Origin of the sequence: Paenibacillus sp. FSL R5-0486 (genome assembly GCF_037975155.1) — a bacterium.
GTDB classification, from domain to species: domain Bacteria; phylum Bacillota; class Bacilli; order Paenibacillales; family Paenibacillaceae; genus Paenibacillus; species Paenibacillus amylolyticus.
On record NZ_CP150237.1, the window covers coordinates 2768227 to 2883569 of the forward strand.

The 115343-nt window shown below is 46.3% G+C and carries 99 protein-coding genes and 1 pseudogene (2 of these 100 only partly in view); 81 read left to right on the plus strand and 19 right to left on the minus strand.

Translation table 11 applies throughout. The annotated features are described in order from the left end of the window. The 12 genes from MKY01_RS12645 to MKY01_RS12700 all read left to right on the plus strand — a co-directional run. On the plus strand, nucleotides 1–1570 hold the 3' portion of the coding sequence (locus MKY01_RS12645; protein ID WP_339286510.1) for an endo-1,4-beta-xylanase. 764 nt of this gene lie to the left of the window's left edge; 1570 of the gene's 2334 nt are visible here — the last part of the coding sequence; its start codon lies beyond the left edge, outside the window; it ends in the stop codon at nucleotides 1568–1570. Between the two features lie 198 nt (nucleotides 1571–1768). After that, entirely contained in the window at nucleotides 1769–3589 is a 1821-nt protein-coding gene (locus tag MKY01_RS12650) for a sensor histidine kinase (protein WP_339286511.1), read from the plus strand. A 182-nt stretch (nucleotides 3590–3771) separates the two neighbouring features. Next, on the plus strand, nucleotides 3772–4623 hold the full coding sequence (locus tag MKY01_RS12655; RefSeq protein WP_282321739.1) for a helix-turn-helix domain-containing protein: 852 nt from the start codon (nucleotides 3772–3774) through the stop codon (nucleotides 4621–4623). Nucleotides 4624–4791: 168 nt separating this feature from the next. Then, nucleotides 4792–6108, plus strand: a complete 1317-nt coding sequence (locus tag MKY01_RS12660; protein WP_101313877.1) for an ABC transporter substrate-binding protein — start codon at nucleotides 4792–4794, stop codon at nucleotides 6106–6108. A 208-nt stretch (nucleotides 6109–6316) separates the two neighbouring features. After that, nucleotides 6317–7198 (plus strand): sugar ABC transporter permease, encoded by an 882-nt coding sequence (locus MKY01_RS12665; RefSeq protein WP_036670532.1) that lies wholly within the window; start codon nucleotides 6317–6319, stop codon nucleotides 7196–7198. Between the two features lie 83 nt (nucleotides 7199–7281). Further along, on the plus strand, nucleotides 7282–8112 hold the full coding sequence (locus MKY01_RS12670; RefSeq protein WP_100528989.1) for a carbohydrate ABC transporter permease: 831 nt from the start codon (nucleotides 7282–7284) through the stop codon (nucleotides 8110–8112). A 189-nt stretch (nucleotides 8113–8301) separates the two neighbouring features. Next, entirely contained in the window at nucleotides 8302–8850 is a 549-nt protein-coding gene (locus tag MKY01_RS12675; RefSeq protein WP_047842608.1) for a glutathione peroxidase, read from the plus strand. A gap of 65 nt (nucleotides 8851–8915) precedes the next feature. Then, nucleotides 8916–9779, plus strand: a complete 864-nt coding sequence (locus MKY01_RS12680; protein ID WP_047842609.1) for an AraC family transcriptional regulator — start codon at nucleotides 8916–8918, stop codon at nucleotides 9777–9779. Between the two features lie 136 nt (nucleotides 9780–9915). Beyond that, nucleotides 9916–10170: a hypothetical protein gene (locus MKY01_RS12685; RefSeq protein ID WP_282321738.1), complete on the plus strand. Its 255-nt coding sequence runs from the start codon at nucleotides 9916–9918 to the stop codon at nucleotides 10168–10170. A gap of 148 nt (nucleotides 10171–10318) precedes the next feature. Next, nucleotides 10319–10918, plus strand: a complete 600-nt coding sequence (locus tag MKY01_RS12690) for a nitroreductase family protein (protein WP_074094703.1) — start codon at nucleotides 10319–10321, stop codon at nucleotides 10916–10918. 94 nt (nucleotides 10919–11012) lie between these two features. Further along, on the plus strand, nucleotides 11013–12644 hold the full coding sequence (locus MKY01_RS12695; protein WP_282321737.1) for an S-layer homology domain-containing protein: 1632 nt from the start codon (nucleotides 11013–11015) through the stop codon (nucleotides 12642–12644). A 181-nt stretch (nucleotides 12645–12825) separates the two neighbouring features. After that, nucleotides 12826–13743 (plus strand): NAD(P)/FAD-dependent oxidoreductase, encoded by a 918-nt coding sequence (locus tag MKY01_RS12700; protein WP_282321736.1) that lies wholly within the window; start codon nucleotides 12826–12828, stop codon nucleotides 13741–13743. A gap of 122 nt (nucleotides 13744–13865) precedes the next feature. Here the strand turns inward: MKY01_RS12700 and MKY01_RS12705 are convergent, their stop codons facing one another. Beyond that, nucleotides 13866–14075 (minus strand): hypothetical protein, encoded by a 210-nt coding sequence (locus tag MKY01_RS12705; protein ID WP_282321735.1) that lies wholly within the window; start codon nucleotides 14073–14075, stop codon nucleotides 13866–13868. A 246-nt stretch (nucleotides 14076–14321) separates the two neighbouring features. Between MKY01_RS12705 and MKY01_RS12710 the strand changes: the two genes are divergently transcribed. From MKY01_RS12710 to MKY01_RS12730, 5 genes are all read left to right on the plus strand, one after another. After that, the gene (locus MKY01_RS12710) at nucleotides 14322–14675 is read left to right on the plus strand and encodes a DUF3243 domain-containing protein (protein WP_036609024.1); all 354 of its coding nucleotides are present in this window, start codon (nucleotides 14322–14324) and stop codon (nucleotides 14673–14675) included. Nucleotides 14676–15288: 613 nt separating this feature from the next. Beyond that, nucleotides 15289–15855 (plus strand): hypothetical protein, encoded by a 567-nt coding sequence (locus MKY01_RS12715; protein ID WP_282321734.1) that lies wholly within the window; start codon nucleotides 15289–15291, stop codon nucleotides 15853–15855. Nucleotides 15856–16011: 156 nt separating this feature from the next. Then, nucleotides 16012–16869 (plus strand): heme o synthase, encoded by an 858-nt coding sequence (gene cyoE, locus MKY01_RS12720; protein WP_282321733.1) that lies wholly within the window; start codon nucleotides 16012–16014, stop codon nucleotides 16867–16869. Nucleotides 16870–17256: 387 nt separating this feature from the next. After that, entirely contained in the window at nucleotides 17257–17739 is a 483-nt protein-coding gene (locus MKY01_RS12725; RefSeq protein ID WP_127546157.1) for a tetratricopeptide repeat protein, read from the plus strand. 32 nt (nucleotides 17740–17771) lie between these two features. After that, the gene (locus tag MKY01_RS12730) at nucleotides 17772–17978 is read left to right on the plus strand and encodes a hypothetical protein (protein WP_282321732.1); all 207 of its coding nucleotides are present in this window, start codon (nucleotides 17772–17774) and stop codon (nucleotides 17976–17978) included. Between the two features lie 40 nt (nucleotides 17979–18018). On the opposite strand, the gene MKY01_RS12735 is transcribed toward MKY01_RS12730, so the two are convergent. Next, entirely contained in the window at nucleotides 18019–18894 is an 876-nt protein-coding gene (locus MKY01_RS12735; RefSeq protein WP_282321731.1) for a LysR family transcriptional regulator, read from the minus strand. Nucleotides 18895–19059: 165 nt separating this feature from the next. Between MKY01_RS12735 and MKY01_RS12740 the strand changes: the two genes are divergently transcribed. The 10 genes from MKY01_RS12740 (at nucleotide 19060) to MKY01_RS12785 (ending at nucleotide 31155) form a co-directional block, all read left to right on the plus strand. Then, nucleotides 19060–20007 (plus strand): DMT family transporter, encoded by a 948-nt coding sequence (locus tag MKY01_RS12740; RefSeq protein WP_282321730.1) that lies wholly within the window; start codon nucleotides 19060–19062, stop codon nucleotides 20005–20007. 189 nt (nucleotides 20008–20196) lie between these two features. Beyond that, nucleotides 20197–21228 (plus strand): LacI family DNA-binding transcriptional regulator, encoded by a 1032-nt coding sequence (locus MKY01_RS12745; RefSeq protein WP_282321729.1) that lies wholly within the window; start codon nucleotides 20197–20199, stop codon nucleotides 21226–21228. 247 nt (nucleotides 21229–21475) lie between these two features. After that, nucleotides 21476–24025, plus strand: coding sequence for a glycoside hydrolase family 2 protein (locus MKY01_RS12750; RefSeq protein WP_282321727.1), 2550 nt, complete (start codon nucleotides 21476–21478; stop codon nucleotides 24023–24025). A 166-nt stretch (nucleotides 24026–24191) separates the two neighbouring features. Then, a complete protein-coding gene (locus MKY01_RS12755) occupies nucleotides 24192–24725 on the plus strand; it encodes a hypothetical protein (RefSeq protein ID WP_282321726.1) in 534 nt (177 codons plus the stop codon). A 77-nt stretch (nucleotides 24726–24802) separates the two neighbouring features. Continuing rightward, entirely contained in the window at nucleotides 24803–25507 is a 705-nt protein-coding gene (locus MKY01_RS12760) for a response regulator transcription factor (RefSeq protein WP_083677370.1), read from the plus strand. Continuing rightward, the gene (locus MKY01_RS12765) at nucleotides 25504–26544 is read left to right on the plus strand and encodes an ATP-binding protein (RefSeq protein WP_047842622.1); all 1041 of its coding nucleotides are present in this window, start codon (nucleotides 25504–25506) and stop codon (nucleotides 26542–26544) included. Before MKY01_RS12760 ends, MKY01_RS12765 begins: the two co-directional genes overlap by 4 nt. Nucleotides 26545–26578: 34 nt before the next feature. Beyond that, nucleotides 26579–27304, plus strand: a complete 726-nt coding sequence (locus MKY01_RS12770) for a cytochrome c biogenesis protein CcdA (protein WP_235431621.1) — start codon at nucleotides 26579–26581, stop codon at nucleotides 27302–27304. A gap of 18 nt (nucleotides 27305–27322) precedes the next feature. Beyond that, on the plus strand, nucleotides 27323–27904 hold the full coding sequence (locus MKY01_RS12775; RefSeq protein WP_047842624.1) for a redoxin family protein: 582 nt from the start codon (nucleotides 27323–27325) through the stop codon (nucleotides 27902–27904). A gap of 16 nt (nucleotides 27905–27920) precedes the next feature. Continuing rightward, complete coding sequence (gene msrB / locus MKY01_RS12780) at nucleotides 27921–29009, plus strand: peptide-methionine (R)-S-oxide reductase MsrB (RefSeq protein WP_282321725.1); 1089 nt, start codon at nucleotides 27921–27923, stop codon at nucleotides 29007–29009. Between the two features lie 235 nt (nucleotides 29010–29244). Further along, nucleotides 29245–31155: an AraC family transcriptional regulator gene (locus MKY01_RS12785; RefSeq protein WP_282321724.1), complete on the plus strand. Its 1911-nt coding sequence runs from the start codon at nucleotides 29245–29247 to the stop codon at nucleotides 31153–31155. A gap of 136 nt (nucleotides 31156–31291) precedes the next feature. Here the strand turns inward: MKY01_RS12785 and MKY01_RS12790 are convergent, their stop codons facing one another. After that, complete coding sequence (locus MKY01_RS12790) at nucleotides 31292–31963, minus strand: hypothetical protein (protein WP_339286512.1); 672 nt, start codon at nucleotides 31961–31963, stop codon at nucleotides 31292–31294. A gap of 44 nt (nucleotides 31964–32007) precedes the next feature. After that, nucleotides 32008–32529 (minus strand): hypothetical protein, encoded by a 522-nt coding sequence (locus tag MKY01_RS12795; protein ID WP_339286513.1) that lies wholly within the window; start codon nucleotides 32527–32529, stop codon nucleotides 32008–32010. Between the two features lie 228 nt (nucleotides 32530–32757). On the opposite strand from MKY01_RS12795, the gene MKY01_RS12800 reads away from it, so the two are divergent. The 5 genes from MKY01_RS12800 (at nucleotide 32758) to MKY01_RS12820 (ending at nucleotide 36786) form a co-directional block, all read left to right on the plus strand. Continuing rightward, entirely contained in the window at nucleotides 32758–33435 is a 678-nt protein-coding gene (locus MKY01_RS12800; RefSeq protein WP_339286514.1) for an SOS response-associated peptidase, read from the plus strand. Nucleotides 33436–33622: 187 nt separating this feature from the next. Next, complete coding sequence (locus MKY01_RS12805; protein ID WP_339286515.1) at nucleotides 33623–34753, plus strand: NADH-dependent flavin oxidoreductase; 1131 nt, start codon at nucleotides 33623–33625, stop codon at nucleotides 34751–34753. 137 nt (nucleotides 34754–34890) lie between these two features. Then, on the plus strand, nucleotides 34891–35658 hold the full coding sequence (locus tag MKY01_RS12810) for a DeoR/GlpR family DNA-binding transcription regulator (protein WP_339286516.1): 768 nt from the start codon (nucleotides 34891–34893) through the stop codon (nucleotides 35656–35658). Between the two features lie 20 nt (nucleotides 35659–35678). Next, nucleotides 35679–36137, plus strand: a complete 459-nt coding sequence (locus tag MKY01_RS12815; RefSeq protein ID WP_036608858.1) for an OsmC family protein — start codon at nucleotides 35679–35681, stop codon at nucleotides 36135–36137. A 58-nt stretch (nucleotides 36138–36195) separates the two neighbouring features. Then, nucleotides 36196–36786, plus strand: a complete 591-nt coding sequence (locus MKY01_RS12820; protein ID WP_339286517.1) for a DUF2062 domain-containing protein — start codon at nucleotides 36196–36198, stop codon at nucleotides 36784–36786. Here the strand turns inward: MKY01_RS12820 and MKY01_RS12825 are convergent. Further along, nucleotides 36764–37693 (minus strand): AEC family transporter, encoded by a 930-nt coding sequence (locus MKY01_RS12825; protein ID WP_036670567.1) that lies wholly within the window; start codon nucleotides 37691–37693, stop codon nucleotides 36764–36766. The genes MKY01_RS12820 and MKY01_RS12825 overlap by 23 nt on opposite strands. 214 nt (nucleotides 37694–37907) lie before the next feature. Here MKY01_RS12825 and MKY01_RS12830 point away from each other — a divergent pair, with 214 nt between their 5' ends. From MKY01_RS12830 to MKY01_RS12890, 13 genes are all read left to right on the plus strand, one after another. Next, on the plus strand, nucleotides 37908–38990 hold the full coding sequence (locus MKY01_RS12830) for a lactonase family protein (protein WP_339286518.1): 1083 nt from the start codon (nucleotides 37908–37910) through the stop codon (nucleotides 38988–38990). 381 nt (nucleotides 38991–39371) lie between these two features. Next, nucleotides 39372–40004 (plus strand): 3-hexulose-6-phosphate synthase, encoded by a 633-nt coding sequence (gene hxlA / locus MKY01_RS12835; protein ID WP_036670570.1) that lies wholly within the window; start codon nucleotides 39372–39374, stop codon nucleotides 40002–40004. A gap of 4 nt (nucleotides 40005–40008) precedes the next feature. Further along, a complete protein-coding gene (gene hxlB / locus MKY01_RS12840) occupies nucleotides 40009–40572 on the plus strand; it encodes a 6-phospho-3-hexuloisomerase (RefSeq protein WP_339286519.1) in 564 nt (187 codons plus the stop codon). A gap of 267 nt (nucleotides 40573–40839) precedes the next feature. Further along, nucleotides 40840–41199, plus strand: a complete 360-nt coding sequence (locus tag MKY01_RS12845; protein ID WP_036608849.1) for a helix-turn-helix domain-containing protein — start codon at nucleotides 40840–40842, stop codon at nucleotides 41197–41199. A gap of 844 nt (nucleotides 41200–42043) precedes the next feature. Beyond that, nucleotides 42044–43846, plus strand: a complete 1803-nt coding sequence (gene pepF / locus MKY01_RS12850; protein WP_339286520.1) for an oligoendopeptidase F — start codon at nucleotides 42044–42046, stop codon at nucleotides 43844–43846. A 111-nt stretch (nucleotides 43847–43957) separates the two neighbouring features. Then, on the plus strand, nucleotides 43958–44473 hold the full coding sequence (locus MKY01_RS12855) for a DUF2500 domain-containing protein (RefSeq protein ID WP_245838093.1): 516 nt from the start codon (nucleotides 43958–43960) through the stop codon (nucleotides 44471–44473). Nucleotides 44474–44708: 235 nt separating this feature from the next. Continuing rightward, a complete protein-coding gene (locus MKY01_RS12860; RefSeq protein ID WP_339286521.1) occupies nucleotides 44709–46202 on the plus strand; it encodes a rhamnulokinase family protein in 1494 nt (497 codons plus the stop codon). 1 nt (nucleotide 46203) lies between these two features. Further along, nucleotides 46204–46965, plus strand: coding sequence for a DeoR/GlpR family DNA-binding transcription regulator (locus MKY01_RS12865; RefSeq protein WP_339199147.1), 762 nt, complete (start codon nucleotides 46204–46206; stop codon nucleotides 46963–46965). Nucleotides 46966–47078: 113 nt separating this feature from the next. After that, a complete protein-coding gene (locus tag MKY01_RS12870; RefSeq protein WP_017688927.1) occupies nucleotides 47079–47807 on the plus strand; it encodes a (Fe-S)-binding protein in 729 nt (242 codons plus the stop codon). After that, on the plus strand, nucleotides 47804–49321 hold the full coding sequence (locus tag MKY01_RS12875) for a LutB/LldF family L-lactate oxidation iron-sulfur protein (protein ID WP_339199152.1): 1518 nt from the start codon (nucleotides 47804–47806) through the stop codon (nucleotides 49319–49321). Before MKY01_RS12870 ends, MKY01_RS12875 begins: the two co-directional genes overlap by 4 nt. Beyond that, nucleotides 49311–50036 (plus strand): LUD domain-containing protein, encoded by a 726-nt coding sequence (locus tag MKY01_RS12880; RefSeq protein WP_339199155.1) that lies wholly within the window; start codon nucleotides 49311–49313, stop codon nucleotides 50034–50036. Before MKY01_RS12875 ends, MKY01_RS12880 begins: the two co-directional genes overlap by 11 nt. 215 nt (nucleotides 50037–50251) lie before the next feature. Next, entirely contained in the window at nucleotides 50252–50806 is a 555-nt protein-coding gene (locus MKY01_RS12885) for a glutathione peroxidase (RefSeq protein WP_339286522.1), read from the plus strand. Between the two features lie 299 nt (nucleotides 50807–51105). Beyond that, nucleotides 51106–54279, plus strand: a complete 3174-nt coding sequence (locus tag MKY01_RS12890) for a bifunctional cytochrome P450/NADPH--P450 reductase (protein WP_339286523.1) — start codon at nucleotides 51106–51108, stop codon at nucleotides 54277–54279. Nucleotides 54280–54478: 199 nt separating this feature from the next. Here MKY01_RS12890 and MKY01_RS12895 read toward each other — a convergent pair whose 3' ends face one another. After that, nucleotides 54479–54901, minus strand: coding sequence for a hypothetical protein (locus MKY01_RS12895; RefSeq protein WP_076318675.1), 423 nt, complete (start codon nucleotides 54899–54901; stop codon nucleotides 54479–54481). 123 nt (nucleotides 54902–55024) lie between these two features. Between MKY01_RS12895 and MKY01_RS12900 the strand changes: the two genes are divergently transcribed. Then, a complete protein-coding gene (locus MKY01_RS12900) occupies nucleotides 55025–55369 on the plus strand; it encodes a hypothetical protein (protein WP_062833999.1) in 345 nt (114 codons plus the stop codon). A gap of 174 nt (nucleotides 55370–55543) precedes the next feature. On the opposite strand, the gene MKY01_RS12905 is transcribed toward MKY01_RS12900, so the two are convergent. From MKY01_RS12905 to MKY01_RS12935, 7 genes are all read right to left on the minus strand, one after another. Then, nucleotides 55544–57199, minus strand: a complete 1656-nt coding sequence (locus MKY01_RS12905; protein WP_339286524.1) for a hypothetical protein — start codon at nucleotides 57197–57199, stop codon at nucleotides 55544–55546. Between the two features lie 23 nt (nucleotides 57200–57222). Further along, the gene (locus tag MKY01_RS12910) at nucleotides 57223–58548 is read right to left on the minus strand and encodes an extracellular solute-binding protein (protein WP_339286525.1); all 1326 of its coding nucleotides are present in this window, start codon (nucleotides 58546–58548) and stop codon (nucleotides 57223–57225) included. Nucleotides 58549–58586: 38 nt separating this feature from the next. Continuing rightward, nucleotides 58587–59432 carry a carbohydrate ABC transporter permease gene (locus MKY01_RS12915; RefSeq protein WP_339286526.1) on the minus strand — a complete coding sequence of 282 codons (846 nt, stop codon included), beginning with the start codon at nucleotides 59430–59432 and terminating at the stop codon, nucleotides 58587–58589. Beyond that, nucleotides 59432–60349, minus strand: coding sequence for a sugar ABC transporter permease (locus tag MKY01_RS12920; RefSeq protein ID WP_339287153.1), 918 nt, complete (start codon nucleotides 60347–60349; stop codon nucleotides 59432–59434). The genes MKY01_RS12915 and MKY01_RS12920 overlap by 1 nt, the downstream gene beginning before the upstream one ends. 116 nt (nucleotides 60350–60465) lie before the next feature. After that, nucleotides 60466–62025, minus strand: coding sequence for a response regulator (locus MKY01_RS12925; protein ID WP_339286527.1), 1560 nt, complete (start codon nucleotides 62023–62025; stop codon nucleotides 60466–60468). Then, the gene (locus MKY01_RS12930; protein WP_339286528.1) at nucleotides 61997–63814 is read right to left on the minus strand and encodes a sensor histidine kinase; all 1818 of its coding nucleotides are present in this window, start codon (nucleotides 63812–63814) and stop codon (nucleotides 61997–61999) included. Before MKY01_RS12930 ends, MKY01_RS12925 begins: the two co-directional genes overlap by 29 nt. 115 nt (nucleotides 63815–63929) lie before the next feature. Continuing rightward, a complete protein-coding gene (locus MKY01_RS12935) occupies nucleotides 63930–65219 on the minus strand; it encodes a Gfo/Idh/MocA family oxidoreductase (RefSeq protein ID WP_036670584.1) in 1290 nt (429 codons plus the stop codon). A 127-nt stretch (nucleotides 65220–65346) separates the two neighbouring features. Here MKY01_RS12935 and MKY01_RS12940 point away from each other — a divergent pair, with 127 nt between their 5' ends. The 18 genes and pseudogenes from MKY01_RS12940 to infC all read left to right on the plus strand — a co-directional run bounded on the left by MKY01_RS12940 (nucleotide 65347) and on the right by infC (nucleotide 85374). After that, nucleotides 65347–66249 (plus strand): AraC family transcriptional regulator, encoded by a 903-nt coding sequence (locus tag MKY01_RS12940; protein ID WP_076249608.1) that lies wholly within the window; start codon nucleotides 65347–65349, stop codon nucleotides 66247–66249. Further along, the gene (locus MKY01_RS12945; protein ID WP_047842646.1) at nucleotides 66246–66692 is read left to right on the plus strand and encodes a RidA family protein; all 447 of its coding nucleotides are present in this window, start codon (nucleotides 66246–66248) and stop codon (nucleotides 66690–66692) included. Before MKY01_RS12940 ends, MKY01_RS12945 begins: the two co-directional genes overlap by 4 nt. A gap of 8 nt (nucleotides 66693–66700) precedes the next feature. Then, nucleotides 66701–67291, plus strand: a complete 591-nt coding sequence (locus MKY01_RS12950) for a GNAT family N-acetyltransferase (protein WP_339286529.1) — start codon at nucleotides 66701–66703, stop codon at nucleotides 67289–67291. A gap of 13 nt (nucleotides 67292–67304) precedes the next feature. Beyond that, nucleotides 67305–68117, plus strand: a complete 813-nt coding sequence (locus tag MKY01_RS12955; protein ID WP_339286530.1) for an aminoglycoside phosphotransferase family protein — start codon at nucleotides 67305–67307, stop codon at nucleotides 68115–68117. 278 nt (nucleotides 68118–68395) lie between these two features. Next, entirely contained in the window at nucleotides 68396–70618 is a 2223-nt protein-coding gene (locus MKY01_RS12960) for a class I SAM-dependent methyltransferase (RefSeq protein WP_339286531.1), read from the plus strand. Then, nucleotides 70615–71193 (plus strand): histidine phosphatase family protein, encoded by a 579-nt coding sequence (locus MKY01_RS12965; RefSeq protein ID WP_282321702.1) that lies wholly within the window; start codon nucleotides 70615–70617, stop codon nucleotides 71191–71193. The genes MKY01_RS12960 and MKY01_RS12965 overlap by 4 nt, the downstream gene beginning before the upstream one ends. A gap of 61 nt (nucleotides 71194–71254) precedes the next feature. Beyond that, on the plus strand, nucleotides 71255–71917 hold the full coding sequence (locus tag MKY01_RS12970) for a 3'-5' exonuclease (protein WP_282321701.1): 663 nt from the start codon (nucleotides 71255–71257) through the stop codon (nucleotides 71915–71917). 22 nt (nucleotides 71918–71939) lie between these two features. Beyond that, nucleotides 71940–72314: a hypothetical protein gene (locus MKY01_RS12975; RefSeq protein WP_282321700.1), complete on the plus strand. Its 375-nt coding sequence runs from the start codon at nucleotides 71940–71942 to the stop codon at nucleotides 72312–72314. A gap of 178 nt (nucleotides 72315–72492) precedes the next feature. Continuing rightward, nucleotides 72493–73497 carry an ABC transporter substrate-binding protein gene (locus MKY01_RS12980; protein ID WP_282321699.1) on the plus strand — a complete coding sequence of 335 codons (1005 nt, stop codon included), beginning with the start codon at nucleotides 72493–72495 and terminating at the stop codon, nucleotides 73495–73497. 216 nt (nucleotides 73498–73713) lie between these two features. Beyond that, on the plus strand, nucleotides 73714–75267 hold the full coding sequence (locus MKY01_RS12985) for a helix-turn-helix domain-containing protein (protein WP_282322186.1): 1554 nt from the start codon (nucleotides 73714–73716) through the stop codon (nucleotides 75265–75267). 875 nt (nucleotides 75268–76142) lie between these two features. After that, a complete protein-coding gene (locus MKY01_RS12990; protein WP_282321698.1) occupies nucleotides 76143–76460 on the plus strand; it encodes a hypothetical protein in 318 nt (105 codons plus the stop codon). A gap of 17 nt (nucleotides 76461–76477) precedes the next feature. Further along, nucleotides 76478–76603 (plus strand): annotated as a pseudogene (locus tag MKY01_RS12995) (galactose oxidase); the annotation flags it as partial. A 263-nt stretch (nucleotides 76604–76866) separates the two neighbouring features. Then, entirely contained in the window at nucleotides 76867–79239 is a 2373-nt protein-coding gene (locus tag MKY01_RS13000) for a putative PEP-binding protein (protein WP_282321697.1), read from the plus strand. Nucleotides 79240–79354: 115 nt separating this feature from the next. After that, complete coding sequence (locus MKY01_RS13005) at nucleotides 79355–81292, plus strand: LTA synthase family protein (protein ID WP_282321696.1); 1938 nt, start codon at nucleotides 79355–79357, stop codon at nucleotides 81290–81292. A gap of 234 nt (nucleotides 81293–81526) precedes the next feature. Further along, nucleotides 81527–82534, plus strand: coding sequence for an LLM class flavin-dependent oxidoreductase (locus MKY01_RS13010; RefSeq protein ID WP_339286533.1), 1008 nt, complete (start codon nucleotides 81527–81529; stop codon nucleotides 82532–82534). A 99-nt stretch (nucleotides 82535–82633) separates the two neighbouring features. Beyond that, a complete protein-coding gene (locus MKY01_RS13015) occupies nucleotides 82634–83386 on the plus strand; it encodes a metallophosphoesterase family protein (protein ID WP_282321694.1) in 753 nt (250 codons plus the stop codon). A 443-nt stretch (nucleotides 83387–83829) separates the two neighbouring features. Next, nucleotides 83830–84762, plus strand: a complete 933-nt coding sequence (locus MKY01_RS13020; RefSeq protein ID WP_017688903.1) for a manganese-dependent inorganic pyrophosphatase — start codon at nucleotides 83830–83832, stop codon at nucleotides 84760–84762. 120 nt (nucleotides 84763–84882) lie between these two features. Beyond that, nucleotides 84883–85374, plus strand: a complete 492-nt coding sequence (gene infC / locus MKY01_RS13025; RefSeq protein WP_076327826.1) for a translation initiation factor IF-3 — start codon at nucleotides 84883–84885, stop codon at nucleotides 85372–85374. A 188-nt stretch (nucleotides 85375–85562) separates the two neighbouring features. Here infC and MKY01_RS13030 read toward each other — a convergent pair whose 3' ends face one another. Next, nucleotides 85563–86387, minus strand: coding sequence for a protein-glutamine gamma-glutamyltransferase (locus tag MKY01_RS13030; RefSeq protein WP_076327827.1), 825 nt, complete (start codon nucleotides 86385–86387; stop codon nucleotides 85563–85565). Nucleotides 86388–86597: 210 nt separating this feature from the next. Here MKY01_RS13030 and MKY01_RS13035 point away from each other — a divergent pair, with 210 nt between their 5' ends. After that, entirely contained in the window at nucleotides 86598–89345 is a 2748-nt protein-coding gene (locus MKY01_RS13035) for a PAS domain S-box protein (protein ID WP_282321693.1), read from the plus strand. A gap of 50 nt (nucleotides 89346–89395) precedes the next feature. Here the strand turns inward: MKY01_RS13035 and MKY01_RS13040 are convergent, their stop codons facing one another. Together MKY01_RS13040 and MKY01_RS13045 are read right to left on the minus strand one after the other, a co-directional pair. Further along, nucleotides 89396–89608, minus strand: a complete 213-nt coding sequence (locus tag MKY01_RS13040) for a hypothetical protein (protein ID WP_017688899.1) — start codon at nucleotides 89606–89608, stop codon at nucleotides 89396–89398. Nucleotides 89609–89725: 117 nt separating this feature from the next. Beyond that, on the minus strand, nucleotides 89726–90481 hold the full coding sequence (locus tag MKY01_RS13045; protein ID WP_282321692.1) for a hypothetical protein: 756 nt from the start codon (nucleotides 90479–90481) through the stop codon (nucleotides 89726–89728). A 606-nt stretch (nucleotides 90482–91087) separates the two neighbouring features. Here MKY01_RS13045 and MKY01_RS13050 point away from each other — a divergent pair. The 15 genes from MKY01_RS13050 to MKY01_RS13120 all read left to right on the plus strand — a co-directional run bounded on the left by MKY01_RS13050 (nucleotide 91088) and on the right by MKY01_RS13120 (nucleotide 111464). Further along, on the plus strand, nucleotides 91088–92782 hold the full coding sequence (locus MKY01_RS13050; RefSeq protein ID WP_076318693.1) for a M3 family oligoendopeptidase: 1695 nt from the start codon (nucleotides 91088–91090) through the stop codon (nucleotides 92780–92782). A 246-nt stretch (nucleotides 92783–93028) separates the two neighbouring features. Next, the gene (locus tag MKY01_RS13055; protein WP_036608771.1) at nucleotides 93029–94180 is read left to right on the plus strand and encodes an iron-containing alcohol dehydrogenase; all 1152 of its coding nucleotides are present in this window, start codon (nucleotides 93029–93031) and stop codon (nucleotides 94178–94180) included. Between the two features lie 519 nt (nucleotides 94181–94699). Continuing rightward, the gene (locus tag MKY01_RS13060) at nucleotides 94700–95869 is read left to right on the plus strand and encodes a glucose-1-phosphate adenylyltransferase (RefSeq protein WP_017688884.1); all 1170 of its coding nucleotides are present in this window, start codon (nucleotides 94700–94702) and stop codon (nucleotides 95867–95869) included. Between the two features lie 25 nt (nucleotides 95870–95894). Further along, the gene (glgD, locus tag MKY01_RS13065) at nucleotides 95895–96998 is read left to right on the plus strand and encodes a glucose-1-phosphate adenylyltransferase subunit GlgD (RefSeq protein WP_036608765.1); all 1104 of its coding nucleotides are present in this window, start codon (nucleotides 95895–95897) and stop codon (nucleotides 96996–96998) included. A gap of 336 nt (nucleotides 96999–97334) precedes the next feature. Next, nucleotides 97335–99767 (plus strand): glycogen/starch/alpha-glucan phosphorylase, encoded by a 2433-nt coding sequence (locus MKY01_RS13070; protein WP_036608763.1) that lies wholly within the window; start codon nucleotides 97335–97337, stop codon nucleotides 99765–99767. 266 nt (nucleotides 99768–100033) lie between these two features. Then, nucleotides 100034–100903, plus strand: a complete 870-nt coding sequence (locus MKY01_RS13075) for an effector binding domain-containing protein (RefSeq protein ID WP_339286535.1) — start codon at nucleotides 100034–100036, stop codon at nucleotides 100901–100903. Between the two features lie 41 nt (nucleotides 100904–100944). Beyond that, a complete protein-coding gene (locus MKY01_RS13080) occupies nucleotides 100945–101403 on the plus strand; it encodes a VanZ family protein (protein ID WP_339286537.1) in 459 nt (152 codons plus the stop codon). 143 nt (nucleotides 101404–101546) lie between these two features. Next, nucleotides 101547–103238 (plus strand): alpha-glucosidase, encoded by a 1692-nt coding sequence (locus MKY01_RS13085; protein ID WP_339287154.1) that lies wholly within the window; start codon nucleotides 101547–101549, stop codon nucleotides 103236–103238. A 98-nt stretch (nucleotides 103239–103336) separates the two neighbouring features. Next, a complete protein-coding gene (locus MKY01_RS13090; protein WP_017688878.1) occupies nucleotides 103337–104029 on the plus strand; it encodes a metal-dependent hydrolase in 693 nt (230 codons plus the stop codon). A gap of 238 nt (nucleotides 104030–104267) precedes the next feature. Further along, nucleotides 104268–105623 (plus strand): C4-dicarboxylate transporter DctA, encoded by a 1356-nt coding sequence (gene dctA, locus MKY01_RS13095; RefSeq protein ID WP_339286539.1) that lies wholly within the window; start codon nucleotides 104268–104270, stop codon nucleotides 105621–105623. A 296-nt stretch (nucleotides 105624–105919) separates the two neighbouring features. Continuing rightward, nucleotides 105920–107641, plus strand: a complete 1722-nt coding sequence (treC, locus tag MKY01_RS13100) for an alpha,alpha-phosphotrehalase (RefSeq protein ID WP_339286541.1) — start codon at nucleotides 105920–105922, stop codon at nucleotides 107639–107641. A 28-nt stretch (nucleotides 107642–107669) separates the two neighbouring features. Continuing rightward, complete coding sequence (gene treP, locus MKY01_RS13105) at nucleotides 107670–109688, plus strand: PTS system trehalose-specific EIIBC component (RefSeq protein WP_339286544.1); 2019 nt, start codon at nucleotides 107670–107672, stop codon at nucleotides 109686–109688. A 228-nt stretch (nucleotides 109689–109916) separates the two neighbouring features. Continuing rightward, complete coding sequence (locus MKY01_RS13110; RefSeq protein ID WP_221824917.1) at nucleotides 109917–110765, plus strand: chemotaxis protein; 849 nt, start codon at nucleotides 109917–109919, stop codon at nucleotides 110763–110765. A gap of 154 nt (nucleotides 110766–110919) precedes the next feature. Beyond that, the gene (locus MKY01_RS13115) at nucleotides 110920–111183 is read left to right on the plus strand and encodes a YkgJ family cysteine cluster protein (RefSeq protein WP_339286545.1); all 264 of its coding nucleotides are present in this window, start codon (nucleotides 110920–110922) and stop codon (nucleotides 111181–111183) included. 77 nt (nucleotides 111184–111260) lie between these two features. Next, entirely contained in the window at nucleotides 111261–111464 is a 204-nt protein-coding gene (locus MKY01_RS13120) for a hypothetical protein (RefSeq protein ID WP_017688872.1), read from the plus strand. 128 nt (nucleotides 111465–111592) lie between these two features. On the opposite strand, the gene MKY01_RS13125 is transcribed toward MKY01_RS13120, so the two are convergent. The 3 genes from MKY01_RS13125 to MKY01_RS13135 form a co-directional block, all read right to left on the minus strand. Continuing rightward, nucleotides 111593–112708, minus strand: a complete 1116-nt coding sequence (locus tag MKY01_RS13125; RefSeq protein ID WP_282321684.1) for an AbrB family transcriptional regulator — start codon at nucleotides 112706–112708, stop codon at nucleotides 111593–111595. A gap of 148 nt (nucleotides 112709–112856) precedes the next feature. After that, nucleotides 112857–114167 (minus strand): MFS transporter, encoded by a 1311-nt coding sequence (locus MKY01_RS13130; RefSeq protein ID WP_339286547.1) that lies wholly within the window; start codon nucleotides 114165–114167, stop codon nucleotides 112857–112859. A 77-nt stretch (nucleotides 114168–114244) separates the two neighbouring features. Continuing rightward, complete coding sequence (locus MKY01_RS13135) at nucleotides 114245–114949, minus strand: O-methyltransferase (RefSeq protein WP_091034944.1); 705 nt, start codon at nucleotides 114947–114949, stop codon at nucleotides 114245–114247. Nucleotides 114950–115088: 139 nt separating this feature from the next. On the opposite strand from MKY01_RS13135, the gene MKY01_RS13140 reads away from it, so the two are divergent. After that, nucleotides 115089–115343: the 5' end (the start) of a LysR family transcriptional regulator gene (locus tag MKY01_RS13140; protein ID WP_036608744.1), read on the plus strand. The gene runs 642 nt beyond the window's last position; 255 of the gene's 897 nt are visible here — the first part of the coding sequence; it begins with the start codon at nucleotides 115089–115091; the stop codon falls past the right edge of the window.

The following is a 115343-nucleotide window of genomic DNA, read 5'->3' on the forward strand; positions in this document are numbered from 1 at the left end:
CAGCGGGTCGGATGCCGCAGTTGCTTTTGCAGCAGCGAACGGACAAGAAATACGCGGGCATACCCTCGTTTGGCATACACAAACTCCGGATTGGGTATTTCACGATGCCAACGGCAATCTGGTGAGCAAAACGGTGCTGTATGAACGGATGCAGCAGCATATTGAGACGGTAATGGAGCGTTATCAAGGCCAGATCTACGCTTGGGACGTTGTGAATGAAGTCATTGATGCCTCCGAGCCGGATGGGCTGCGGCGCAGTCTGTGGTACCAGATTGCCGGGGAAGAATATATTGAGAAAGCATTTGAATTCGCCCATGCAGCCGACCCGGATGCCAAGTTGTTTATTAATGACTACAATACCCATGAGCCGGCCAAAAGCCAGGCCCTCTACAATCTGATCACTCGCCTTCAAGCCAAGGGTGTGCCTATTGACGGAGTCGGCCATCAAACACACATCAGCCTCTTTTATCCAACCCTTTCGGAAATTGAGAGTTCCATTGTCAAATTTAAGGCGCTGGGCCTCGAAACACATATTACTGAGCTTGATGTAAGTGTATATTCCAATGATTCGCAATCTTATGATATCTTCCCGGAAGAACTGAAGACACAGCAGGCGGCGCTGTACAAGTCCCTGTTCCAGATCTTTCTGAGGCATACGGACACAGTCAAAAATGTTACCCTGTGGGGCAAGGATGATGCCAATACCTGGCTACGAACCTTCCCGGTCGCTCGCAACAACTGGCCGCTGCTTTTCGACGAGCGACTCCAGTCCAAGCCAGCCTATTGGTCCGTATTAGAGACGGTCCAGGTCGAGGCAGTACCAGCCGCTCCCCAGAATCTGACCGCCACTGCGGTTAGCGACAAAAGCATCAATCTAAGCTGGAGTGCATCTGCAAGTGCGACCTCCTATACGGTAAACAGGTCGCTGACAGCAGCCGGACCGTATACATCTGTGGCCGCTGTATCGGGAACAAGCTATAAGGATATGGCGGTATCTGCTGGAACCACCTACTACTATGTGGTGAATGCTATTAACAGCATTGGGAAGAGTGTGAACTCCGTTCAAGCTTCCGCAAAGGTCCAGGGTGGAGGGCCGCCAGAGCCTGCTGGCAATCTGACTCTAGCCTATCGTGCAGGGGATACAAATCTGCTCGATAACCAAATGAAACCGCAGTTTGTCATTCACAACAACGGTACCTCCGCAGTTAGCCTGAATGAACTGACAATTCGTTACTGGTATACAGTGGACGGGGAGAAACCACAATCCTTTTTCTGTGATTATGCACAGCTTGGAGGCAGTCAGATCAGCGGCAGCATTGTGAAACTGCCTGCACCTGTTCCTGGAGCGGACCATTATCTGGAACTGAAGTTCGGTACCGGAGCAGGCCTGATCCCGATCGGAGGAACCTCTGGGGAGATACATACACGGTTGCACAAAGCAGACTGGTCCAATTACAGCGAAGGGGATGATTATTCCTTTAACCCGCTGCAGACCTCTTTTGCCGATTGGACCAAGGTAACTCTTTACCGGAACGGCGAGCTTGTCTGGGGAGTGGAGCCTATATCCTAATTTGCTAAGTCGTTATATCTAGCCTAGCCGGAGATCCCAGATCTCCGGTTTTTTTAATGCAATAGAACAAATCTGTGTATCTCTATCCCTTCCCTGGCAACTGGTATCACATATCCATGCGAATGAGCCCGGCCCCGGCCGAAGCGGGGGAACTGATGGTATAATGATCTCAATAATTGCAGGAGGAGCGCTGAGGGGATGACAAAGCCCGACTGGAAGACCTTTTTGCCGCATAAGCTCAGGTATCGGCTGTTTGGTGCGTTTGTGGTGTTGATTCTGCTGCCATTCAGCGTACTTAATGTCTACAACTATGGACAGATCGAATCTCTGGTTGAGCAAAAAATCAGCGAACAGAGCCACGAGCAACTGGTGCAGATGTATGGTTCTCTGGAGGACCAGATGAGTATTGCATTCAAAACCCTGATTTTTCTGGAACAGGATTCAGCCGTAAGAAACGCCCTGACTTCTCCAGACAATCGTTCTCCGCTTGAGAATAAGTCGTTGGTGGAAGAGAAGTTCAAGATGATCAACAACAGCTTTTTTCTATATAATCCTTCCGTGTACTTCACGCTGTTAGATTTTCATGATAACGTTTACACTTCGTATTTGCCCAAAAAAGCTCTGGCCTATGGCCCTTATCGGGAACAATTTCGCAAGCATCTTGGAGAAATGACCTTCATCAAGGGCAACACTGATTCAAACTCGTTTCCATCAGAAGAGTTGCTCTACCGCTGGGATGCCCGGGATACCAACCATGTCCTGCGGGAGCTATCCTCCAGCCCGTATCTCTTGTCCCTCTATGCGTATATGAAGGACAGTGGCGGCAAAAGGTACGGAATGGCACGGATCAGCATCGATTATTCGTACTGGTTTCAGTCTATGCTGAAGGATTCGCAGAGCAATCAGGAGTATTTCCTGATTACTGGCAATGGGGAAACGATTGCCCGCTCGTCCGAAAAAGCGGTACTTTCCCCAGACGTGACCCGGGAAATTGCACTTCATCCGGCAGAGGCCTATCTGACGGATAATGATTCAGATACGCTGATTAACTACGTATACATCGAGTCACTGGACTGGTACATGGTAAATCGTATTCCACTAGATGTGTTGTTTACGGAGATATCGGGGCTTAAGCAACGATATTTTTTAACGTTTTTTGGCTTCACAGCAGCATTTGTGCTCATGGCCTTTATGATCTCGGCGACGTTCACTCGGCCTTTATCACATCTGCAGAACCAGATGAAGGAGGTTGTACGCAAAAACCTCAAGGTCCGTATCCCTGAAGGCCGCAGCCGCGGAGAAGTGCTGGAACTGACCCGTACGTTCAATACGATGCTGGATGATGCCAATCAGATGATCAACAGACTCAAGGCGGAGGAACGCCAGAAGGAAGCGGTACATTTTCATATGCTCCTGGCCCAGATGAATCCGCACTTTCTCCTGAATACATTGAATACAATGAAATGGAGTGCGATCCGTAGCGGGAATGAAGAGATTTCCGAGATGTGTGTTTCCTTGGGCAAATTACTGGAGGTCAGCCTGAATTCACAGGTCGAATTGGTATACCTGAAGGACGAGATTGAGTTGGTTCAAGCCTACCTTCATATCCAGCGGATTCGTTACCGTGATAGCTTTGAGGTGACTTGTGAATTTGACGAAAAACTTGAGTATGCGCTCGTGCCCAAGCTGAGCTTGCAACCACTGGTGGAGAATGCCATTCACCACGGTGTCGGGCCACTGGAGCAGCTTGGTCAGATCCGCATCGGAATTTACAGGCAAGACACAGGAAAGCTGATGCTGGAGGTGGCAGACAACGGAATTGGAATGGAGGAATCCCGGCGTCAGCAGATGACCCGCACACGTCCGGGAATTGGTCTGTCTAACCTTAAGGAACGATTGCGATTATTGTTCAAAGGCCAAAGTGAACTTGAAGTGATTGATACCAAGCCGGGGACATTAGTGAGGTTCAGCATTCCTTTTTTATTGTCGACGCCTTACTTACAGAAGCGATCAGACTAGGGCGTGTCTGAAAACTCCGAAGGAAGCAGATTTTGCTGAATTTTCGTTCCGAGCAAGGAAGTTTTCCGCAGGCGTGCCGAGGCACGTCAAGGGAAAGTGACGAAGCATGGGGCGAAAAGGCGGTAAAAGATGCACTTCGCGAGTTTTGAGAAACGCCCTACGACTGGAGAGGGGAATCTGGCATGTGGAAAGTATTACTTGTAGAGGATGAGGTATTCGTACGAGAGTCGGTGAGAGAGATTATTTCCTGGGAAGAGCTGGGCTTCACGGTCATTGGGGAATCCGGTAATGGGACCGAAGCGCTGGCGATGATTATACAGGATACACCGGATCTGGTACTGACCGATATTGTCATGCCAGGTATGGATGGTCTGGAATTACTCAAACAGACCCGTCAGGCCGGGTTAAAAACCAAATTTGTCATGCTCACCTGTATGGGGGAGTTCGAATATGTACGCCGTGCAATGGAATACGGGGCTTCCAATTATATCTTGAAACTGTCCATGAGTGTGAATTCACTGCGTGATACACTCCGTAAAGTAAGTGCAGAACTGGGAGCTTCGACTGAAGCCCGGACAGAGACAGATCATCATCAAGTGCCACCTTCCACACCGGTTCTCACATCAACGCCTGTTTCGCCTGATTCTCTTACGGTCTCTTCTGCGCCCCAGTCTGATACGGATCTTCCATTTACACCTGTTCGTGAGCCGATTGTGAAACATCCGGAGATTAGCAAAATAATTCAGTATATCGGGCAGCATTACGACCAGGACATTACCGTCAAATCCATGTCACGATATGTGATGATGGGCGAGAATTATGTGAGTGCTCTGTTTAAAAAGAAAACCGGCCATACCCTGATTCATTACTTGCATGGGGTACGGATGGAGAAAGCGGCTGAATACTTGCGCGAGACGGACCTTCCTGTACAGGAGATTGGTCACCGGGTAGGGTTCGGAAGTGATAATTATTTCATTAAAATATTCAAGCGTTGGACCGGTTGCACGCCCAGCCAGTATCGCCATCGTTCGTGACTCACAGGATGAGTAGAAGGAATATGTGTACCGAGTGCTCAGGCAAGCACAAGTAAATCCGTATTTTTGTTCAATCCGAATCATGGATATGTATCTTATGAACCCAGCAAGGTCCCTGCTACGATGTAACGGAAGGTACACTTCAATTCAGGGAGGTCATGTGACCAGATGAGAATCAAAAAAGGATTAACGGGATTAATCGTAGGTGCGCTGATGCTGGGCTTGCTTGCCGGCTGTGTAGGTAAAAATGAGACGAACGGTGGAGATAACGGAGGTGGAGCGGCAGGGGGAAAAGTGAAGCTCACCATGTGGGGCGCGGTGCCGCCCGAGAATGGTCCACAGGAAGTGGTGGATACCTGGAATGCGGAGCATCCTGATATTCAGGTGGAATATGTGCGGTTTGTGAATGATGATGATGGCAACCTGAAGCTGGATACGGCGCTGTCCACCGGGCAGAACGTGGACCTGTATGTCAACTATACCCTCACAAATCTGGATAAACGCATCAATGGCGGTACGGCACTGGATCTGGGCGAGTTCACCGACTACAACATTGATGAGAAAATGGGTGAAGATGCGGCTTCCTGGAAAGTGGACGGCAAATATTACGGGATGCCAACCAAGAAAAACGCTGCCTTCTTCGCTTTAAATATGAAAGCGCTTGATCAGGCCGGACTGAGTGTACCAAAAGCCTGGACATGGGATGAAGCTCGTGAATATGCACTCAAACTGAAGGCTGCTGGCTTCAAGTACGGATTGGTGCAGCATACCGCTTCCTATGTAGATCCGCTCGATTCCGTTCTGGTGAAGAACGGTTATGTTAAGGCAGACGGTACTTCCAACCTCGATGATCCACTCGTTACCAAATGGCTGGAGACGTTGAACGGAATGATGAAGGAGGATGCAACCACCCCTCCGCTCGGAGAGCAGCTGACTTCCAAAATGCCGGTGGAAAACATGTTCCTTGGCGGTGAGTCTGCCATGATTAATATCGGCGAATGGCTGATCCGCACATCAAACAATATGACCGAGTTCCCTCGGGATTGGAAAATTGCCTTTGCCCCTGTACCGAGACTGGCTGCACAAGAAGCAGATATGGTGAAGAGTGGAGGACTTGGTGACTTTATTGCGATTAATTCCAAGTCGAAAAATAAAGAAGCCGCATGGGAGTTCCTGAAATGGTACGCCGATGGGGGAATGATGCCGATGGCTGCGGGTGGACGTTTGCCTTCCTCCAATGCGGTTGATCAACAGACTGCGATCGATCATCTGCTGGGCGATTATGCCGATTCTTATGATAAAGAGTCTCTGGAATTTGTGTTGTACGGTGACGAGACACCTACGTTTGTCCGTAGCATTGCGCAGGAAGTGGTCGATCTTCGTGCACAGGAGTATGAAAAGTTCTTCCTCGGTAACCAGACTGCCGAAGTAACGGTACAGAACATGGTCAAACGCCATAATGACTGGCTGAAGCAGAATCAATAGGTTGCAAAAGCAATGAGTCCAAAGGCCGTCCCAATGGGGCGGTTTTTTCTATATAAGCAATAGAACAATTCCATGTTGTTTCCCTCCCGAAAGTCACTGCCGAAATACATATATCTGTGATATCAGGTACAGGGTTATGTTCCTTAAATGTTAGAGGACATCTTGTTATGCTTAATTCCAGAACAGATGTTAAGGAGTGGGGGAGCATATGCATAAATCCTGGATGAAACGGCAGAGCAGACTCGGGTATCTGTTTATTGGGCCCAATATGATTGGCGTGCTGTTGTTTTTTATTATACCGGCTGTCTATTCGTTCTATCTCATGTTCACTGATTACAAATTCATGAGCCCGGAGACGAATTTCGTCGGGCTGGACAATATCCGCCGGATGTTGAATGATGATCTGTTTGGCGTGGCGCTGCGAAATACATTTGTATTTCTGTTAGCGGTTCCGGTATCGATGGGGTTGGCATTTATCGTGGCGGTGGCGCTGAACAAGTCGGTGTATTGGCAAAAAACGCTTCGTGCCCTCTATTTCATGCCCTATATCACCAGCGGCGTTGCCATCGCTTTTGTCTGGATGCTGCTGTTCCAGCCAACATCGGGGCCCATTAATGGCTTCTTGCGGGGGATCGGTATTACGAATCCACCCGGATGGTTATCAACAACCGAATGGTCCATGTATGCGATTGATATCATCTGGATCTGGTTCATGTTGGGTTACAACATGATTATTTATCTGGCCGCTTTGCAGGAAATTCCGGAGGAATTGGTTGAGGCTGCACGGATAGATGGAGCCCGTCCTTGGCAGACGATACGCCAAGTGATCTGGCCGCTTGTGAGTCCAACGACCTTTTTGCTACTGATTACGGGGCTGATTATGACGATCAAAAACTTTGGTATCATTCAAGCGATTACCCAGGGTGGGCCGGGGAACAGCACAACCGTCCTGTCACTTTTTATCTACCAGAATGCCTTCCGATATTACGAGATGGGATACGCTGCCGCCATAAGCTGGGCACTCTTTGCCATCATCATGATATTCACTGTTTTGCAGTGGCTCGGTCAGAAACGTTGGGTTCACTATTAAGGAGGGGAGGGATCGTTATGGAGAAACAAATTGCCGCGAATGCGAAGCCCACAGCTCCACATTCACCTAAAGTTAAAGTCCGCATGGAGTCCTTGAGCCAGATTCGAAAAATCATATTGACACTTCTGATGTCCGGGTTTGCTTTGCTGATGATTATGCCGTTTATCTGGATGATCAGCACGTCGTTCAAATCTCCTGCGGACGTATTCACCTATCCCATCCAGTGGATACCCTCCAGCCTGAACTGGGAGCATCACATTAAGGTTTGGAGTGGAGCGGATACCTTTGCGACGTATTATCTGAACTCGTTGAAAATATCGCTAATTAGCACGGTCGGAGCTGTATTTCTCTCGGCTTTTGCAGCCTATGGCTTCGCACGGATTCAATTCAAAGGCCGGGAGACACTGTTTCTGATCTATCTCTCGATGATGATGGTGCCACCGCAGGTACTCTTTGTACCGAAGTTCCTGATGTTTGAATGGGTAGGCATATATAATACGCATTGGGCATTGATCCTGCCCGGAATGTTCACGATCTTTGGGGTGTTTATGCTGCGGCAATTCTTCCTGTCCGTGCCTTCAGAGATCTCGGAAGCGGCGTTCATCGACGGTGCCGGTCACCTGCGCATATTCTTCAGGCTGATTCTGCCCTTGGCGAAGCCAGCGCTGGCTACACTGGCCATTATTGATTTCTCCTGGCACTGGAATGACTATGAGAATGCGCTTGTGTTCCTGATCGACAAAGACTTGTACACCGTTCCGCTCGGACTGCAGAACTTTATTCTGGAGAATAATGTGGATTACAACGGCATGATGGCCGCTGCCACGGCAGGCATTATTCCGATGATCATCGTTTTCCTCGTGGGTCAGCATTATATCATTCAGGGCGTGGCCGGAAGTGCCGTGAAGGGCTGAAGCTGCTGTCACTGTGATCCCATATAATAACCCTTTTGCTGAACGAAGAGATTTTCGCGGCAGAAGGGTTTTCTGTTGAAAGGGAGAGTAACTTATCTTGCACGATACAATAGTTCAAACTTCGTATATAATTAACAATGACATATGATGCTGTATGACTACATAACTATCGCGAGGTGCACTAGACTTATGCCAACCATCTACGACTTTACCGTAACCAGAACCAGTGGAGAGCGTTTCCCACTCTATCAATATGAAGGAAAACCTGTGCTCATCGTAAACACGGCAAGTAAATGTAAATATACGCACCAGTTTGATGACATGCAGAAGCTGTATGACCAGTACAAGGATCAAGGACTTCAGATTATTGGTTTCCCGTGTAACCAGTTTGCAGAGCAAGAGCCTGGAAGCAGTTCGGAAGCGGAGTCCTTTTGCCAGATTAACTATGGTGTGAAATTTCCGATGTTCTCCAAACTGGATGTGAATGGAGAAGCGGCGCACCCGCTCTACGACTTTTTGAAAAGATCAGGGCCTTTTGCTGGCTTTGATGAAACAGATATACAGGCCAAATTATTGAAATTAATGGTGGCTGAGAAGGCACCGGAATGGTTACACGGCGATGCAATCAAATGGAATTTCACGAAATTCCTGATTGATGCAGAGGGTCGTGTGGTCAAACGCTTCGAACCTATCGACTCCATCGACGAGATTCAAGAAAGTATTAAACAGATTCTATAATTTCACTTTCATATATCCTACAGGGGCATGACACAAATCGTTTCCCTCTTCCGAACAGGAGGTGCATGAATGTGCCGAGCATGATGCAATTTAGTGCTTCACTGGAGTATAGTTACCGATCCACCAGCATATTTAACCCAGGCAAGTCAGATGGATTCCACTCACATCCACATTATGAGATTTATTATTTTCATGATGGAGAATGTACCTACATCATAGGAGACCGGGTATATAACCTGGAGCCGGGTGATCTGGTGTTAATGCATGGCTTGACTCTTCATCGACCACATCCGAAGCCAGGCAGTGCTTATGAGCGAAGCACACTGCATTTTGATCCGTCTGCCATTCGCAGCAGCCTGCATCCGGACCGTATGGCTGAGGTCCTGAGACCATTTGAAGAACTCAGAAATTGCCGGGTCAATCTGAAGGGAGATAACCGCTCTGAATTCGAAGCTCTATTGCATGATCTTCATCGTCTGTCTCAAAGTCAGAGCAATTTCAGGCAAGAGCGAATGAATGTCAGACTGTGTGATCTGTTGTATTTTGTAGCAGAGATCTGCCAGGGTGATGTCCAGGAACAACTTCCCTCATCGGAGAGGGAGCGGCATGTCCAACACATTATTCGTTATGTGGATACCCATTATATGAAGGACATTGGTCTGGATGATCTGGCACTGGAATTACATCTGTCCAAGCCATATCTGGCAGGCATGTTTAAGGAAATGACAGGTTTGACGATATTTAAATACCTGTATGACCGTCGCATCAATCAGGCGAAGCTTTTGTTTCAGTTTCAGCCTGAGATCACCGTGACAGAAGCAAGTCGATTGTCCGGTTTCAAACGCCTTTCGCATTTTAGTCGGATGTTCAAACAAAGTGTGGGATGTTCGCCTGATCTGTACCGTACCCAATTGCATCGCCAATCATAGAAGTCGTCTTTGAGCTGACCAGCTTGTCTGGTTGGCTTTTTTTGTTGATTATCGTTTGAGGAATGCATACCACTGTGTTTAGAGGACACGCAGAACAGGTAAAGAAAGGTAATGAACCCAGAGGAGGCGAATATGAATGAAACAGCGCACACCGGATCAGAATAACAGCGATACCCATCAGGAACAATCCCGTGACAATCCTGAACAATATAAGACAGAGCACGAAAGTCTGCTGGACCGACATGAAGAAGAACAGACTGTAGATCCAATTCCGATGGAAGATCTGAATATGGAAGCTCAGGAAGAGAAGAATAAAGATCAGACAAAAAGTAACTCGTCTACGGAAGAGAAATACCGGGCGGATTATCGTAAAAAGACGGGCGAAGGATAATTTCAATTGCTGTATTGGGCAAACTTGTTGAAATGTTTTCAGTGAATGTATATTTAGTGAAAATAAATTAGTTTGTTGACTAATGTATGTTACTATATTATAGTTACTGTGTTGGCAATTGAAAAAAAATTTTGGGAGGCGAATAAGAATGACAACTTTTTTTGATGCGTTGAAAAACAGAAGATCTTATTATGGAATCAGCAAGGAATCTACAATTTCGGATGCTAAAATCCAGGAAATCGTAGAAGAAGCGGTGAAATATACACCAACTTCCTTTAACTCACAAACATCCCGTGCCGTTGTATTGCTCGGTGAACAACATGATAAATTGTGGAATCACACAGAAGAAATTTTGCGTGAAGTGGTAGGTAATGAAGAAGCCTTCAAATCCACAGCAGAAAAAATGACTGGATTCCGCAGCGGATATGGTACGGTTCTCTTCTTCGAAGATAACAATGCGATCGCACAGCTTCAACAAAATTTTGCAGCTTATGCAGATAACTTCCCAATCTGGGCTAACCAATCCAACGGTATGTTACAACTGGTAATCTGGACTGCTCTGGAACAAGAAGGTCTGGGTGCATCTTTGCAGCACTACAACCCGTTGATTGACGAGAAAGTGAAGCAAGAATGGAGCATTCCTGAGAACTGGAGATTGATCGCTCAAATGCCATTTGGTAAACCAACGGCAGCACCGGGTGAGAAAGAATTCCAACCAATTGAAGAGCGCGTAAAAGTACACAAGTAAGCTTCGCATTTCCCAACATTTAACCACATACGGCCTCGCTTCAATTTGATACGATGATAGTTGATCGTAATCCAATGAAGCGAGGCTTTTTAATGTGAATAATAGATTAAAAGACATAACGAACCAACGGATATGGAAAACGGTTTTATGCGGGTTATTAACACTTGGATCGGTGGCTGGATACAGCTCTACCGTTCAGGCCGCAACCGTGCAGCAACAGTTTCAGGATACGCACACCAGTTACGCCAAGGATGCCATTACACATCTGGTGGCAAAAGGCATTGCTGCCGGTACGTCAGAGACTACGTTTGAACCGAAGAAAGCCGTTACTCGTGCAGAATTTGCGACGTTTGCGGTGAGATTACTAGGTTTGAAGCCCGTTAAAAATAATATTAATCCCTATCAGGATATAAGCATGAATGCTTGGTATTACGGCAATGTTGCCGCCATGACGAATCTTTTTATTTTGGAGGGTAAGGGTCAGGGAACGTTCCAGCCTAATGCTTCTATTACGCGCGAAGAAGCGGCTGCCCTTCTTGTTCGAATGTTAAAACAACAACCCGTAGAGACATCACTCTTATCTTCAACGTATTTTGACGCAGCGGATATCTCGGACTGGGCACGTCCTTATGTTCAGACGGTATATCAACTTGGACTAATGCGGGGAAGCGGAGGCGTGTTTCGACCACATGACCAGGTAACGCGAGAAGAAGCAGCCGTAATGCTCGATGCCATTTTACAAAAGAAAACATGGTCTGAGCAGTTACAACGTGGGGATGAACTTGGCGTTCAGCTGGGCTGGCAATATAACTCCACTACAACTGAATTCAAGAAACAAGTGGAACAGTCTGAGGTCAACACACTTGTCCCACGCTGGTTTTTCCTGAACAGCAGTATGAAAGTAACAGATCACGCGGACCCTGCATTGATCTCCTGGGCATCCGCCACCGACAGGCAGCTATGGCCATTACTTGGGAATCGTTCCGATTCGGCACTTACCCATCAGATGTTATCCAGCTCAGCCAACCGAGCGGCAGTGATCTCACAGGTAGCCGCTTATGTCAAAACCTATAAATTGGACGGCATTAATGTGGACTTCGAGAATGTTGATCCTGCGGATCGTGAAGGGCTGACGGCATTTGTGACCTCTTTGACGGCTACGTTGCACGCACTCGGTGCTGTGGTGTCCGTGGACGTTTCGCCCGACCTGGGTACTGATTGGACGGATGCATTTGATTATGCCAAACTGGGCGCTGTATCAGATTATATGGTGCTGATGGGATACGAGGAACACTGGAACGGTGATCCGAAAGCAGGATCAGTGGCGTCTCTTCCATGGGTAGAAAAGGCTTTGGATACCATGCTCTCCGAGGTGGTACATGCCAAAACAATTTTGGCCCTTCCGTTATATACACGAGACTGGTCTTCCGAGAATCCGGCAACCAGTTCTTGGGACATTACACTGGCAGACCAGGGAATGCGTGCGCATGCTACGGGATCTGTAAGACGATGGGATGCAAGTCTGGTTCAATATATTATCGGGTACAACAGTAATGGTAAGCCAAGATATATATGGGCAGAGGACAGTCGTTCGTTATCAGCCAAAGTGTTAATGAGTGAGCAACGGCAAATTGCTGGACTGGCTTACTGGTATATGGGCGGCGAAACAGCGGATGTATGGAACGCCATCTCGAATGCATCGCGATTTGAATCTTATAACTTCTAAGTAATCATAAATCTTATAGGCCCAAACTCACCGTGATTCCTACGGATGGTTTGGGCCTGTTTATTTTGGTATAAGATAAGGAATATGAGGAATCGTTTAAGCTTGGCTGAACGGTTTAATGTATATAAGGACAAACTGTTTAATTAAATTAGATAAATGGAAGTTCAGGAGGAGAAGGAGCATGCGAGAGGTTGATTGCATAATTGTAGGTGGAGGGCTCGCAGGGCTTCAGGCAGCCATTCAGCTTGGACGTTATTCAGCTCATCAGGTGTTGGTAATCGACGCGGGAGAAGGCAGATCGACGTTATGCCGGACTTATCATAATATCCTCGGTTTCCCCGATGGGGTATCCGGTGAAGAGCTTAGAGAACGAGGCAGGATGCAGGCAGAGCGGACCGGTGTATCTTTTGAGAAAGACCGTATTGTTAAAGCAGGACGTCATGGAGAGATGATCCAATTGTTCGGTACTTCAGGAACTGAATATAGGAGCAAAACCGTGTTATTGGCAACGGGGCTCACGGATAGAGTTCCGGACATTCCGGGACTAACCCCTACGCTGGGCCGAACGGTGTATGTCTGCCCTGATTGCGATGGTTATGAGATTCAGGATCAACGTACGGTACTATTGGGATCTGGCGAACCAGGTGCCAATATGGCGATGATTTTAATTCAGCGTACGAATGATCTGTTATATATCAATCATGAGCAGGCTCCCATATCTGCAGAGCTGCATCGGAGCATGAAAGAGGCGGGAGTTCGTTATCTGGAAGCGGCTGTTCAGGAAGTACAACAGATTGAGGATGGCCATATCACCGGTGTTCTGACCGAAGATGGGCAGATTTTTGAGTCGGAGCGTGGATTTATCGCATTTGGAGGCAACCGGGTACACTATGAACTGGCGGAGCAGCTGGGAGCTGTAATCGCAGATAATAAACATGTGGAAGCCGATCCGCGCAGCTTGCAGGCAGCGACTAATGTGTGGATTGCCGGGGATCTGGGCCTGCACGCAGAACAAGCAACCGTTGCGATGGGTGAAGGTTCCATTGCCGCGATCTGGATTCATAAGGCGTTACAGCAGATGACCAAGGATTCACGATGAATTTCACCTCCAACTATGAGGTTGATTATTCCATTGCTCATTACCAAAAAAGTCCTCCCAAGCCATGCATGTGGCAGGAGGACTTTTTGAGCTATCTTTTGCTAGGGAGAAAAGGATTACGCTTATTTGTCTGATGAATCCTTTGACTTGGAAGAAGACGTCTTGTCCTTCGAGTCATGGGAGAAGTCTTTGCGAATGTTGTCCACGATATCACCAACCACGCCTTCGATCATATCGGTTGGTCCGGGATTATTTTTGTCTGGATGGATAACGGTATTCACTCCTGGTTCAAGTTCATCATTTGTCTTCTCATGTTTGGTTTTATCACGCATGGGGAATCCCTCCTGATTCGATATTGTATAAGGTGTTCATTAACATATCCAAACACCGTTACGTATATGTAAACGATTAACCACTGTAGTTCTTTTGAAACGTGTACTTGCTCATATATAGAAGATATATACAGAATTGAACGTACTGATTAAACTTCTGCAATACGTTTATATTATAGATAACCAATGAGTATTAAGTTTAAAGCTTGAAACCAATAAATAACTATTATGCAGGAGGTTATTCAAATGAATGAAGAAAATCATGTAATCCATAAAGATGGCCAAGTATCAACTGACAAGGTGGACAATGCAATTGAGAAGATTGCGCCGGAAGAAAGAGAACAGATTTTACAGAACTTTGATGCATTCAAAGAATACCTGGGTAAGCGAATTGCCATGGGAGAATCGATTGGACTAAGTGAGGAGCAGATGGCCAAAATTGCCGAGAAAGTAGCGGATTATCTGGCAGCTCGGGAGGAACCCCGTAATCGTGAAGAAAAACTGCTTCAGGAGTTGTGGAATGTTGGCAAGGAAGACGAACGCCACATGTTGGCTCATATGCTCGTTCGTTTGGCGCAAAGCTCCACACCCAATCATTAAGATTAGCGTCTATGCGTAAGCATAAGAAATACTTTGACCAGGTCTTCAAACCTGCCAAAAACCTGCCAAAAACCGGAGCGTAACTCTTGAACGTATCTGGAGGAGGCCATAGAGCGGGGAGCGCTAACGAACCTGTGACGTCTTATTCAAGGGTTTGAAAGTCCCGTAGCAATCTAAGGAATCTGACACACGTTATATTGGTATAAACAGCCGTTAATAGCGTGTTTTCAGGGAATTTTGGCAAATAACGTGTCTCATGTTCCTTACAAAATAAAAGGACCGCCAGAAGACCAAATAAGATGTCCTCGATTCCTTAGTTATCTGGACACAGACATCCTTCAACGTATCACTTGCCTGAGTTTAAAAAACACACCCTAGTAAATAACCTCTGAATGGCGATGCCTTCAGGGGTTATTGCCGTTTACGGAGAATACAGACAGGAGTGATGACGCACATTGTAACTATTTTTAATCTGGCTGATACTTTTATAATCCCTGTTCGAAGTATGATAGGAAAAGAAAGAACGTTGGAATCGATAGTTCACATGAGCGTTTGAGAAGCAAGACTTCCGGTTAAGGAATAGTAACGTTCATATTAAGGAGAGATGTTACCTATGAAGAACGCGACAAAACAATGGAAACTAGGAATGATCGGTGCAGTTGTTGCTTTACTTGGTATGATTGTGCTGACTACATATTTACTTACCCCTGCGAATGCTCAAGGTAGTACGGACGCTCAACAAACTTCTGCGAAAGAAGCTCAAGTTGCAAACTCCGAGATGTTTACAGCCTATGTTGAAGGTATGCATATAGAAGACGGCAAATTGTTTATGACAGTGGACAAGATTGGCTGGTATCAGGGTGAAGAGGCCGATGCGATTTTTGCACAGCGCAATCCGGAAGCAGGTATAGACGGTGCTCCAGATGGTTACTATATTGTCAACGATAGCAAAGAGCAGGAACAAGTTGAGGTTAGTGCCAATGCTGAAGTATTGATGCAGTTGTATGATCGGGATGGTACGATGCAGGGCGCAGACATTCAGTGGAATGAACCTGTGGCATTATCCAAGTTCGAATCGTTGTATGAGAATACCCGTATTCTTGATCTATCCGTATTCCCGTATCATCTGACGGTGCAGAACGGAAAAGTTACTAAAATTGTGCAACAATACATCCCATAAAATAAGATGAAATTCATCATCAAGCATTCCTCCTGTTCATTGGAACGGTGAGGGATGCTTTTTGGTTATGACAAATTCATGAAAGCGATTGTAATTAATGGTAGGTACATGTATCATTATTGGAATGGCGTTTTTACATAGTTCAGGAGGAGCCTCATGCTTAAAGACATGATTGCATTAACTAAGCCCGGACTTCTAAGGTTAAATGTGTTTGCGGTGGCGGTAGGATTCTGGGTAGCTTCAAAATGGGATATCAACTGGTTATCTCTGCTCATGGTCGTGATTGGATCAACTTTGGTTATTGCTTCAGCTTGTGTAATCAACAATTATTGGGATCGTGAATTGGACCAAAAGATGGAGCGCACCAAAAAAAGGATGGATTACATTAACCATCTGAAGCCAGGGTTTGTGCTTGGCTATGGCATTATCCTAGGTGTTGTGGGAGTAGCAGTACTGTATCTCCTGGTGAATCCGTTATCAGGGTGGATGGCACTGCTTGGATGGTTCGCTTACATCGTGATTTACACGATGTGGTTGAAACGCAGTTCAACGTGGAGCACGTCGCTCGGTGGAATTGCCGGAGCGATGCCGCCTGTCATCGGTTATACGGCTGTAACCAATGAGATTGATGCAGGTGCCTGGTTGCTGTTTGCACTATTATTCTTGTGGCAACCACCACACTTCTGGTCATTGGGTATTCGCCGGGTAGAGGAGTATCGCGCTGCGGGCTTCCCGTTGTTGCCAGTGGTTAAAGGGGTGAAACGCACCAAGTTTCAGATGATTCCTTATGTTTTTCTGCTGCTTCCTGCTGTATTTCTGTTGTATTATTACGACTACGTAGGTCTGGTATTTCTGATTGTATCTTTGGTCGGTGGACTGATCTGGTTTGTGCATACACTTAGCGGACTGAAGACACAGGATGATGAGAAATGGGCAAAAGTGAACTTTCTGATCTCGGTTAATTATCTCATGCTCGTATTTATTGTTATGGTAGCGAATACGGTATGGTCTTAATTAGACGATGAACAGATCATTTTCAGAGAGATTTTAGCTTAAGCTATATAAATTGAACTAAACATTTACACAAAACGGAGAGGACAGAAAGAAGCTGAAGAAGCGAAAGCGTTCGCCTTTATCCCCGGGTTTTCACCTTTGTTAAAATGATTCGAAAAATCCGGGGATAACAGCGATCGGAAGGTTGTTCTGTCATCGAAGTGTCCAGTGGAAATATGCTTTAGTCCATTTTTTATAACAAGCTGCAAAGAATGAAAAAGCACACGATGGAATAGCGTTTGGACAACCTTGAGTTGTTACAACATATTCTCTGGGGTGCTTTTTTGGTATAATAAAACAATTGAATCATATAAGTGGAATTTATAATGCAAGATGGGAAGTGACAGCATGAGCAATTTGGAACAGGCCGTGCAATGGAGACAAGAAGGCAAGGTGCAGGAAGCGATTGAACTACTGCAAGAGATTACAGTCCAGGAACCCGAAAATGCAAATGTCTGGTATCAGCTGGCTTGGGCACATGATTCGCTTGGATTGGAGCGGGAAGCTGTCCCGCATTATGAGAAGGCACTAAGTCTTGGTCTTTCTGGTGAGGACAGAGCAGGGGCAATACTCGGGCTGGGCAGCACATATCGAACGCTTGGACAGTATGAGCAGGCAAAGGTTTGGTTTGAAAAAGGGATGAAAGAATTCCCGGCGTACCGGGAATTTGAAGTTTTCTATGCCATGGTGCTCTATAATCTGGGTGAACATGCAGAAGCGATGCAAAGACTGCTCGTGCAACTTGCGGACACATCAAGTGACAAGAGAATCAATGACTATAACAGAGCAATCCGTTACTACGCAGATCAGCTCGATCGGGTGTGGGAATAGATCGAATACACAGAAAAGGGAGAGATGGATGAATGAACTCCAATCAAGATCTGAAACAGGTAAATGAAAGGTTGGATCAAATTGAGCAGAAGCTGGATAGATTGGGAGAGAGCCAACAGGGCAAACGCTCACCTGGCGTGCGCTTCCTGATTGGTTTTGGCATCACGATTGCGATTATATCTGTACTGTTGCTGACTCTTGGTGTTATCCAATTTGTGAGTAATGTGAGTAATGGATAGAAAAAGTCGATCATGACGACAGGTAGTGAGTTCTCCAAATTTACATTACCTGGCCGAGCCACTGTTGTACCTCTTCAATGAAACGCCGCGTAGCTGGCGATAGATTGCCCAAAGATGGGCAGGCCATGCCAATTGTACGATAAGGATCTCCAGAGAGTGGCACGAGCGCGAGTGAATCGGTATGATTTTGAAGAACCATTTCCGGAAGCAGGCTGATACCGAGGCCATTACGGACCATCGCCATAATGGCTTGATCCTCGGCTACTTCATAGACGACATTGAGCTTGGCCGCATGCTGCCGGATCAGTCGTTCAATCTCGTTATCTCCGCCCCACTTGGGCAGAATAAAGGGTTGTTCCAGTAAAACATCAAACGAAACAGACTCCTCTGAGGCGAGAGGATGATCCAGAGGCAGGATGCACATCATCCTGTCTTTTTGTAATGGGATCGTCTCAAAAGGTGATGAATCGCCGAGGGATAGAAATCCGAGATCGATGGCACCTCCAGCTAGCCAGCCCTCAATCTCAGCATAATCGCCTTCCCACAGCTTAATCTCAATTCCGGGATGACGCAGGCGAAATTGTTTCAGGATGCCCGGCAACCATTGTGTGGAGACACTTGCGAAGGTACCAATACGCACCGTACCAATCTCAGCGCCGCGAATGAGGGAGATTTCCTGGTTCATGAGTTCCGTCCAGCGCAGAATCTCACGTGTGTATCCCAGAATGCGTTCCCCTTCAGCGGTAACCCGTACACCTGAGCGGCTGCGATGGAGCAGGGAAAAACCACATTCTGTCTCCAGACTGGCGATGGCATGGCTGACTGCGGATTGGGTGATGTTTAACGCTTCTGCCGCTTTGGTGAGACTGCCATATTCCACAACGGTATTCAAAATTTCGTATTTGATCAGTGACATGAATGGTTCCGTTCCTTCCCATTTTTAATGCATGAGTTTATTTCATATAATCCATTATAAATATTCATTTTAATAATGCAAAGAGATGGTTTATACTTGCCAAGGCGAGTTAGTTTGACGCACGATCACACAGATCAGAATACATAGAATGAAGGTTGAAGCAAGATGAATGGTGTACAGGTTAGTCAAGGTCAGACAACAAGAAGAGCGGACATACAGATGCTGCTCGCAACGGTTATATGGGGATCTTCCTATCTGTTTATGAAATCGGGTCTGGAGTCCATGCAAGAATTGAATCTGGTCGCATTTCGTTTTGGAATTGCCTTTATTGCGGCAGGGATTCTTTTTCATCGGCGGTTGTTTAACATGGATCGCAGAACACTTGTGGCAGGCGCTATTATGGGGACAGCTTTATTCGCTGCATTTGTATTCATCACCTATGGTGTGCAACGAACCACGACATCCCAAGCGGGATTCCTAATAAGTTTGGCCGTTATTTTTGTACCGATCCTGACGACGATCCAGCATCGTCGTATGCCGGATAAACGATTGACACTCAGTATCCTGGTTGCCGTTACCGGGCTTGGCTTGCTGACGCTTCAGCATCAGCTTAGTCTGCACACGGGAGATATTCTCTGCATACTAGCAGCACTTGTGTATGCCATCTATATAATGATTGCTGGCAAGTTCACACCGAAGCACGATCCGTTAACATTGGGGACAGTTCAATTGGGTGTTGCAGCGATGTGGGGAATTGCAGCTACATTTATGCTGGAAACGCCACGTATGCCCGATACGGCTGAATCCTGGGCAGCCATTCTTGGCTTAGGTGTTTTGTGTAGCGGCTTGGGGTACATTCTGCAGACACTCGCGCAGCGCCATGCCTCTCCCACAAGAACAAGTCTGATTTTTTCACTCGAACCACTGTTTGCAGCAGCCTTTGCATTTACCTTTCAAGGGGAATCGCTAACGTTGCAAGGGTATGCGGGAGCAGCTTTGATGTTGGTTGGTGTTCTGATCACAGAGATCAAACTTCCACAGCCTATCTTCTGGCGCAGAAAACGCCCGGTTTTACAGTCGGAACTCGGCGATCAGGGAGCACCAGGCGTATAATTGGCGGACAAAGGGTCCTTTCGTCATCTTCTATGGAAGGTGGGGAGAGGGCCTTTTTTGGTTATGTCGCACACCTTGTGAAACAGATAAACTACTACCTAACAAAAACAGAATAACATAACCTTGTTTTGTTGATTTTTGTTTTTTATGCTACACTGAATGGAAAATTAGGAAAAACGGGTGAGTAGGATGGCCAAAAGAGTAACGATGCAGCAAATTGCGGATGCTGCGGGGGTATCCAAATTCGCAGTCTCCCGTGCGCTGACGGGCAAGCCTGGTGTGAGTGAGCATACACGCGAGATGATTGTCAGAACAGCGGGGCAGCTCGGGTATTTCAGAACTGAGCCTAAGCGTTATCCGGGGGAGACACAGATATCAACGGAGATGAAGCCAGAAGCGGAGCGACAAGGCACCATATTGATTTTGTTCCCCAACATTCGTTCTCAGAATCGAGCTTCCTTATACTGGGGGCCTGTGTTTGATGGCATTTCTGAGAGGTTGAATGAGAAGGGGATGGATATTTTAACGCTGACAGAACCCTCTTCAGATCGGATGTTCTCGGTCCTTAATCCCGAAGCAATCAGCGGAGTCATTACCGTGGGCACCATCTCGACATCGGTATTGCTGGAGATTTACAGACTGCGTATTCCGCTTGTCATGGTGGATCATGAAGACCCTGCCATATACGCAGACTCGGTTTTTACGGACAATATGAAATGTATGAAAGAACTGGTTCTCATGCTCGTTGGTAAAGGGTATAGAAGGTTCCAGTTTGCCGGGCAACTGCCCGATGCAGCAAGTTTTAGAGAACGCTGGCTTGGATATCGTATGGTGCTGGAAGAGAAACAGTTGGAGGGGGAACAGCAAGACGGCTTGCTGGGACCAGAGTATGATCAGATCCGGAGATCCATTGCTGAAATGGAGCTGGAGGATATCCCTGAAGTTATCGTGTGTGCAAATGACCATACAGCTGTTATTGTCATTCAGGCACTCCAAAGTCGAGGCATTCAGGTGCCCGAACGTTGTGCCGTAACCGGATTTGACAATACGCAGACGGATGAACCCATTCTTGCTTCGGTACATATTAACAAAGAGAATCTGGGAACGAGATCAGTAGACCAGCTATTGTGGCGGATCAAACACCTGGATGAACCTTATGAACGCAAGCTGATCTATTCGGAATTAATTATTCGTGATGAATATAACGCCAGTATACTGTAATGGGATATGAATTTACGGGCTCATTTTAACAATGATCATACGGGTAAATGAAATCAGGTGAAAGACATGGAGAGGTTAGAGCTTCATGTCTTTTTGTTATGCAGAGATTGTTTAACAAATTAAATCACAAAACAGATTGACTATAAGAAGCATATCGTGTTAATTTTGTTTTGTAAGTTATTTGTTTTTATAATAACAAAACCTAACAAAATAATATTTACCAACTCTAACAACAATGGAGGCTGTCATGAGCACAATACAATCACATGTTTTTCAGAATTGGACGTTCAAGGCTTGCGAAGATCAAGAGTGGATGCCGGCTCAGGTGCCCGGCTGTGTGCATACAGATTTGCTGAAGCTGGGCAAGATTCCAGATCCTTTTTATGGAACAAACGAGAAGGAAGTACAATGGATTGATAAGATAGATTGGGAATATCAGACGGAATTTGACGTTGCCGAAGGGTTGTTCTCCCAGGAAAATCTGGAACTTGTGTTTGATGGTCTGGATACATATGCGGATGTGTATGTGAATAATGTGCATGTGTTATCAGCAGATAATATGTTCCGGGTATGGAAGGCAGATGTAAAGTCTGTATTGAAGGGGAACGGCAACATTCTTCGAATACGTTTTCGGTCACCAATTCAGGAAGATCTGCCTAAGCTGGAGAAGCTCGGATATGCATTACCTGCATCGAATGATCAGTCCGATGTTGGTGGACTTGGCGACAAGAGAGTAAGTATTTTTGCACGTAAAGCCCCGTATCACTATGGTTGGGACTGGGGTCCGCGTTTTGTAACCAGTGGGATCTGGCGTGAAGCACGTCTTGAAGGTTGGACACAGGTACGAATCAATGATGTGTATATCCAGCAAAATGAAGTAAGCGCTACCTCAGCTTCATTAACTGCTGTTGTGGAAGTCGAGACATCACAAGCGGTAGATACGACTATTCGTATCGGCGCAGATGGACAGAGATGGGAAAGATCCGTATCGCTACAACCCGGAACTCAGACGGTGGAGATTCCAATCTCTATTGATGAACCGAAACTGTGGTGGAGCCGTGGGCTTGGTGATCCGCATATGTACACCTTCCTTACCGAAGTGCTTCAAGGTGAGCGAGCTGTGGCTGAATCTACAGTGAAGACTGGGCTTCGTTCCATTCGGCTGGTACGTGACAAAGATGAAGCAGGAGCATCCTTTTACTTTGAACTAAATGGTGTTGCGGTCTTTGCCAAAGGGGCCAATCACATTCCAAATGATAGCTTTATCACTGAAATTACTCATGAACGTTATCGTCATGAGATCGTATCCGCAGCTGAGTCTAATATGAATATGCTACGCGTGTGGGGTGGCGGAATCTATGAGGAGGATGTGTTCTACGAACTGTGTGATGAATACGGAATCCTGGTATGGCAAGACTTCATGTTTGCATGCAGCATGTATCCAGGAGATGAAGCGTTCCTGAACAGTGTAAGACATGAAGCCATTGATAATGTGAAACGTCTGCGCAACCATCCAAGTATTGCACTCTGGTGTGGGAACAACGAGATTGATTCGGCTTGGGCTCACTATGTTGAGAATGGTGGCTGGGGTTGGAAAAAGGAATTTACTGCCGAGCAGCGTGAAAGCATCTGGGCCGATTACGAAGCCATCTTCCATGATCTGCTGCCAGAAGTCGTTGAAGCGTATGCGCCAGGTGTGGATTACTGGCCTTCCTCACCACTGGTATCACTGACAGGGGATGAGACGCAACATGCGCACCCATCCACAGCTGAAGGGGATATCCACTACTGGGGCGTGTGGCACAATGTAGAACCGTTCGAGAACTACAACGTGCATGTGGGTCGTTTCATGAGTGAATATGGATTCCAGTCTTTCCCGGAGTACAAGTCAGTACGCACTTACGCAGAAGAAGAGGATCTGGCTCTGGAGTCGGAAGTCATGCTGGCTCATCAAAAGAATGGGGCAGGTAATCGTCTGATCAAACAGTACATGGATATGTACATGCATGAATCGAAGGACTTCCCATCGTTCCTGTATATGAGCCAGGTGCTTCAGGCGGAAGCAATGAAGACAGCCATTGAAGCGCACCGTCGCCGCAAACCATTCTGTATGGGCACACTTTACTGGCAAATGAATGACTGCTGGCCGGTGGCTTCATGGGCAGGTATGGACTACCTTGGTCGTTGGAAAGCATTGCAATATTATGCGAAACGCAGCTTCAGCGATGTGTTGGTATCGGTAGATGGAACAAAAGAAGATACAACAGATATATATATCATCTCGGATCAATTACAACCTGTTAAAGGGCAGTTACAGATTCGTTTGCTCGGGTTCGATGGAACGGTGCATCGTGATGAAACACATGACGTGACCTTGGCACCTAATACAGGTGATCGAGTGCTGTCATTACCTAACGTGGAATGGCTTGAAGGTCATGATACAGCTAACACGTTGCTGCGCCTGGATCTGAAACAGGAAGGTGCTGCGAATATCGTACAGGAACACTATTTTGTACCGTCCAAAGACCTTGCTCTGCAGCCTGCAAACATCAATGTAAGCGGAGGAGCGGATGAAAACGGCGTTCATCTGGTGCTGGAAAGTGACGTGCTTGCTAAACAGGTATGGCTGTCTTCGGATGTGGAGGGTGTCTTCTCAGATAACTTCTTCGACTTGATTCCTGGCATTCCGGTGAAGGTGCAGTTCACTTCCAGAGAGGGATTGCAGTCTAATGATGTGATATCAAATCCGGGACCGATCGAGGTTCGATCCATGATTGATTTTATTCGTTTGACCTAGAAGACACGGTTGGAGTCTCTCGTAAGAGAGATTTCAACCGTTTTTTTATTGAAACCTGACCTCATTTATATATCGTAATGGTTTCGTAATACTTCGCTTAGAGAATCGTAAGCTGTCTTGCTTATTGTAATCCATGTAAGTAATAAACGAATGGAGAGTGATAAGAATGATGAAAACAAATAAGAGCAAAAAAGTGATGGTAGCAGCGGTATTGATGATGTCTATGGCCTTTTCTGGATTGGCAAGTGCTGCAGATATGAAAACGATTAAAAAGGATGGCATGGAGCTTGTTCAATTGAGACAGGCGGCGAAAATGTATGATTACAGCATTATGTGGGACAGCAAGGACAGATCTGTAACTTTGATGTATATGGGCAAAATGGACGACATGAAGATGAAAGACGACAACATGATGGAAGATGACATGATGATGAAAGACGACAAGATGATGAAAGACGACATGAAGATGAAAGATGACAAGATGATGGAAGACGATAAGATGATGAAAGACGACATGATGATGGAAGAAACGATGATGCCTGCGGGGAAAACGATTAAATTGTGGATTGGATCGAAAAAAATCATGGTAGACGGTATGCAAGTTAACTTGAAATCGATGCCTGTCATCCATGAAGGGAATTCGTATGCGGCTGAGTCTGTAATTAAACAATACATGATGCCAGCCATGGGAATGAAGTAATTTAAGGGCTAAGCATCGCCATCACCATATGATATGATTGGCTCAAATGTATTTTCTGGAATATGGGGTGGGTTCGTTTGAATGAATGTGTACTGGTTGCTGATGATGATACAAATATTACGGACGTTTGTCGCAGGTATCTGGAACGCGAAGGTTATCTTGTCGTGACGGCTAAGGACGGTTTGGAAGCTATTGAGCTGTGGCACAGCCAAACGCCAAGCTTGATTGTGCTCGACCTGATGATGCCACATAAGAATGGTTGGGAAGTTTGCAACGAGATTCGGCAAACTGAGGATGTGCCCATTGTAATGCTGACGGCCCGGGGTGAGGAACAGGACCGTCTGATGGGACTGACGATGGGGGCGGATGATTATCTGACCAAACCATTCAGTCCGAGAGAACTTGTTTTGCGTGTGAAGGCAATCCTGCGGAGAATGCGAATTGCGCAGGCATCACCTGTTACAACATCTGAATATACGATCAATTATGAAGGGCTTACCATTGATTTTACCAAGCGTGAAGTGCATATCAGCGGGCAGGTAATTGAATTGACCGTTACAGAGTTTGAGATGTTGTATTTGCTGGCAAGTCACCCGGGTCAGGTGTTCTCCCGTAACCAGATGTTAAGCAAGATTTGGGATTTTAGCTATGAGGGAGATACAACAACGGTGACTGTACATGTTCGGAGATTACGAGAGAAGATCGAACAGAATCCTTCTGATCCAAAATATATTAAAACAGTTTGGGGCATAGGATACAAGTTTGCGGGTGGTAGTTCATGAAACTTCGCACATACTTGGTGTTGTCCAGTCTCACGGGCATTGGCGTATTATTAATTTGTTTGTTCATCAGTTATTCCAAAATGCTGCTTACGATCGAACAATTCTATTGGTTATCGGCTATAACGGCAGGGGTAGGCTTACTTTCGTTTATTCTTCAATATTTGCTGACTAAGCCATTAGAGAAATCAATTGCGCGAATTACACAGCAGACAATACGAATTGCCGAAGGGGATTTCCATACGGAAGTCCCTCTCATCGGTACGCAGGAATTTAAGCTCCTGGCACAGCAATTTAATGAAATGAGTTCCAAGCTGAAGGAAAGCTTTGATCATCTGCATCACTCAGAAACCGCGAGACGAGAGTTGATCGCCAATGTATCCCATGATTTACGGACTCCCTTGGCATCCATTCAGTCATTCGTAGAAGCGTTGGAGGATGATGTCATTAAGGATAAAGAAACCTTTCAACGTTACCTGAACACGATACGACTTGAGACGAAGCGTTTGGGAGGGCTTATTCAAGACTTGTTTGAATTATCCAGCCTAGAAGCGCAAGGGGAGGTATTTGACCCTCAGCCTTGTCACGTCGATGAGTTGCTGCTCAGTACATTGGAGAGTTTTTCGTTTCACCTCGCCGAGAAAACGCTGAACGTTGAAATCGATTTGCCCGATAAATTACCAGCCGCGGTCATGATGCCTGCACAAATGAAGCGGGTCCTTTCCAATTTGCTGCAAAATGCCATTCAATACTCTCCTGTTGAAGGAAAAATCATTCTGGCTGCCGAAGAAAAGGGGCCGTTTATACGAATTTCAGTTACGGATGAAGGGGAAGGCATTGAAGCGGAGGAGACTTCGCGTATATTTGAACGTTTTTATCGAATTGACAAATCACGCAGCAAGAGTAATGGGGGGGCCGGGCTTGGCCTTGCCATCGCTCAATCAATTGTGGAACTCCATGGTGGCGAGATCGGGGTTCAGAGTACAAAAGGAGAAGGAAGCTGCTTCTGGTTCACGCTTCCGATCTACGTCAGTCGTTAACCTTGGTTAATCAAACGTAGTATTTATTCAGGTGGTGAATGACTTGACCAGTGATTTGGTTTTTCTTTTCGGGGTTTTTGGTGCAGGATTGTTATCGTTTTTTGCGCCATGTATTCTGCCGCTGATCCCGGTATACGTGTCTTATCTATCCGGAAGCATGGTCAACGGTACGAATCAGCAGCAGCCTGACACCCATTCGGTTCGGTTGCGGTCCACACTTGTTTTGCGGACATTTTTATTTGTTCTTGGGCTGTCCCTGGTATTTGTTTTACTCGGTTTTGGTTCCGGCATGGTTGGTAATTTGATCTCAAGTCCTGTGTTTATTGCGATCTGCGGAGCCATCGTGGTGCTTTTTGGGATTTATCAAACCGGGTTGATCCGACTATCCTGGCTGGAACGGGAGAGAAAGCTGTCAAACGATCAAGCCAAACGGGGAGGGTATGTCGGAGCGTTCCTGTTGGGTCTAACGTTTAGTTTTGGCTGGACGCCTTGTATCGGGCCTGTGCTGGCGGCCATTCTTGGTATCGCTGCAGGAGAAGGCTCTCCACTGTATGGCGGGTTTCTCATGTTCCTGTATACCCTTGGATTGGCGATTCCTTTCCTGATTCTGTCCGTTTTTTCGGAATATGTTATGAAGCGGATACGTCGTTTATACAAGTACATGGGCGTCATCAAAATAACTTCCGGCTGTATTCTTATTGTCATGGGACTATTGTTAATGACAGACCGACTAAACAGCTTGGTGACCTGGTTTCAATAATCATTGGAGGAATTTGGTATGAAGACGGCACGGAAATGGATGGTATCTGTAATCGTATTCGCTGGAACCCTGTTGATCTTGAGCGCATGTGGATCACAGCAAACTGAATCAAAACAAACGGGGTCATCATCAGCCCCAGCATCAACATCCGATATGAGTTCGTCAACCATGATGAACAAGGGAGAGACGGCTCCTGAATTTTCATTGCGTGATCTGAAAGGAAACACGGTTGGACTTTCTGATGTTCAAGGCAAGAAAGTGTATGTGAAATACTGGGCTTCTTGGTGTTCCATCTGCCTTGCGGGTTTGGAAGACCTGAACAATCTGGCTGGTCAAAACAATGATTTTCAAGTCATTACGATTGTGACGCCGGACTACAAAGGAGAGAAATCCTCCCAAGCGTTTACCGAATGGTTTGACCAACAGCCATATGATAACATAACTGTTCTTTTGGATGAGAAAGGTGTATGGGCCAAGAAATTTGGCGTAAGAGCATATCCTAGTTCCTTTTATATTGGCTCTGATGGTATTTTAACGAAATCGCAGCCAGGGCATGCATCCAATGAACAGATCATGGAGTCATTACAAGAGATTTTGTGAGAAAGGAGGAAGTGTCATGAAAAGGACGCTGCTGTGCCTGTGCCTCCTTGTTATAGCGATAGTTGTGTCTGCTTGTGGAAACAGGGCTGAGAGCCATTCAGCTTCATCTTCGATATCCACTAAACCTGTCAAGGCTTCGAGTGTCTCTGAGGAAAACCTGAGTAACCTGTACTTGGCAGGAGGCTGCTTCTGGGGTGTGGAGGCATATATGGCTCGTATTCCAGGGGTTCAGGATGTGACTTCCGGTTATGCCAACGGTGAAGGAAAGAATCCAACCTATGAGGATGTTATTCGCGGGGACCAGGGGTTTGCGGAGACTGTTCATGTAAAATATGATCCGCAACAAGTATCTTTGCAGAAATTGCTTGAATCTTATTTTCGAGTTATTGATCCTACCAGCTTGAATAAGCAGGGCAATGATCGTGGAGTTCAGTATCGGACTGGCATATATTATACGTTGCCTGTAGATGCCAAAATCATCGAGCAGGCTGTAGAGGCAGAGCAAGAAAAATATGACCAACCCATTGTAACGGAAGTAATGCCTCTGCAGAATTATTATTTGGCGGAGGAGTACCATCAGGATTATTTGGAAAAAAATCCGAACGGATATTGTCACATTGATATGACTGTTTTGGATGACCTGGAGATTGGAATTGATCCCGCTCAATATCCACGTCCAACAGATGAACAATTAAAGGAACGTTTAACAGACGAACAGTATGCGGTCACGGTAAACAATGATACGGAGCATGCGTTCAGTAACGAATACTGGGATAATGAGGAGCCCGGTCTGTATGTGGATATTGCAACGGGAGAGCCGTTATTCACCAGTCGAGATAAGTATGATTCCGGTTGCGGGTGGCCGAGTTTTACAAAACCGATTGTACCTGAGGTTGTTACCTATACAACGGATACGAGCTTTGGTATGGACCGCACGGAGGTACGAAGCCGGGCAGGTGACATCCACCTCGGGCATGTGTTCGATGATGGTCCCGAAGATCGTGGTGGCAAACGTTACTGCATTAACAGTGCATCGATCCGCTTTATTCCGCTAGACAAGATGGAGGAAGAACGATACGGATATTTACTGTCTTTTGTCGAGTAGAGAAGGGCAACTGACTTTATCAAAACATAATAAGGCCATAATTTTAGAATGGTTGAGATCTCTCTATGAGGGATTTCGACCGTTTTTTATTTTGCGGCATCTAACAAAAACGAAGGTAGGCTTCAAAGATGGTTGCATCATTGTTATAATTGATAATCATTATCAATTATAGGTGGATTTTTAGTCACAATGCTAAGGTATTGTGTGTGTTTGTCGCTTAGGAGAGGGAGTTTATATGGGAATTCAGAATGACATCAAGCTGTGGGATCAGGTCCAGGTTCGCGTGCTTGATGTGCGTCTTATATCACTCGCAACACACGAGTTCATACGCAATTATGTGTTACCGACGAGTGCATTTGTGTATGTTCAAGGCAGGGGGCAGGTCTGGCTTGATGAAGAGGTATGGACTACAAACCAGTTCTTGTTGCTGCATGGGGGAAAAGGAAGACGTCTAACACTTGAAGCGACAGGGGTAATGGAGGTACATCTGATTTTGTACAAATCAACCTTGCCCTCCAACGTGCTTGTGGAGTACCGAATGATGTTGAACCAGCGTAATCCGTTTGAAGAGTCCTGGGCGACAGTGCCGGATCATACACTTGAGCTGCGTGAGCTTGTGCGGAATATACATGAATGCTGGTCAGGGCAGGTGCGAGTGAGCAAAATTCAGGTCAAAGTGTATTTTTTTCAACTGGTACAGCTTGTCTTGTTACAGCGGAGTCGCATGTCTAACGAATTTCAACAGCCTTCGCTTACCGATCAGGTTTTGCGATATATCAAAGCTCATTACCGGGAATCCATCTCACTTGATTTGCTTGCCCAGTCCTTGAGTTACAGTCCGCAATATTTATCACGCAAATTCAAGGAACAGACGGGATGTACACCGACAGAATATGTAATTCGGTTACGAATGGGTGAGGCAAGGAGTCTGCTTGCGTCCACAGAAGCTTCATTACAGGAGATTGCTGCGTATGTGGGTTATATGGACCCGTTTTATTTCAATCGTATATTCAAAAAAGAGATCGGTATCACACCGGGGCAATATCGGTTGAAGCAGCAGGAAAACTCGAAATCAGTTTCAAAAAGTACATTAAATGCAACAAATGAATCCATTGTAACAGGAGGGGATGAACGTTATCCTTTAATTGATGATGATAATCATTATCAATATAAGGGAGATGAGGAAATCAACATGTTTAACCATTTTAAATCAGCGATTATGTCGCTTGCGCTTGTACTCACATTGAGTGCTTGTGGAACAACTCAGCAGGGGGCAGAAACATCCGAAGTTGCGGCTGAACCCGAACAACCGGCAGTCGTGGAGACCCAAATGGTAAATACGACCTTTGGTGAGGTAGAGATTCCTGCACATCCGGAGCGAGTTGCTGCCATAGATTATCTGGGAACGGTACTTGCTCTTGGTGTCAAACCGATTGGTGGAGGCCAATTTCTAATGAACAGTCCTTATCTGGAAGGTCACATGGATGGTCTTGAAACGATAGGGGATTCCGTTGAACAATTGATGGAGCTGGAACCTGATCTCATTATTACATTGAATCCGGACAAGGCGGCTTATGAGAAATATAGCAAGATTGCTCCGACCGTTTCGATCGCATCCATCACTTTTCCGACACTGAAGGACGAAGTGAACTATTTCGGTAAAGTCCTTGGCAAAGAAGCGGAAGCAGAGAAGTGGCTGGCTGATTTTGATGAGGAGATTGCCAAAATCAAGCAGGAGGTGCAGAGTGTTGTTCCAGCTGATGCTACATTCTCCGTTATGCAGGAATATGATCGCCAAGTCTTCATTTTTGGCAATCAGTCGGGCCGGGGAGGGCGTAACATCTACGAATTGCTTGGTTTGCAAGCACCAAAGAACATTCCATCCGAGTTGATGCAGGGCGCCTATCATGAATTCTCCATAGAACTGCTCTCCAAATACGCTGGAGATTACATTGTGCTGACCAGCAAGTCTCAGTTGAAAGACCTTCAGGCAGATCCGATCTGGGGTTCATTGCCTGCTATCAAAAATGGAAAAGTGTACATATGGACGGAAGAACAATCCTGGTTCCGTGACCCTATTGCCTTGTTGAAACAGACACAGGATCTGGCTGAATGGATTATTGGACTTAATACACCGTCTAAATAAGGAACTTCAAAAAACCGTGCCGCCCAGTTTGCTGAGCAGCACGGTTTTCATTTCTTATGTAGGACTGAACAGTAGAGGGGATTAGCTGCTTGTACGGAGATGAAATAACAGTGTGGTGTGATTACCGTATAAGAGTTTATTCGCTCTTTTGTTCGTTCTGAATTTTTTGCAGATCCTCCAGTTGCAGTGTGAGGTCATTCTCGGGGTTTGCGCTCACAATGACTTCTGACTGTGATTGTTGCTGACCTGGCTGATTCGACTTGGCGGCAGGTTTGATCACGTAGAGACTTTGAACGGAGTTGAGCAGGCTGGCAGGGGTGTCTTCATACGTTTCCAGGAAGAGTACATAGTCTTTGGTAGGAATCAGCTTGAGGTTGTCATCATTAATAATCTCGGTGTTGCCAAGTTGTCCGCCAAGTTGCTTCACTTCAAGTTTTTCCCCGGCAGTGTAACCGCCTTTATAGGATTCAGCGACCTGAATCGTGTGGATCGTATAGATTTTGTCAAAAGAAGCTGGCTCTCCGCCCGGATCGGACGCAGGGTTTAACTCGTTTTCATTGGCAGCATCAGTAACTTGTACGATATCGTTTAAAGCTTCCACACGAGTCTCAACAACACTACCTTTTACAATGGTATTTGCTCTCTCGGACAGGTCGCCAATGCTGCCATAACTCGGGTAATCTTCAGAAGCAATAATGGTCATGGGTACATCGGATGGGGACGCGGTAGGTGTAACAGAAGAACATCCAACAGCAGATAAAATGAAAATGGAAGAGAGAAGCAGCGTTAATACTCGATTTTTGTTCATGGACAGGAATCCTCCTTGGATTTTTGGGATAAGTTCGTAGCGGATTAGTACTTGGATTTTACGTTATTGATATCAAAAGTTTGGGGTTGGGTCATGGAATTGCGGTTACGGGAGTAAGACATAATGGAAGGACTACTTGTTGTCGGGTTGTCACCGAGCCAGATGGAGTGTCCGAGTTCGTGGACAAATACGCTTTGAATGAAGTTGGATAAGTTGGTCGCGTCAGGGGTGATTGTGGATGCATTGAGTTCGATGCGGAAGCTTACGACTTGACTGCCGGATACGGAGGCGTAGTTGACACCATATGCTGTATTATTGAAGTTTCCTGCGGTGATGGTGTTTGGGGAGTTACTTGTTTTGGTGAATTTAACTTTGGCACCTGCATTGTTCCAGTTGGTAAGGGAAGTGTCCATGGGAGTCTGCCATGCGGCGGCGTAATTATACGTACGAATGGGGATGGTGGTGCTGGGATAACCGTAGGTCAGAAAGGTTGCCGCATAGATGGTACTGCCAAACATCGCAATCGCTGAGAACAACATGATGCTCATCAAGATTTTCCTTTTCATACTTAAAACCTCCAATAAATGTATTTTATTCTCTATTATAGTAACAAGTAATATTGGAGTTGAAATGAGTCCGAGGTCGTTGTTTTTGTCGTGAAAAACATGAAATATATCTTGATCCGACCATAATGGTGTCAAAATAAGTCATTTCCTGTTCAATGTTCATGAATAATTTCCCTAAAATTACAAACAATACGTTCAACTTCTCTTAGGGAAAGGTAGTGCTTGAACATGTGCAACCGTTTTTCATTGGCAGCCGATTTGGACGATATCAGAGATCATTTCAAGATTCAGCGAGTGATGTATTATTACAAAAACCGATACAATATCAGCCCAACCCAGCATACGCCAATTATTTTGCATCAGGATGGTGAGCGTGTATTGGATGAGTTCCGGTGGGGGTTCATTCCATTCTGGGGTCGTGATGCTGTTAACGCAAATCTCATGACAGTGCATGAGAATCCTTCCTATTACAAACTGGTAGAGACCAAGCGCTGCGTTATTCCCTGCAATGGATTATATTACTGGCGGCAAGAGGGCAAAAAAAGTTATGCGGTTCGTGTTGTTATGCCGGATCGTGGCCTGTTTGGGATTGCTGGGTTATATGAGGTGTGGAGAGATACACGGAAAGAGCCGCTTCGTACCTGCACGATGCTTATGACAGGTGCAAATATGGTTACACGCGAGTTTGGCAGTAAAATGCCAGCGATCCTTTCCGAAGAAGAGATCAACACCTGGCTTGATCCTGCCAATACACGAGTGACTCAGTTGTTACCACTATTGAAATCGTATAACAGTACAGAGATGAATCTGTATCCGGTAACCCCAATGGTCGCCAACGATGAACACGACTGTTACGAATGCGTAGAAGAGATGGATCAGAAGCTGGCTTACGTTCGGAGTTTCTGAGTAACCTTTGGAAGATGTGAAGAAAATGAAGAGGGCTGAGAGTCTGGAGACACTCTGCTCTTTTTTTCCTTTCTGAAAATGAAAAGTTGCAATTGGAGTGAAACGTAACTATAATCATTACAGTAAGTGAACGCATATATTCATATATCTATTAAAAGAGATATTTATAATCAGGAGGGAACCACGAATGAATCCAAAGTTTAACCAGATGTTTGAACAAGTTTCACTACCGACTGGCATTACACTGAAAAACCGTATCGTGCTCGCTCCCATGACTCATATGTCCTCGAATGCAGATGGTACGATATCCGACGCTGAACTTGCTTATTATGCACGTCGCACCGGTGGTGCGGGCATGTCAATTACGGCTGTAGGGCATGTAACAGAGACAGGCATTGGTTTCCCGGCTCAATTTGGCGTATATGACGACCGCTTCATTCCTGGTCTGAAAAAACTGGCTGATACCATGAAACAACAGGGCTCCGTAGCTGTATTGCAAATTTTCCATGCGGGCCGTCTGACTCCTGAACAAGCTGTACCTGCGGGTCAAGTGGTTGCTCCTAGTGCGGTTGCAAGTGAGCGTCCAGGATCTCCTGAACCAAGAGAATTGACGGATGCCGAGATTACTTCGATTATCAAAGACTTTGGTGAAGCGACACGTCGTGCAATTGAAGCCGGCTTTGATGGTGTTGAGATTCACGGTGCTAATGGTTATCTGATCCAGCAATTCTTCTCCCCTCATTCCAACCGACGTGAAGATCGTTGGGGCGGTAGTGTCGAGAAACGTCTTTCTTTCCCACTTGCTGTAGTGGATGAGATTCAGAAAGTGGTTGCCGAACATACCAAACTGCCGTTCATCATTGGTTACCGTTTCTCTCCGGAAGAACCGGAAACACCGGGACTCACAATGGAAGATACGTACCTACTAGTGGATGCGCTTAAAGATAAAAACCTGGATTACCTGCATGTTTCCCTGAACGAATTCTGGTCCAAGCCAAGACGTGGCGAAGCAGATACGCGTTCAAGAATGGAATTCATCCTGGATCGTGTGAACGGCAAATTGCCTGTGATCGGCGTAGGTTCAATTCATACGGCAGATCAGGCCGCTGAGGCGCTTCAAACAGGAGTACCTCTGCTTGCCATTGGACGTGAGCTGATTATTGAACCGGATTGGGTCGAGAAAATCGAGAGCGGACGGGAAGAAGATATTGAAACGATTCTGACCAAATCCGATCAGGAACGTCTGGTTATCCCTGACGGGTTGTGGAATGCAATCATCCACACACCGGGCTGGTTCCCTATGGCAGAAGATAAATAAGATACACTTCAGAACTGGAATGGAGGGGGCGAAAGCTCCCTCTTTTTGCACATGGTCCAAATTCTCCTTGTCATCGCTCTGTGGTATGATGGATGAACAGGATTAACTGGATAATCAACGGTTTGGAGTGAAGGAATATGCTCGTAGCTGAACGGTATGAGAAAATAGTGGAATGGGTGGATACGCAAGGCAGCATGCGTGTGACCGAACTTAGTGAGCGCTGCGGGGTGACGGAAGAGACGATTCGTCGTGATCTGGACAAGCTCGAACAGGCGGGCAGGCTCAGACGGTCCCATGGCGGGGCGGTCAGCGTAAAATACAAGGATGAGTTACAGTCGGAGATTCCATATCCGGAACGGGCTGTAGCCCATGTAGAAGAGAAGCGTAGAATTGCAAGCGAAGCGGTGAAAATGGTGGAATCCGGCGACCGGATCGCCCTGGATGCAAGTACAACGGCGTGGTATATGGCGGCAGGATTGCCGAACATTCCACTGACGGTATTAACCAACTCGATTAAGGTCGCCGCAGAGCTGAGTAACAAGGAGCAGATTCGTGTGATTGCCACAGGTGGGCAATTGGCTTCGAAGTCACTGTCTTTTGTAGGACCGCTGGCGGAACGTTCGCTTGATGCCTATCATGTGGATAAAGTATTCCTGTCTTGCAAAGGAGTGCATCTGACCAAAGGCATCAGTGAATCCAATGAATTACAGGCCTTGGTGAAGCAGAAAATGATCCATATTGCGGATGAGGTCATTCTACTTGCAGATTCCAGCAAATTTAACATACAGGCGTTTACCAGAGTTGCTGAGATGAACAGTGTGGGCAAAGTGATTACAGATCAGGGTGTAGATGAAGAGCACGTTAGCGCATTGATTGAGCAGAATATTACGTGTATACGTGTGTAAACAAGAAAGGAATGAATGTCATGAAACATCCTTTTCATCTGAAAGCGGTATGGAATGGTGGGCGTAACAGTGAGGGAACAATCGATGCAGGTGGATTAAAAACGGTCATATCGATTCCGCAGGAGATGGGCGGACCCGGTACGGGAACTAACCCGGACGAGATGCTGCTGGGTGCAGCCTCCACCTGTTACCTGATCACGCTGGCAGCGATGCTGGAGCGTTCGGATATTACGCCGGATGAATTAACGCTTGAATCGGAAGCAACGGTAGATGTTACGAATAACGTATTTACGTACGAACGGATCGTACATAGACCTCGGATTGTGCTCAGCGCAGATGCCTCTGAGGCGGATCTGACAAAGGCTGAGCGCTTGGCGCATAAGGCTGAATCCTCCTGTATGATCTCCCGAGCGGTGGCAGGTAATGTCCAGATGGAGACACAGCCAGTCATTGTTATCACTGGAGCTAACGCGGTGTGATATACTGAAGAATAGACGATTCAAGTTGTCATTTGTGTAAAATAAGGAGTAATTCGGTATGAACACACAGAAGCGCAAGACTAACCTCTGGGTACGTTTAACACGTGTTATGAAGCTGAATTTCCTCAAATTGTTACGTGCTCCCGGAGGTGCTCATAAAGTATCTACCGGATTTGCCATAGGGTTCGGACTGGAACTGATCGTGATCTCGACGGCTTCTCTGATATATCTCGTATTTTATCCGATTGTGCGACTGTCTGGGGGTTCGGTGCCAGCAGCCATTGTTGGTAATGTGATCGGGAAACTTACGTTTTTACCTATTATCCTGATGCCGCTCGCGAAACAAATTGGCTCATGGATATTGCCTGCGCACAGCATGGGACAGGGACCGGTACATGAGAGTGCATTCATGGAGCTGTTTCGCGGGAACTGGTCGGCCGTGAGTGAATTGTTGCTTGGTGGACTGGATATTCTGGCAGGCATGTCCGTGTTTGGTGTCATTCTGGGTGTGATTTCGTACTTTGTCGTAAAATTCTTCTACGTCAGAGCGCTCAACCGGCGTTATGAACGCCGGCTGGAGAAACGCCGCCAAGCGGATATCGCTTCGGTATCACCTCCGGTATTAATCAGGAAGCCATCACAATCATAATGGGTAGCATCAACATGGATGCAGCGGTGGTCCACAGAATGCAGCGGGATACAAACTGCGGAGAAGCATTGAACTGTTCAGCCAAAATAACGGCGTTCACTGCGGTCGGCATCGATGCGAGGATCAGTAGCACACTGAACAACGTACCTTCGACCTGAAGAGCGGTCAGTATCAGCCAGGACAGAATTGGCGCAGCTGCGAGACGGACCACAAGCCCGGTCCAGAAAGCTCGGCGTACATTGGGCAACCAAGGCACCGTTGCACCTTTTGGTCTGAGCATCTGTGCTCCCAGAATAGCGAGAACGACAGGAGAGTAACCCGCAGCCAGCATGGAGATCCCTCCATCCAGCGCTTCAGGCAGGCTCAGATTGGATGCACGCAGCGCAATGGCGATGCCAGCAGCATAGATAGATGGCATGCGGAAAACGGAAAGGATCGCATCTTTCACCGTGAATTCGGATCTCGCGGCAAAAAAGATACCTACCGTATTAACAATGATCATCTGTCCAATGACGTAGACCGAAGCCTTGTCCAGTCCAAGCTGACCAAAGGCAAGCAGTACAAGCGGGAGCCCGTAATTCACGCAGTTCGTAAACGTGGAGACGAGGGTGAGACCCGCTTTTTCGCTTGCACCCAGACGGAACACCCGGCTCAACAGCTCGGCGAGGGCCCACAGAGCAATCAGATTAATAATAGAGAACCAGAACGTGCTGGTGACGTCCGTCCAGGTAATCTCTGCATGCAGCAATGTATTGAAGATGAGCGCAGGGCTCAAAATATAAAGGGAAAAGGTCGAGAGCGACCGGGTATCCCAATTTTTAAAGCGTTTTAACAGAATACCTCCGATCACGGGAAGTGATATCGGCAAGAACACATGGTATAAGGTGAGTAAAAATGAGTGAAGCAATGCAATTCAGTCCCTTCTGGATGAAAAACCTATCTTATCATAGCAGAAGATGCATCTCATATGAATGGATTTCAGTATGATGATGTGTAGTAATCGCCTTGCTTAACTAAGGATTTCCCTGATGTGCAGCGACAGCGGATTGCTATTTTGATATGGCAGATTTATTATAGAAGAGGTGCAACAAGATTACATACACATAGAGGAGGAAACTGTAATGAGTGAATCAAAACGCTTGCTCGTACTTGCTGGCTCTTACGCCGAAGCGGAAAATGAGGGCATTTATGCATATGAATTGAATGAGGATACAGGCAGCTTGTCCAAGCTTGACGGCATCGCTGGTGTGAAAAACCCAACGTTTGTCAACGTGGATGTTGAAAGTAACAAACTGTATGCGATTGGTGAAACAGCGTCAGCTGAAGGCAACAAAATGTCTGAAGCTGTAGCTCTGAGCATTGATCCTTCTACAGGAAAATTAACGTTGCTGAACCGGAATGACTCCATTTCAGCTCCACCATGTCATATCCAGCGCGATCCTTCCGGCAAATACTTGATCCTCTCCAGCTACCACGGTGGTCTGGTAGGTCTGCAAGCCTTGACGGATAACGGTGAAGTTGGAGCGCTTCTGGACGAGAAGAAACATGAAGGACAAGGTGCGCATCCTGAACGTCAGGACAAGCCACATGTTCACTCCGCATTTTTCAGCCCAGATGGTAAATACATGATGGTACAGGATCTGGGCGCAGATAACATCGCGATCTATTCTATTGATGCAGACAAGAATGAACTTGTGCTGCACAGTGAAACCAAAACACATCCGGGAGCAGGCCCACGTCACTTGGCGTTCCACCCGAATGGTCAGTTCGCATATGTCATCAATGAAGTGGATTCTTCCATTACTTCGTTCAAATATGATGCAGCAGCGGGCACGTTGACTGAATTGTCTACTGTATCCACACTGCCTGATGGATATGATGGCAAAGAGAATACAACAGCCGAAATCACGGTTTCCAATGATGGACGTTATGTATATGGTTCTAACCGTGGACATGACAGCATCGTTGTATTTGCAGTAGATGCAGATAAAGGTCACCTGACACTGGTTGAGCATGTATCTGCAGAAGGGGAGCACCCGCGTCACTTTGCGCTGACACCTAACGGCAAATTGCTGATCGCAGCTAACCGCGATACCAACAACCTCGTGACATTCACGGTAGATCAGGAGAGCGGACGTCTGAAATACACTGGTCACAGCACAGGTGTATCCAAGCCGGTATGCGTGAAACCTGTATATCTGTAAAATGATAAATTTCTAAACCAGCTTTGGCTGGATTGAAAATGAAACGATAAAGATAAAGACCCTGCCATGTGGCGGGGTCTTTTATATTGAATATATAATTGGATGATTAGGCTGCTGTTCTGCTGTAAGCATGTGGATTGGAATAGAGGATTAATTCTATATTTGATTCACCTAACAACGAATAACTATCAATAGTATCCCCCAAGTAACTACCCCACTTCAAAGTGCGTACTTCCTGAATGGATAGTCAGGGTCTACAATGAGTGAGTAGCCAAAACAAACACTGCATGCATCTGAACAGACAAATTGGTGCAGGCTAAATATCTGATTATTATTTTTACAGGAACGAATCATACTTGAACAACAAAGGAGAAATAAATGATGAAATTGCAATTGGCGCTTGACTTGGTAAATATCCCTGAAGGTATCGCACTGGTTAAAGAGGTTGAACAATATATTGATATCGTTGAGATTGGTACTCCAATCGTTATTAATGAAGGTTTGCACGCGGTTAAAGCGATGAAAGAAGCATTCCCTAATCTGCAAGTTCTTGCAGACCTTAAAATCATGGACGCTGGTGGTTATGAAATCATGAAAGCAGCTGAAGCTGGTGCGGATCTGATCACTGTGCTTGGGGCAACCAATGACAGTACGATCAAAGGTGCAGTAGCAGAAGCGAAGAAACAAAACAAACAAGTTCTTGTAGACATGATCAACGTGCCTAACCTGGAACAACGTGCTCGTGAAATTGATGCGCTTGGCGTAGATTACATCTGTGTACACACAGGTTATGACCTACAAGCTGAAGGACAAAGCCCGTTCGAAGATCTGCAAACGATCAAAGCTGCTGTGAAAAATGCTAAAACGGCTGTTGCTGGTGGAATCAAGCTGGAAACATTGCCAGAAGTAATCAAAGCACAACCAGATCTGGTTATTGTAGGCGGCGGTATCACAGGACAAGCAGACAAAGCGGCAGTTGCAGCTGAAATGCAACGTCTCGTTAAACAAGGGTAAGCAGATGAGCAAAACACAGTACGCAGCTGACATCTTGAAGGAGCTGGAACGTACGTTAAGCCAGATCGAAGATGCAGAGATGCAAGCGATGGCTGAGCACATTCTGGCTGCGGAACAGATTTTTGTAGCAGGAGCAGGCCGGTCAGGACTTATGGGGAAGGCTTTTGCCATGAGACTGATGCAGATGGGGCTTCGTGTATATGTGGTGGGCGAGACCGTAACACCTGGGATCAGCTCGAAGGATTTCCTCTTGCTGTGCTCTGGCTCAGGAGAAACAGGCAGTCTGGTGGCCATGGCTCAAAAGGCTAGTCAAGCTGGTGCGCCTGTAGGTCTCATTACGATTAAGCCAGAGTCCACGATTGGGAAATTGGCAACTACGGTAGTACGTCTCCCGGCTTCAGCCAAAGAGGACACAGCAACTTCCGGAGCGGCAGTAACCATTCAGCCGATGGGCTCGTTGTTCGAACAAGGACTGTTAATCGGCATGGATGCTCTCATTCTTACGATGATGGAAATGAAGGGTATGACCGGAGCGGATATGTTTGGCCGCCACGCGAACCTGGAATAGTGAATAGATGAAAGACCGGAATCCTTTGATTATGAAGGGTTCTGGTCTTTTCTGCGATACATAATCATTCATCTGTATAGGTTTTATCCGTGATTTACAGTTAAACTTTGCATCCCGACCAGGCTGTAGTAGAATTAATAGATAGCTGTATCGAATGAATGTACTTATTACATCATGCATGGAGCGGAAAACTTACCTCGTGTGAAGTGTCCCCGTGATATGCGTAATATACGCGATATAAGATTGAAGATGAGGGGGCTCGGAGCCATGGCGTCCGAAGTGAAGGAACGGATTAATCTGAAAGAAATCAACTGTGAGAAGGAATTGACCCTTGCGGTGATCGGTGGCAAGTGGAAACTGATTATTTTGTGGCACTTGGGCCTGGAAGGCACCAAACGTTTCAGTGAGCTGAAACGCCTAATCCCTCATATTACCCAGAAGATGCTGACCAACCAGTTACGTGAGCTGGAGGAAGACAAACTGATTGAGCGCAAGGTGTATGCAGAGGTACCACCTCGGGTGGAATATACGTTGACAGATCACGGTCAAAGTCTGATGCCCGTCCTGCACGCAATGTATAACTGGGGTAAAAATTACGGCGAAAATGTAATCTGGAAAGAAAGCTAAATAAGTTATAGTTAGAATGACCGCTAGGTAAATGGATTCTACCATAAACCAGCGGTTTTTTAGTTACTTTTAAATTTTTGTCACATGAGCAAAATTTTATACGAAACGTAGAGGACAGCTTTTCTAATATGAAGAAATATGATGTTTGAGAAAAAACTCCTTGTATGATTTTTTATGGATCCGGAACGCTAGCGAGTTAACGGATTAATAAACAAACCAAGGAGAGGTTACAAGGTGCATTCTATTCAATCAAATCCAGAGGTAAATATTCCAAATAATCATTACTATTGATAGAATTACAAGCGTTACGACATTCCATTTGGTTCTTTGATTATTCGTTGTGAAAAGCATTATTCCGAACAATACAACACTAAAAACTAATACAGCTACGTTGTTTCGAAAAAGAAAAATGAATAGCAACATAGCAGTCATAATTAAATTCATTATTACATTTAAGTTCAAATCACTCGAACCTCCAATAGCATACTTCTTTAATCAATGTAAACATTTTATTCTCTAACTATTAACGCAAGTCTTTGTTTTTATTAAAAGATTGAAAAATGTATGATAATACGCAATTCAAAATTATATAATAATGTATCTCATTACTATTTTTGCGTTTTTCAAATATATGCCAGTAGCAACGGTGTTAAGCCATTTTGCTCTTTAAAAGGAATTATATCTATTTTCCAATCCAATTCACCTTCTGTATTTGATGAATATTGAGAGATCAACTGTTATCTACGACAATGCTGAGTCTCATTTTAAGAGATGTCATGTATAGATGCGCGGAATATGATACGATGAGAGATATTGGAAAATGCAAGGAGGATGACAACTAAAGATGGAAAAAATACGTACACGTGCTGAGGTAAACCCAGAAACGACTTGGGATCTGAAAGACTTGTTTGTAACCGATGTAGAGTGGGAGCAGGAGCTTCGATCACTTCCTCTGGCTGCTGCCCAGATCGAAACGTTCAAAGGACGTCTGGGCGAAGGGGCTGAACAATTACTGGCTTGTCTGGATGCGCGTGAAGCTTTGCAGGAGCGAATCAGCAAGACGGCGTCTTATGCTCGACTGAAGCAGTCAGAGGACAGCACCAATCCGGTTAATATTGAGAATTCAGCCAAGGCAGGAGATATCCTATCAAATCTGTCGTCGTCCTTGTCTTTTGTCAATTCGGAGATCGTTGATCTGCCGGAGGGAACAGTTGAGCGTTATCTTGAAGAGCTTCCGGAATTGGAGCCGTATGCGCGCAGTTTGGAGCGTTTGATTCGAGAAAAAGCACATCGGCTTACGCCTGAGACCGAGAAGGTACTCGCTTCATTAGGAGAGGTACTGGATTCGCCATACCGTATCTATCTGCGCGGTAAACTGGCAGACATGACGTTTGACGATGCTCTTGATGGAGAGGACAATAATCGTCCACTGTCCTGGTCATTCTATGAAAATAATTATGAGATGTCGTCTGATACAAAGCTGCGCCGTTCTGCTTATGTTGCATTCAGCTCGACATTAAATGATTACAAAAATACGTTCGCAGAAGGTTATGCAACCGAAGTGAAGAAACAGGTTGTTTTATCCAGGCTGCGTGGTTACGACGATGTTACAGATATGCTTCTCAGCCCACAGCAAGTGAGCAAAGAGATGTACAATAATATTCTGGATATTATCCAGCAGGAACTCGCACCTCATATGCGCAGACTGGCGGCTCTCAAGAAACGTGAGCTGGGTCTGGACAAACTGATGTTTTGTGATCTGAAGGCGCCGCTTGATCCTGAATTTAGCCCTGCCATTACATATGATGAGGCGTGCATACTCATTCGAGAAGCACTTGATGTGCTTGGGCCGGAGTACGGCGAGATCGTAGAGCGCGCATTCAGTGATCGCTGGGTGGATTACGCAGATAACGCAGGCAAATCCACAGGGGCATTTTGCTCCTCTATATATGGTTCACACTCTTATATCTTAATTTCATGGGCGAACAATATGCGCGGAGCATTTACACTTGCCCATGAAGTGGGGCACGCAGGCCACTTCATGCTTGCGGGACGTTACCAACGGCTCACGAATACACGGCCATCTCTTTATTTCATTGAGGCGCCGTCGACCATGAATGAAATGCTTCTGGCCGATCATCTATTGAAGCGTTCCGATAATCCGAGAATGCGTCGCTGGGTCATTTTGCAATTGTTGAACACGTATTACCATAACTTCGTTACACATCTGCTGGAAGGTGAATTACAGCGCAGGGTGTACGCACGCGCAACCAATGATGAGCCCATTACGGCGAAGACGTTAAGTCAACTCAAGGGAGACATCCTTTCCGAATTCTGGGGACCTGATCTGGTAATTGATGAAGGGGCCAAGCTCACGTGGATGAGACAGCCTCATTATTATATGGGACTATATCCGTATACCTATGCGGCAGGCTTGACGGCTTCCACAGCGGCTGCACAGCAGATTCGTGAAGAAGGACAGCCTGCGGTAGATCGCTGGCTTGATGCACTCAAAGCTGGTGGAAGTCTCACACCACAGGAGTTAATGAAGCTTGCGGGTGTGGATATGTCCGGACCTGAGCCGATTCGCTCTGCGGTTGCTTATGTCGGCAGTCTGGTCGACGAACTTGAACGTCTGTATTCCTGATCTGGTTCATATAGTATATGGACAAGGCAGAACGGGTTGTCTGCATGCACCGCCTTCCTTGCGTGGGGGGCGGTGCATCTTATTTTTGCAAGGGGAAAGGAACGATGATGAATGGCGTTAACGAGCGTGTCCTCATCGATGGGCCGATTAAGCGTAGACGGCTTTGGTGTGTTTGACGACATGAATGGAGTACCAGGTTTTGAAGGCAATCAGGGTGGTTTTTTTTCGGGATTTAATGAGTTTGCTACAATGAATGCATTTGCTTCGATTTTCATTGGCGCCATATTTCTCATCATTGCGGGAGTTATTGTTTTTGTTATTATTTCAGGCATACGCTCAGGGATGTCAAATAACGCAGCAGCCTTGTTAACCCTGCACTCAACAGTGGTGGCTAAACGAACGGAAGTCTCAGGTGGAAGCGGCGATAGCAGTGCGACTACCCGGTATTATGTTACATTTGAATTCGACAATGGGGAGCGCACTGAACTGATTGTTGGCGGAAACCATTATGGTATGATGGTGGAAAATGATCGAGGGATGCTGACGTATCAGGGGACACGTTTCAAGCATTTTGAGAGAGATGTACAACCCCAGTCGGGGGTAAGCAAAGGTCAATTTTATACGTAAAAAAAGAAATGCGGCTCCTCCCAGGTGGGAGAGAGTCGTTTTTGGTATACCCAAAAGAAAGAAAAACTGAAGGCTATTCAAACGCTTACATTGGTGATATACTCGTAAAATAAAGTAAAACAGTATTAAACAAAAACAAACAAACAATAAATACAGAATAAAGTACAGAGTTACGGTCTGAATCAAGGGATACCGTTTGGAAAATAGGATGGGTTCGAAAGGTTGGTGAAGCGCGGTGAGTGTGCTGGCTTATGATTTGGGCGCTGGGAGCGGGAGAGCGCTACTGGGACATCTGAATGATCGAGGGATCGAAACAAGCGAAATTCATCGGTTCAAGAATGAACCAGTGAAGATTGGCGAGCGGATGCACTGGGATATTCTGCGATTGCATCATGAATTGTTGCAGGGGCTTACCCTTGTGAAACAGCAGGGAGAACAGCCGGAGAGCCTGGGGATCGATTCCTGGGGCGTTGATTTTGGTTTGCTTGGCAGTAATGGTGAGTTGCTTGGTAACCCGTATCATTACCGTGATACACAGTTTAACGGCATGATGGATCAGGTACGCCAAGAGCTGAGCTCTCAGCGAATCTTCGAACGTACAGGGATACAGTTTCTTAGCTTTAATACCCTGTATCAATTGGCAACGCTTCAACGCAGCGGTTCCCCGTTGCTTCATGAAGCAGAGCGTTTTCTCATGATTCCGGATTTGCTACGTTATTTCCTGACAGGGGAAGCGGTGAATGAGTTCACCAATGCAACCACAACACAATTATACAATCCATCAGCGGGGCAGTGGGATAGTGAGTTGCTGGCGCATATTCGTATTTCGGAGAAACTGTTTGGTAAAGCCGTGTTGCCAGGTACCCGTGTTGGACAATTGCGAAGCAGTATCTGTAACGATCTGGGATTGTCCCCGATTCCCGTGATCGCTGTTGCGGAGCATGATACGGGTTCAGCCGTTGTGGCTGTTCCTGCAGCGGAACGTTCATTTGCTTATCTGAGCTGTGGAACCTGGTCCCTGATGGGTACGGAGATAGATCATCCTGCAATTAGTACCGAGAGTCTGGCCTTGAACTTCACGAATGAAGGCGGGGCGGGCGGAACATTCCGTCTGCTGAAGAACATTATGGGTTTATGGATTTTGCAGGAAAGCATGCGGGAGTGGGAGCGCCAGGGGCAGGGAATTAGCTATGATGCGTTATTGGCAAAGGCGGAACAGGCACCCCCATTTGCCAGTTTGTTTGATCCGGATGATGAACTGTTCATGCCCGCAGGAGATATGACGACACGTATACGTCAGTATTGTTGTGATACAGGGCAAGTGGTACCAGAGGATCAGGGGGCTATTGCCCGGGCAATTCTGGAGAGTCTTGCATTGAAGTATAGAAGAGTTCTGGAATGGACGGAGCAATTGTCGGGTCAGGCGTTCAACGGATTGCATATGGTCGGTGGAGGCATCCAGAACCGCCTGTTATGTCAGTGGACTGCAAATTCCATTGGTAAGCCGGTATGGGCGGGTCCAGCAGAGGGAAGTGCCATCGGGAATATGGCTGTGCAATGGATGGCGAGCGGAGCTTTTAAAGATATCTGGGAAGCGCGTAAGGCCATTCGTGATTCATTCCCGGTAACTGTGTATGAGCCGCAGGACGGATCAATCTGGGAAGATGCTTATGGCAGATTTCTGCGTGTGACGGCTTCATCTAATTCACAAGCGGGGAGTGAGGTGTAACATGCTGGCAGCCGAGCGGTATGACCGGATTGTGGAGATGGTGAATGTAAAGGGCAGTATGCGTGTATCCGAGCTTAGTGAGCGCTGCCGGGTGACGGAGGAAACGATCCGGCGGGATCTGGATCGTCTGGAACAGGCAGGACGACTGCGCCGGTCTCACGGTGGTGCAGTAAGTGTGAAGGAAGATCAACCGGAGATCCCTTACCGGATCAGGGAGACAACCCATGCGGAAGAGAAGAAGCGGATTGCACAAGCGGCTCTGGCGATGATTAATCCGGGTGATCGCATTCTGTTGGATGCGAGCACAACGGCAGGTTATATGGCAGCGAACATGCCGGATTTTCCGCTGACGGTCTTAACCAACTCGATCCAAATCGCCACTGAACTCAGCAACCGTGACAAGGTTGAGGTCATCTCAACAGGGGGCCAGCTGGCATCGCGCTCGTTGTCTTTTGTTGGGCCGCTGGCGGAGCGTTCTTTGGAAACGTATCACGTGGATAAAATGTTCATGTCGTGCAAAGGTGTACATCTCGAAGGTGGCGGAATCAGTGAATCCAATGAACTCCAGGCAAGGCTGAAGCAGAAGATGGTTGGCATATCAGATCAAGTCATCTTACTTGCAGATGCCAGTAAATTTGGTGTACGTGCTTTTGCCCGAGTATCCGGGTTAAATGCAGTCCATATGATCGTTACCGATCAGCCATTGGAGGCTGAACAGACAGAACATTTGAGCGGATACGATATTGGTATCATCACGGTTTAATCTTTCAGATTTTATCTATATAAAATGAACTAAACATTTACACGAAACGGAGTGTCCAGTGTAAATATTCTTAGTCAATTCATCTACTAATCAGTTAATAGGAGCGTGTAATTATGAAGGTCTCCTTATTCATTACCTGCCTCAGCGATGCCATCTATCCCCGAGTGGGGGAAGCCATGGTCAGATTGCTCGCCGCTCATGGCGTTCGGCTGGATTTCCCGCCGGTGCAGACCTGCTGCGGTCAGCCTTCCTACAATAGCGGGTACTGGGATGAGACTCGGGTAGCGGCCAAAACGATTCTTGAAGCGTTTGACGACAGTGATTTTGTGGTATGTCCTTCGGGATCGTGTACGTATATGATTCATCATTATCCCGAGCTGTTTGCGGATGAACCAGTATGGTTGGAGAAGGCAAAACGATTGGAAGCCAAAGCTTATGAGTTTACTCAATTCCTCGTTCAGGTACTCGGGATAACCGATCTGGGCGCACATTTTCCGCACAAAGTAACCTATCATCCATCCTGTCATGGCAGCCGTCTGCTTGGTGTGAAGGATGAGCCGATGGCGCTACTCTCTCAAGTAAAAGGTCTGGAATTGGTTCCGCTCCCATTTGCTGAGGATTGCTGCGGGTTCGGGGGCACGTTTGCCATCAAAATGTCCGATATTTCAGGAGCGATGGTGACGGAGAAGGTCGATCATGTCAAAGAGACACAAGCCGAAGTATTGGTGGGGCTGGACATGGCCTGTCTGATGAATATCGCAGGTAATCTGCGTTATCGGAATGAACCGGTGCGTGTGATGCATCTGGCGGAACTACTGTATGAGGGGGTGCGAACAGGATGAGCCAACCGGGAGTTATGGATACTACGGTCAAAGAACGTGCCGGACTGGCCTTGAATGATGATTTTCTGCGAAAAGCAGTCAAATTCACGACAGAACGTTTGCGTAACGGGAAGAAATCTGCCTCAGAAGAACATGGAAATTGGGATGAATGGCGGGAGCGTGGCCGTCAGATTCGTCTGCATACGATTGCGTATCTGGATTATTACCTGAATGAATTTGTGAATAACGCCCGTGCGAACGGGGTTCATATTCATTTTGCAGATACATCGGTGGAAGCAGCGGCGATTGCGCTGGATATTGCGGCGCACAAGCAGGCTTCTACGGTGGTGAAGTCCAAATCGATGGTGTCGGAGGAAGTGCACCTGAATCATGTGTTGGAGTCGGCGGGCATTGAAGCTATCGAGACCGACCTGGGTGAATACATCATTCAGCTGGCAGGCGAGGCGCCATCTCATATTGTCATTCCAGCCATCCATAAGAACCGCTACCAGATTGCAGAGTTGTTATCGAAGGAAGCGGGCGAAATTCTGGAGCCGGACACAACGGTACTTGCCGGATTTGTTCGCAAAAAGCTGCGCGAGAAGTTTCTCGAAGCAGATATCGGCATGACCGGTTGCAATTTTGCGATTGCAGAGACAGGTTCCATGGTTTTGTTCGAAAATGAAGGCAATGCCCGTATGGTATCCACTGTTCCAAAAACGCAGATTACACTGATGGGCATGGAGCGGATCATCCCGTCGTGGACGGATCTGGAAGTCATGGCAACCTTGTTGCCACGCTCTGCAACAGGTCAGAAATTAACAATGTACATGTCAGGCATCACAGGTCCTCGCCGTACGGCGGATGCGGATGGGCCAGATGAAATGCACATTATTATCGTGGACAACGGTCGATCACTTCAACTCGGTGATCCTGAATTCCAGGAGTTGCTGAATTGTATTCGCTGCGGTGCTTGTCTGAATGCTTGCCCGGTATATCGCCATATTGGAGGTCATGCCTACGGTGGAACATATAGTGGTCCGATTGGCGCAGTACTGACTCCTGCACTCAATGGCAACATTGATGAATGGAATGATATTGCGGGTGCTTCAAGTCTGTGCGGAGCCTGTTATGAAGCATGTCCAGTTAAAATTCCATTGCATGATATGCTCGTTTATCTACGTAGGCGTAAAGTGGAAGACGGCCATGGAAACAAAATGGAAAGCATGGGCATGAAGGGATTTGCCGCTGTTGTATCCAATTCCAAACGTTTCAGTGCGGCCATACGCCTGGGACAGATCGGGCAGAAGGCAGTTGTACGCAACAACGGTATTTCTCTCAAGTTGGGTCCTCTCAAAGGCTGGAACAATTATCGGGTTGCCCCAAGTCTCGCCAAGAAATCCTTCCGGCAACAATGGAACAAGCTGGATCAGGAACTGAACCAAGAGCAACCGGTCATGGATTCTTCCGTTCGCAGTCGTATGGAGCAGATTATTCGTGAACGAGAAGAAGGGGAGGATAAGCATGGTCACTGAACATCAGCAATGGCTCGCGCAATTGGAGAAGAAGTCCATGGAGAAACAGGAGCAGTTCATGAATGACATTGCTTCGAAATTGAGAAGACCAAGGCAACGACATGCGCCGACCCAACCCTTTCGGGGAGCACCCGACTTTTGGACTGGGCTGGAATGGGATGAAGAGAAGCGTATTCAAGCATTTACAGATAACTTTGTGAGTGTAGGCGCACACATTGCCCGGGTTCAGAATATGGAAGAAGTATCTCAATTTATAGCCAACAAATCTCATGAACTGAGTGCCAGGTATATCATTCGTCAGAATGAACAGGCGTTACAGGATCTCGGATTGGAAGAGCAGCTTCCGGATGTACAGATCTCAGTCTGGAATAGTCAGGCGGATGAGAACTGGAAGGCTCGGGCAGCTGAGGCTGATATCGGTGTGGTTATGGCGGATTATGCAACAGCATACACAGGCTCGGTTACTGTACTTTCTTCACCGGAAAAAGGTCGTTCAGTCAGTCTCTTGCCTACGGTACTCATCATCATTATTCCAGTAGATCGACTGTACACCAGACTGGGTGAGACGCTGGATCGATTTGACGAAGTGGGAAGAGAAAACCTTCCGGCAGGCATCCACTTTATTTCAGGGCCAAGCCGATCTTCCGATATTGAAAATGATTTAACCATTGGCGTTCACGGACCAGGCATTGTATATGGTTTAATTATGGGTTAACGGTGTGTTGAGTGTGATGGCACATCATGATTTTGATAACTGTCCGAGATGCAGTGTGTGACTGCTAAGGGCAGTTTTTTATTTTGTTAACTATAGTTAAAAGCTATTAAAATTATATTAATTATATATTTCACCTATTAAGAATGGGGGTGTATAATCCATCTCAAGAGAGAGTTCATATGAGATATAAAAGAGAAAGAGGAGGATGAATACAGATGAGTATATTTTCTTACCAAGTTCCGTTTATGGATAGATACAAGAGTGATTTTTCTGCTTTTAAAGGGAAGGTGCTACTTATTGTGAATACAGCAAGTCGGTGCAGCTACTCCCGGCAATTCAGTGAACTTCAGCAGATGTATGAGAAATATGGTGATCAGGGGCTGGAGATTCTGGCGTTCCCGTGCAACCAGTTTAACGACAAAGAACCTGGTAGTAGCGCTGAGGTAGCTGAGTATTGCAGAAGTCAGTTTCAGATATCCTTTCCGATATTGGAGAAGGTTGAGGTCGTTGGGCAATCGATGCATCCTGTGTTTCGTTATCTGACTACAGAAGCGCCATTTCAAGGTTATGATCTGGACACGAAGGAAGGACAGTGGATGGACACCTTTGTGAAGGAGAAGCATCCAGAATTGTATCAAGGTGACGGCATCAAATGGAATTTCACCAAATTCCTGATTGATCGCAGTGGGAACGTCCATGGCCGTTATGAAACGACAGTAGCTCCATTAGAGATGGAGTCAGTTATTCAGAATTTGTTGAAGGAATCATAAGTATACCTTAATCCCTGTCCTGAGGTCCTATGACTTTGGGACTGTTGAAGATTAGAACTGGAAATGTTAGGGTAAAAGAAGATAACGAAGGGCTCCATTTTTTTTAATCGAAAATGACCAATATACCATTTTGGTCAGTTAGTTCTATTGTGGTTTTATCGTTATCTGGATGAAATGTGAAAATGTGCAAAAAATAACTTGAATCTGTTGATCTGAAGAGTAAGTGTAATCGAGTCTGTAAATCAAGTCATTATTTTTTAGTTGTAGAACTCTTAACTTGGAAAGAAGGAGTGAGTGTCATGCCACCAATTTCAGTGCCTCAACCAAAAACATTTGGCCCACTGGGCAATTTGCCGCAATTGAACTTTGAAGAGCCGGTGCAATCCTTGGTGAAACTGGCTGAAGAATACGGACCGATCTTTCGTATGGAGTACCCCGGACGAAGTGAATTGTATATTTCCGGTCACGAACTGGTCGCCGAGGTAACAGATGAATCCAAATTCGACAAACGGGTGTGGGCACCCCTTGCGAAGGTTCGTGCTTTTGCAGGAGATGGGCTATTTACGAGTTGGACCGAGGAGCCGAATTGGAAAAAAGCCCATAACGTACTGCTGCCAAGTTTCAGTCAACGTGCGATGCAGGGATATCACAACAAAATGATTGATCTGGCTGTGCAGCTGGTTCAGAAATGGTCACGATTGAACCCGGATGAGACGGTTAACGTTCCGGATGATATGACACGTCTTACGCTCGACACGATTGGCCTGTGTGGGTTCAACTATCGGTTTAACAGCTTCTATCGGGAAGAACCACATCCATTCATTACGAGTATGGTTCGTGCGTTGGATGAATCCATGAGTTCATTGCAACGACTGCGTCTGCAAGACAAGCTGATGATCACCAAAAAGAAACAGTTTGAACAGGATATCCGTTCCATGTTCTCTTTGGTGGATCACATTATTGCCGAGCGCAAAGAGAAACCGCAGGAAGGCGCAGATGATCTGTTGTCCCACATGCTCAGCGGCAAGGACCCGGAAACAGGAGAAACGCTGGATGATGAGAACATCCGTTATCAGATTATTACATTCCTGATTGCTGGACATGAGACCACAAGTGGACTGTTATCCTTCGCCGTTTATTATCTGATGAAGAATCCGGATACGCTGGCTAAAGCACAAGCTGAGGTGGATCAGATTCTGAAAGATCCGGTTCCCACGTACAACCAGGTTCGCAATCTGAAGTATGTTCGCATGGTTTTGAATGAAGCACTGCGGTTATGGCCTACGGCCCCGGCATTTTCCCTGTATGCAAAAGAGGACACGGTACTTGCGGGTCAATATCCTTTGCAAAAAGGAGACAGTGTCAGTGTACTTATTCCCAAGCTGCATCGTGACCGCGAAGCCTGGGGAGACGACGTAGAGGAATTCCGCCCGGAACGGTTCGAAGATCCGAGCAAAGTGCCGCATGATGCCTATAAACCTTTTGGTAACGGTCAACGGGCCTGCATTGGTCAGCAGTTTGCACTTCAGGAAGCAACGCTGGTACTGGGCATGGTGTTGAAGCATTTTGACTTCATAGATCATTCTGATTATCAGTTAAAAGTGAAAGAAACGCTGACACTCAAACCGGATAACTTCACAATTCGTGTACGTGCGCGTGGCGGGCAGCCAGTCATGGCCGTTCCGGGTGTAGCGGTTGAAGAACCAAAGCCAGTTGCCAAAAGAACGGAGCCGGATGCAGCCAATGCCCACCACACACCGATGCTTGTTCTGTACGGTTCCAATCTGGGTACCGCTGAAGGCATTGCACGTGAAATTGCAGATACCGCCAGATATCAGGGTTTCCGGAGTGAGGTTGCTACGCTGGATGATCGTGTTGGCAAACTGCCAAAGGAGGGTGCCGTCATTATTGTCAGTGCATCCTATAATGGTCAGCCGCCAAGTAATGCCAAGATGTTTGTCGAGTGGATCGAACATGCAGATGCGAATGAATTCAAAGGTGTGCGTTTCGCCGTTCTTGGATGCGGTGACCACAACTGGGCCAGCACCTATCAGCGTATTCCGCGTTTAATAGATGAACAGTTATCTTCCAAAGGAGCAGAGCGGTTATCACCGCTGGGTGAGTCCGATGCCAGTGGAGATTTCGAGAAACAGGTGGGGGATTGGACAGAGCAATTATGGCCAGATCTCGCACGAACGATGGGACTGAAACTGAACACAAGCTCCAATAGCGAACGCAGTTCCCTATCTGTACAGTTTGTCAGTGGGCTCGCCGTAACACCGCTTGCGGATACGTATGATGCCCATGTGGCAGAAGTACTTGAGAACAGGGAGCTTCACGACGCGGGCAGTGAACGAAGCACACGTCACCTGGAGATCAAATTGCCAGAAGGCATAACCTACAAGGAAGGGGATCATCTGGGCATTCTGCCACAGAATCCACCGGAACTTGTGGAACGTGTATTGCGTCGTTATGGATTCACCGGAACGGAGCATCTTGTTCTGGATGCATCCGGTCGCAGTGCCGCGCATCTGCCGCTGCAACAACCGGTGAACCTCTATGATCTGCTCAGTCATAGCGTTGAGCTTCAGGAGGCGGCAACTCGTGCGCAGTTGAGAGAAATGGCAGCATACACCGTATGTCCACCGCATAAGAAAGAACTTGAAGCGCTGCTTGATGAATCTGTGTATATGGATGAAGTGCGGAATAAACGGATCTCCATGCTGGATTATCTGGTGAAATATGAGGCATGTGAACTGCCGTTTGAGCGTTTCCTTGAATTATTGCCTTCACTAAAAGCCAGATATTATTCGATCTCCAGTTCACCGCGTGTTCAGCCCGATCAAGCGAGTATTACGGTCAGTGTTGTGCGCGCCCCAGCATGGAGTGGACAGGGAGAATACAAAGGCATTGCGTCCAACTATCTGGCAAACCTGAAACCGGGTGACGAGATCGTCATGTTCACGCGGACACCGGAATCCGGCTTCCAACTGCCGGAGGATGCACAGGTTCCCGTTATCATGGTAGGTCCGGGTACAGGTGTTGCTCCATTCCGAGGTTTCTTGCAGGCAAGGCACGTATTGAAGGAACAAGGTCGTGAGGTTGGCGAAGCCCACCTGTACTTTGGATGCCGGAATCCCGAGCATGATTATCTGTACAAAAATGAATTGGAAGCAGCCCAGCAAGAAGGGCTTGTGAAGCTTCATACGGCCTTCTCCCGTGTAGACTGGGAGGAGAAATGTTATGTACAGCATCTGATGAGAGACGATGCCCGTCATCTGATTCCTTTGTTTGAAGAGGGAGCGCATCTGTATATCTGCGGTGATGGCAGCAAGATGGCACCTGATGTGGAAGCCACACTCCAGCAGGCATACGCTGATATTCATGGCAAATCCGCGAAGGAAGCAGAAGATTGGCTTAATCAGCTTCAGCAGGAAGGTCGTTATGCCAAGGACGTATGGACAGGCATCTGATGTACACATGTGAAGGGTCAGCTTGATCTGTAACTGGCTGAGCGGTGAGATACAGAAGCAGTTCTGTTCTCACCGCTTTTTGACATAAAATGATTCTTCAGCAGATAAGTGGTTGCATGGGTTATAATTATATATTGGAAGGGAGCACCCGTATGCAGACATTTGGGAACCATTGTATGGCTTGCGAAAAGAACCAGCTTTACTTCCGGGTACACGGCCGTTTCAGTTTTTTTCTTCCGGCGGTTGGCCGATAGATCGACTCGACGCTGGAAAGAGGAAATAATATACGGGAAGGGACTCTGCCTTTTCCCTGGAGTTCAAGATAATCCAGTCCCACGCCCACAAGTCTGATATTGTTAAATGCATTCCTGGAAGGGAAAGTCGTACGGATTCCCACTCTGACGCCTCGCCGTGTTCGAGGAATATCGAATACCCGAATGGAATTCAGACTAAGTGGAATGAATAACTGCCGGTTTACTTTGATAAACTGCCTTGGATAGACACGACGAATACGTCCCGGTTCCAACCCGGAGAGTGGAGTATTCAGTTCTGCAAGGTGCCCCTGGAGTTCTGCCAGACGCTGCTGAAGTGTTTTTCCAGTATGGAGATGCTGCCAGCTCATAAGTATTCCTCCGTTCGCCATTTGTACCTAGTATATGAAGGAACGGGGGAGGAAGGTGTACGTTTGATAGCCCATGTTCGTTAGGGCTAATGGGGTTTCTTTTATAATAGAGGAGTGATTCACATGATCGTAGAGATGTATAAAGACCTCATTAAGGATGAGCGTGGCAATTATTATCTAGCAGTGCAGATCGAGGGCAATGAGCTTACGCTCGTTAATGCTTTCGTCGAAGCGGCATTCACACCTGAACTGATCTACAATGAAGAGTTTCGTACCAAGCATAAAGAGATGGAAGGCGGGTTTGTAGGCAAAATTGCGATGGACCTGCTAAGGCACGATGTGGTCATGGGGATGAAGCAAATCGACCGAAAACTGTTGAACTTGTCGGATGTGGAACAGCAGTTCACGGTAAATTATATTGATACGATTGAATTTTATCGTCATCCGGCGTGGCAACGGAAGGTGTAAGGTGAAACTCATCTCCTCTGTAACCAGAGAGAGAATGATTTCCGCAGTGGTAGTCAATTTCTAAATCTTGTGTCCTTATGAATAAGAAATAAAGAAATATAAACGCGCAAAGGGGAAAAGCGCAAGTGCAGGGGAAGTATACCTCGGCAACTTGCGCTTTTTGCATACAAACAATTAACGATACGTAGGATGGATGATGCCAATATCGCGTTCGGTGCTCAAACTTCCATCAGCGTAACGCTGCATTTCATTTCCTTTGACCCGAATCGGAATGCGCTCTCCTTGATAGAAGAGCTCTCCCTCGACTGTGCGAACGCTCATTCCAATAACGCCTTCCAGATGTCCACTATGATCCGTCACCAGTCGAATCCCTGACGGGCCATCCAGATGAACCTTGCCTTCCAGATATACCGTCATGCGATCAGGCGTGTTGACCAATTCATATCCTACTTTGTTGACTTTTCGGCTATAAGCCGTGTTGCCAGATACGATCTCACCATGATCTATGTCGATGGGGAGCAGTCCGGTAAACCAGAGCTGATTCGATCCAACAGGCATAATTCCGCATAGTCGCTCCACATAATCGAGGAGACAGAGGATGGAGGGTGAGTACGTCTCGGTAAAACCTTGTTCTCCGGTCCATGGGCTTAGTACCTGACCAAATCGCTTATCTTTGGATAGGGCGGACAAGATAGGCTGCATTACCCAGGTTAGCTCCACATATCGATGATGATACTCGAATGCGTGTGGCGCCCGAATCAGACTCAGGAAATTGGATGCCCCTCCCCAGCTGTTATAGGAGGAAAAGGGATCAAATCTGGGATCATCCATTGAAATCGATGTAAACGGGTATTTAGCGAAAAACTTGCTTGTATTCAACAGGTACCGACGCAGTAGGTTATCGAACAATTCACGGTCGCCCACCTCGCAGGCCATTACGCGGAGCAACACATCGGATTGTACTCTGACCAACTCGTCATTGCGATCCCGATCATAGAAGAACATATCCTGTTCGTCGTAACAATAACGGAAAAGACTTTCCAGGCTAGACTCGGCTTTTGCTTTCCAATCCGTTCCCGATTCTCCCAGTTCTTCAGCCATGCGGGACAGATACAAGCGCTGACAATAGATATTGGCAGTCAGATCTGGTGCCAGAAAAGGCAGAATCGGAGAATCCGGGTGATAGGCAGAAGCATCATTCATGTAAGGTGTGTCCGGAACATGCCAGAATCGCGGGGATAAGTCATGTCCGGTGTCAAACGTACTGAAGGCCTCTACACAGCCAGTTCCTCGGGTATTACGGTTGTGGGCAATCCACTCATCGTAACGAACCATAGCCTTATACATCGTGTTCAGGAAAGGCCACTGCTTCCCATGATTGCTATGAAGCTGATAGTGGTTCCATACACTGCGTGCCAGCGGAGTGACCAACTGGATTTGCCGGAAAGAGGGTCCGTTTGCCGTGAGTTTATACGGGAGCAATCCATCTTCTCTTTGCTGCTTGGCAAATGCGAGGTACGTTGTTTCGGATACGGAAGGCAGCAGGCGAGACAGCAGCTCTGCATTGATGGTACCTGTACTCTCTAACCAACATCCCAGATAGATGCCACCTTCTTGTAAAATAGGATCGTTGTCTCCCATGGGCAGGATACAAGCAAGCAAATTCTCCACCGCTGCATAATACGTAGCTTCCAGTTGTCCGCCCGATGCCGCAAACCGGATACCCGACGCATGCCATTCTTGTAATAACTGCTGATCTTCCGGTTTAACTGGCTGAACTTGATCCATAATCGAAATGTTGCGCAGCCGATTCAGTATCTCTTCTGTCATATGTTCCTCCTCACAGTATCTGCTTATTGATTCGATTCAAAAATACGAACGGTCCCGTTATAGAAGTCGGAGACAGCTTGCTCCACACTTTTTCGTCCAAATCCGATCTCTTGATTTGTCGTCTGAGCTAACTTGGAGAACTCTGCAAATCCAGGTGGGTTGTAACTCACGTCAAAAGGTTCAGTCTTCGTTGCTTCAGAGACAAGGTTTGTATAGTTATAGACAATCTCCTCCACAGGACCAGCGCCTTCCTGAAGAAGATTTCGATTGGCTTCCGTAACGGGCACGCCGCGGTCATTACCAAGGATTTTGGCTGCTTCCGGATCATGAATCCAGAAATCCATTAACGTTGCCACTTCCTTCGGATGTTTGGTATTCGCATAACCCGATAATCCCTGACTGGATTCAAATACAACACCCGTTCCCTTAGGGCCTCGTGGTACAGGGAGAAGTACTAGCGGATCTTCCGTCAAGCTCTGGAATGCAGCAAGTTGGTTGGATGGTAGTAGAGTCATGGCTGCTTTGCCTGTGATCAACAGGGACTTACTGGTGTCATCATGCGGGTTGGATACCTGTAATTCCGGTGTGACTACACCGCCAGATGCCGAAGTCTTTTCCCAATACTGGAACCATTCCAGAATGTCTTCTTTGGCGAATCCAAGTGTGCCATTTTTCATGTCATACAGTTGTTTACCCCTCTGTTTTAGATAAATATCCATCCCGTCGACGGTAAAGTTGTACGTTCCATAGAAGCCGTCTCCGAGCTTGTCGGACAACTCTTTGCTGATGGCGGCATAGTCCGCCCAGTCCCAATCCGAAGCTGGCAAAGGCACGCCGGCTTTCTCAAAGAGTGACTTGTTAACAATAATTCCCCGTGCGTTCGCACCGGCAGAGATATGTTGCAGCTTCCCGTCGAGACGTCCGTATTCGATCATAGTTTCATCCATACCGTCCAAATTCAGTTCGTTGCCAACATATGGGTCCAGATTGAGCAGGACATCTTTTTTGGCATAGTCCACGACATTTCCGCCAAGGAAAAAGATATCAGGTGCTGTGCCTGATGCCAATTGGGTATTCAGCTTGTCGAAATATCCAGAGGAGGGTGCAAATTCACCTACAATTTTAATAGCCGGATGTTTTGTCTGAAAGATCTTGAGGGCTTCATTCGTAATATCTGCCCGTTTCTGGTCACCCCACCACATGATGCGCAGTTCGACCTGTCCGCCCTCGGTAGTTCCATTATCATTACCATTGCTTGCATCATTAGTACCGGTATGGTCTGTTCCGGAGCAAGCTGTTACAAATAACAAAAGTGAAGTGATCATACCAATCATGAAACGTTTGAACATGATAAATCCCCCTGTCTAATGATATGAGAAACGTGTTGTTACTTCAGACCAGTTGTCGCAATGCCCTCAAGGAAATATCGCTGAAACAGTAAAAAGATGATAGTCACGGGAAGCAGTGACAGGGTGGACATGGCAAGTAATGCGCCCCAATCGGATTGTCCTGATGGATCGAAGAGAGAGCGAATGCCCAGCTGCACGGTGAACAGATCAATTTTGCTCAGATAGATCATCTGACTGAAAAAATCATCCCAGCTCCACAGGAAGGTGAAGATCGCGGTTGTAATCAGTGCTGGAACGAGCAGTGGCACTACGATTCGGAAATAGATCTGTGATTGCCCGCAACCGTCAATGGTTGCACTCTCGTCCAGCTCCCGCGGTATACCGCGTATGAATTGAACCATAAGCAGGATGAAGAAGGAATCCTGCGCAAGCCACTTAGGCAGGATCAGCGGGAAATACGTATTAATCCATTGAAGCTCATTATAGAGAATGTACTGAGGCACCAGAGTAACATGGTAAGGCAACATAATCGTGACCAACATCATGCTGAACCACAAGCCTTTGAATGTGAACTTTAATCTGGAGAAAGCAAATGCTGCAAGGGAACAGGAGATCACATTGCCCAGCACACTCATGACCGAGATCAGCACGGAGTTGCCGAAGAAACGGCCGAAAGAGATGCCCTGCAGACCTTTCCAGCCATTAATATAGTGCTCCAGCGTGAAACTGGTTGGGAAAAGACTGCCACTGGTGAAAATGAGATGGTTCGGTTTAAACGAACTGAGAATCAACCATAGTACTGGATATAACATCAGCAGACCGAAGAGTATAATGGCGGCATGCCTCCCGGCCTGAACCAGTTGTCGTTTGATTGGCACATGCATTACCTCCCCTCCTGATTATTATCCCCGTAGAACACCCAAAATCGGGATGTAACAAAGACGATTGCGGTGAATACCCCGATAATGACCAACATGATCCAAGCCAGAGCCGAAGCATAACCCATATCAAAGAACGAAAAACCTTTCAGATACAGATACAAGGTATAAAACATTGTTGCGTCGAGTGGACCCCCGCGGCCATCCCCGATCACGTAAGCTGGTGTAAACGCCTGGAATGAATTGATCATGCTCATGATCAGGTTAAAAAAGATAACGGGGGAGAGCATGGGCAGGGTAATTCCGAAAAATTGACGTATCTTGCCCGCTCCATCGACATCGGAAGCTTCATATAAGTCTGCCGGGACCTGTTTCAGGCCAGCAAGAAAGATGACCATGGCAGACCCGAATTGCCACACGGATAGTGTGATGATGGTATAGACCACATAATCTGGATGCGCAATCCAGGATGGACCCGAGATACCAAACCAGCTTAAAAACTGGTTAACCAGTCCGTTCCCCTCAAAAAGTTGCCGCCAGACGATTGCAATCGCGACGCTGCCGCCCAAGAGGGAAGGGATGTAATATACAGTCCGGTAGATGCCAAGGGCTCGAATTCCCTTGTTCAGCGCCATTGCCACCAATAGGGCGAAGGCGAGCCTTAGTGGAACGGATAGAAAGACATAATAAAACGTCAGCCCGAGGGACCTGCGAAAGGTATCGTCCTCGGTAAAGATGTGAACATAGTTGCTAAGTCCAGTCCAAGTCGGTGATGACAGCAGATTGAATTTGGTCATGGATAAGTATAGGGACGCAACCATTGGTCCCAGTGTCAGACAGAAGAGCCCGATCAGCCAGGGTAGAAGAAACAAGTAGGCTGTGGTATTGTGCTGACCGTATAAGGGCTTAGTCTGTTTTTTCATCATGTGCCTCCCTTCTGAATGGGTAAGAATAATAGTCACCAATTATGAATCCGCTTACAACATACGGCGTTCTCTTGGTAACCACATCATACCGGGGAAGGGGAGAAGCTTGAATCTCATTTCTTCGGATCATGACTATCGATTTTTTCGGAATGCAGCAAGCGATAGTCTGACGGACTCATGTTGAACATTCTTTTGAATTTCGAGCTGAAATAACTTGGTGAACTGAAGCCGGTCAGTTCTGTAATATCCCACACGGTTAATTGGGTTTCCTTCAGCAGTTGCAAGGCGTGTTTCATCCGAACGCCCGTCACATACTGAATAAAAGAGGTCCCTGCACCTTCCTTAAACAGTTCGGAGAAATAGGTAGGATAATAGTTAAACCGTTCAGCGAGTAACGTCAAGGTTAGCTCCTGCATGTAGTTCTCCTCGATATATCGCTTGGCTAAGTCTATAACCGTCTCATCCCCATCTTCTGAAGGAAGTTGTCGACTCAGGAAGTCTTGAGCCCATTGCATTAATAAGCGTTCTGCTTGATCTGGCGTCTTAAGCCAAAGTATCCATTCCGGGGCCATAGGAAAATCCATCAACAATGAAATTTGAAAAATGCTTCGTGTCATTCTGGAGGGAGTAAGCTGGAATGCCTCGTGAAGTTCCTTGCGGATGATGCTGCGGAAGGAGTCCAGTTCCCCTCGAATGAGGTAACGATGCAGCTTGCGTGTTGTTTCTTCAGGCAGTAATGGACTATAGTCTGTTCCTGCCTGAAGGTTTGGCCCGCTGCCAGCCCGTTCAGCTGAATTCCATGCCAGAAGGGAATGGATATAACCTTCTTTCCAGTGCTCAAGTCCGGAACCAGAAAGTCCCACCCCAATCTTGAGTTCGATGGAAAAAAGGGATGCCGTATGTCCCGAGAGCAGTTGGATGAATTCATGCTGCATACCGTCTTGCACCATGAAATGCATGATGCCTGCGTGTGCCGAATCATGAAAAACCTGGACATTGTCTGAATCAGACTGGGCGATTTCGTAACATACCATTTCGAAAGGAAGATGCATCTGCTCGTGTAATCGATCTTTTCGAATATCCGGCTTGTCCGAGTGACTTATACTCGCGGTGATGAAACAGACCTTCTGATCCTGCCATGATTCCAGATGGAATAATCTGAGCCGTTCTGGCATGGAGGAAGGCGGTAGGCGATTGCCTTTAACGAGATCAAGAAGGAAACGTTCCTTCATTTCCCGGTAATACTGAGAGAGTCGCCATTGCAACAATTCGGAATCGCCTCGTATTTTACGTTTGTCATCCAGATCCGCTTTGATTTTGCCTAATGTGGCTTTCAATTCATCCCGGGTTACAGGTTTCAGTAAATAATCCATGACCTGGCTGCGGACCCCCGCTCTGGCATATTGAAAATCCTCATAACCCGTGATAATGATAATCTGAATGGAAGGGTTATAACTGCGGCAGACATCCAATAGTCTGATGCCATCCATGACAGGCATATTCATATCGGTAATCAGCAAGTCAAAATGTTCAGATTTCAAAAGTTCATCCGCTTGGATCCCATTAGAGGCTTCTCCTGTTATGACAAAACCCATGCCATGCCAATCGACTTTCAATTTTAATCCTTCGCGAACTTCGATCTCGTCATCTGCGATTAATACGTTGTACATCATATTCCTCCTGTACGGGTAGAGTCAGTTCAATGTAAGCTCCTCCGCGCTCATCGTTCTCCACATGGACCGTGAACAAGCCACCATAATGCAGACGACAACGAGCAATGACATTGCTCAGTCCAATATGCCAGCCTTCATTATGCAATATGGATTCCAATGAGGAGGGAGCAACCGGATGTTGCAACTTATTGATTATTTCTGCTGGGATACCCGGTCCGTTGTCTAAAACGCTGATGTGCAGACGATCATACATCCGGTTGATCCGTATCTGTACCTGAGCTGTCGTCTGATGTTGGAAGCTGTATTTCACTGCATTTTCAATAAGTGGTTGAAGAATAAACTTGATGATGACCACGTAGTTCAGTGTACCTTCCAACGTTACTGAAATGTCGAGTTTATGACCGAAACGAGTCTGCAAAATGGAGATATAACGCTGCACATAATCCAGCTCTTCGGTTAGCGGAACACGGTCGTCATTGGTATTGATAGAAAAGCGCATCATTTTACCCAGATCCTCAATGACCTGAACCGTATCATCCGTTCGGCGCTGAATGGCAAGGCTGCTAACCAGCTCCAGAGTATTAAACATAAAATGTGGATTAATCTGTATGAGAAGTGCCTTGTACTCTGCTTGCTGGCGCAGTAGTTTCAGTTCAAATTCATTCTGGATATGCTGCCGCAGCTGACTGATCATATAACGGAAGGTGAAGATCACATAACTGATCTCGCTCTTTACATTTTTATCCGGAGGCAGAAGTGAATCCGCTTGGTCAAAAGCACCTCGTTGAACCTGTCTCATCGCCAGCACCAGTCTGGTCAAAGGTTTGGTTACGCCGTGGGATAACCATGCAGCAGCCAAGAGGGAGACCAGAATCAGGGCAATCGTCACCACCACAATTGTGCTTTGGAGCTTATGGAGAGAGAGGTACAATTCCTTTTCAGGTGCGATACCCGCCAACATCCAGCCGGTACGTCCCAGTTTCTTGAATACAAGAATGTCTCGCTGTCCTTCCTGGTTTGTGAGGTATGCCACACCGGATTTGAGCGGGCTGTTTCGAAAACGATCGATCTCTGCGGTAGCTACAGCACCCAACGCGTCTATCTGTTGTGACAGAATAGGATTTCCTTGCTCGCCCAGTAGAAAAATAGTGCTACTCTCCGCAAGATGTATGCGCCGGAGCGGCTCCAGAAAATAAGATTCACTGACATTTACCTTCATGACATTCTGCGCTGTAGCATGATGAAAGGTGCCAATGGGCATCAGCAGACTGACCACCGGATTACCATGATCTCTGACACGTTCATGTTGATCGGTGTGTGCAGGTAACCAGCGTTCTCCCAACGTGTAAAAATTCGTATACCAGGATTCTTGTACAAAGGCAGGGTCATATGTTACCTGATTCTCGCTGCCAATTCGCAGTCCATTCCGACGATAGATGGATACATCCGAGATACTTGTGTAACTGTTGGTTGCCTGAGTAAGAAAACGGCTCATCGCAAGATTGGCCAGCATCTTTTCTCCTTCGGGCAGGTTCGGATCACCGATCGCGTTATCCCAGTTTTTGCCCATATCACTATTGAAAACAAGAGAGGCGACATCGTAGATCTGCATCTGCACCATGTCTACGTATGAACCGTATTCCTCCATTTTCTCAAGAGCAGAGGATTCGATGTAAGAGCGAATGACCGTGCGTGATTCCTTGAAGAGCAGGTAGGAGAGTGTGCCAAAAGCGAGGACAAACAGGACAACGATAAAGGCAATCAGACGGTTTTTTAAAGAGAAGAACATAGATTTCCTCCTTCTACCGAGTCGACTTGCAGATTAGGCACAATAATATAAAAAAGACTGCGTGATATGCGCAGCCTTTAAATGAAATTAATAATGTAGTGCAGACCTGGGAGACTTAGAAACGAACCAGATTATTGACATTGACAGGCAAACCCGTCGCGATGGCGCGATTGGCAGCAATACCCGTCAGAATGGATCTGGCACCGTCCACGTGGTTAGCAGCGCGATGGAACGGATCTTCTACAGGCTCTCCAAACAGATCATTCAGCAGAACCGGGTCACCTCCGCCATGTCCACCTGCTTTCTCTTCCACTTCAACCTCATATGGCGCATCAAACATTGGAAGAACCCGCAACGTTTTACCGATTAAAGCACCTTCTTTACTTTTGTCACCCAATGAATTGACATAGGATTGCTCCACAATGTTCATTTCAATCCGGCCTTTGGTGCCATTAATGGCAATGCGATAACCCTCCCATGGCTGGTAGGCAACGAGGGAGTAGGTCAGAATGGCTTTGTTCCGATACTTCACAAGAACACCCATCGTATCCTCAATGTTGATGCCATCCCCAAATACACTCTGATCGCGCTGGTAACCATCTTCCGATTCGGCATCCAGATACATGGACTTCATATGTGCGTCTGAATCCAAATGCAGTGCAAAAGGGTCATCCTTTGCGATCGGGTTGCCGGTTGCCCGGTTGTAGAATTGCGTTACACCGCGTTCTTCTGCGTTTTCTCTGCCGTAATACATCAGATCACCAAATGCAAACACGGTATCCGGTTGCGAGCCAATCCAGAAATTCACCAAATCGAAGTGATGGGTGGATTTGTGCACGAGTAATCCGCCGCTATTACGCTTGTCCCGATGCCAACGGCGGAAATAATCTGCCCCGTGGCGGGTATTCAGCAGCCATTCAAAGTGAACGGAAGTGACTTTCCCGATGGTATCATTCAGAATAAGTTCCCGAATCTTAGTATGGTGCGGTGCATAACGGTAATTAAAGGTGACTCTTACGTTCTGGCCAGTCCGCTTGACAGCATCCAGAATCTCCTGACATTTCTCCTCATCGATGGTCATCGGTTTTTCGGTGACAACGTCACAACCCAGTTCCATCGCACGAATGATGTACTTGTGATGGGTGCGGTCAACACTCGTTACGATGACATAGTCAGGCTTCTCGTTCTCAATCATCTGATCAAACTGATCTGCAGGATAAGTGGGTACCTCAGGATACTCGTACTTTTCCTTCAATAGTTGATTCGCGTAGTTCATGCGGACTTGATTTATATCACAAAAGCCGACAAGCTCGGATGTATCCCTGTAATCCCGGGTCAAAGCACCATAAAAAAATTCGGCGCGGCCGCCGGTTCCAACTAATACATAACGTTTTTTGTTACTCATGTCTATCGCCTCCTTGAATATAGCTCTAGACTATAACAAGGGAGTACTTCTTTCGCCGCATTTTATGCGTAACCGCTTTCAAATGCCGCATATTTTGCTATAATTTATGGAAAGGAGAGAGGGCGATATGACAGAACCTTTCAGTGCAGATTTTCATGATCCCTCGGATTTACTGCACATCGAATATGATCGTCGCATTGGATATTTCTCGATGACGGATGACCATCTGCATGATCATTATGAGTTATATTACCTGTTGTCTGGTGAGCGTATCTATTTCATTAAGGACCGGACCTACCGGGTAAAGGCTGGTGATCTGGTGTTTGTTGACCGCAATACGGTTCATAAAACATTGGAGAGCGGTATGCCTGACCATGAGCGGATGGTGCTGTATTTGAAGCCTGAGCTTTTTGCAGCCATAGCTATTTCCGCGGAGTTAGTTGAAGGCTTGAAGGAACCCTTCTGTTGGGAGATTCCTATTGTAAGGTTTCCATCTCAAGTCACTGAGGTTCTAGAACGGATGGTTAGCGAAATGGTGGATGAAATGCTTCGTCCTCAACCTGGAAGCAACCTGTTGCTCCGTCACCGGGCTGTTGAATTGTTGCTCCATGCCTATCGTAATCAACACTTGGGCAGGTTAAGCTCCGATGATCGTGAGCCGGTTCTTCATCCCAAGACACAGGCAGTTGTACGTTACCTGAATGAGAACTATCAGAAACCACTGACATTACCGGAGGTGGCGGGCATGTTTCGCATTAGTCCGCATTATCTGAGTCGATTGTTCAAACAAACGACGGGATTTACCTTCAGTGATTATCTGAATCTGTTACGGGTGAAGGAAGCACAGCGTTTACTGCGAGAAAGTGAAGAATCCATTACGGACATCGCATGGCTTGCGGGATTCAGTAACTTCTCTCATTTTGGCAAGATGTTCAAACGTACCGTTCAGGTATCACCAAGAGTTTATAGACAGGAATACAAGGAATCGGGTTCCGTGAGGACCCTAAAAGAGGGAGAGAATATACGATGATTGAAGCGAGATTAAATGAACTGGGGATCATTTTGCCACAGGCCAGTGCCCCCGCAGCGAAATACGCCAATGCCGTTATTGTGAATGGAATTATGTATGTATCCGGGAAAGGACCGGATACCTCCGAACGCGGCAAACTGGGATCAGACTTCACAACAGAGCAGGGGTATGATTTTGCCCGGAATGCTGGACTGGAGGTGCTTGCTGTCGTTCGAGATGTGTTGGGTTCACTGGATCGGGTTAAGAGAGTGGTTAAAGTGCAGGGATTCATCAATGCGTCCGCTTCGTATCAGGAGCATCATAAAGTGCTAAATGGATTCTCGGATCTGATGATGGAGGTATTTGGGGATCAGGGGGTACACGCTCGTTCAGTATTCGGTGCAGTGTCCGTAAGGGATAATTTGCCGCTGATCATTGATTCTATTTTTCAAGTGGAGGAGTAGGTATAACGATGATAGAATCGTCTTCATTTAATCCGATCATGTTAACGATACCCGAGAGCTTCCATACGGAACGCCTCTCGATTCGAGCACCACAGTGGGGGGATGGCGCAGCCGTTAATGAAGCGGTCCGTGAGAGTGCGGAGCAGCTGCGGTTGTGGTTACCTTTTGCCGAGAAAATCCCTTCATTGGAAGAGTCTGAAGTGACTGTTCGCAAAGCAAGGCTGCAATATCTGGAACGTACCGACATGATGTTACATTTGCGTGATAGACATACGGATGAATTCGTAGGCAGCAGCGGGTTACATCGTATTGACTGGAATGCACGCTGTTTTGAGATTGGTTACTGGATTCGAACATCGCGAGCTGGTGAGGGTTTGATGACAGAAGCGGTGAAAGGCATTGAGCAATTTGCCATTACTCATCTGGAGGCGAACCGGCTGGAGATCCGCTGTGATGCCCGCAATGTGCGAAGTGCCAAAGTAGCCGAACGAGCGGGTTATACACTGGAAGGTGTACTGCGCAAGATGAGACGTGACAGCACAGGTACGCTGGTTAATTGTATGGTTTTCTCCAAAATCAGAGGCATTGAGTTCGAGTAAAGGGAGGGTAGATATGGAGCGAATCGGTCAAGGAAGAACTGCGGAAATCTATGCGTATTCGAACGAGCACATTATGAAGTTATATCGAATGGATTTTCCTCACGAAGCCGTCCAGAATGAATTTAGAATAAGTGAGTTGGCATTCAAAAAAGGACTCCCCGTCCCACAGGCAGTATCCTTGATAGAACATACTACGTCGCGTGCTGGCATTGTTTTTGAGCGAATCCAGGGGATTACCCTGTTATCACTTATCATTCAGCAACCGGAGTTACTAGAGCAGCTGGCGTTTAAAATGGCTGACTGTCATTACAGACTTCATTGCGAGCGAGATGATGAAGGAACACTCCCCTTACAGAAGCAGATTTTATCGGGAGCGATTCGCAATGTTCGATTATTGTCGGAGGACGATCAAGCGCGAGTCCTTTCTTACTTAACAACATTGCCTGATCAACAACAGATCTGTCATGGCGATTTTCACCCTGATAATGTTATGCTCAGTGAGGCTGGCGATCAATACTGGGTCATTGATTGGATGACTGGTATGTCGGGTGATCCTGCGGGTGATGTGGCTCGAAGCTGGGTAATATTAATGAGTGCCACATTGCCGGAAGATACAGATCCTGCTATACGAATGGGGTTTGAAACGGCTCGTGAATCGCTGGTCGAATTTTACATCCATCATTATATGCAACTTTCCGGGATTACACGTGAAGCAATAGAGTCCTGGATGCTGCCAGTTGCTGCCGCGCGTCTTGACGAGGATTTGCCCGCTCAAGAGGTGGAACAGCTGCTCAAGTTTGTTCAGGAACGAATTCGTCTGTTATAAAAGTTGAATTACATATTATTTACACTGACACTACGATGACAGAATAACCTTTCAATCGCTGTTATCCCCAGATTTTTTGATTCCCTTTTCCGAAGGGGAAAATCCGGGGATAAAGGCGAAGCATATGCTTCCGAAGCAGCTTTCTTGCAGAAAGCTTTTAGCTTCGCTTTTTCAGGTTTTTTCTGTCCTCTTCGTTATAATGTTAATAATTAGTTCAACTTCTATAGACGAATCTAATGATTTTTTTATATAAGGGTAGAGAAAGAGGGGACTTATTCATGCTGCATTCATTAAAGGCCATACAATCATACAAGTCAGGTAATACGCCGGAAGCCCAGCAGCTATGGCTGCAACTGCTGGCAGCAGCGGAGAAACCCCATATTAACCTCGAACGCATTCATTCCATTGCCGAACTTGAGGGAACAAATCCGGTGCTGGACTACACCGAGCGTACACTTCACGTACTGGAGGAGCTTCAGGTTTCTTTTTGGGTGCGAGAAATTCTGGAAGACGTATTAACCTGGTCAGAGACGGCGAAGGCCGGATCACGGGAGCAACGGCGGGTATGGCAAAAGCAGGGCGTTAACTTGTTTGTACACAATGTGGGGTCCGCTCAGTTATATGACTTATACGCAGTGGCAGAGCACCTGGATAATGACATCGATAAGACCAAGGAGACGAGTATATATCAACTTGGTTCTCCGAGTGGTGCTCTAAGTAACAATGCGGATATAAGCGAGCATGATGCGCTGAATACACACACTCCAAGGCATGAGATTATACGTACTCTAATTGCTACACATGGACTTATTGGTCAATACATACGGGGTGAGATTCCATTTGCCGAAAATGCTCCGCTTCACGGCTTGATCGTCAAAGGATGGCTTACTACAGATGAATTGCACACCATACTGATGGCATTAAATGAGTGCATTATTGCAGGCGTTGATCGAGCGTTATGGAATCAGGTTCAGGCTGAGGTACAGCGAATTGTAGGCTGGATTATCACCGGACCGAATCATGAGGACTGGAGCGTGAAGGAACGGTTATCCCGCTTAAGAAGTTCATCCATTCGGCAAGGAGAAGCTATGGATACGGCTTATGCCAGGCTCCAAACGGAACTGGATGTAGAACAGGCGTTGGCTCCGCTGGCTCATCGCACATTATGGTATGTGGAGTCGGCCATGCAGGATTTTTCGTTGCAGGAGATGGTGAAAGTGTTCCTGTTGACACTTCGCAGCGAGAGCATGCATCCAACATCCATGGAGAGTCGATCTGAAATCGTTCGCCATATCAGCTTCGAACCATTGATGAATACGATGTATTACGATTACAAGTGCGTCAAGAAGCTCAATATTTACAAGAAACGAATGATTGAAAAATATTTGGAACAGTATTCGTGGGAACAGATTGTGGCAGGGGAGCAGATCGTCTATCCCCATCTAACCCATCGCATTGAACGTCATACGGATCTGCCGGATACATTATTCGTGACCTTCGAATTTTCTCCGGCTGCCGAGAAGCTGATTGCATTCTGTATTGAAGCGGAAAAGTCGCCGTTATACGAGAAGGCTGTACTGCTGTTATTTGACCTGTTCGGATTACGCAGGGATGCGTATGATCGTTTCCACAACGAAGAGACGTATTTGTCCGATATGAACAGCTCCGGTGATTACAAAAAAGTACTGCTCGACTATATCGTTGGTAAACGAGTACTGGATATTGGTCCAGGTGGAGGAATTCTGCTGGATCTGATTGAGCAGGAAAAACCGGAAGTGGAGCCGATTGGTATCGATATCTCAGCCAATGTCATTGAAGCGCTGGAACGCAAAAAACAACGTGAGGGACATCGCTGGCAAGTGATGAAGGGCGATGCCCTACAACTGGAGCAATATGTGCAGCCGGGCACAGTGGATACGGTTATTTTTTCATCCATTCTGCATGAATTATATTCATATATTGAACTGGACGGTCGAAGATTTAATTCCGATACGGTTGTAGCAGCGCTGAGAAGTTCATTCCGTGTGCTGTCACCTGGAGGAAGAATTCTGATTCGGGATGGGATCATGAGTGAACCTGAGGCACAGAAGCGCCGGATTCGTTTCCTGGAACCGGATGGGATGCGCTGGCTGGAGCGGTATGCAGAGGATTTTCAGGGACGCGCAATTCAATATGAGCGGGTCTCAGAAAATGAGGTCGTATTGCCGATCAACGATGCAATGGAGTTTCTCTACACCTATACGTGGGGCGAAGAGGCATACGTGCATGAAATTCAGGAACAGTTCGGTATATTCACGCCGACAGCCTATGAGAACTGTATTCGAGAAGCGCTGGGTGAACAAGCCGAGATTATTACGTTCCGACATTTTCTCCAGGAGGGGTACACGGAAGCACTTGGAGAACGAATGATCTTCATGAAGGAAAATGGTGAGCCTGCGCCTTTGCCAGACAGTACCTGCCTGATTGTCATTGAGAAGAAAAAAGGGTTGGCGGATGAATGATGAGTGAGGCCAGTACGTTTTTGTATTTTGTCAGACATGCGGAGTCTCGATATGTTGAAGGACAGGAACGCGAGCGTGGACTGACAGAGCAAGGTCATCAAGATGCGGGAACGGTTGCCAGTCTGCTCCATGGGGAGCAGATTCAACTGTTTTATTCTAGCCCCTACAGGCGAGCGGTAGATACGATTCAGATTCTGGCAGATTGGTCAGATGGAATTGTGGTGACAGAGGAAGATTTGCGTGAACGCCAGTTGTCGAGTTCAGATGTGAAGCATGCTAATTTTCGTGAAGCCAAGCAGCAGTTGTACCGTGATCCTACGTATGCGTATTCAGGTGGGGAGTCTGGTGCACAGGCTCGCTCAAGGGCAGTAGCGGTAATCGAGAAAATTTTGGATAAACATGTGGGTCACAAGGTAGTCATCGGAACCCATGGAGATGTAATGACACTTATTTTACAACACTATGATTCTTCCTACGGGTATGACTTTTGGGAGAGTACTACGATGCCGGATATTTTTAAATTGCAGTTTGATGGAACGCGCAAGTTGGTCCAGGTCACCCGATTGTGGGAGTGACAGAGATCTATATAAGAAATGCATTAGTCAGAATGAGAGTGGAGAGGAGTGAGTCGGACAGATGAAAATTACGCTGTTGCCTGATACATATTTTATTGAAAATCTAAGCGTATCTCCATTACAGGATAGAATGTACTGCATATTTGATCTCGAAGGTACAGGCATTAATCCTGTGGTGGAGAGTGTGACTCAATTTGGTGCGATGCATTACCAAAGAGGTCAACAATGCAAGACAACATTTTCTTCACTTACACGCGCGAACAAACCAATACCAGAACCTGTGGCGAAATTAACAGGAATTTCGAATGAGGAAATGTTGGAGGCTCCGTCGTTCGTAGAAGCATTTCAGGAATTTCAGAAATTTATTGGTGATAACGTTCTTGTGACACAAGCTGGATATGAGTATGACCTACCCATCTTGAAGCGGCATTGTGATGAGTATGGGCTTCCGATGTTGACCAACCCGGTGCTCGATACAAAAGCGATGTTCACCTACATTCATCCTGAGATTAACGAGGTCGTTTCTACAGATTTTCTGATTCGGTATTACGATCTGAATACAGATGGAATTCACAGGCACAATGCTTTGGCAGATTGTGGTGTGATCGCTGGTATCTTTGAAAGTATCCTTAGCGAATATGAGGAACTTCAATTGGATCATTTTACAGCCGATCCAAAGCAGATGATGAAACGTTTCGTTATACCAGAGATGTATCTGACTTGACGAGGAACTGGAGGAGAGATCAATGAGCAAAACGGATGTGGAGAAGCTACTGTTGGATCTTAACGAGGGACGGATTCTGAACCAGCAGACATTCGAAGGATTGGATGTGGAAGTTTACCTGGATGAAAGGGATGCCTCTGCATTTGCTGACGAGTGGATGCAAGCTTTTGAACGATGGGCTCAAGATACCGCTGTGGCTGAAGAAGAGATGCTGCGCGCATGCAGGGAACAGGCGTTCAAACAGACCTTGGCTCTCATCGGCGAACCTGAGTTAGCGGGGTATGTGAGTGATGATATGGGTTTAATTGGTGCTGCACTGTTACAGGGTACGGCGAATGATTTCTTTGTGGATCAGCTGTTGGAAAGTTATCGTCAAGGCAGGTTGCCCCTGCGATAAGCGGGGGAGGACCAACAGGGTTGTTTTCGTTTGTATAAAAAAACAGCATCAAATGTACATTGTGGGTCGGCTGAGGCATAAGGTACAATTCACCTAAGCAATCGATGAGAATGATAATCATTATATGTGAGATATTCTCACGGTTACATCAACAGATCACATAGGGGTGAAGGGTAACATGGTAGGTTTAGTTAAAGGTTTCAAAGGGTGGACGATTACATTACTGCTCATGGGTCTGGTTATTTCAGGATGTAGTACAAATACCGCTACGAATGCGGAACAGACTCCTGCAACTGCAACTGAAAGTGCGGCTTCTGGAGAAAATACTTCTGGAAACGAGACAGAGCCTGCGACACGAGTTGTACAGGATGAATTTGGAGATGTGACGATTCCGGTTCAACCACAGCGGATTGCTGGAATATATGTGGAAGATTATCTGAAGGCGCTCGATATTACACCAGTCGTGCAGTGGTATAACCCGATGTGGGGTGTACAGGATTATTTAGGACTGGATGTTCCTCAATTTGATACTACGGGGAGTATTGAAGCTTTGTTGGAATATGATCCGGATCTCATCATTGTAGATGGTGGGGTAGATATGGAGAAATATGAGATGTACTCCAAGGTGGCACCGACGTATCGTCTGCCTGAGAGCGTACTGCAGGATTCGAACCAAATTTTGAAAACCATTGCCGATGTTGTAGGGAAACCGGACAAAGGTGAAGAAGTTGCTGCGGCATTTGAGGCCAAGATTGCAGATGCTAAGGCGAAGCTGCAGGAAGCGGTTGGAGACGAGACTGTCGCAGTTGTCCGGCTGAATGTTAACGATGACACACTGGCGTTGTTCGGTGTGAAGAATCGATTTACTGGATTTATTTATTCCGAGCTTGGTCTAACACCTCATCCTCTGGTTAACAAGATGGAAGAATATCAGGAAATTCTATCTGAGGAGGCCGTGCCGCAACTTGATGCGGATCATCTTATTATTTTCCCTTCCAATGGAGAATGGTCTTCTCCTGAGAACAAGGAAGCCTTGAAGGTACTTGACAGCAAATTGTGGAAATCTCTTCCGGCCGTTAAGAACAATCAGGTATATATTATGGAAAGATCACATTGGCAATCAGGTGCGATTACAGCAAATTCCATGAAAAGTGATGATCTCTTGGAAAAAATGACTCCATAAGAATAATCTCATAAGAAAGAAAGTTCTTCAGTCAGGGTTGAAGAGCTTTCTTTTTTCGTATACACTATTTTAAATGATAATAATTCTCAGTTAAGGACGATGAACATGTGCTACACCATAATACAACTGATCCCCAAGCCCTGGCTATGCTCACTTCAGCATATGGAATACGTAGATCACCATCAATCTCATATCGATAAACGTTTGTTATACAGAATGTCGACTTCACACTCCATATTTGTTGTAACGTCTGGGAAAGGTTCAATAGTTTGCTCAGATCGGGAATCTCATCTGGAAAAAGGAATGATTATGTTTGTTCCGGCTGGAACATCCGTTAAAATAGAAGGTTCGCCTTGGACAGAAAGTGAATTGCAGTATTATAAGCTTGATCTTATGGTGGCTGAGTTGAAAGAAGAGACTTCGAACGCTTTGTCTAGAAGAAACACGGAGAAGCAGCAGGAACTTTCCCAAAGTCCAGATTCTCCGACATTATTACCGCTTATGCAACTCAGTTACAGTCCGTGGAGTTCCTGTCTGGAAGCCTTGGAACAAATACTGCGTCAACAGGTCACTGGCGATTGGCTGGAGCAATGGGAGGTACAGCTTCGTTTCCAGGAGTGGTTTCGTGCCTTGCTTCGCCATAGTGCCCTCGAAACAGAAGTACCCGATGACCGTGCCCGTCTTCAAAGTTCAATTCGTTATATTGGCGACCACTATGATCAGACGATAACCGTGGATGAGCTCGCGGCAGATATTGGTCTTACCAGAGCCAGCTACACTCGGCAATTCAAAAAAATTACGGGCAAGCTCCCGCTTGAATATGTAAATGCGGTTCGGCTGGAGCGCTCGAAGCAACTATTGCAGCTCACGGATGATCGCATCCATGAAATTGCACAGAATGTGGGATTTAGCAGCGAGTATTATTTTGGCCGCCGATTTAAGCAATATGCTGGTATTTCACCTGGGTTATACCGCCGTCATCACCGTCAAGAGGTTCGTGTCTTTGCTCCTTATCTGGAGGACTTTGTGTTGGCTCTTGGCGTAAAACCTGTACTGCAATGTTCGCATCATTCTTGGGGCAGGCAGCAATATTTGGGGTTGGATGACGTACCTGAATTTGATGTGAGCCAGATGGATGCGCAGTTTAATCTGGGTAATGTACCGGACTTTATCATGCTGGATAAGGGATATGATCGATGGAATCTGGACCGCTTCAAGCAGGTAGCACCTACATTTTACGTAGATCATTTGGGAGAGGACTGGCGCTCCATTTTAAGATCGACAGCCGATGTGTTAGGGAAGGTGAATCGGGTTCAAGATGTAATTGGTGCTTATGAGGACAAGGCATCAGAGGCTAAGAGTCGGTTATCGCGTTATATGCGTGGAGAAACAGTAGCTTTTTTGCGTATATCCGCGTCGGATATTACTCTCTATGGGGATCAGCAGGGCTATGTCGGACCTGTAATTTATCAGGATCTTGGACTGACTCCGCACTCCCATGTGCAGCAATGGACAAGACAAGAGCGGAGGATTTTCATTGGATTGGAGCAGTTAAGTCAGCTTCATGCGGATCACTTGTTGATTACATTTGACACTGGAAATTCTGCTAAACCTGGAGATGAGCGCGAACTGCTCAACAGGGACGAATGGAGGCACCTGCCTGCGGTGAAGAGTGGCAATGTGTATGAGGTGGATTTTATGTCGTGGATGAACTACGGTGTGATCTCTCATGGGAAGAAGATTGAGGATGTACTGAGGTTTATGGCTTGATAATGAATGGTCTGTGAGATGTTTTCCGAAAAAATCAAGAAAACCATATAACTTTCAAAGCTATAAAAATTCTGTGATGTAATTCACAGGCACTCTATGAATCTACTGGTATTATCCTTTTTAATCAATAATCTGTTTGTTTAATAGACTAAATAAAGGAATTTTAATTAGATTGAGGAATATCTTATAACAGATAGGATATAAACTAAAGGAGCAGATCAATGATAAAGGATAAAATTCCAATTTGGTTCTGGTGTACCTCGGTAGTAGTTGTCATTATGCTAGTATATAACTTGTTTCAAGTAGATTCTCGTATTAACATGCTTGCACTAGGCATACTAAATATTGCTAATGCCATTCGGATGTGGAAAAAATATCGGAACTCAGCAATTATATTTTTGATAATAGGTGTTCTTTGTGTAGTTTTATTTTTCAAATATCTATATCAATAATCATCTTGAAACCTGACCGTCATTTATATGGCGGTCTTTTTCGTTTCAGAGATTAGAACAATGAAGGAATCATAATGAGCGAGAAATGACAAAAAATATCTTGTGTGTGGAACAGTCGGAACAGATCGAGTGCCAGTTGATGGAGTGAAATTTCTGTTCGCCATCTGCGAAAAAATATAGACTGGCCATGTGCGCTGAACGAAATCGATTACTAACGGGTATTGTTCAAGGTTGTCCGAACCTTTCAAGAAATTAGGGACGCGCATATTATTCCCAAAATTGAGGATATACAGCGGTTTATGGCTTGATGAATGGGTTTTGAATAACAAACAGGCTGGATTCAACATCGGAGAAAAGGAAAATATTATAACATTCCATTTTAATGTATAATATAGGAAAAACGAACTGGAGAATAGACATCCTATGAATAAAAAAATCTGGGCCTCGCTTTTAGTAATAGCTGTTATTGGAATGATTCCTGTTACAGCAATATCGACGACTACGGTTGCCGAATCGCATGAAATTTCGGGTGAAGATCTTCCTGAAAGCTTACGATATGATTCTAATCATCCAGATATAATTTATGTGAAGGATTGTGGGGTCTTCGAGAAAGTTGATTCGAGTTTAGTAGATTACGGCGAAGAAGAAGTTGTGTTCGATGATATACAAAAGGTAACAGATAAAACGAATGTAATTGTTGCTTATGATGCAACTTACATCAAAAAAGGTGAATGGGAATAGCTAATTCATTAGATTTACAATCTGGAAGCGGAAAGGCATCATATGCCATTGATAGACATGACAACAACAAAGGACCTTTTAAGAATCGGAAGGATTATATCCTGTTTGATCAGGTGCTGACGTTTGAGGTAAGTGAATACTAAATAGAATGTGAAGTTCCTTCAGCTTAGTTGAAGGGGCTTCTTTTTGCTTCACTGTGATGAATGAGCCAATGCAACTGCTCGAAAGGCTTGTTTCATCTTATTTTAGTGTAACGTTTACAAAAAAACAGGATAACGAGCACAAAATGCAAAAGCGGATGTCCTTGACTGAACGATTGTGACATACCATTAGAGTGAAGGCTGATCTGTAACGCAGGGATTGAAGTCTTCAAGCATAGCCATGAATGGCGGATGGGAGAGCTGTAATGACAAAACGGGTAATTCTGTTGGAAGAAGGTACGGCAGAGATGAAAGGGCTAATGGGCAGTAAAGGGGCTGATCTTGCAGAACTTATCCATGCAGGGTGGTCTGTCCCGGCCGGATTTGTGGTCACAACGGAATGCTGTCGCGAGTTCTGTACCCGTCTTGGACATCTTTCCGGTGAAGGAGAGGAAGAGATTATTAACGCGATCCGGCATCTGGAACAGCAAACCGGGAAGTTCTTCGGACATTCGGAGAATCCGCTACTACTCGCGGTACGTAGGGATCAGGATCGAGCCTCAGCAACTGCGACACGATCACTGATCAATGTTGGTCTGAATGATATTACTGTGGAAGGACTCGCGCGTCAAACCGGTGATCGGTTGTATGCACTCCAATGTTATCTAGATTACTTAGAGGAATATGGACAGCTGGTATATGCAATTCCGTCTGAATTTTTCACAGAAATATCGAGTCACGTCAAGGGTCGGGATGAAACGGAACTTGAATTAACCATTACCGAATTTAAATATTTAATTGAAGAGGAGGGGCGTAACCCTTTTCCTCAAGATGTTCAACTTCAATTCAAAGAAGCAGTACGTGCGGTATATCATTCACAGCGTATTAAAGCATCCAGATCTCAGGACGAGATCATGCGTAAATCATATTACATCTCTTCGGAGCAAAGCGCTCCTGTTCTTATACAGACGATGATGCATGGAAAATGTGGAGAATCAAGCGGGACCGGAACAATATATACGTGTAACCCACTTACAGGAGAAAAGGGAATTACAGGACAATACGTCCCAACCGGGAACGCGAGCCAAACAGATCACGGCCTGGAGCGTTTACGGAATGACGAACCTGAGCTGTACACAAGTTTGCTGGAGATAGGTAGCCAGCTGGAGACTCGTAATGGAGAAGTGCAGGAAATCACCTTCGTGATTGAATCCGGCGACTTGTATGTTGTGCAGACCCAGCCCGCACGATTATCCTCAACAGCCACACTGAGGAGTACTGTGGATTTTGTCCATGAAGGACTCCTCACCAAGGAGGATGCACTTCTTCGCATCGAACCTGCGCATATCACGGAAGTGTTGAAGCAACACTACACAGATTCTAACAGCGAAGCGAGCAATGGACATCTGCCCATACAGATCCAGCCAGTAACTAATGATGAATGTCCAGCTTATAACAACTCAGATTCACTTTTATCAGCAGATCTGCAACTACTGTTCAAGTGGGCTGATGAAGTGAAAGAGCTGAAGGTACTGGCCAATGTAGATCATCCACAGGATGCCATGACAGCACGGCTACAAGGGGCCGAGGGAATAGGTCTATGCCGGACGGAGAACATGCTGTTATCACCTGCGCGGTTACCATTTGTACAAAAAATGATTCTGGCTGACAGCGAATCCGAGCGCAGGCGTGGTTTGGAGCGTCTGTTGCCGATGCAACAGTCTGATTTTGAACAAATATTCGAAGCGATGGATGGATACCCGGTAACGATACGTTTGCTCGATTCGCCGTTGCATGAACTGTTACCGGATCTGGGAGTGTTGGAGAAACGACGTGAGTGGTTACAAGCAGAGGAGTGGCAGGAGCAAAAAGACCATCAGGTTGAACTGGAGGAACTGGAGCGTGTCATTCGCAGAGTCTCTGAATTGCATGAACATAATCCGACATTGGGGCAACAGGCTTGTCGGCTGAGTACGGTATTCCCGGAAATCGTTGATATGCAGCTGGAAGCGATATTCCGCGCAGCGGTGAAAGGCATCCGGGAAGGCTGGTGGGTACGTCCCGAGATTATGATCCCGCAGATCGGTCATGTGCATGAACTTCAGGTGATGAGAGACCTGGTGGATCATGTGGCTGACCAAGTGCTGGGTGAAGAAAAGCGGCATTGTCTCTATAGAGTAGGGGCGATGATCGAAGCTCCGAGAGCGGCGCTGACGGCGACTCATATTGCACGCCAGGCTGACTTTTTCTCGTTTGGCACGGATGAGCTGACAGAGATGACATTTGGATATAGCCGTCATGAAGCTGAGAAGCGGCTCCTTCTCCTTCAACGTGATACGGACTCTCGTACGGTAACGAATAATCCATTTCATGTGTTGGACATTGAGGGAGTCGGACAACTGATTGAGATGGCGGTAGTCCAAGGTCGAATTCGAAAACCTCATCTGAAGACAGGGATCTGTGGGGAAAATGTTGTGGACCTGGAGTCGATTACGTTCTGCCACCGCATTGGACTGGATTACGTAAGCTGTTTGCCTGAACAGATCCCTTATGCACGAATTGCTGCTGCACAAGCAGCCATTAAGGCACAGAGAGAGGGAGCAGACACGCAGAACACGGATATTTCTACAATTGCGTAACGCTCACCCTGTCCTACACGGAACTTCCATGGAATAGCAACCAGAAAACTGTTATACTGAAATATGCGTTTTGTAAAATGAACGTAAAATTTCAGGGTAAGGGTTGAAAGCGACCATGTATAATTCCAAAAATGAACGAACTTCATCACGGACCTTATTCGCCGTGTTATTCATTCTTATGCTGCTGAAGCTGTCACTGCTGCGGTATTTCTTTTTCCAGGGTCTGTCCGGCATCGGTCTGTTAACTGACGCATTAGGCGCACTAACCGTGGTATGCCTGCTGGATCTGATCGTGCCCAAAGGCTGGAAGCGAGCAGTATACGGAGGATTCAATATTCTGTTTTCTCTGGTGTTGTTCGCGGCTACGCTGTATAACGTTCATTTCAGTTCGGTACCCACATATACCGCGCTAAGTGAGTTGGGGCAAGTTGCCCAAGTACGGGGAAGTATCGGACCACTGGTACGACCGGAGCACTTTCTGTTTTTTGCAGACATCGTACTGGCATTGCCAATATGGTTGATTATGCGCAAACGTGCTGGCGGGCGTAACCGCAGCAGTTACCGCGATAGCGGTTTGACTTTTGGCAGAATTCGTAGACGTTACTGGGGCAAGCTCGGCGTTGCGCTTACGGCTGCATTCTGCATCGTGCTGTCTGGCAGTTTTATTGTCAAAGGTGAAACGATTGATAACGAGTTGGTGCGAGCCGAGAATCTCGGTTTCCTGAACTACCAGGTATCGTCTGCCATTCTGACGAGCAAAGAAAATGAGGCCATTGCCAATGGCAACATTAACGAAACCATTGCCAAGATCAATGAGCTGGTTAGCCAGTATCCGTATCAGGATAAACCAAGTGACGGTACAGCCGTGAAAGCCAAATATTTTGGTCAGGCCAAAGGTAGTAACCTGATTGTACTGCAACTGGAGTCCTTTCAGAATTTCCCGATTAATGCTTCATTGGATGGTCAGGAGTTAACACCGGTACTGAATGATCTGGCCAAAGAAAGCTATTATTTCTCTCATTTTTTCCAACAGATCGGACAGGGAAACACATCAGACGCGGAGTTCATGTCGAACACGTCTATCTATCCAACCGGAGTTGTTCCCATGTCAGCAGGGTATAGTGACCGTGAACTGCCGAGTCTTCCCAAGTTATTAGGTAAAGAAGGATATGAGTCCGAGACGTATCACGTTAATGACGTCACCTTCTGGAACCGGAACAAAATGTATCCGGCACTCGGATTCACTCGTTACTTCGACAAGCCCAGCTTCGAGAACGACAGATTCAATGACTTTGGACCATCGGATGAAGAGCTGTACCGTGTAGGTGTGGAAAAAATGACTGCGCATCAGGCTGCGAATCAGCCGTTCTATGCTCAGTTCATAACGGCATCGAGCCACTCGCCGTTTACGGTTCCCGCTGATCGTGCACGGATCACGATTCCTGCGACCATCACGAACAAGCTGCTTCACGATTATCTGCAAGCGATCAACTATACGGATTATGCCATCGGTCAACTCATTAATGAGTTGAAGGCGAACGGATTATGGGATAATACTACTTTAGTTCTCTACGGAGACCACTTTGGTCTGCCTGCTGACGAAGAGATTACACAGCAGATTCAGGCCAATCTGGGCGTCCCTTATGACGGTAAAGTAAGTCGATTCAACATCCCGTTCATGATCCACACGCCGAAACAGACCAAAGGACAATTGATCGAGCAGCCTGGCGGTCAGCTGGATATGCTGCCAACGATCATGAATCTGATGGGAGTTTCGCTCCAGGATGAGAAATTCACTGCCTTCGGACATGATCTGCTCAACATGGACCACAATGCCTTTGGTATCCGGTATTACTTGCCGACGGGTTCATTTGTCAACAATGACATCATGTTTATTCCGGGTGCAGGCTTTGACGATGGAACAGCCTATTCGCTGAAGACATACGAGACGGTAACGGATTTGGAACCCTATCGTGCAGATTATGAACATGTGCTCAGCCTGATGAAACTGTCTGACGAGTATGTGAAGTTGTTACCGAAACGTGCACCATAAATTAATTTTCTACAATAGGTCAGATCAAAAACGTCACCAGTTCAGAAGCTGGTGGCGTTTTTTTGCATGTTTCTTGCACAAGTGTGGTAATAAAGAGGATAACTAAAGTTTGAAACTGTAATAATTAATGTTACAATGGAATGAGCAAGAATGAAGTGAGCAAAAGCGCGTAATATTCGCAGATCTCATATTCACAGAACTTATGAACCTAACAGACGAGAGGATTGAATATATATGAAACTGAGTGTACTCGAACATGGACATATCAATGAAGGACGAAGTGTACAGGATACGTTGCAGGAAACGGTGAAACTCGCACAACATGCGGATCAATTGGGGTACTCCCGGTTCTGGATGTCGGAGCATCACGGTAGTGGTGCGCTGTCATTCTCCAGTCCTGAAGTTATGATTGCACATGTGGCTGCACATACGGATCGAATTCGCGTAGGTTCCGGTGGCGTTATGCTACCTCATTATAGTGCCTATAAGGTTGCAGAGAATTTCCGACTGCTGGAAGCTTTGCATCCCGGCCGGATTGACCTGGGGATTGGAAGAGCACCAGGTGGCATGCCAATTGCCAGCAGAGCTCTGAATGAGGGGAAATCATCGAATGTACAATTCTTTCCGCAACAGATCGCGGATCTGGGCGGATACTTCCACGAGCAGTTGCCTGAGGATCATCGGTTCGCATCTCTGGTAGCCGGACCATCGGTTCCAACGGTTCCTGAAGTATGGCTGCTGGGTTCCAGCTCCGAAGGTGCGAGAATTGCTGCAGCGCAAGGGACATCGTATGCGTTTGCCCAATTCTTCGGAACACCAGGCGGCGAAGACGCGATGAAACATTACCGCAGACATTTCAAGCCGTCCATCCTGAATGACAAACCACATTCAATGATTGCTGTCTCGGCATTCTGCGCGGAGACAGAGGAAGAAGCAGCTGAACTTGCACGCAGCAATGAACTTTTCTTCTTACGCCTTGGACGAGGTCTTGAACAAAGTTCATTCCCATCTCTGGAGACGGTGAACAACTATCCATACACAGCGATGGAGATGGAACAGATTCGTCAACGTCGTTCTTTTTCCATCGTGGGAACACCGGATCAGGTGAAAGATAAAATTACTGCAATGGCTGAACGCCATGAAGCAGATGAAGTCATTATTGCATCAGCGGTCCATTCGTTTGAAGCACGTCTGCGCTCATTCGGCTTGATTGCAGAAGCCTTTGGACTCAAGCAGGACTAATGGTAAGTAAGCGGGAATAACTACTCTAAACAGACTGGAATCTTGCTCATACAAGGTTCCAGTTATACTCTTGCGTGATCAGGGAGAGGAGAGATTCACATGCGCAGATGTGTCATTAGTGATATTCATGGCTGTTACGATGAATTTAATGCACTGCTTAAGCTTGCAGATTATAATCCGCAGCAGGATGAATTGATTTTACTCGGTGATTATGTGGATCGCGGTCCAAGCAGCAAACAGGTCATCGAACAGATTATGCAGCTTCAGCAACAGCACGATATTATGGTGATTAAAGGCAATCACGATGCCATGATGGTCAAGGCGTTAACCCAGGATGTTGAGCAATATGACCAACACTGGATCCGTAATGGTGGATTACAGACGATGGCAAGTTATCTGGATCTGGAACTTACTTATGATGAGCAACAGATAGATTGGGAAGCTTATGCTGAAGCCAAAAAGTGGATACGTACACACTATGAACACCATCTTCGTTTTCTGGAACAGCTTCCGCTGGTGTATGAAATTCCGGGTTATATTTTTGTACATGCAGGGATCAACCCGGATATCGAGGATTGGAGAAGCCAGTCCGAGCGGGACTTCATCTGGATTCGTGAATCATTCTATTCCAGACCAACAACGATTAGAGAGACGGTCGTTTTTGGACACACCCCCGTGAAGCATTTGCATGATGAGACAGGCATTTGGTTTGACCCGAGCGGAGATAAAATTGGCATTGATGGTGGTTGTGCCTACGGAGCACAATTGAACCTGCTGGAGATTAGCGAAGACGGCAGTCTACAGACCTTTTTTGTACGGCAAGGGCAGAGCGCGGAAGAGCCTGAGAATTAATGTTTTCGTTGCGTATCAGAGTTTCGTATGCTAATTTATAAGGTTGTACGATGGAGTAAATAGGATACATACCATATCGACTTGAGGGAATGAACCAAGTTTGGCTATTTTCCAAAATGACTTGCCTGAGAATGATTTGCAATTAATTCGCTGTAAAGGGATTGGAATTTAGCCTTATTAGCGCTATAATCAGTAGGGTATGATTGAAATATGACATTTATTTTCTATATAAGTTCAACTAAACTTTTTACACGAGAACGGAGAGGACAGAAAAAAGCTGGAGAAGCGGAGCGTTCGCCTTTATCACCGGATTTTCCCTTTAAAAGGGAATCAAAAAATCTGGGGATAACAGCGATTGGAAGGTTATTCTGTCATCGGAGTGGCAAGTGTAAACATTCTTTGGTTGAACTTATATAAATCAGAATTGACGGAGGGCTATGAATATGGAAAAAGCGTTAATCTTCGGTCACAAAAATCCCGACACGGATACGATCTGTTCGGCAATCGCCTATGCGGATCTCAAAACAAAATTGGGTCAGGACGTTGAAGCTGTTCGTCTCGGCGAAGTCAATGGTGAAACCCAGTTTGCACTGGATCAATTCAAAATTGCAGCACCGCGTCTGATTAAAACCGCTGCAAATGAAGTAAACAAAGTTATTCTGGTTGACCACAACGAGCGTCAGCAAAGTGTAAGCGATATTGAGGAAGTGACTGTTGTTGAAGTTATCGACCATCACCGTATTGCTAACTTTGAGACAAGCGGACCACTGTATTTCCGTGCAGAGCCTGTAGGTTGTACAGCAACCATTTTGAATAAAATGTACAAAGAAAATGGCATCGAAGTGAGTGCACCGATTGCTGGCCTGATGTTGTCTGCCATTATCTCCGATTCCCTGTTGTTCAAATCCCCGACTTGCACAGAGCAGGACGTAGCCGCTGCGCGTGAACTGGCTGCCATTGCTGGTGTAGATGCAGACAGCTATGGTCTGGACATGTTGAAAGCCGGTGCGGATCTGAGCCAAAAAACAATTGCTGAACTGATTTCCCTGGATGCCAAAGAATTCGTAATGGGTCAATCCAAAGTGGAAATTGCACAGGTTAATGCTGTTGACGTGAATGATGTTCTCGTGAAGCAACCTGAGCTTGAAGCAGCTATTGATGCGATCATTTCCAGCAAAGGTCTCGACCTGTTTGTATTTGTCGTAACAGACATTCTGAACAACGATTCCGTAGCTTTGGCATATGGTACATCCACTAAAGCAGTGGAGAAAGCCTACAATGTGACGCTGTCTGATAGCAGAGCTATCTTGAAAGGCGTAGTATCACGCAAATCACAAATTGTACCGGTTCTGACTGAAGCATTCAACACGCTGTAAATCAAACCGATTGGCATATTCATACGCTGATATGTATTACAAATAAGTAGCAACACCATCCTAGCCTGCTCTGATCCGTAAATGGTCAGGACAGGCTTTTGATGTAGAGGAGGTAGAATCATGATCAAAAATGAAAAGATCAAAGCAACCGAAGTGCAACTGACCGGCCTGAATGGTGAAGATCTGGGTGTGATGTCCACGCAGGAAGCACTTCTACTTGCAAAGCAGCATAAAGTAGATCTGGTGTGCTTGTCCTTGATGACAAGTCCACCGCCATGCAAGCTGATTGGAGCTGGAGCGGCCAAAGCAGAAGCGCAGCAGGCGAAGAAAAAAGCGAGTAAATCTCCCGATAAACGTAAAGTCAAGGAAATTCGCTTGAACCTTGCGATGGAAGATCATGACCGGGAGACGAAGCAGTCTCAGGCGGAGCGCATTCTGAAGAAGGGTGATTCGGTAAAACTCGTCATCCAGGTGCATGGAGCCAAAGAAGGAGTTGCAGGCAAGGAGTGGGCTGAGCAACTGAGCAAATCGCTGGCTGAATTCGGTAGCAAAACGACAGGTGTTCAGGTAAGTGGTAAACAGGTTGTTGTGCAACTGGACCCGAATGCGTAAACTGCCAGAGCGATCCTCGATGTAGCACAAAGGTAAAGCGAATGTCGATATAGTAATGATTTTTTTTTGGATGTAAAAAAGCCCAATGAGGTGGCAGGTTAACTGCTACTGTATTGGGCTTGTTTGTCATCACTTGGATTGAGGTATTGTTCGCAATTTAATGCAAAATCCGTTTCCGTTTCAGTAGTTCAGCTGCGTAAATAACGGCTGCCACCAAGTCGTACATATAACTGTCCGGGTAATACGGGCGTAGAACCAGCGGCAATATTATTCTGGCTGTTTTTGGCGAATCGGGATAAATAAAAGAAGTCCGGATAGATCACCATATCCATTAAGTAGGCGGAGACTCGGCTACCTGGAACGCGGAACTGATTCAGGGTACGTATAATCTCTTCGCCACTTGCAATACCAATGCCATGACCATAATACAAGTTCTCGCGCAGCATGAAAGTATTCTCTCCCTGCCACTCGGGGGTTTCCGGAGAAACATCCGGATTTTTGAAATACAGCACATCTCCCGGCAGGGCGGTCTCACTACCGTTTTTTTCGGTCAATCGCAGGTCACTGTCATAATGCCAGTCAAAGAGTAACAGATTGCGAAACAGGGAATTAAAGGCGTCTTCGCGAATGCTTCCCAGCACGCCACCGTACAGCACAATAACGGTAGCTGTTGCACATTCAAAAGCATATAAGTGTCCATTCCTCCAGATATCCCGGATGCCATCGGCGGGGGTCACGTTTGATCTTAGCTCAAACCCACCTTCCGCATTACGATTCCAGTAGGCAGGATTACATCTGGATTTTTCAAAGGATGCAAAACTCACACCGCTTCGATCCAGTCCTTCCGCGGCCTCCACGAGAGAGCCCCTCAAGTCCCATTCAAATCGAAGATGATCCATGGATTGGTACACATACCTCGTTGGACGATTCTGGAGTTGCTGTAACCAATACCATTCAAAATCAGACCATTCCGAGCGGTTCAGCTGGACGGGTTGATTAGCAACAATGATCATGATCCATAACCTCCGTTCCTATTCGAATATTCAACATTGTATAATCGGGAGAGCACGGGTATTGTGTAGTATATGTCGATTCATGCAGGGATTTTGCCCGATCTCGTTTATCAATCATGGCATTTGGGGTAGTACTCTATAGATGAAGTTATGTTCAGGTCTATCTATTCATACGGAATACATTCAGATTCTCATAAAGGAGGACATGTAATGTCGAAATCCATTACAGAGAGCCGATCTCTGTTCGAACAATTGTATACGCACGCACCAATCGGCATTGCTGTCGCATCGCATGTAAATGGACGGTGGTTGCAGCTTAATCCTGCATTTTGCGAGATGCTTGCATACAGTGAAGATGAACTGATCGATACTTCGGTCATACATATGATCTACGAAGAAGATCTGCATATGGAGGAATTCCGCAGCAAGTTCTGGGAAATGACTCATGAAACAAGTCCGATGTACGAGACGGAGGTTCGTCTGAAACGAAAGGACGGTTCGTTATTATGGGCAACCATTAGAGCTTGCATTGTTAGGGATGAAACAAATGGTGAGCCATTGTATCTGTTGGTACAGGCTGCTGACATTACGAAACAAAAAGATGCAGAGGAAATCCTCATTGTGCAACGTAAGCAATTGGAAGAGAGCAGTCGCATCTCTCGCCTGCTGGCGGAGTCTTCACTAGACCTGATTGCAATACATGATGCCGATTCAAGTCGTACATTTAAATATGTATCGAATGCATGTAAAACCATGTTGGGCTATGAGTTGGAAGAAGTTATAGGTAAGCCGGGAACATTTGTTATCTATCCGGAGGATGTGCCTTTGGTTGAAGCGTACGTAGAAGAGCAGAGAAAGGGTCTGGCTCCCAAACGGCTCAATTATCGTCTGTTACATAAGGATGGATCTACGGTATGGGCAGATACGATTACGCACTATGTATATGACGATTCAGGTGAATTAATGGAGATGGTCGCCGTAACCCGCGATATCACAGCCAGCCAGCAACAACAGTTAAGCATGCAGGAGTACAGATCGTTATTTGACTGTAATCCCCTAGGTGTGGCTTCTCTTGATCTGGAAGGCAATCTGCTGAAAGCCAATATGGGTCAGGAACAGTTGACAGGACACACCAAGGAGGAGCTGCTGAGTCGGCCTTTTGATCACCTCATTGATCCTGTGGATCTGGAGAAGACTCGATATCATTTTGAGGAAACGGTGAAAGGCAATGCACAGAGCTACGAGATAGGTTTAATTCACAAAAATGGGCAGCGGATTGAAACAAATGTGATTAATGTTCCTATTATACTTGAGGACAAAGTTGTTGGGATCTACGGGATTACGAGTGACATTACTGAGTCCAAACGTTACGTCGAGGAAATCGAGAATCTTAGTTATGAACGGGCATTGATTTTGAATGGCATGTCTGAAGGTGTTATTGGACTGGACCTGGAAGGGAATCTGAACTTTGCCAATCCGGCCGCTGCGGAGATCATGAACTTCTGTCCAAGTGAATTGAATGGCAGACCATTAGAGCAGATGATGATCCAAATGCAGAGCGAAGGCATCCCCTACCCATCCAAGGATACACCAATTCTACAGGCTGTTCGTGAGGGACGAGGTCTGCCACGTACCGAATCCGTATTCTGGAGACAGGATGGGTCCAGTTTCCTGGCGGAGTTCCAATTGAAGCCGATTATGGATCAGGGTAGAACCCGCGGAGCAGTGTTGGTTTTCCGTGATATGACATCTGTTAAGGACATCATACGTGCCAAGGAAGCAGCAGAGCATGCAGACCGGGCCAAGTCCGAGTTTCTCGCCATCATGAGTCATGAGCTTCGTACGCCATTAAACGGCATCATGGGCATGGCCCATCTGTTAATGGAAACCGAACTGGATGATGAACAGAAAGGTTTTGCGGAAATCATGATTGATAGCGGTGAATCCCTTTTGTACATTTTGAACGAAATTTTGGATTTCAGCAAAATCGAAGCAGGCAAAATGGATCTTGAGCGCGCACCTGTTGATATTAAGGCGATGCTGGGTGGGGTGATTGAGCTGTTTGCACTGAAGGCCTCGGAGAAAAATATTGAACTCTATTGTGAAGTGTCGGACCATATTCCTGAACGCATTCGAGGGGATGAGACACGAATCCGGCAGATTTTGATTAATCTGGTGGGTAATGCCGTTAAATTCACAGAGCAGGGCCGTATTATGGTGAGCGTAGGTGCTGATTTCTCAGATGAGCATGGTCAGGATAACCTGATGTTGACCTTTAAGGTAAGAGATACGGGCATTGGCATTCCAATAGAAAAGCAGCATCAGTTGTTCCAATCCTTCTCACAGCTTGATCCGGCCATCAATCGTAAGTTTGGCGGGACAGGTCTGGGGCTTGCGATCAGCAAAAAACTGGTGGAGTTAATGGGCGGAGCGATTGGCGTACAGAGTGAGATCGGTGAGGGGGCAGAATTCCAGTTCACCCTCGTAGTGGAGCGGTGGTTGGAGGAAAGTAATGACCCGATTGAAGTCACCACGAATGATGAACTGCAATTGGATCGAGCGAGTCTTGCCCATGACATCAAAATTTTGATTGCTGAGGATCAAGCGGTCAACAGTCATCTGTTGGAGGAGATGTTGCGCAAGTTTGGCGGAGTATGTGATATCGTTGAGAATGGTGAACAGGCCGTCGACTTATTGAACAAGGTTCAATATGACCTGGTGTTTATGGATATTCAAATGCCAGTTATGGATGGGATTGAAGCGACCTGCCACATCAGACAGAGCCACCCAGACATACCGGTTATTGCAGCGATTACAGCTTTTGCAGGCGCCGGTGACCGTGAGGAGTGTCTGAAATGCGGGATGCAGGACTTTATCAGCAAACCGTTTCATTCCACGGAGATTAGCCGCGTATTGAATACATGGGTTCCATATATTCGCTCTCAAAGGGTGACGTAACGGAAAAATAACCTGCACCTTGAAATTCAAGGTACAGGTTATTCTGTCATTTACGACCAGCCTCCGATTAAACCGGAGAGAGTCACGCATTCGTCATCTTCCAAATCTGCAATCAGAGTGAGTTCTTCGTTGTCTTGTGGATCAACGGAGAATAATTCACGGCGTCCGTCCTCATGCACAATAATGACTAACTGATGGCCGCCCTTTGTATCAAACTGGTACTTAACTCCGATACCAGGTAGTGGGCATTCGCGGATATTCATGAAACCTGTCACCTCTTTAGCTTTGCTTAATAAAAAATTAACCGTTCACACAGTACGGATGTATTCTACTATCCATAACACCGTTTGGCAAGTCACAAATAAAATTGGTGTGAAGAATTAATTTTTTCCGCGATGTGATCTTGCATTATGGCGCTGTCTGGCCCGTCTGCGACGAACAAAAAACCAAATGAGCAGAGCAGCGATAAATAATAGGCCAATGACTGCGATTATGATGATATTGCGGATATTGGGAACCTGTACAGTCAGATCCAGTTTATTCATCTGGAGGGGTGAAACGTGCCAAATGAGCGTTTTTCCGCCATCCTCTACTTGATCGGCATTGGAATCGGCTGCCTTGATGGGCAAAGACAACTTGAAGTCAAAGTTAACATCTTTTAACAAGAGGTTTTTAAGAAAGCTAGGCACCTTGTTAATTTGATTTTTGATCTCACCATCGGGCATGGACTCCATGAGATCGGCTTCTGCTGTAATGTGCATCTTGGAAGTGAAGAAGCCGGGGGAAGTTGTTTGTTCAACCTTGATCCCTTGTGGTAACTTGGACGTATCAAAGCTGGTTTTATTGCTTTTTTCATAATGGGTGGTCGCTGTGAGCTGCTTCTGATCTCCCTGTTCCGAAACCTCTGCCTGGAAGTTATTTCGATTCAATGCATCTGCGATCAGAGGCATGAGATTGTCTTGTCCAATTTTTCCAAGAGCGGAGTTCTTTACGTTGAGATTGAGATCCAGATCCGTTGATCCATCCATATTTACCGTTAGATGGGCTTCTCCATCAGCACAGGCGGTCAAAACAGATAACATAAGGGCTAATAAAACAGTAAGAAATAGCTGACGTAAGGGAATGCGAGTTGACATGTCTTTCAACCTTTCTGCGTAAAAATCCAAATTCCATTTCATAGAAGTATAGTATACACCGTAAGTATGGCGGATGAAACTTTGCACCGTGCAGCGAGGTACGTATGATTTAATGTGATCGGGGAAATAATCCATTTATTAAAATTAAAGATTTCGTATTTTTGTCAATGTTCGGTCAATTCAAACGGCGCTTCACCGTGTACACTAGTAGTAGTGTGATGAATATACGGAAGCAGGGAGGTTACATTCATGACATATATCATTATTATGGCCGTTATTATGGTCGTGGGCATGGTCGGAATGGGCTGGTTCTATCAGATTATGGATAAAGACCAAAGCTAGTATTGTTTAAATGTGAAAAGAAGAGAGACAACCTATAAGCTGGCTTCGCTAACGCGAGGCGGGCTTATTTGTGTGGGGAAAAATTTTGAGGCACTGACCTTACATAAGTAAGTAATATTTGTAACCATTCATGTTGCACAATTTGACCGATGGACAAATATTTTTCGTAATTATGGGATTTTTTAGCTGCTCTTTTGTATAATAGGGGGTAGTTTAACTCGGGATACTCCCGAAATTCAGCCAAACAGGAAAGGGTGTACATAAATGAAATTTAGTGAGTATACGTATACACGTCCGAATCTGGAACACATCAAGACATCTTTCCGCGAGCTGTTGAGCGGTTTTGAAGCTGCGGCAACGGTTGAAGAACAGAGTGGGTTCATGGATCAGATTAACGCGCTGCGCAGTGATTTTGAGACACAAGCCCAATTGGTCTACATCCGTCATTCCATTGATACCAATGATGAGTTTTACAAGGCGGAGAACGAATTTCTGGATGAGAATGCACCAATTGTGCAGGAATACATTACGGATTTTTACCGTGCATTGGTTAACTCCAAATTCCGCAACGAGTTGGAACAAAAATGGGGTTCACAGCTGTTCCAACTGGCGGATCTTTCACTGAAAACATTCAGCCCGGAAATTATTGAAGAACTTCAGAAGGAGAACAAACTTTCCACAGAATACAATCAATTGATCGCATCGGCCAAAATTCCGTTCGAAGGTGAAGAGCGCACGTTGCCACAGCTTCATCCATTTGAACTGTCCACGGATCGCTCCATGCGGGAGCGTGCTTCGGAAGCCAGATACACGTTCATGGCTGAACATGAAGCTGAATTCGATCGCATTTACGATGAACTGGTTAAAGTACGTACACAGATCGCGAAGAAACTGGGTTATCCAAGCTATGTCGAACTCGGCTATGATCGCATGAACCGCACGGATTACAACGCCGAGATGGTTGCCAACTTCCGGGCGCAAGTTCGTGATTACATTGTACCTGTGGCGACCAAGCTCAGAGAGCGTCAGCGTAATCGGATCGATGTGGATACGTTGTATTATTACGATCAGGGCTTCAGCTTCAAAACGGGTAACCCGACACCTAAGGGTGACGCGGACTGGATTATCGATAATGGTAAAAAAATGTACGCTGAATTATCACCAGAGACGGATGCATTTTTCCAGATGATGACCGAAAACGAGCTTATGGATCTGGTAAGCAAAAAAGGTAAACAGGGCGGCGGATATTGTACGTTCCTGAACGATTACAAAGTGCCGTTTATCTTCTCCAACTTCAACGGTACCTCCGGTGATATTGATGTATTGACACATGAAGCAGGTCATGCTTTCCAGGTGTATGAGAGCCGTGATTTTGCAGTGCCTGAATACAACTGGCCGACATATGAATCGGCTGAGATTCATTCCATGAGTATGGAGTTCTTCACATGGCCGTGGATGCAGTTGTTCTTCAAGGAAGATACGGACAAGTACAAGTTTGATCACCTGTCTTCCGGTCTGTTGTTCATTCCGTATGGTGTAGCTGTGGATGAATTCCAGCATTTTGTGTATGCGAACCCGGATGCAACTCCAACGGAGCGCAAGCAGGCTTGGCGCAACATTGAGAAGACCTATCTGCCACACATCAATTACAAAGATAATGCGTATTTGGAGCAAGGTGGTTTCTGGCATAAACAGGGTCACATTTTCTCATCGCCATTCTATTACATTGACTATACGTTAGCACAAATCTGTGCATTCCAGTTCTGGAAACGCAGCAATGAGGACATGAAGTCCGCATGGGCCGACTATCTGACATTGTGCAAAGCGGGAGGAAGCCTGTCCTTCACTGGATTGGTTGAACTGGCTGGATTGAACTCTCCATTCGAGGATGGCTGTGTATCCTCCGTAATTGGTGAGATTGAGGCATGGCTTGACGGCGTGAACGATAAGGCGCTGTAAGCCTTCGTCAGGATGCTTTTAGTGTAAGTACCTTCGGTAAGGTATAGGTAGTGGAAAAAGCTTTAAGATAGATAAGTAAGACGGCTTGGAGACCTTCGGGTGTCTGGGTCGTCTTTTTCATTACGTGGAAAAATCAACCTCAAGTGTAACATTTATCGGATTCATTGTGATTTATTTCACTATATCTGAAAACGGATTCAGTTACAATGAAGATAGTAAATCAGGGGTTACAGGAGGCTGGTTCAAATGGCAACACATGCATATTATGTTCCGCCCGTGAACTTGATGGGTAGAGGATGTTTACAGGAAGCAGGTCAGATGATTGAACAGATGGGTATCCGCAAAGCGCTGGTTGTAAGTGATCGTCAATTGATTACTTCAGGTGTTGCTGAACAGGTACTGTCTATACTAAGAAAATCAGGGTTAGACTATGTAGTATATGATGAGGTTCAGCCTAATCCAACATGTCAGAATGTACATGATGGACTTCAAGTATTCCAGGATCATGGCTGTGACGCCATTATATCAATAGGCGGAGGTTCACCGCAGGATGCTGCCAAAGGCATTGGTATTGTAGCTACGAACGGTGGGCATATCCGCGAATATGAAGGATTTCATCAATCAAAACATAAGTCCGTGCCACTTGTGGCGGTTAACACAACGGCTGGCACATCGAGTGAGGTGACAATTAACTACGTGATTACAGATGAGGAACGTAAAGTGAAGATGGTGATGGTGGACCGCAACAGTCTGGTCTCCCTGTCGGTTAATGATCCTGAGCTGATGCTCAGCAAACCTGCAAGTCTCACAGCGGCCACAGGAATGGATGCGTTGACACATGCCGTAGAAGCGATGGTTACACCCGGTGGATTTACAGTGACAAGTGCGACAGCTGCAGCAGCTGTTGAACTGATCTTTGAATACTTGCCAAGAGCTGTGAGAGACGGCAGTGATCTGGAAGCGCGGGAACATATGACGTATGCGTGTTTCCTTGGCGGGATTGCTTTTAATAATGCGGGCTTGGGTTATGTCCATGCGATGGCGCATCAACTGGGTGGCGTATATGATCTGCCGCATGGTGTCTGTAACGCAATGTTACTCCCCTATGTGGAAGAGTTGAACGCCAAGCATGTACCCGGCAAATTCCGTCATATTGCTAAGGCAATTGGTATGGATGTGAAGGGTAGAAGTGATGAGGAGTGTTCCGATTACGTCATTGAGGCCATACGTCAGCTATCGAAGGAAGTCGGCATTCCTGAGAAACTGTCTGAATTGGGTGTAAAAGATCCCGATGTGGAACTGCTTGCCGATAACGCGATGAAAGATGCCTGTGCACCAGGCAATCCCTATCAACCGTCCAAGGATGAGGTGATGGAGCTGTTTCGCAAAATTATATAGACTGTTTCAGGAACGGATACACCAAAATAACAGACAAAATGAGCCGGGATCGAAAGTCGGCTTTTTTGTCATGTGAACTCATTCTTTTTACTTATTTTTCCACTTAATGTTTGCACAAAAACTAAAGGATTTTGCTTCTCTATTATCGAATACAATATGAATAACAGCGGCAAGAGAAAGGGTAATCTTACCCGCAACTTGATGTCGATGTTTTCCAGTAAGATTCCCCAGTCCGTTTCGTGTTTAATGTTAAATAGGAGTAGACTATTTCATTGTTCACGAGCTACACCTTAAGTTCTGCATCTAACATTCACCTCTGTAAGACAGTCAAGCAATTCTACACCAGCATCATCTCTATTTCAGGATTTACAATCCAAGAAGTTCAACTGCAACAAAGATTCACCGGTTACACATCTGTACAGCAAGCTCCTAATCAAGACAACAGTGTCCACACAACAGAATATCGATTATGGGCTCTGAAATGAATCAGAACGAATGCACGTGGAGGAGGCTGTAATGATGGCGAAAAAAGAAGTTGTAGCGATGCTACTTGCCGGAGGGCAAGGTAAGAGGTTAAAAGGATTGACCAAATCACTGGCTAAGCCAGCTGTATATTTTGGGGGCACGTACCGAATCATTGATTTCCCGCTGAGTAACTGCTCTAATTCTGGTATTGATACAGTGGGTGTATTGACCCAATATGAACCACTTGTCTTACATTCCTATATTGGCATTGGCAGTGACTGGGATCTGGATCGGAAAAACGGCGGGGTATATGTACTTCCTCCACATGAACGTGAAGACGGTAGCAACTGGTACCGGGGTACAGCGGATGCGATCTTCCGGAACCTGAACTTTATTGAACAATTCGATCCTGAGCATGTGCTCATTCTGTCAGGGGATCATATCTATAAGATGGACTACGAAAAAATGCTCCAGTATCACAAAGAAAAAGATGCGGATTGCACCATATCGGTCATTGATGTCTCATTGGAAGAAGCCAGCCGGTTCGGAGTGCTGAACACCAACGATGACTATAGCATCTATGAATTTGAAGAAAAACCTCCTGAGCCCAAGAGCACACTGGCTTCCATGGGTATCTATCTCTTCAAGTGGGATGTACTGAAACGTTTCCTGATCCAGGATGAACAACAGGCATCCACCTCCTATGATTTTGGTAAGGATATTATTCCTTTATTGCTTGAAAATGAAAAATCCTTATATGCGTATCCATTTGAAGGTTATTGGAAAGACGTTGGTACCATTCGCAGTCTGTGGGAATCCAATATGGACCTTTTGGACGAAGACACACCGTTTAATCTGAATGATCCGGACTGGCGTATTTTCACACGTAATCCAAACCAACCTGCACAATATATCTCACCTTCGGGAAAGGTGCGGAATTGTATTATTAGTGAAGGTACTGTAGTGCATGGTGAGGTCAATCATTCTGTTCTGTTCTATGGAATTGAAGTTGGCGAGAACAGTGCTGTTATCGATTCGGTCATCATGCCAAGAGTGAAAATCGGGCAAAATGTGCGCATTTACCGAGCTATTATCGCAGAAGGATTGGTTATTCCTGATGGAACACAGATTTCGCCTGCACCGGGAGATGAGAGTGATATATTGCTCGTGGATCAGGAAGAACTGGAACGTCAGCTTCGCCAAGGAATAACCAGCAAGGCCTAATTGAAGTCAAAGGACGGTGCATGCGATGAAACAATTGATCGGAGTTATTAACCTTGACCATGAACTTGAAGAATTGAAGGAATTGACGTATTTCCGCTGCGGAGCCGCGGTGCCTTATGCCGGGCGTTACCGTCTAATCGATTTTGTTCTATCCAATATGATGAATGCCGGAATTGAGAGTATTGGTGTATTTGTACGGCGAAAATATCGCTCGTTGATGGACCATCTTGGTGACGGTAAACCTTGGGATTTGGATCGCAAGCATGGTGGCATGTTTATTTTGCCACCAGACTGGAACGATCCAACAGATACATCACAAGGGGATTTGCAGCATTTCCATAACAATTTGGACTTTTTCCACAGAGGGGCAGGACAATATGTTGTGCATGCGGGCAGTCGCCATGTGACCAAAGCAGACCTCCAGGATGTCTACAGGTATCACATCAGTAAAGGAGCGGACGTTACACTGGTCTGCAAAAAAGTAGATCAGCTGCTGCCTGAGCATGACGCCTGTGTCAAAGTTGAACATGACGGGGACGGTAACGTGGTGGACATTCACCAAAGCGCTAATCACCCGAATATATATACAGAAATTTTCATCATGGAAAAAGAATTGTTCTTGCGTCAGGTGCAACGTTGCATCGATCATGGCGAGAGCCATTTCTTCCGGGATGTGATTCAAAAAAATCCGGATGGATTGAATATCGCTGCGTATGCATATGATGGCTATCACGCAGTCATCAATTCCATTGACAGTTATTATCGCAACAGTATGGATCTGCTGAACACAGGGCAATATGAACAACTTTTCAAGGAAGATCCGATCCAGACCAAAATTAAATACGAAGCGCCTGCCAAATACCTGGATACCGCCGATGTTAAACATTCACTTCTCGCGAATGGCTGCATTGTTGGTGGAGAGGTGGAGGACAGCATTTTGTTCCGTGGGGTACAGGTGGCCAAGGGTGCCAAAATAAAAGGTTCCATCATCATGCAGAAATGTTACATTGGTGAGGGGACGGTACTTGAGAACGTCATTCTCGATAAAGACGTGAAGCTGACCGGAGGACAGACGCTGATCGGCGACCCGTCGAATCCATACATTTTAGCGAAAAGTACTATTATCTAATGCCCCCACGTAACCGATATCTTCTATAAATATATATAAAATAAAAATCCTGTAGGATGGATTTAAGGTTCATACACATTCGACGCATGAATTGCATCTGCGAAAGGTCTCACCAACATGCAAACGTAGTGAAGGGAACGAAATCGATTCTGAAGAAGCGAAGCGCTCGCCTTTATCACTGTATTTTCACATCTAAATAATAAATTCAAGAAAATACAGGGGTAACAGCGATCATAAGAACGATTCGTAACCGTAACGGCCACTTTGCACAATGTTGAGCAACTGAGTGTATGAACCGCCACCATCCTGCAGGATTTCCCCGGGAGGAACCTACTTTTGTTTGACAACAAGGAAACGTTCAAGAGTATATTTACACGGAATCTGGTCAGCAAATTGGGCAAACCGATTGAAGAAGCAACACAGGAAGACGTGTACCATGTACTGGGAAGCATGATTCGTGAATATGCAGGCCAGGATTGGGCAGCGTCGAATCAGGGGTTCAAGCAGCGCCAGGATAAACAGGTCTATTACTTCTCGCTGGAATTCCTGATTGGACGTCTGCTCGGCAACAATCTGTTGAATGTGAATGAATTGGAATTGGTGCGTGACAGTTTAGCTGAGCTGGGCTTCTCCTTGGAAGAGATAGAAGAACAAGAGGCGGATGCAGGACTCGGTAACGGAGGTCTGGGACGACTGGCTGCCTGTTTCCTGGATTCACTCGCATCACTACGATATGCAGGACATGGTTGCGGGATTCGATATAAATACGGGTTGTTTGAGCAAAAAATCATCAATGGTAATCAGGTAGAGTTACCCGATAACTGGCTGGATAAGGGCAATGAATGGGAAGTCCGCCGTCCAGACAAAAAGGTGGAAGTACAGTTCTGGGGCCGAGTAGAAGCTCATGAGCAGGATGGAGAATATCAGTTTGTTACAAAAGATGCCGAATCGGTTGTCGCCATACCCTATGACGTGCCTGTCATCGGTTATGGTCAAACCCATGTGAATACATTGCGTCTATGGAGTGCCGAGCCAAAGCGCGAGACTTCACTCGACACCCCTTCGAACTATTACGGTTATCTGGATTATAGCCGATCGGTTGAATCAATCTCGGAATTCCTGTATCCCGATGATTCCCAGTACGAAGGAAAGTTGCTGCGATTGAAGCAGCAATACTTCATGTGCTCAGCAGGTGTACAGAGCGCCTTGCGTACGTTCAACAAGCTGGAGCTACCGTATGATCGTTTGCCTGATAAAGTGGCCTTCCACATTAATGACACGCATCCAACCTTGGTTATTCCAGAACTGATGCGCATCCTGATTGATGTGAAGGGTTACGGCTGGGATGAAGCATGGGATATCACAACCCGTACTGTATCGTATACCAATCATACAACGCTTAGTGAGGCGCTTGAGAAGTGGCCTGTATCCATGATCAGCAGGCTGCTGCCACGAATCTACATGATCATTGAAGAGATCAACAAACGCTTCTGTGGCATGCTGCTGGACCGGTATCCGGGAGATCAGGATCGCATAGGGCATCTGGCTATTGTTGCAAACGATCAGGTACGGATGGCGCATTTGGCGATTGTAGGCAGTCATAGCGTGAATGGTGTTGCTGCTCTGCACACCGAGATTTTGAAAGAGCGCGAGATGGCTCCGTTCTACGAACTGTATCCAGAGCGTTTCAATAACAAAACCAATGGTATCACCCATCGCCGCTGGTTGATGCATGCCAATCCGAAACTGTCGGATCTCATCACGGATACAATCGGTAACGAATGGATAACAGAGCCGGGCAAGCTGGACCAGTTGGCTGGTTTTGCGGATAATACATCATTCCAGGAGCAGTTCCGTTCAATTAAGCGGGATAACAAAGAGCGGCTTGCTGCGTATATTCTGGATCATACCGGGACAGCAGTGAATCCGGATTCCATCTTTGATGTACAGGTGAAGAGACTACACGGGTACAAACGTCAACTGTTGAACATTCTGCATGTTATGCATCTGTATAACCGGCTTAAGAATGATGCTTCGTTTGATATGGTACCACGTACATTCATCTTTGGTGCCAAGGCAGCGCCGAGTTATTATTTTGCCAAGAAAATTATCAAGTTGATCAACAACGTGGCTGACACGGTGAATCGGGATGCGGCCGTGAATGACCGCTTGAAGGTATTTTTCCTCGAAAATTATTCCGTCTCTCTTGCAGAGAAGATCATTCCCGCTGCGGATGTTAGTGAACAGATCTCAACCGCAGGTAAGGAAGCTTCCGGTACGGGCAACATGAAATTTATGATGAACGGGGCTTTAACGATTGGCACGATGGATGGAGCCAACGTGGAGATGGCGGAGCAGGTTGGGGAAGAAAATATGTTCATCTATGGTCTGCGTGCAGACGAAGTACTTGAGTATTATCGTTCCGGCAGCTATCGTCCGAATGAGATCGTGCAGCACGATGAACGCATTCGCGAGGTCGTGGAGCAACTGGTGCATCCAGGTGCATTCTGTTATCGTGACGGGGAGTTCTGGGATATTTATGACTCCTTACTGGCCCATGGTGACGAATACTTTGTATTGCGTGATTTTGCTGCTTATGCCGACGCGCATGCTGCGATTGACCAGGCGTATCGGGATATTCCGGGCTGGACTCGGAAAGCGATATTAAACACGGCACATTCCGGCATATTCTCCAGTGATCGTACCATTAGTGAGTATGCGACAGATATCTGGGGTATTCATCCCGTGTCCGGGAACTGGAAAGGTTAAGCATAGATTGTTAAACAAACAAGTCCCCTTGTTCACAAGAGTTATCTCTGTTGGTAAATCAACCAGCGTAGAGAGTATCTCCTTGTAGAACAAGGGGATTTTGGCATACAGTGTGTATCATAGTGTCATTCAACTTGAAGATAAGCGAAACTCACGCTTTTTTCATCATACAAGTTCGCACACAAAATCAAAAAAAAGATCTGGATCTCAGTCATACTACATAAGAAATCGTTTGATATTTTGAATTAGATAGGGGAGCCGTCACTATGGATCATTACACACGAATTCAGCTTGCTATTGAGTATTTGGAGCAGCATTTGCAAGATGATTTTAATATCAGAGAGACGTCCGCTGCTGCGAGCTTTTCGGCGTTTCATTTTCAGCGTTTATTTCAGGCGATCACGGGATTCACGGTACTGGAGTACGTGCGCAGACGCAGATTAACGGAAGCTGTAGGGATGCTGCGGGGCACATCGGAAGGCATACTGGACATTGCGATGAGCTTTGGCTATCAATCTCAAGAGGCATTTACCCGTGCATTTTCAGCCTGCTTTGGAATGACACCGGCGAAGCTGCGTAAGCTGGAAGTGGATCAGTTGTCTCTTCTGAAGATGCAACAGAGCATTGATTTTAACGATTATCGAACTCGGCTTGATGGAACTTTCCACATGAACACACCCCGTCTGGTCACACGGGAACCGAACTGGATTGTCGGCTATGAATATAAGACCAACCTGAATGACAATCAGCATTATGCTGAAATACCCGGATTTTATCACGATTTTGGCATGGAACAGAAATTCATGGCGATCCCCGAGAGGACACGCCCTGATATGGCTTATGGTGTGGCCTGTCATTTTGAAGAGGATGGAGCATTTTCTTTTATTGTGGGTGAAGAAAGCAGTGGAGCATCACAGGTACTTGAACCCGGTTTTGCTTCGATTGAAATTCCGGGCGGCTTGTATGCAGAATTCACCGTGGAAGGCTCAGGGCAGGATATTCGGAAAATGATCTATGGCAGCTGGCTGCCGCAGTCGAACTATGAGCGGAGGGAAGGGCCTGACTTTGAAGTGACGGATGTCTGGAAATCGACCCCTGAACAACTGGACATGAAGATCTATATCCCGTTAAAATAGACCTTACCGCTTCGCGGAATTCAAGGTCGGAGGACGGATGGATGAGCGAAAAGTCGTGGCTCCACTCCAAGTGGATGCTGACCATTGTTGCTTGCATGGCAGCGCTCTATATACTGATTATGGGCATTTTACTGTTTGTCAGTGGACGAACACCAAGCATGTATTATCAATATAATTTCGTACCCTTCGAGACGATTCGTCCACTTCTTATGGAGAGGGAGAGGTACAATACAGATACCTGGGTCAAAAACCTGTTTGGCAATATCGTATTGTTCATTCCGCTGGGTATCTGGATCCCATGGTTGTTTCGGAGGTGCCGCACATTTCTGACCTTTACATCGACAGTTGTTTTACTTCTACTGGGTGTTGAGGTCACACAATTGATTACACGTGTAGGTTCGTTTGATGTGGATGATATCATTCTGAACACGATCGGTGCCTGGATAGGTTACACCGGATTTAAGTTAGTCTTATGTTCACAAAAAAGGACTCGGAATTGAACCGCAGATCGCGGTCCATGACCGGGTCTTTTTGCATAAGATACCTTTCAAATGTTTACAAGGGAATCATTTCGGATAAAACATATTAACGGCTTATTTATATCGTGAGCAGAGATTATATATTGAACAATGATGAGAGCGAGGTGGGCGATATCGTTTGGTGGAAAGAGAGCGTGGTATACCAGATTTACCCGAGCAGCTTTAAAGATTCGGACGGAGATGGATATGGCGACTTGCAGGGGATCTATGAGAAGCTCGATTATTTGGAGAATTTGGGCGTAGATGTGATCTGGCTCTGTCCCATTTACGATTCACCAGGACATGATAACGGATATGATATCCGGGATTATTACGGCATTTTACGCAAGTATGGCACGATGGAGGATTTTGATCGATTATTGGCAGAGGCCCACAAGCGTGGTCTCAAGATCATGATGGACCTGGTGCTGAATCATACGTCAGATGAACATGCGTGGTTTGCCGAATCGCGTTCATCAAAGATGAATCCGAAGCGGGATTATTATATTTGGCGTTCAGGCAAAAATGGGCAGGTGCCGAATAATTGGGAGTCCTATTTTGGGGGTTCGGTGTGGAAGCATGATCCCGAGACAAATGAATATTATCTGCATCTGTATTCCGAACAGCAACCGGATCTCAACTGGAACAATGCACAGATGGCAGAAGAGATGTATGAGATGGTGCATTGGTGGCTGGAAAAAGGGGTCGACGGATTCCGTTTCGATGCAGTAGCGCATATCGCCAAGGCAGAGGGTCTGCCAAGTGCCCACAATCCGGATAATCTGCCGGTGGTTCCAGCGTATCAGCTCTTTTCCAACCTGGAACAGGTACACTCCATCCTGAAGAAACTGAATAACATGATCCTGAAACCCTACGGACCCATGACAGTTGGCGAGACTTCAGGACTTGGACCTGAGCAGGCCTTGGCTTATGTGGGGACGGATCGTGATGAGCTTAATATGGTATTCCAGTTTGAGCATATGTTTATCGATGCCAAATCCTCCGGAATTGGTAAATGGAACTATAAGGAATGGAAATTGACCGATCTCAAAGAAATCATGAGCCGTTGGCAAACGGTTTTGCATGGTAGAGGCTGGAACGCCAATTATATGGGCAACCATGATCAGCCACGTCCGGTTTCCCGTTTTGGTGATGACGGTAAATATCGGGTGCGTTCTGCTCAGATGCTGGCGACATGGATGCTTACACTCGAAGGGACCCCCTACATCTATCAAGGAGAAGAGATCGGCATGACCAATGTGGCTTTCCCGAATATCGAACAATACCGGGACATCGAGACCAAAAATTATTACAATCATTACATTGGTCAAGGTAAGTCGAAGCATGAAGTCATGCAGGCGATCTGGCTGAAGAGTCGCGATAATGCCCGCACGCCGATGCAATGGGATGAGACGGAACATGCAGGTTTTACCCAGGGTCAGCCGTGGATTCAGGTGAATGATAATTATCCTGAGATTAATGTGGCTGATGCCGAAAGTGATCCGCAATCCATTTTGCATTATTACCGTAAGTTAATTGCCCTTCGCAAACAACATAAAGTGCTTATCTATGGCGCGTATGAACTGCTGTTGCCGGATGATCCGGATATCTATACCTATACCCGAACACTGGATGATGAGCAGATGCTGGTCATTCTGAATTTCCGTGGGCATGAGCCTGAGATGCACTGGCCGGAAGGTTGGACTTCCGAGCATGCCAAGCTGATCATCAGCAATGTGAGCAGACGTTATTCTACCGATGAAGGTGCCATTCAGCTTCAGCCGTATGAAGCAAGGGTGTACCGTAAGCAACGTTGACACGGAGGCTAGCGTAATTTTGCGTTGGTGAAGAGCTATGATTTATAATAAATAGTGGTTTTCAAAATAATCAAAACATATGTCGGGAGGAATCCAAGTTGTTGAATATTACGTTCCACGGTCACTCCAGTGTACAGCTGGGCACAGAAGAAAAGTCTCTGATCATTGATCCCTTCCTGCGTGGCAACGAGCTTGCCGTCACAAAGCCTGAAGATATTAAGACCGATGTTGTGTTGCTGACACATGCACATATGGATCATATCCTCGATGCTGAGCCTATTGCCAAAGCAAATAACGCCAAAGTTGTGGCTATTGTGGAATTGGCTACATATATGTCTTGGAAGGGTCTGGATACACTCGGCATGAACATGGGCGGAACGGTAGATCTTGATTTTGCTCAAGCTAAAATGATTCAGGCGTTCCACACTTCCGGAATTGTGCTCGAAGAAGAACAACGGATCATGTATGCAGGTTTGCCTGCTGGATATATCATTAATATTGGTGGTAAAACGATTTTGCATGCCGGAGACACAAGTCTCTTCGGGGATATGAAAATGATCGGTGATCGTCATGATATTGATGTAGCTTTCTTGCCGATTGGTGGACACTTCACCATGGGACCTGAGGATGCGCTGCAAGCGGCCGAATGGTTTAATGCCAAACTGACGATTCCGGTCCATTATGATACGTTCCCGGTAATTCGTCAGGATGCGGAACACTTTGTGCAGCAGCTGGCTGCAAAAGGGTTGGAAGGACGTGTGCTGGCCCCGGGAGAATCGATTACCCTGTGATGCACATTTAACCCCTGTTCAATAATAAATGGATTTATGGATAAAGACGAATATCACGTCAAGATAACTGACGCGATATTCGTCTTTTTTCGGTTCCAGGTTCAATTTTCACCGATAGAGTTGGTACAAATGACAAAAACATTGAAATTCCATTGTTGAACTCCCTTTTAGAATGATATAAAAAGTTACACGGAAACCAAACGGAAATCCGAATTGACCGCAAACAGGGGGAGCGTTCATGTCATTTATGAAATCATTATTTTTTCAAATTATTGTAGCGGTAATCATCGGGATTGGCGTAGGCATCCTGTGGCCGGATCTGGGTAGCCTGCTGCAACCGCTCGGAACAGGTTTCATCAAATTGATCAAGATGATCATCGCACCACTGATTTTCATGGTGATTGTGACAGGTATTGCCAAGATCGGTGATCTGAAGTCGGTAGGTCGCATCGGACTGAAAGCCATCGTGTGGTTCGAGATTGCAACTACAGTGGCGCTGGTACTTGGATTGGGAACAGCCAATCTGCTTCGCCCCGGTGCCGGAATGAACGTGGACCCTTCAACCATAGATGCAAGCGGCATTGAAGCAAAAACCAATGGTTCCGAGTTACCGCATACGGTAGACTTTATCATGAATGTTATTCCGACAAGTGTTGTAGATGCCTTTGCACAAAATGCGCTTCTGCAAGTACTGCTCGTGGCCTGCCTGTTCGGGGTTGCCCTGGCAGCAACGGAGAGTAAGGCAAAAGAGAATGTACTGACGCTGATTGAGAACTTGCTCGGCATTGTGTTTCGTATCATCGGTTATATCATGAAACTCGCACCAATTGGTGCATTTGGAGCCATGGCTTACACGGTAGGTGCCTATGGGGCATCCACATTGTCGTCCTTTGGTCTGCTGATTCTGGCCTGTTACGGCGCAGCACTGCTGTTTTTGGTCATGTTGGCATTGGCTGCCTGGTGGATTACCGGGCTAAATTTCCTGCAATTTGTGAAATATACCCGTTCTGAAGTGATGCTGGCGATTGGAACCGGATCATCAGAAGTGGTGATGCCACGCATGATGGACAAACTAACCAAGGCGGGTTGTGATCGTGCTGTTGTGGGTCTTGTGGTGCCAACGGGGTACTCGTTTAATCTGGATGGCGCTTCGATCTACTTATCCTTGGCCACGGTTTTTGTTGCTCAGGCCGTAGGGATTGAACTGACATTGATGCAGCAAATTACGATTTTGCTGGTGTTGATGTTAAGTTCCAAAGGCATGGCAGGAGTACCTGGCTCCGCATTCTTGGCCCTGTCCGCAACGGCAGTGGCTGTCAATGCTTTTCCGGTAGCAGCGGTTGCTCTGCTGCTTGGTGCAGATCGATTCATGGATACAATGCGTGTATTCACCAACCTGATGGGCAACTGTGTCGCAGCATTTGTGGTGGCAAAATGGGAAGGTCTGCTGGATCAAAAGCGAATGCGTGCCGTACTCTCTGGTGAGATCAGTGCTGCTGAACTGGAAAGGGAAGAGCAAGATGCACTATCTCTATTGAAGTTGAATATGCAGGAAAAACAAGGGATAACCGTAGTTTCACCGGAGATGTCGTAAGAGGCGTTTTTGAAAAATTCAACCAAGTTCAACCAAATTAGACCGTCTGTTGCCCGCACCAATGGTGGGGAGAACAGACGGTTTCTTGTTGTCCCAATACAGATATCATTGGGTTCACGAACGCAGGTTCCAAAATAAATGTTACAGAGGAAAGATTTATGGGGAATGTGTAGAAGAGGCGGAGAATATACATATTATAGTTTCAACTTGTATATACATGTTTACTTATGTAATATAGATATGAAGTTAGCCGAGAACATCACATAAGAGCATTACAATTTATTGGAGGCGTTAACATGAGTTCTAATAACACAACTCCGTCATCTTGGTGGAAGACATCAACGGTGTATCAGGTATATCCGAAGAGTTTTAATGATACAACCGGATCGGGTACTGGAGATATTCGTGGATTAACCGAGAAGCTTGATTATTTGCAACATCTGGGTATCGATATTGTGTGGTTGCAGCCGGTATATATATCTCCGCAGCATGATAATGGGTATGACGTAGCGGACTATTATCGGATTAATCCGGATTATGGGACGATGGAGGATTTTGACGAACTGCTGGAAGGTCTGAAGGCTCGTGATATGAAACTGATGATTGATATCGTGGTGAATCACTCCTCGACCGATCATGAGTGGTTCCAGCAATCCCGTTCTTCCAAGGATAATCCGTATCGGGATTATTATATTTGGAAAGATCCTGCTCCGGATGGCGGTGTGCCAAACAACTGGCAATCCAAGTTCGGTGGGCCTGCTTGGCAGTTCGATGAACAGACGGGACAATATTTCCTGACTTTATTTGATAAAACGCAGGCAGATCTCAATTGGGAGAATGAAGAAGTACGCAAAGCTGTACGGGATATGATCAAGTTCTGGGCCGAAAAAGGTGTGGATGGTTTCCGTATGGACGTGATCAACCTGATCTCCAAAGACCAGCGTTTCCCTGATGATGATGGCAACGTGTCACCGGGTGATGGACGCAAATATTACACGGATGGACCACGTGTGCATGAGTACATCACCGAGATGTATGATGAAGTATTCGGGCCTCACAACATGGTGACTGTAGGGGAGATGTCCTCCACAACACTGGAACATTGTATCCAATATTCGAACCCGGCTTCCCGGGAGTTTTCGATGACGTTTAACTTCCATCACCTGAAAGTAGATTATCCGAATGGTCAGAAGTGGGAACTGATGCCGTATGATTTCGAAGCGATGAAGCAGCTCTTCAGTGAGTGGCAAACTGGCATGCAGGCCGGTGGAGGTTGGAACGCGCTGTTCCTTAATAACCATGATCAGCCTCGGGCACTGTCCAGATTCGCCGATGATGGTGAATATCGTGCCGAGAGTGCGAAGATGCTTGCAACAACGATACACGGCATGCAAGGTACGCCTTACGTCTACCAGGGAGAAGAGATCGGCATGCCGAATCCGGTCTGGAATGACGTTAGCGAGTTCCGCGATATCGAATCAACGAATATGTACCGTTTGCTTCAGGAAGAACGAGGCAAATCCGCTGAAGAAGCATTCAACATTGTAAAAGAGCGTTCCCGGGACAACTCTCGGACACCGATGCAGTGGAATGGAAGTAAGAACGCCGGATTTACTACCGGAACACCTTGGCTGAAGGTGGATGAGCGGTATCCTTCCATTCACGTGGAACAGCAGCTGGCTGATCCAGATTCGATCTACTACCACTACCGCAAATTGATTGCCCTACGTAAACAGGTTAACGTGCTGATCGACGGTCTGTATGAACGATTGGACGATGCACATCCGGATGTATTCGCGTACGCACGGACCAATGGAAATGAAACCCTGATTGTTGTATCCAACTTCAGTAAACGAGACGTCACGTTCTCGCTTCCGGAAGCGGTCTGGAATGATCACATTGCAGGCAAATCAGCAGAGTTACTCATAGGAAATACGGAGGCAGCCCCTGTGCTGACGCAGGAAATCTCTCTCAGTCCGTATGCATCCTATATGTGGCTTGTGCCACAACAGGACTAATCACATTTTATAAATAGGAAGTGACACTATGGCAATCGATAAAAAACAGGTTGAGGAGATCGTCCGGGCTGTCGGTGGCAAAGAGAATATTGAAGCTGCTACACACTGTGTTACACGACTCCGTTTTGCCTTGTACGATGAGAGTAAAGTGGATACTGAAAGTCTGGATCAGAATGATCTGGTCAAAGGACAGTTCTCTTCCCAAGGACAATTCCAGGTCGTTATTGGGCCTGGTCTGGTGGATAAAGTCTATGATGAGATGATTCAGATTACCGGGGGAGATCGTTCTTCCAAGGATGATGTGAAGGCGGTTGCTGGTAAAAAGCAAAATCCAATCCAGCGAGCAATCAAAACACTCTCGGATATTTTCATTCCAATCTTGCCTGCAATCATTACGGCAGGTCTTTTGCTCGGGATTAACAATATTCTGACAGGTCCAGGCATTTTCTTTGATGGAAAATCATTAGTGGATGTTTATCCAGCCTGGAAGGATCTTGCGTCCATTATTAATACGATCGCAAGTACAGCCTTTACGTTCCTGCCGGCTCTAATTGGTTGGGCAGCTGTAAAAAGGTTCGGCGGCAGTCCGCTGCTCGGGATCGTGCTTGGTCTCATTCTGGTACATCCCGATCTGCTGAGTGCATATGGTTACGCTGATGCCGTGAATAATGGCACGGTGCCAACATGGAATCTGTTCGGTTGGGAGATTGAGAAGATCGGTTATCAAGGGCAGGTCCTGCCGGTACTGGTATCGGCCTATCTGCTTGCAAAGATGGAGATTTTCCTGAACAAAAGGGTACATGATTCAATTAAACTGCTGGTCGTTGCACCAGTTACCTTGCTGATTACCGGATTCCTGGCCTTCACGATCATTGGACCAGTTACATTTGCCATTGCAAATGCAATTACTTCCGGCTTGATCTATGTATACGATTCATACGCGGCGCTGGGTGGTCTGATCTACGGTGGTCTGTACGCTTTGCTTGTTATCACCGGTATGCATCACACGTTCCTCGCGGTGGATGTTCAGCTCATTGGTAGTCAAGGCGGTACGTTCCTGTGGCCAATGCTGGCATTGTCCAATATCGCACAAGGCTCGGCGGCACTTGCGATGATGCTTGTCCTGCGTGAAAAGAAAATGAGAGGACTTGCGGCAACGTCTTCGGTATCGGCCTTCCTCGGGGTAACTGAGCCGGCGATCTTCGGAGTGAATATCCGTTACCGTTATCCGTTTATCTTTGGTATGATCGGTTCCGCGATTGGTGGTGTGCTGCTGACGATGAATAATGTTCAGGCAACCTCCATTGGTGTAGGTGGTGTACCTGGATTCCTGTCGATTTTCCCTGACAAATGGGGCGTTTTCTTCATCGGCATGGCGATTGTCTTGGTTGTACCGTTTGTACTGACCGTCCTTTTTGGCAGAGCCAAACTGAGAAAAGAAGATCGTAGTGCAAGCAATGAAACCGTTGCTGAGCCTAAAGCGGCTACATCGCAGTCTGCTTCGGGTGTTACCTCTTCAACTGCAAAAACAGATCCAAACCAGCGCACACGCAGTGCAGCTCAAGTAGGAGACGAAGCCGTGAATACACTGGAAATCATGGCGCCTTTAACAGGCCAGGCCGTGTCACTGGAGCAAGTACCAGATCCGGCTTTTGCTGAGAAACAGATGGGTGAGGGTGTAGCAATTGAACCTTCCGGCAACGTTGTTGTTGCCCCGTTTGATGCTCAGGTAGCTCATGTGATCAAAAGTAAACATGCGGTGATTCTTGAACACGCGAGTGGATTACAAGTTCTGATCCATGTCGGGATTAATACAGTATCCCTCAAGGGTGAAGGCTTCAACATGCATGTCGAAGCTGGCGAACATGTAAAAGCTGGACAAAAGCTGTTGGAGTTTGATCGTAAGGTGATTGAAGATGCGGGATACCCACTGATTACACCGATTATCATTCCAGATGGTCAGGATATGGTTGAACGGGTGGAAGTCACGACAGGTGATGTTACATCTAATCATAATGGTGTGTTGAAGGTTCATCTGAAAGGTTAATTGAATACAACAACAAGAAGGGGCTGCGTGATGTGCAGCTCCTTTTTGCTGTATGATCGTTATTTTCATGACGATCATGGTAAACTGTATATAAAATGGAAGAATCACATTTTTAAAATAATGGTGGTTGGAAAGGTTCTTCTGACAAAGCAAGCTTCAGGCATGTTCGAGTCGTGGCGTTCATATGGTGGAGAAAGAGTTCCTAGTCAATCGATGAGGAGGAGAGCCATGACACGTATTGCGGTGATGGTCATTCACGGGCTGGGTATGCGGAAGGATGGGTACGCGGACAAGCTGATTGCTTGTTTGCATAAGGAATTGGACAAGGTGATGGTCTTGCCTGGAGCCTCTAAACAGATGCTCGATATCGAACCTGTATATTGGGCGGATGTATTTGAGGAGCGGGAAGAGGCGCTCTTTCAACAGCTCGTCAGCTCTCCGGGATTGAACTTTCAGGCGTTGCGCCGATTTGTCATCCATTACCTGGCTGATGCGGTTGCTTATCAACCGGTGGAAAATCAAGGCCATAACTACGATGCCGTACATCGAACGTTGAATCAGGCGATGCATACCCTTGCACAGCGCAATGGACCGGAAGCTCCGCTCTGTGTGGTTGCCCATAGTTTGGGTGCCGTAATCGCCAGTAACTTCTTCTACGATCTGCAATATCCGTCCAGTCGTGTTCCTGAGGTTGTGGATGTGAACTCGGCTCTGGAGCGGGGAGACACGCTGACCCATTTTTACTCGTTTGGTACAACCCTGCCCTTATGGAGTTTGCGTTACCATGACTTCAGTTGCCCAATTCAGGTGCCCTCTTCCCATGTGAATCAGTATTATGCCGGGCTGGAAGGGGAATGGGTGAACTTCTACGATCGGGATGATATTCTGGGTTATCCGTTACGCCCCATTGATCCCGCTTATGAGAAAGCGGTGAAAGAAGATATTGAAGTGAACTCTGGCGGCGTGGCTATGAGTTGGAATCCGCTAAGTCATGGGGGGTATTTTTCCAATCGAAGCATGAATCGGAGAATTGCTCAGGGGCTTGCTCGAACCTGGACCTGGATAAATCGCTCATAATATCAGAGGTAGTTCAAAAAGTCCGCTTTTGATTACGAAGGATGCCTAATGGCATCATCAGCATCGAATATGGAATTCATCCCACCTTCTTGGTACTGAAAACCGGTCTTTTGAACATGTATTGTAAGTGTATTGAAATTAGGAGGGAATATGTATGGAATGCAGGACAGGCTGTGCCGCATGTTGTATCGCGATCTCCATATCGTCACCCATACCGGGCATGGCTCATGGCAAGCCGGCAGGTGTACGTTGTGTGCAGCTTACCGATGATAATCGCTGCGGAATTTTTGGCCAAAAAGATCGTCCTGCGGTATGCAGTGGATTGCAAGCTGAGGAAGAGATGTGTGGTAACACCGATCAGGAAGCCTTTGATATTCTAACCTGGTTGGAGCATGAAACCGCACCGAAGGTAATGTAAGTAGGTTGTTTTAATGAATTGGGATAATTATACTTAATAGGGAAGAAGGTTGATCAGAGAGAGGAGACGCGAATACAATGGGGCTTGTTAAACGTTTTGTATTGGTTGTAGTGAATATGATCGGAGAGTTATGGATGGGGTTTTACCGACGTAACTCGGATTATTATGACCATCAGACTTCGGAGTCCAAAAGTAAGATTGGCTATTATGCATTTATTATTGGGGCAACAGTGGTTACGGTGGGCATTGTAGGCTGGATGTACAACCGAATTTATTCATAAGTAGTCATTATGCTTAAAATTGAATGAGGCCAAATGCTGAAGATGAGTCTGTACAAATAAAAGAGAGTATCCGCAGGATGTGACATCAATGGATACTCTCTTTGTCATGGGATCAGCTAGGAATATGATCATTGAAGTGAGGGCTTAACTTTCTTTTCTTTCAACATATGTACAAGAATCATCTTCAGTACGGAAGAGACGATGAAGAAAATAAACAGGATGCGAAATAATTGGTACCCGGATACAACCGAAAGATCGGCATTCACTTCATGTGCCATGATACTCATCTGATCCATTCCGCCAGGGGCCATACTGAGTAGTGAGGTAGCCGCCGAGAGGGAGAATACATTCATTAACAGATAACTCAATCCAAGCGCACCAGCAATGAGAAGTACACTGCTAATCACGGCTAGGGTCACCGTCTGTGTCTTACGTTGCAACTGTTCTGGCTTGAGCATCAGTCCAACATGACTGCCAATCATCAATTGCGATACGTTTAAGAGGGAGGTTGGCAGACTGGGCGTGTGCATCGTTGTGCTTAATTGAACGACACACATGACAATCATGGGACCCAGCATAAAGGCCGTCGGAAATCGGAGTTTGCGTGCAACCCATGCACCCGCTACACAGAGCGGAGCATAGACAAGAATCTCCGGGAAAAGGGAACCCCACGTTGCTACGTCAATGAACGGATGATCCAAACCTCCACCTGCGGTACCTCCAATCCACGGACTGAACAGCAGGAACGGAACACAGAAGACAATCATGATCAGCCGAGTCACCTGCAAAAAGGTAACTAGCGTCAGATTGATGGATTTCATCTCTTCTGCAAGGGACACCATCTGGGACAGTCCTCCTGGAATGCTGCCAACCAGCAGGGAGGGGAAGTCAAAGTCGGTTATCTTTGAAGCGATGTAGGCCGTAATTACACACAATCCGATTAACAGCAAGGTCATCAGAAGCATCATGGGAAGTTGTTGCAAAATGCCGTGCAGTGCCTCTTTTGTTAAGGTGAGTCCAATCGAATAACCTACAATCAGAATGCCATAGTCCCGAATGGAGGCAGGCCACATGAGGGGCCATTTGGCGACTTGGGAGCCAAGCAGCATAAATACCATTGGCCCGAGCAACCACGGGATTGGTGTATGAATGGCTGTGAACAGCAATCCGCCAAGAACAGAGACACCCAGACTAAGAAAAAACCGAAAGACAACGTGGGAACCAAGCTTGCGCATCAGTTCCATCCGTTTAGCCTACCGGTTGAATGAGGTGGTATGAGATTCAGGTATGCATTCAGGTTTAATGAAGGATTCATGTTCATGTGTGATCACTCCTGATGATGAGATACGTTGCGTTATCTGCGGAACAACCAGACTGCTACTGTTCAACTCATTAAGATCCTGCTAGAGCCGTAGCGGAAGGTTTGGGTTCTCTGAACATTACAAAGTACATCAGTGATGAAATAACGTATAGACAGCCTGTGATGCTGAATGTGATCGCGTAACCCCAGTACGTTCCGTATGTAGTGACCAGATAGGATTGAACGGGTCCCATGGTCGCCCATCCAATCATGAACGAGGTCTGCATCAGTGAATTGGCAATGCCACGACGTTTGTCCGAGATCCGATCCACCAGTATGGCTGAATGAATGGGATTGGCTGCGTTCATCAATGCTTGTCTGAATAAGAAACTGAGCGAAGCGATGAACAACAGATTGGTGAAGCCTGTTAATAGAAGGAAGGGCAGCGACATGACCTGGAAAATGACAACGGCTCTTACGCTTCCGACCTTTGCCGCCAGGGTAGGACCAATCAGCATGGATACAATCGTCATAATCTGACCAAGTGCAATCAGTAAGCTCATGCCACTCAGAGAAACCGAGAACCGATTGGTGAAATACAGATTCAGATACGGTACAACCAGTCCGGAACCTAATCCAATTAACAACTGAGTCACTATAAACTGACCAATCAGTCGGGAATCTTTTTTCTTCGTGATCGAATCGTCCGTGCTTGGGGTAATCGTTGAACTTTCTTTTAGATCCGCATTGGGTTGAAGAACGGGTTGCGCTGGGATTGTTGTCTGCGGAGCAGCCTTGCCTTCGGTTACAAATAACAGTGGAATAAATGCAGCTAGTGTTGCTGCACCACCGACAAATAAAACCGTCTGCAATCCTGTCACTTTGGCGAGTCCTGCCGTATGTAACAAATCTGCGAATACGCCGCCACCCAGGCTACCAAGAACCTGGGAAGCGAGCACAAGAGATGAATAATAACTGAACATTTTCAGCCGCTGGCTTTTCTTGACGTTTTCCGCCAGATAAGGAATGGCCAGTACTTGGAACACCCCAGCGAAAAGGCCAGAGAATACCGCGAACCAGATCAGTCCTGTAGCCGAATAATCGAAGGAGCGTCCGATCAGAAAGATTCCGCTGAATAACGCCCCGGTAATGAGTAATCGCTTGCGGCTGAACAGATCACCGCATAGACCGATAGGAACAAACATAATGGCTGTTGCGAGTGATTGAATACTTACAATCTGGCCGTTCATTGTATCATTATAGCCCAGACCCTGAATGTACAGATTGTACAAGACAGAGAACATGCCATTTCCGATCTGATACAGAATGCTAGCCAGGAAAAACAGTTGAATATTGCGGGACCAGCCGCGAATTTCATCATTAATATGTTGTAAAACTCTCAAGTGGTTCCCCCCAGTCTGCCTGTGCAGTGATTCCAGTTTAACAGGAAAGGGGAATTTGCGGAAGAATTGACCACTGTTTATTTTGGTTCAGGGGCATCAATCACACGAGCAATGACGAATCCATCGTAACCTTTGCTACCGACCGTTTGCAGTGCTGTAGCTTCAAGTCGAGGGTGATCCGCGATCAACTGCAGGAATGATCGAACGCCCTGAACTCTGGGGTCTGTGCTGTCTGTACGGATCACTTCACCGTCCCTGACGATATTATCACCAATAATAAGACTCCCCGGCCGAGTCAGTCGCAGGGCCCATCTCAGATAATCGGGATTACTCGGTTTGTCAGCATCGATGAAGATCATATCAAACGGTTCCCTGTATTCTTCCTGAACATCGGGAAGGGTGGTTAGGGCAGGACCAACTCTCAGGTCAACCTTGTGCATCAGTCCTGCTCGTGTGAGATTGGCTCGGGCCAAGTCTGCATGGTGTGATTCCGATTCCAGTGAGACGATGCGTCCGTGTTCAGGCAGCGCTCTTGCCATCCAGATGGTACTGTATCCACCCAATGTGCCTATTTCAAGTACACGGGATGCGCCTTGGATTTGCAGCAGGAGCTGAAGTAACTTTCCTTGATTTGGTGTTACGTCATGAGCAGGGAGTCCAGCTTCGGCATTGCTTTGCAGTGTATGTTCCAGCAGGGAATCTGATGGAATCAGCAGATCATTCATGTAGTCGTCAACTTGAGTCCAGGTATGCTGTAGGTTGGTCGTATTTATATTTTTCATGTTCACATGTTCCTTTCCTTGTTCCTTGTATTGGATTTCATATTTCAACTATAAATGAAGCAGATATATAAATAAAATATATATTATGTATGATAATATAACTTTAGATTATGTAATTTGACGTGGAAGAGGTGTAAACATGAATCTGCATGGATTACGATTATTTCATGCCATCGTGAGATATGGCGGGGTCACTCGTGCCGCAGAGGAACTAAATATTAGTCAACCTGCGGTATCTTCTCAGGTGAAGAAGTTTGAACGTGAATTGGGAATCCAGCTTTTTGTTTCGGAGGGAAGAAGACTGGTGCTTACGGATGCGGGGATACAGTTAACAGGTTATGCGGAACGTCTGTTCATGCTGGAGCAGGATGTCGAGAATTTTGTGCAGGATTTT

Excerpts from the sequence above, each read along its gene's own strand:
- MKY01_RS12795 (WP_339286513.1), bottom strand. The coding sequence starts at position 32,529 with ATGAAAAGGAAAATCTTGATGAGCATCATGTTGTTCTCAGCGATTGCG.
- MKY01_RS13040 (WP_017688899.1), bottom strand. The coding sequence starts at position 89,608 with ATGAATATCCGCGAATGCCCACTACCTGGTATCGGAGTTAAGTACCAG.
- MKY01_RS13050 (WP_076318693.1), top strand. The coding sequence starts at position 91,088 with ATGAAATTTAGTGAGTATACGTATACACGTCCGAATCTGGAACACATC.
- MKY01_RS12970 (WP_282321701.1), top strand. The coding sequence starts at position 71,255 with ATGAAAATTACGCTGTTGCCTGATACATATTTTATTGAAAATCTAAGC.
- MKY01_RS12945 (WP_047842646.1), top strand. The coding sequence starts at position 66,246 with ATGATTGAAGCGAGATTAAATGAACTGGGGATCATTTTGCCACAGGCC.
- MKY01_RS12775 (WP_047842624.1), top strand. The coding sequence starts at position 27,323 with ATGAAGACGGCACGGAAATGGATGGTATCTGTAATCGTATTCGCTGGA.
- MKY01_RS13000 (WP_282321697.1), top strand. The coding sequence starts at position 76,867 with ATGACAAAACGGGTAATTCTGTTGGAAGAAGGTACGGCAGAGATGAAA.
- MKY01_RS12830 (WP_339286518.1), top strand. The coding sequence starts at position 37,908 with ATGAGTGAATCAAAACGCTTGCTCGTACTTGCTGGCTCTTACGCCGAA.
- MKY01_RS12665 (WP_036670532.1), top strand. The coding sequence starts at position 6,317 with ATGCATAAATCCTGGATGAAACGGCAGAGCAGACTCGGGTATCTGTTT.
- msrB (WP_282321725.1), top strand. The coding sequence starts at position 27,921 with ATGAAAAGGACGCTGCTGTGCCTGTGCCTCCTTGTTATAGCGATAGTT.
- MKY01_RS12685 (WP_282321738.1), top strand. The coding sequence starts at position 9,916 with ATGAAACAGCGCACACCGGATCAGAATAACAGCGATACCCATCAGGAA.
- hxlA (WP_036670570.1), top strand. The coding sequence starts at position 39,372 with ATGAAATTGCAATTGGCGCTTGACTTGGTAAATATCCCTGAAGGTATC.
- MKY01_RS13110 (WP_221824917.1), top strand. The coding sequence starts at position 109,917 with ATGACACGTATTGCGGTGATGGTCATTCACGGGCTGGGTATGCGGAAG.
- MKY01_RS12680 (WP_047842609.1), top strand. The coding sequence starts at position 8,916 with ATGAATGTGCCGAGCATGATGCAATTTAGTGCTTCACTGGAGTATAGT.
- MKY01_RS12950 (WP_339286529.1), top strand. The coding sequence starts at position 66,701 with ATGATAGAATCGTCTTCATTTAATCCGATCATGTTAACGATACCCGAG.
- MKY01_RS12670 (WP_100528989.1), top strand. The coding sequence starts at position 7,282 with ATGGAGTCCTTGAGCCAGATTCGAAAAATCATATTGACACTTCTGATG.
- MKY01_RS13125 (WP_282321684.1), bottom strand. The coding sequence starts at position 112,708 with ATGGAACTGATGCGCAAGCTTGGTTCCCACGTTGTCTTTCGGTTTTTT.
- MKY01_RS13080 (WP_339286537.1), top strand. The coding sequence starts at position 100,945 with ATGAGCGAAAAGTCGTGGCTCCACTCCAAGTGGATGCTGACCATTGTT.
- MKY01_RS12880 (WP_339199155.1), top strand. The coding sequence starts at position 49,311 with ATGGTCACTGAACATCAGCAATGGCTCGCGCAATTGGAGAAGAAGTCC.
- MKY01_RS12655 (WP_282321739.1), top strand. The coding sequence starts at position 3,772 with ATGTGGAAAGTATTACTTGTAGAGGATGAGGTATTCGTACGAGAGTCG.
- MKY01_RS12955 (WP_339286530.1), top strand. The coding sequence starts at position 67,305 with ATGGAGCGAATCGGTCAAGGAAGAACTGCGGAAATCTATGCGTATTCG.
- MKY01_RS12900 (WP_062833999.1), top strand. The coding sequence starts at position 55,025 with ATGATCGTAGAGATGTATAAAGACCTCATTAAGGATGAGCGTGGCAAT.
- treP (WP_339286544.1), top strand. The coding sequence starts at position 107,670 with ATGGCAATCGATAAAAAACAGGTTGAGGAGATCGTCCGGGCTGTCGGT.
- MKY01_RS12805 (WP_339286515.1), top strand. The coding sequence starts at position 33,623 with ATGAATCCAAAGTTTAACCAGATGTTTGAACAAGTTTCACTACCGACT.
- MKY01_RS12990 (WP_282321698.1), top strand. The coding sequence starts at position 76,143 with ATGAATAAAAAAATCTGGGCCTCGCTTTTAGTAATAGCTGTTATTGGA.
- MKY01_RS13020 (WP_017688903.1), top strand. The coding sequence starts at position 83,830 with ATGGAAAAAGCGTTAATCTTCGGTCACAAAAATCCCGACACGGATACG.
- MKY01_RS12870 (WP_017688927.1), top strand. The coding sequence starts at position 47,079 with ATGAAGGTCTCCTTATTCATTACCTGCCTCAGCGATGCCATCTATCCC.
- MKY01_RS12845 (WP_036608849.1), top strand. The coding sequence starts at position 40,840 with ATGGCGTCCGAAGTGAAGGAACGGATTAATCTGAAAGAAATCAACTGT.
- MKY01_RS13045 (WP_282321692.1), bottom strand. The coding sequence starts at position 90,481 with ATGTCAACTCGCATTCCCTTACGTCAGCTATTTCTTACTGTTTTATTA.
- treC (WP_339286541.1), top strand. The coding sequence starts at position 105,920 with ATGAGTTCTAATAACACAACTCCGTCATCTTGGTGGAAGACATCAACG.
- MKY01_RS12740 (WP_282321730.1), top strand. The coding sequence starts at position 19,060 with ATGAATGGTGTACAGGTTAGTCAAGGTCAGACAACAAGAAGAGCGGAC.
- MKY01_RS13055 (WP_036608771.1), top strand. The coding sequence starts at position 93,029 with ATGGCAACACATGCATATTATGTTCCGCCCGTGAACTTGATGGGTAGA.
- MKY01_RS12730 (WP_282321732.1), top strand. The coding sequence starts at position 17,772 with ATGAACTCCAATCAAGATCTGAAACAGGTAAATGAAAGGTTGGATCAA.
- MKY01_RS12785 (WP_282321724.1), top strand. The coding sequence starts at position 29,245 with ATGGGAATTCAGAATGACATCAAGCTGTGGGATCAGGTCCAGGTTCGC.
- MKY01_RS12810 (WP_339286516.1), top strand. The coding sequence starts at position 34,891 with ATGCTCGTAGCTGAACGGTATGAGAAAATAGTGGAATGGGTGGATACG.
- MKY01_RS13035 (WP_282321693.1), top strand. The coding sequence starts at position 86,598 with ATGTCGAAATCCATTACAGAGAGCCGATCTCTGTTCGAACAATTGTAT.
- MKY01_RS12765 (WP_047842622.1), top strand. The coding sequence starts at position 25,504 with ATGAAACTTCGCACATACTTGGTGTTGTCCAGTCTCACGGGCATTGGC.
- hxlB (WP_339286519.1), top strand. The coding sequence starts at position 40,009 with ATGAGCAAAACACAGTACGCAGCTGACATCTTGAAGGAGCTGGAACGT.
- MKY01_RS12690 (WP_074094703.1), top strand. The coding sequence starts at position 10,319 with ATGACAACTTTTTTTGATGCGTTGAAAAACAGAAGATCTTATTATGGA.
- MKY01_RS13010 (WP_339286533.1), top strand. The coding sequence starts at position 81,527 with ATGAAACTGAGTGTACTCGAACATGGACATATCAATGAAGGACGAAGT.
- infC (WP_076327826.1), top strand. The coding sequence starts at position 84,883 with ATGATCAAAAATGAAAAGATCAAAGCAACCGAAGTGCAACTGACCGGC.
- glgD (WP_036608765.1), top strand. The coding sequence starts at position 95,895 with ATGAAACAATTGATCGGAGTTATTAACCTTGACCATGAACTTGAAGAA.
- MKY01_RS12715 (WP_282321734.1), top strand. The coding sequence starts at position 15,289 with ATGAAGAACGCGACAAAACAATGGAAACTAGGAATGATCGGTGCAGTT.
- MKY01_RS12960 (WP_339286531.1), top strand. The coding sequence starts at position 68,396 with ATGCTGCATTCATTAAAGGCCATACAATCATACAAGTCAGGTAATACG.
- MKY01_RS12980 (WP_282321699.1), top strand. The coding sequence starts at position 72,493 with ATGGTAGGTTTAGTTAAAGGTTTCAAAGGGTGGACGATTACATTACTG.
- MKY01_RS12710 (WP_036609024.1), top strand. The coding sequence starts at position 14,322 with ATGAATGAAGAAAATCATGTAATCCATAAAGATGGCCAAGTATCAACT.
- MKY01_RS12700 (WP_282321736.1), top strand. The coding sequence starts at position 12,826 with ATGCGAGAGGTTGATTGCATAATTGTAGGTGGAGGGCTCGCAGGGCTT.
- MKY01_RS12930 (WP_339286528.1), bottom strand. The coding sequence starts at position 63,814 with ATGTTCTTCTCTTTAAAAAACCGTCTGATTGCCTTTATCGTTGTCCTG.
- MKY01_RS12790 (WP_339286512.1), bottom strand. The coding sequence starts at position 31,963 with ATGAACAAAAATCGAGTATTAACGCTGCTTCTCTCTTCCATTTTCATT.
- dctA (WP_339286539.1), top strand. The coding sequence starts at position 104,268 with ATGTCATTTATGAAATCATTATTTTTTCAAATTATTGTAGCGGTAATC.
- MKY01_RS12940 (WP_076249608.1), top strand. The coding sequence starts at position 65,347 with ATGACAGAACCTTTCAGTGCAGATTTTCATGATCCCTCGGATTTACTG.
- MKY01_RS12725 (WP_127546157.1), top strand. The coding sequence starts at position 17,257 with ATGAGCAATTTGGAACAGGCCGTGCAATGGAGACAAGAAGGCAAGGTG.
- MKY01_RS12650 (WP_339286511.1), top strand. The coding sequence starts at position 1,769 with ATGACAAAGCCCGACTGGAAGACCTTTTTGCCGCATAAGCTCAGGTAT.
- MKY01_RS13115 (WP_339286545.1), top strand. The coding sequence starts at position 110,920 with ATGGAATGCAGGACAGGCTGTGCCGCATGTTGTATCGCGATCTCCATA.
- MKY01_RS12965 (WP_282321702.1), top strand. The coding sequence starts at position 70,615 with ATGATGAGTGAGGCCAGTACGTTTTTGTATTTTGTCAGACATGCGGAG.
- MKY01_RS12875 (WP_339199152.1), top strand. The coding sequence starts at position 47,804 with ATGAGCCAACCGGGAGTTATGGATACTACGGTCAAAGAACGTGCCGGA.
- MKY01_RS12660 (WP_101313877.1), top strand. The coding sequence starts at position 4,792 with ATGAGAATCAAAAAAGGATTAACGGGATTAATCGTAGGTGCGCTGATG.
- MKY01_RS13120 (WP_017688872.1), top strand. The coding sequence starts at position 111,261 with ATGGGGCTTGTTAAACGTTTTGTATTGGTTGTAGTGAATATGATCGGA.
- MKY01_RS12885 (WP_339286522.1), top strand. The coding sequence starts at position 50,252 with ATGAGTATATTTTCTTACCAAGTTCCGTTTATGGATAGATACAAGAGT.
- MKY01_RS12890 (WP_339286523.1), top strand. The coding sequence starts at position 51,106 with ATGCCACCAATTTCAGTGCCTCAACCAAAAACATTTGGCCCACTGGGC.
- MKY01_RS13005 (WP_282321696.1), top strand. The coding sequence starts at position 79,355 with ATGTATAATTCCAAAAATGAACGAACTTCATCACGGACCTTATTCGCC.
- MKY01_RS13060 (WP_017688884.1), top strand. The coding sequence starts at position 94,700 with ATGGCGAAAAAAGAAGTTGTAGCGATGCTACTTGCCGGAGGGCAAGGT.
- MKY01_RS13135 (WP_091034944.1), bottom strand. The coding sequence starts at position 114,949 with ATGAAAAATATAAATACGACCAACCTACAGCATACCTGGACTCAAGTT.
- MKY01_RS12865 (WP_339199147.1), top strand. The coding sequence starts at position 46,204 with ATGCTGGCAGCCGAGCGGTATGACCGGATTGTGGAGATGGTGAATGTA.
- MKY01_RS12800 (WP_339286514.1), top strand. The coding sequence starts at position 32,758 with ATGTGCAACCGTTTTTCATTGGCAGCCGATTTGGACGATATCAGAGAT.
- MKY01_RS12745 (WP_282321729.1), top strand. The coding sequence starts at position 20,197 with ATGGCCAAAAGAGTAACGATGCAGCAAATTGCGGATGCTGCGGGGGTA.
- cyoE (WP_282321733.1), top strand. The coding sequence starts at position 16,012 with ATGCTTAAAGACATGATTGCATTAACTAAGCCCGGACTTCTAAGGTTA.
- MKY01_RS12925 (WP_339286527.1), bottom strand. The coding sequence starts at position 62,025 with ATGATGTACAACGTATTAATCGCAGATGACGAGATCGAAGTTCGCGAA.
- MKY01_RS12915 (WP_339286526.1), bottom strand. The coding sequence starts at position 59,432 with ATGCATGTGCCAATCAAACGACAACTGGTTCAGGCCGGGAGGCATGCC.
- MKY01_RS12735 (WP_282321731.1), bottom strand. The coding sequence starts at position 18,894 with ATGTCACTGATCAAATACGAAATTTTGAATACCGTTGTGGAATATGGC.
- MKY01_RS12755 (WP_282321726.1), top strand. The coding sequence starts at position 24,192 with ATGATGAAAACAAATAAGAGCAAAAAAGTGATGGTAGCAGCGGTATTG.
- MKY01_RS12815 (WP_036608858.1), top strand. The coding sequence starts at position 35,679 with ATGAAACATCCTTTTCATCTGAAAGCGGTATGGAATGGTGGGCGTAAC.
- MKY01_RS13015 (WP_282321694.1), top strand. The coding sequence starts at position 82,634 with ATGCGCAGATGTGTCATTAGTGATATTCATGGCTGTTACGATGAATTT.
- pepF (WP_339286520.1), top strand. The coding sequence starts at position 42,044 with ATGGAAAAAATACGTACACGTGCTGAGGTAAACCCAGAAACGACTTGG.
- MKY01_RS12895 (WP_076318675.1), bottom strand. The coding sequence starts at position 54,901 with ATGAGCTGGCAGCATCTCCATACTGGAAAAACACTTCAGCAGCGTCTG.
- MKY01_RS13030 (WP_076327827.1), bottom strand. The coding sequence starts at position 86,387 with ATGATCATTGTTGCTAATCAACCCGTCCAGCTGAACCGCTCGGAATGG.
- MKY01_RS12820 (WP_339286517.1), top strand. The coding sequence starts at position 36,196 with ATGAACACACAGAAGCGCAAGACTAACCTCTGGGTACGTTTAACACGT.
- MKY01_RS13075 (WP_339286535.1), top strand. The coding sequence starts at position 100,034 with ATGGATCATTACACACGAATTCAGCTTGCTATTGAGTATTTGGAGCAG.
- MKY01_RS12905 (WP_339286524.1), bottom strand. The coding sequence starts at position 57,199 with ATGACAGAAGAGATACTGAATCGGCTGCGCAACATTTCGATTATGGAT.
- MKY01_RS12675 (WP_047842608.1), top strand. The coding sequence starts at position 8,302 with ATGCCAACCATCTACGACTTTACCGTAACCAGAACCAGTGGAGAGCGT.
- MKY01_RS12975 (WP_282321700.1), top strand. The coding sequence starts at position 71,940 with ATGAGCAAAACGGATGTGGAGAAGCTACTGTTGGATCTTAACGAGGGA.
- MKY01_RS12750 (WP_282321727.1), top strand. The coding sequence starts at position 21,476 with ATGAGCACAATACAATCACATGTTTTTCAGAATTGGACGTTCAAGGCT.
- MKY01_RS12910 (WP_339286525.1), bottom strand. The coding sequence starts at position 58,548 with ATGTTCAAACGTTTCATGATTGGTATGATCACTTCACTTTTGTTATTT.
- MKY01_RS12985 (WP_282322186.1), top strand. The coding sequence starts at position 73,714 with ATGTCGACTTCACACTCCATATTTGTTGTAACGTCTGGGAAAGGTTCA.
- MKY01_RS12935 (WP_036670584.1), bottom strand. The coding sequence starts at position 65,219 with ATGAGTAACAAAAAACGTTATGTATTAGTTGGAACCGGCGGCCGCGCC.
- MKY01_RS12920 (WP_339287153.1), bottom strand. The coding sequence starts at position 60,349 with ATGAAAAAACAGACTAAGCCCTTATACGGTCAGCACAATACCACAGCC.
- MKY01_RS12855 (WP_245838093.1), top strand. The coding sequence starts at position 43,958 with ATGGCGTTAACGAGCGTGTCCTCATCGATGGGCCGATTAAGCGTAGAC.
- MKY01_RS12705 (WP_282321735.1), bottom strand. The coding sequence starts at position 14,075 with ATGCGTGATAAAACCAAACATGAGAAGACAAATGATGAACTTGAACCA.